The 83934-nt window shown below is 72.7% G+C and carries 71 protein-coding genes and 1 pseudogene (1 of these 72 running past the window's edge); 20 read left to right on the forward strand and 52 right to left on the reverse strand.

The window, feature by feature from the left end:
* From AC0666_RS23370 to AC0666_RS23415, 10 genes are all read right to left on the reverse strand, one after another.
* Positions 1–450, reverse strand: partial view of a sugar ABC transporter permease gene (locus AC0666_RS23370; protein WP_468585367.1) — the start only. The gene continues 843 nt to the left of window position 1, outside the view; the window shows 450 of its 1293 coding nt (coding positions 1–450); it begins with the start codon at positions 448–450; the stop codon falls past the left edge of the window.
* Positions 447–1235 carry an ATP-binding cassette domain-containing protein gene (locus AC0666_RS23375; protein WP_356847032.1) on the reverse strand — a complete coding sequence of 263 codons (789 nt, stop codon included), beginning with the start codon at positions 1233–1235 and terminating at the stop codon, positions 447–449. Before AC0666_RS23375 ends, AC0666_RS23370 begins: the two co-directional genes overlap by 4 nt.
* Positions 1236–1509: 274 nt before the next feature.
* Positions 1510–2625 carry an ABC transporter substrate-binding protein gene (locus tag AC0666_RS23380; RefSeq protein ID WP_478708227.1) on the reverse strand — a complete coding sequence of 372 codons (1116 nt, stop codon included), beginning with the start codon at positions 2623–2625 and terminating at the stop codon, positions 1510–1512.
* Positions 2626–2742: 117 nt separating this feature from the next.
* Positions 2743–3945: an ROK family transcriptional regulator gene (locus tag AC0666_RS23385; RefSeq protein WP_468971559.1), complete on the reverse strand. Its 1203-nt coding sequence runs from the start codon at positions 3943–3945 to the stop codon at positions 2743–2745.
* 411 nt (positions 3946–4356) lie between these two features.
* Entirely contained in the window at positions 4357–4755 is a 399-nt protein-coding gene (locus AC0666_RS23390; protein WP_468971557.1) for a nuclear transport factor 2 family protein, read from the reverse strand.
* A gap of 77 nt (positions 4756–4832) precedes the next feature.
* The gene (locus AC0666_RS23395) at positions 4833–5756 is read right to left on the reverse strand and encodes a carbohydrate ABC transporter permease (RefSeq protein WP_468971555.1); all 924 of its coding nucleotides are present in this window, start codon (positions 5754–5756) and stop codon (positions 4833–4835) included.
* A gap of 13 nt (positions 5757–5769) precedes the next feature.
* Entirely contained in the window at positions 5770–6714 is a 945-nt protein-coding gene (locus AC0666_RS23400; protein ID WP_468971553.1) for a carbohydrate ABC transporter permease, read from the reverse strand.
* A 31-nt stretch (positions 6715–6745) separates the two neighbouring features.
* Positions 6746–8170 (reverse strand): N-acetylglucosamine/diacetylchitobiose ABC transporter substrate-binding protein, encoded by a 1425-nt coding sequence (gene ngcE / locus AC0666_RS23405; protein WP_478708252.1) that lies wholly within the window; start codon positions 8168–8170, stop codon positions 6746–6748.
* 306 nt (positions 8171–8476) lie between these two features.
* Positions 8477–11194, reverse strand: coding sequence for an aconitate hydratase AcnA (gene acnA / locus AC0666_RS23410; RefSeq protein ID WP_468585361.1), 2718 nt, complete (start codon positions 11192–11194; stop codon positions 8477–8479).
* Between the two features lie 154 nt (positions 11195–11348).
* Entirely contained in the window at positions 11349–12356 is a 1008-nt protein-coding gene (locus AC0666_RS23415; protein WP_478708228.1) for a LacI family DNA-binding transcriptional regulator, read from the reverse strand.
* 104 nt (positions 12357–12460) lie between these two features.
* Here AC0666_RS23415 and AC0666_RS23420 point away from each other — a divergent pair, with 104 nt between their 5' ends.
* Together AC0666_RS23420 and AC0666_RS23425 are read left to right on the forward strand one after the other, a co-directional pair.
* Positions 12461–14395, forward strand: a complete 1935-nt coding sequence (locus AC0666_RS23420; protein ID WP_478708229.1) for an amidohydrolase — start codon at positions 12461–12463, stop codon at positions 14393–14395.
* A gap of 260 nt (positions 14396–14655) precedes the next feature.
* The gene (locus AC0666_RS23425) at positions 14656–16185 is read left to right on the forward strand and encodes a helix-turn-helix domain-containing protein (protein WP_468971547.1); all 1530 of its coding nucleotides are present in this window, start codon (positions 14656–14658) and stop codon (positions 16183–16185) included.
* Between the two features lie 547 nt (positions 16186–16732).
* Here the strand turns inward: AC0666_RS23425 and AC0666_RS23430 are convergent.
* Positions 16733–17002 (reverse strand): annotated as a pseudogene (locus AC0666_RS23430) (hypothetical protein); the annotation flags it as partial.
* 149 nt (positions 17003–17151) lie between these two features.
* On the opposite strand from AC0666_RS23430, the gene AC0666_RS23435 reads away from it, so the two are divergent.
* From AC0666_RS23435 to AC0666_RS23445, 3 genes are all read left to right on the forward strand, one after another.
* A complete protein-coding gene (locus AC0666_RS23435; protein ID WP_361712650.1) occupies positions 17152–17640 on the forward strand; it encodes an NUDIX domain-containing protein in 489 nt (162 codons plus the stop codon).
* Between the two features lie 189 nt (positions 17641–17829).
* Positions 17830–19236, forward strand: coding sequence for a cytochrome P450 (locus AC0666_RS23440; protein ID WP_478708230.1), 1407 nt, complete (start codon positions 17830–17832; stop codon positions 19234–19236).
* Positions 19237–19289: 53 nt separating this feature from the next.
* On the forward strand, positions 19290–19829 hold the full coding sequence (locus AC0666_RS23445) for a hypothetical protein (protein ID WP_478708231.1): 540 nt from the start codon (positions 19290–19292) through the stop codon (positions 19827–19829).
* 42 nt (positions 19830–19871) lie between these two features.
* Here AC0666_RS23445 and AC0666_RS23450 read toward each other — a convergent pair whose 3' ends face one another.
* Entirely contained in the window at positions 19872–20465 is a 594-nt protein-coding gene (locus AC0666_RS23450; protein ID WP_478708232.1) for a helix-turn-helix domain-containing protein, read from the reverse strand.
* Positions 20466–20647: 182 nt separating this feature from the next.
* Between AC0666_RS23450 and AC0666_RS23455 the strand changes: the two genes are divergently transcribed.
* Positions 20648–22012 carry an MFS transporter gene (locus AC0666_RS23455; protein WP_478708253.1) on the forward strand — a complete coding sequence of 455 codons (1365 nt, stop codon included), beginning with the start codon at positions 20648–20650 and terminating at the stop codon, positions 22010–22012.
* On the opposite strand, the gene AC0666_RS23460 is transcribed toward AC0666_RS23455, so the two are convergent.
* On the reverse strand, positions 21952–23499 hold the full coding sequence (locus AC0666_RS23460) for an MFS transporter (protein ID WP_468971541.1): 1548 nt from the start codon (positions 23497–23499) through the stop codon (positions 21952–21954). The two genes, AC0666_RS23455 and AC0666_RS23460, sit on opposite strands and share 61 nt — an antisense overlap.
* A gap of 97 nt (positions 23500–23596) precedes the next feature.
* On the opposite strand from AC0666_RS23460, the gene AC0666_RS23465 reads away from it, so the two are divergent.
* Positions 23597–25657 (forward strand): S9 family peptidase, encoded by a 2061-nt coding sequence (locus tag AC0666_RS23465; protein WP_468971539.1) that lies wholly within the window; start codon positions 23597–23599, stop codon positions 25655–25657.
* An 83-nt stretch (positions 25658–25740) separates the two neighbouring features.
* On the opposite strand, the gene AC0666_RS23470 is transcribed toward AC0666_RS23465, so the two are convergent.
* The 15 genes from AC0666_RS23470 to AC0666_RS23540 form a co-directional block, all read right to left on the reverse strand.
* Complete coding sequence (locus AC0666_RS23470) at positions 25741–26754, reverse strand: ABC transporter ATP-binding protein (RefSeq protein ID WP_468971537.1); 1014 nt, start codon at positions 26752–26754, stop codon at positions 25741–25743.
* Positions 26751–27758: an ABC transporter ATP-binding protein gene (locus AC0666_RS23475; protein ID WP_468971535.1), complete on the reverse strand. Its 1008-nt coding sequence runs from the start codon at positions 27756–27758 to the stop codon at positions 26751–26753. The genes AC0666_RS23470 and AC0666_RS23475 overlap by 4 nt, the downstream gene beginning before the upstream one ends.
* The gene (locus tag AC0666_RS23480) at positions 27758–28744 is read right to left on the reverse strand and encodes an ABC transporter permease (RefSeq protein WP_468585346.1); all 987 of its coding nucleotides are present in this window, start codon (positions 28742–28744) and stop codon (positions 27758–27760) included. The genes AC0666_RS23475 and AC0666_RS23480 overlap by 1 nt, the downstream gene beginning before the upstream one ends.
* Positions 28741–29754 carry an ABC transporter permease gene (locus tag AC0666_RS23485; protein WP_478708233.1) on the reverse strand — a complete coding sequence of 338 codons (1014 nt, stop codon included), beginning with the start codon at positions 29752–29754 and terminating at the stop codon, positions 28741–28743. Before AC0666_RS23485 ends, AC0666_RS23480 begins: the two co-directional genes overlap by 4 nt.
* Before the next feature lie 22 nt (positions 29755–29776).
* The gene (locus tag AC0666_RS23490; RefSeq protein WP_468971531.1) at positions 29777–31519 is read right to left on the reverse strand and encodes an ABC transporter substrate-binding protein; all 1743 of its coding nucleotides are present in this window, start codon (positions 31517–31519) and stop codon (positions 29777–29779) included.
* A 217-nt stretch (positions 31520–31736) separates the two neighbouring features.
* Positions 31737–32519, reverse strand: a complete 783-nt coding sequence (locus tag AC0666_RS23495; RefSeq protein ID WP_468971529.1) for a histidine phosphatase family protein — start codon at positions 32517–32519, stop codon at positions 31737–31739.
* Between the two features lie 167 nt (positions 32520–32686).
* Positions 32687–33400: a GntR family transcriptional regulator gene (locus AC0666_RS23500; protein ID WP_468585342.1), complete on the reverse strand. Its 714-nt coding sequence runs from the start codon at positions 33398–33400 to the stop codon at positions 32687–32689.
* A gap of 56 nt (positions 33401–33456) precedes the next feature.
* A complete protein-coding gene (locus tag AC0666_RS23505) occupies positions 33457–34374 on the reverse strand; it encodes an ornithine cyclodeaminase family protein (RefSeq protein WP_478708254.1) in 918 nt (305 codons plus the stop codon).
* 23 nt (positions 34375–34397) lie between these two features.
* Positions 34398–35441, reverse strand: a complete 1044-nt coding sequence (locus AC0666_RS23510; protein ID WP_468971527.1) for a proline racemase family protein — start codon at positions 35439–35441, stop codon at positions 34398–34400.
* The gene (locus AC0666_RS23515; RefSeq protein WP_468971525.1) at positions 35441–36445 is read right to left on the reverse strand and encodes a proline racemase family protein; all 1005 of its coding nucleotides are present in this window, start codon (positions 36443–36445) and stop codon (positions 35441–35443) included. Before AC0666_RS23515 ends, AC0666_RS23510 begins: the two co-directional genes overlap by 1 nt.
* A gap of 16 nt (positions 36446–36461) precedes the next feature.
* Positions 36462–37385, reverse strand: a complete 924-nt coding sequence (locus tag AC0666_RS23520; RefSeq protein WP_468971523.1) for a dihydrodipicolinate synthase family protein — start codon at positions 37383–37385, stop codon at positions 36462–36464.
* Between the two features lie 82 nt (positions 37386–37467).
* Positions 37468–38928, reverse strand: coding sequence for an FAD-dependent oxidoreductase (locus AC0666_RS23525; protein ID WP_478708234.1), 1461 nt, complete (start codon positions 38926–38928; stop codon positions 37468–37470).
* Positions 38909–39223 carry a (2Fe-2S)-binding protein gene (locus tag AC0666_RS23530; protein ID WP_468971519.1) on the reverse strand — a complete coding sequence of 105 codons (315 nt, stop codon included), beginning with the start codon at positions 39221–39223 and terminating at the stop codon, positions 38909–38911. The genes AC0666_RS23525 and AC0666_RS23530 overlap by 20 nt, the downstream gene beginning before the upstream one ends.
* Before the next feature lie 28 nt (positions 39224–39251).
* Positions 39252–40433 (reverse strand): NAD(P)/FAD-dependent oxidoreductase, encoded by a 1182-nt coding sequence (locus AC0666_RS23535; RefSeq protein ID WP_478708235.1) that lies wholly within the window; start codon positions 40431–40433, stop codon positions 39252–39254.
* A 142-nt stretch (positions 40434–40575) separates the two neighbouring features.
* Entirely contained in the window at positions 40576–42957 is a 2382-nt protein-coding gene (locus tag AC0666_RS23540) for a collagenase (protein WP_478708236.1), read from the reverse strand.
* A 184-nt stretch (positions 42958–43141) separates the two neighbouring features.
* Between AC0666_RS23540 and AC0666_RS23545 the strand changes: the two genes are divergently transcribed.
* The gene (locus AC0666_RS23545; protein ID WP_468971513.1) at positions 43142–44512 is read left to right on the forward strand and encodes an aminopeptidase P family protein; all 1371 of its coding nucleotides are present in this window, start codon (positions 43142–43144) and stop codon (positions 44510–44512) included.
* A gap of 69 nt (positions 44513–44581) precedes the next feature.
* Here the strand turns inward: AC0666_RS23545 and AC0666_RS23550 are convergent, their stop codons facing one another.
* The 3 genes from AC0666_RS23550 to AC0666_RS23560 all read right to left on the reverse strand — a co-directional run bounded on the left by AC0666_RS23550 (position 44582) and on the right by AC0666_RS23560 (position 46633).
* Positions 44582–44953: a hypothetical protein gene (locus AC0666_RS23550; protein WP_468971511.1), complete on the reverse strand. Its 372-nt coding sequence runs from the start codon at positions 44951–44953 to the stop codon at positions 44582–44584.
* A gap of 166 nt (positions 44954–45119) precedes the next feature.
* On the reverse strand, positions 45120–45518 hold the full coding sequence (locus tag AC0666_RS23555; protein WP_468971509.1) for a RidA family protein: 399 nt from the start codon (positions 45516–45518) through the stop codon (positions 45120–45122).
* Positions 45515–46633, reverse strand: coding sequence for an acyl-CoA dehydrogenase family protein (locus tag AC0666_RS23560; protein ID WP_478708237.1), 1119 nt, complete (start codon positions 46631–46633; stop codon positions 45515–45517). The genes AC0666_RS23555 and AC0666_RS23560 overlap by 4 nt, the downstream gene beginning before the upstream one ends.
* A gap of 140 nt (positions 46634–46773) precedes the next feature.
* Between AC0666_RS23560 and AC0666_RS23565 the strand changes: the two genes are divergently transcribed.
* From AC0666_RS23565 to AC0666_RS23575, 3 genes are all read left to right on the forward strand, one after another.
* Entirely contained in the window at positions 46774–48393 is a 1620-nt protein-coding gene (locus tag AC0666_RS23565) for an AMP-binding protein (RefSeq protein WP_478708238.1), read from the forward strand.
* A gap of 4 nt (positions 48394–48397) precedes the next feature.
* The gene (locus AC0666_RS23570; RefSeq protein ID WP_478708239.1) at positions 48398–49198 is read left to right on the forward strand and encodes a PaaX family transcriptional regulator; all 801 of its coding nucleotides are present in this window, start codon (positions 48398–48400) and stop codon (positions 49196–49198) included.
* A 130-nt stretch (positions 49199–49328) separates the two neighbouring features.
* A complete protein-coding gene (locus AC0666_RS23575) occupies positions 49329–50168 on the forward strand; it encodes a GNAT family N-acetyltransferase (RefSeq protein ID WP_468971502.1) in 840 nt (279 codons plus the stop codon).
* Positions 50169–50178: 10 nt separating this feature from the next.
* On the opposite strand, the gene AC0666_RS23580 is transcribed toward AC0666_RS23575, so the two are convergent.
* The 9 genes from AC0666_RS23580 to AC0666_RS23620 all read right to left on the reverse strand — a co-directional run bounded on the left by AC0666_RS23580 (position 50179) and on the right by AC0666_RS23620 (position 62626).
* Positions 50179–52452: a bifunctional salicylyl-CoA 5-hydroxylase/oxidoreductase gene (locus AC0666_RS23580; RefSeq protein WP_478708240.1), complete on the reverse strand. Its 2274-nt coding sequence runs from the start codon at positions 52450–52452 to the stop codon at positions 50179–50181.
* Between the two features lie 3 nt (positions 52453–52455).
* Positions 52456–53283, reverse strand: a complete 828-nt coding sequence (locus AC0666_RS23585) for an enoyl-CoA hydratase family protein (RefSeq protein ID WP_361713922.1) — start codon at positions 53281–53283, stop codon at positions 52456–52458.
* 90 nt (positions 53284–53373) lie between these two features.
* On the reverse strand, positions 53374–54393 hold the full coding sequence (gene argF / locus AC0666_RS23590) for an ornithine carbamoyltransferase (RefSeq protein ID WP_468971498.1): 1020 nt from the start codon (positions 54391–54393) through the stop codon (positions 53374–53376).
* A gap of 88 nt (positions 54394–54481) precedes the next feature.
* Complete coding sequence (locus AC0666_RS23595) at positions 54482–55708, reverse strand: arginine deiminase (protein WP_361713926.1); 1227 nt, start codon at positions 55706–55708, stop codon at positions 54482–54484.
* 91 nt (positions 55709–55799) lie between these two features.
* On the reverse strand, positions 55800–56297 hold the full coding sequence (locus tag AC0666_RS23600; RefSeq protein ID WP_478708241.1) for a hypothetical protein: 498 nt from the start codon (positions 56295–56297) through the stop codon (positions 55800–55802).
* 163 nt (positions 56298–56460) lie between these two features.
* Entirely contained in the window at positions 56461–59016 is a 2556-nt protein-coding gene (locus AC0666_RS23605) for a polynucleotide kinase-phosphatase (RefSeq protein ID WP_478708242.1), read from the reverse strand.
* Entirely contained in the window at positions 59013–60551 is a 1539-nt protein-coding gene (locus AC0666_RS23610) for a 3' terminal RNA ribose 2'-O-methyltransferase Hen1 (protein WP_468971492.1), read from the reverse strand. The genes AC0666_RS23605 and AC0666_RS23610 overlap by 4 nt, the downstream gene beginning before the upstream one ends.
* Before the next feature lie 209 nt (positions 60552–60760).
* The gene (gene mmuM / locus AC0666_RS23615) at positions 60761–61687 is read right to left on the reverse strand and encodes a homocysteine S-methyltransferase (protein WP_468971490.1); all 927 of its coding nucleotides are present in this window, start codon (positions 61685–61687) and stop codon (positions 60761–60763) included.
* 15 nt (positions 61688–61702) lie between these two features.
* Complete coding sequence (locus tag AC0666_RS23620) at positions 61703–62626, reverse strand: LLM class F420-dependent oxidoreductase (protein ID WP_468971488.1); 924 nt, start codon at positions 62624–62626, stop codon at positions 61703–61705.
* A 201-nt stretch (positions 62627–62827) separates the two neighbouring features.
* On the opposite strand from AC0666_RS23620, the gene AC0666_RS23625 reads away from it, so the two are divergent.
* Positions 62828–63133 (forward strand): hypothetical protein, encoded by a 306-nt coding sequence (locus AC0666_RS23625; protein ID WP_468971486.1) that lies wholly within the window; start codon positions 62828–62830, stop codon positions 63131–63133.
* Positions 63134–63241: 108 nt separating this feature from the next.
* Here AC0666_RS23625 and AC0666_RS23630 read toward each other — a convergent pair whose 3' ends face one another.
* The 4 genes from AC0666_RS23630 to AC0666_RS23645 form a co-directional block, all read right to left on the reverse strand.
* Entirely contained in the window at positions 63242–63727 is a 486-nt protein-coding gene (locus AC0666_RS23630; protein WP_468971484.1) for a DUF6099 family protein, read from the reverse strand.
* Between the two features lie 123 nt (positions 63728–63850).
* Positions 63851–64270, reverse strand: coding sequence for a nucleotide pyrophosphohydrolase (locus AC0666_RS23635; RefSeq protein ID WP_468971482.1), 420 nt, complete (start codon positions 64268–64270; stop codon positions 63851–63853).
* The gene (locus tag AC0666_RS23640) at positions 64254–65525 is read right to left on the reverse strand and encodes an AAA family ATPase (protein ID WP_468971480.1); all 1272 of its coding nucleotides are present in this window, start codon (positions 65523–65525) and stop codon (positions 64254–64256) included. The genes AC0666_RS23635 and AC0666_RS23640 overlap by 17 nt, the downstream gene beginning before the upstream one ends.
* Positions 65526–65922: 397 nt before the next feature.
* Entirely contained in the window at positions 65923–66318 is a 396-nt protein-coding gene (locus AC0666_RS23645; RefSeq protein WP_356847217.1) for a cell division protein SepF, read from the reverse strand.
* Between the two features lie 166 nt (positions 66319–66484).
* On the opposite strand from AC0666_RS23645, the gene AC0666_RS23650 reads away from it, so the two are divergent.
* Both AC0666_RS23650 and AC0666_RS23655 read left to right on the forward strand, forming a co-directional pair.
* On the forward strand, positions 66485–67234 hold the full coding sequence (locus AC0666_RS23650) for a DUF2470 domain-containing protein (protein ID WP_468971478.1): 750 nt from the start codon (positions 66485–66487) through the stop codon (positions 67232–67234).
* 58 nt (positions 67235–67292) lie between these two features.
* Positions 67293–68213, forward strand: a complete 921-nt coding sequence (locus AC0666_RS23655) for an NADP-dependent oxidoreductase (protein ID WP_478708243.1) — start codon at positions 67293–67295, stop codon at positions 68211–68213.
* A gap of 152 nt (positions 68214–68365) precedes the next feature.
* Here AC0666_RS23655 and AC0666_RS23660 read toward each other — a convergent pair whose 3' ends face one another.
* The 6 genes from AC0666_RS23660 to AC0666_RS23685 form a co-directional block, all read right to left on the reverse strand.
* Positions 68366–69694 carry an LLM class flavin-dependent oxidoreductase gene (locus AC0666_RS23660; protein WP_468971474.1) on the reverse strand — a complete coding sequence of 443 codons (1329 nt, stop codon included), beginning with the start codon at positions 69692–69694 and terminating at the stop codon, positions 68366–68368.
* Between the two features lie 170 nt (positions 69695–69864).
* A complete protein-coding gene (locus tag AC0666_RS23665; protein ID WP_468971472.1) occupies positions 69865–70872 on the reverse strand; it encodes an ABC transporter permease in 1008 nt (335 codons plus the stop codon).
* Positions 70869–71684, reverse strand: a complete 816-nt coding sequence (locus tag AC0666_RS23670) for an ABC transporter ATP-binding protein (RefSeq protein WP_468971470.1) — start codon at positions 71682–71684, stop codon at positions 70869–70871. The genes AC0666_RS23665 and AC0666_RS23670 overlap by 4 nt, the downstream gene beginning before the upstream one ends.
* Before the next feature lie 6 nt (positions 71685–71690).
* The gene (locus tag AC0666_RS23675; protein WP_478708244.1) at positions 71691–72722 is read right to left on the reverse strand and encodes an ABC transporter substrate-binding protein; all 1032 of its coding nucleotides are present in this window, start codon (positions 72720–72722) and stop codon (positions 71691–71693) included.
* Between the two features lie 21 nt (positions 72723–72743).
* Positions 72744–73367, reverse strand: coding sequence for an NADPH-dependent FMN reductase (gene ssuE / locus AC0666_RS23680; protein WP_468585310.1), 624 nt, complete (start codon positions 73365–73367; stop codon positions 72744–72746).
* A gap of 39 nt (positions 73368–73406) precedes the next feature.
* A complete protein-coding gene (locus tag AC0666_RS23685; protein ID WP_478708245.1) occupies positions 73407–74375 on the reverse strand; it encodes a TauD/TfdA dioxygenase family protein in 969 nt (322 codons plus the stop codon).
* A gap of 776 nt (positions 74376–75151) precedes the next feature.
* Between AC0666_RS23685 and AC0666_RS23690 the strand changes: the two genes are divergently transcribed.
* The 4 genes from AC0666_RS23690 to meaB all read left to right on the forward strand — a co-directional run bounded on the left by AC0666_RS23690 (position 75152) and on the right by meaB (position 81418).
* Entirely contained in the window at positions 75152–76318 is a 1167-nt protein-coding gene (locus AC0666_RS23690; protein WP_478708246.1) for an ROK family protein, read from the forward strand.
* Between the two features lie 63 nt (positions 76319–76381).
* On the forward strand, positions 76382–78241 hold the full coding sequence (locus AC0666_RS23695; protein ID WP_478708247.1) for a methylmalonyl-CoA mutase family protein: 1860 nt from the start codon (positions 76382–76384) through the stop codon (positions 78239–78241).
* Positions 78238–80424: a methylmalonyl-CoA mutase gene (scpA, locus tag AC0666_RS23700; protein WP_478708248.1), complete on the forward strand. Its 2187-nt coding sequence runs from the start codon at positions 78238–78240 to the stop codon at positions 80422–80424. Before AC0666_RS23695 ends, scpA begins: the two co-directional genes overlap by 4 nt.
* Before the next feature lie 10 nt (positions 80425–80434).
* The gene (meaB, locus tag AC0666_RS23705) at positions 80435–81418 is read left to right on the forward strand and encodes a methylmalonyl Co-A mutase-associated GTPase MeaB (RefSeq protein ID WP_361713961.1); all 984 of its coding nucleotides are present in this window, start codon (positions 80435–80437) and stop codon (positions 81416–81418) included.
* A gap of 68 nt (positions 81419–81486) precedes the next feature.
* On the opposite strand, the gene AC0666_RS23710 is transcribed toward meaB, so the two are convergent.
* On the reverse strand, positions 81487–82488 hold the full coding sequence (locus tag AC0666_RS23710) for an asparaginase (protein ID WP_468971456.1): 1002 nt from the start codon (positions 82486–82488) through the stop codon (positions 81487–81489).
* 130 nt (positions 82489–82618) lie between these two features.
* Between AC0666_RS23710 and AC0666_RS23715 the strand changes: the two genes are divergently transcribed.
* Both AC0666_RS23715 and AC0666_RS23720 read left to right on the forward strand, forming a co-directional pair.
* Complete coding sequence (locus AC0666_RS23715; RefSeq protein WP_468971454.1) at positions 82619–83068, forward strand: Lrp/AsnC family transcriptional regulator; 450 nt, start codon at positions 82619–82621, stop codon at positions 83066–83068.
* A gap of 216 nt (positions 83069–83284) precedes the next feature.
* Entirely contained in the window at positions 83285–83803 is a 519-nt protein-coding gene (locus AC0666_RS23720) for a hypothetical protein (RefSeq protein WP_478708249.1), read from the forward strand.
* Positions 83804–83839: 36 nt separating this feature from the next.
* Here the strand turns inward: AC0666_RS23720 and AC0666_RS23725 are convergent.
* Positions 83840–83934 (reverse strand): adenosylhomocysteinase (locus AC0666_RS23725; RefSeq protein ID WP_351650166.1); only part of this gene is annotated, 95 nt, incomplete at its 5' end.

Here is an 83934-nt window from a genome sequence, read left to right on the forward strand (position 1 = left end):
GATCAGGGCGCCGCCGCCGATGGCGAGCAGGATCGCCACCCACTCGTTGACCCCGTGGGTGACGGCGAGGACGGCGACGATCGCGCCCGAGACACCGCTGACCGAGCCGACCGAGAGGTCGATCTCGCCGAGCAGCAGCACGAAGATGATGCCCACGGCCATCATGCCGGTGGCCACCATCGTGATCGCGATGTTGGTGAGGTTCTCCGGGGACAGGAAGTTCGAGTTCAGCCCCTGGAAGATGCCCCAGATGATGATCAGGCCGATCACGACCGGGAGGGATCCGAGGTCGCCGGCCTTCATCTTGCGGCCGAACTCGCTCAGGTAGCCGGCCAGGCCCTGCTCGCGGACGAGGAGGCGCGGGTCCACCACGGGAATGGCGTCCGCCGGGGCGGCGGGGTTGGCCAGCTTGGCCACCTCTTCCGCCGCGGTGTGGTGTTCGGTGCTCACTTGCGAGCCTCCCCGGTACGGGCCGCCCGGCGGGTCACGGCGTTGTCCGTGGCTCCCGTGATGGCGGAGATGATCTCTTCCTGCGACGTGTCCTTGACGGCGAAGACACCGTTGTTGCGGCCCAGCCGCAGAACCGCCACCTTGTCGGCGACGGCCTTCACATCGGCCATGTTGTGGCTGATGAGGATGACGGCGTGGCCGCGCTCGCGCAGCCGCTCCACGAGGTCGAGGACCTGGGCGGTCTGCTCGACGCCGAGGGCGGCGGTGGGCTCGTCGAGGATGACGAGCTGGGGCTCGCCCAGCATCGAGCGGGCGATCGCCACGGTCTGGCGCTGACCGCCGGAGAGGGACGCGATGGGGATGCGGACACTGGGGATCCGGATGGACAGGGTGGTCAGGAGCTCGCGGGCGCGGCGCTCCATCTCCACCTCGTCCAGGACACCGCGGCGCTTGAGCTCGCGGCCCAGGAACAGGTTGCCGACGACGTCGATGTTGTCGCACAGCGCGAGGTCCTGGTAGACCGTCGCGATGCCCAGGTTCTGGGCGTCGTGGGGCTTGTTGATCGAGACCGGCTTGCCCTCCCATTCGATGACTCCGTCATCGATGGGGTGGACGCCGGCGATCGTCTTGACGAGCGTGGACTTGCCGGCGCCGTTGTCGCCGACCAGGGCGACCACCTCGCCGGAGTGGATTTCGAGCTCTACGTCGGTGAGCGCCTGGACGGCACCGAATCGCTTCGAGACCCCTCGCAACGCCAGCACGGGCGCAGCGGACACATGAACCATCTCCTTCGCCGCCTGACCGGCGGGGATGTCGTGCAGTAAGTGCAGGAGCGGGGTGGGTGGGGGAACGTTTCTGCCCAGCGCCCCGCCGCCGGCGGGGGAAGAGGGGCGGGGCGCCGGGCAGGCGCGTGGGGTCCTGGGGACCGGAGGCCGCGGGGGCGGGCCTCCGGCCGGCAGGACTGGGGCCTCGCGGGCCCCGAGGGGGCCGCGTGGGGCCGGACACCGGCCCGGACCGGGCCGGGAGGGCTACGTATTTCTACGTATGCCCCCGACCGGCCTACTTCAGGCCGAGGGTGGCGCAGGCGGCCGCGTACTTGTCGGTGCAGATCTCGTCGGCCGTGTAGACACCGTCCTTGATGACAGTGTCCTTGATGTTGTTCTTGGTCAGCGAGACGACCGGGACCAGGACCGAGGGGATGCCCTTGGTGGTGGGGCTGTCGACCGTGGAGGTGGTGACGCCCTCAAGCTTCTCGCCCTTGGCGAGCGCCACGGCCATCTTCGCGGCGGCCTCGGCCTCGGGGGCGTAGGGCTTGTAGACGCTCATGAACTGCTCGCCCGCGACGATGCGCTGCACGCCGGCGAGTTCCGCGTCCTGGCCGGTGACCGGGGGCAGGGGGGACATGTTGGCCGCCTTGAGGGCGGTGATGATGCCGCCGGCCATGCCGTCATTGGCGGAGTAGACGCCGATGATCTTGTCCTTGCCGAGCGCCGAGATCGCACCCGCCATGTTGGTGTTGGCGTTCTCGGGCTTCCACTCCTTGGTGTCGTACTCCTTGCCGATGTTCACCTTGCCGTCGAGGACGGAGTGGGCGCCCTTCTTGAACAGGGCGGCGTTCGGGTCGGTGACCGACCCGTTCATCATCACGATGTCGCCGTCCTTGGCCTTGTCGCCCAGGGCCTCCAGCAGGGCCTTGCCCTGGACCTTGCCGACCTCTTCGTTGTCGAAGGAGGTGTAGGCCTCGATCGGGCCCTCGGCGAGGCGGTCGTAGGCGATGACCGGGATGCCGGCCTCCTTGGCCTTCTTGACCGAGCCGGCGATGGCCTTGGAGTCCACGGCGTCGATGACCAGGACGTTCACCTTGTTGGTGATCATCGTGTCGACCTGGGAGTTCTGCGTGGTCGCGTCCTGCTTGGCGTTGGCGTAGACCACCGTGGCCTTGCCGTCCGTGAGTGCGGAGACCTTCTTCTCGAAGAGCGGCTTGTCGAACTTCTCGTAGCGCGCGGTCTGGTTCTCCGGCAGGAGCAGACCGATCTTGATCGCACCACCCGCGGTGCCGGAGCCGGACTCCTTCGGCTTCTCGCCGGCCTCCTTGGCGCTGCCACAGGCGGCAAGGGAAGCGGCCATTGCGGTGGCGGCTACGGCTACGGCGGCTCTGCGCATACGCGTGTTCATTTCTTGAACCTCCCTGACGAGGCCGCAACATTGCGGCCGAGGTGAGCGTGAGTCAACCTCGGCCGCAGTTTGTCGTCAAGGAGTGAATCCTTAACGAGATGACAACGGTGCCATCCGTTATCTAACTGAAGACAAGAGAGGGCGCCCCGGCGTATCGGCCAGAAGGGTCGAATCGCCCATCTCGCTCAGCACCAGGGCGAGCGCTCCGAGCACCTCGGCCCTGCCCCCCAACGAGCCGGTGAGGACGGAGAGTTGGCGTGCCGCGCTGGGGATCGCGTACCTCCCCACGGACTCGCGTATGGGGCCCAGGACCAGTTCACCAGCCTCGGCCAGGGAGCCGCCGAGCACCACGCGGCTCGGGTTCAGAACATTGCACAGATTGGCGACACCACTACCCACATGGCGGCCCACGTCGGCGATCACCCGGCGGCATCCCGGGTCACCCTCCCGGGCGAGTTCGACCACCCGCTCCATGGTGAGGTCGGGCCCGTGGGTGCTCTGGAGCAGCGGCAGCACGTAGCGGGCCGCCGCGAAGGTCTCCAGGCAGCCGCGGTTGCCACAGCGGCAGACCGGGCCGGACTCGTCCAGGGTGATGTGCCCGATCTCGCCGGCGGTGCCGCCGGGCCCCCGGTAGATCTGTCCGTTGATCACCAGGCCGGCGCCGACACCGCTGGCGACCTTGATGTACGCGAGGTCCTTGACCCCCCGGCCACTGCCCCACACCAGCTCCCCGAGCGCCCCGAGGTTGGCGTCGTTGTCCACGTAGACGGGCACGCCGAGGCGCTGGGAGAGCTCCTGGCGGGGGTTGATCCCGGCCCAGCCCGGCAGGATCGCGGTGGAGCCCAGGGTCCCGGACTCCACGTCGATCGGACCGGGGACGCCGAGGCCCACGCCGATGACCTTCTCCCGGCTCACGCCTATGGCGGCGATCAGCTCCCCGACCAGCGCTTCCGCCCGGTTGAAGCCGTCGGCCCAGGAGGCGTCCACGTCGAGCGGGGCGGCCTCCTCGGCCAGGACCTGGTGGGCGAGGTTCCCGACCGCCACCCGCAGGTGGGTGTGGCCGAAGTCCACGCCGATCACGATGCCCGCGTCACCGCTGAGCGAGACGCTGCGGGCCCGGCGGCCGCCCGCCGAGGTGTCTGTGACCTCGACGGTCCCACCGTCCTTGAGCTCGCGGACGATGTTGGAGACCGTGGCCGCCGAGAGTCCGGTGGACCGGGCGATCTCCGCCTGGGTCAGCGAACCCGCGAGCCGCACGGCCCGCACGACTCGTTCGAGATTCGCGCGGTGCAGTGACGACTGCGATCCGGGAGTCTGCACGACTCATCCACTCCTGCCCATGAACGACGGCCGGCCGTCGCCCCCCGGGCCGGCATCGCGGCTTGCCGCTCCGAGACGCCGGCGTCTCTCCAACTTGTGAACCTTAAGTCGAGCCTTTGCCCCTCCAGACGTCAAGAGGCTGAGACAGCACGAAACGGGCACTACCGGTCATAAGTATGAGAGACATCCTCAAAGATCGTGCTACGGGGCCACTGAGGCGCCGTTCCGGCCCGCGGCGGGCCGGCTGCTCGGGCACCGCGCCGTGAGCGGGCCGTGCCCTGAACGGCGCCGCGAGAGGCCGGGCACGCGCCCGGAAGGCCCGTCGGCCCGTGCGCCGACGCCGCCATGCCCCTGACACGCGACCCACTCGGCGCCGCGGCGCGTCCGCGCCCGGCCACGAGCTCGGTCGCCTCAGGGCTGGTCGTACCAGGAGAATGCGGCGATCCGCCAGCCCTCCGGGGTCCGGACGAACTGGAAGGTCTTGGTCCCGCCGCCCTCGAACGGCTCACCGTCCAGGAGCCCCGCCTTGCGGTACGTGCCGAACCGCGACGCGATGTCGCCTGCGATGTCGGTCCGCTCGGAGGTCTCCCATTCGGAGAACTCGGTCAGCCGGCCCTCGGCCAGCAGTCGCCGGCGCGGCTCGATGAACGCGTCCACGGTGTAGACCGCCAGGTCCGGGCCGGTCTTGACGATCACGCCGCCGGGGAGGACCAGCCGACGGATGCGGGCCACGTCGGCAGGTCGGCCTCCCCGGTTGTCGAAGGCCCCGAAGAACTCGGCGGTCAGCGCGTCTATCTCGTTCTTGGACATGGCGAGACCGTAACACCCCGCGCCCGCGGGGCCGTTGGGCCGGCGGGGCGGCTCCTGCGCCGCTTGAGGGCGGCCCGCTACTTGAGGGTGGCCGAGGTCAGTCCCGCCTGGATCTGGCGCTGGAAGGACAGGTAGACCACCAGCATCGGGATCATCGCGATGGTCACACCGGCGAACAGCACGGGCAGGTCCGTCTCGTAGCCCATCTGGTACTGGAGCTGGATCAGCCCCTGGGTGAGCATGTAGCGCTCGGGGTCCGATCCGGTCTGCGGCTGCATCAGCACCGAGGGCAGGATGTACTGGTTCCACTGGCCCAGGACATTGAATATCCCGACGCTGATCAGGCCGGGCTTGGCCATCGGCAGCATCACCTCGAAGAAGATCCGGGTGTCGGAGGCCCCGTCGATCACCGCCGCCTCGTGCACGGCCGTCGGGAGCGTACGGAAGAAGGAGTGCATGAAGAAGACGGTGAAGGGCATCGAGTAGGCCACGTACACCAGGATCAGACCGTGGTACGTGTTGAGCATGTCCAGGCGCTTGACCATGAAGAACAGCGGGACGAGGGCCAGGAAGACGGGGAACATCGCCCCGCTGACGAAGAAGTAGTAGACGAGCCGGTTGCCCGGAAAGGGGTAGCGGGCCAGCACGTACGCCGCCATCGAGCCGAGCAGCATGGTCAGCGGGACCGAGAACGCCATCACGATCAGCGTGTGGGCGAAGTAGTCGCCGATGCCCTTGTCCCAGGCCCGGGAGAAGGCGTCGAAATGCCAGTTCGAGGGCCAGCTGAGGGCCGATCCGCCGATCTGCGCGTCGGTCTTGAACGAACCGAGCGCCAGCCAGAGCAGCGGCAGCACGATCAGTATCGCCCAGACGGCGAGGAAGCCGTGCGAGAAGACGTTCAGCACCATGCCCTCGGAGCCGCGGGTCCCGCGCTCCTTGGGGCGGCCGCCGCCGGCCCGTTCGGCCGAGGCCTCGCCCGGTGCTTTGATCACTGTGGTCATCGGGGTCTCCCGCTCAGAACTCGATGCGCTCGCGGCGGGTGGCGCGCAGCGTGACGACGGAGAGGATCATGGTCAGGAGGAGCATGACCACGCCCATGGCGCAGGCGTAGCCGCTCTTGCCGAAGTACAGGAAGTTGCGCATCAGCACGGTGGCCATGACCTCGCTGTGGTGGTCGGGTCCGCCGCCGAACTGGCCGGAGGTCATCGTCGACACCAGGACGAACATGTCCATCGCGGCGATGCCGAGGTAGACCGCGGACGTCTGCACAGAATCCCACAGCAGGGGCAGCGTGACCTTGAGGAAGGTCTGGGCGCGCCCCGCGCCGTCGAGCAGGGCGGCCTCGTAGATGTCCTTGGGTACGGACTGCATGGCGGCCGAGAAGAGGACCAGGTAGAAGCCGACCCCGTGCCAGACCACCACCAGGAGCAGGCACCACAGCACGAGGTTCGGCCGGTTGAGCCATTCGACGGGGTGGGCCGGGTCGACGAGGCCCAGTCGGGCGAGGAAGCCGTTGAGGAGGCCGCCCTCGTCGCTGCGGTACACGGCGCCGAAGAGGACCGCGAGGATGGCGAGCGAGAGGACCTGGGGGAAGAAGTAGACGATCTTGTACACGCGGGAGCCGCGGACTCCGCGCACCCCGCCGGCCCCGCTGCGCCCTCCCGCGTTCACCATGAACGCGAAGAAGAGGGCGAGCAGGATCGTGACGGTGGGGACGAACACCAGGAGCAGCAGGTTGTGCCACAGGGCGCCGCGGAAGACCTCGTCCTTCAGCAGGGCCGCGTAGTTGTCGAGGCCGACTAAATCGAACGTCGGCGACTGGCCCGACCAGTTGGTGAAGGAATAGCCGAACGTCTGGATGTACGGCCAGATGACGAACGTCAGGTACAGGGCGAGCGGAAGGATGAGGAAGCCGGTGATGAAGCCGGCCCGTCCTCTGCTCTGGGCTACTTGGCTCATGGTGTCCGTCCCACGGTGTCCGTCCCCGGCGTCAGCTGCGGCGGTTGTTCTTCGCGTTCGGGTCCTTCGCAGCCTTGTCTACCGCAGCCTGGGCCCGCTTGATCCATTCCTTTGGCTGGATCCGCTTCGCCATCAGCTCATTGGACGCGTTCTGGATCTCGGTGTCCATCTCGCTGTACCAGTCGGGGTAGAGGTAGTTGAAGGTGTTCTCACCGGCGGCCTTGACGGCCGCCACCGCCGAGGCGGTACCCGGGCGCAGCTTGACGCCGGGGTCGACGCCGTCCTTGACCACGGTGAGGGAGTTGGCCTGCTGGGCGAAGACGGTCGACCATTCGCGCGACAGCATCGAGCGCAGGAACTCCAGGCCCGCGGCCTTGTTGGCGGCCTTCTCCGGGACGATGAAGGGTTCGCCCGCGCCGGCCCGGATGGCCTCGAAGGGGAGCTTGCTGTCGGCGAGCAGCGGGATCGGCAGGAACTTCATGTCGAAGTCCTCCGGGGTCTGCTTGAGCTGCTCGTTCTCCAGCCAGGAGCCGGAGGGGATGAAGGCCGCCTTGTACTGGTTCCAGGCGGTCTGGGACTCCGTGTGGGTGAGGCCGTTGGTGCCCGCCATCAGCAGGCCCTTCTCGACGAGCTCGTACACCGCCTCGATCGCCGCGAGGGCCGCGGGGTTGCCCTCGAAGGCGTTCGGTTCGAGGTTGTCGATCGCCTTCATGGCCTCCAGGCCGCCCTTCTTGGCGATCAGGTCCATGATGACGACATTGATGTAGTACGGGTACTTCCCCTGGTGGGCGAGGCCGCCGATGCCGGCGTCCTTGGCCTTGGTGCAGATGTCGAGGAACTGGTCCCAGGTCTTCGGTTCGGTCCAGCCCTTCTCCTTGAAGAGCTTGCCCGAGTACCAGAAGCCGTAGACCGTGTAGACGTAGTAGAGGGCGACGAACTTGCCGCCCTGGGTTCCCTGTTCCACGGTGCCGGGGATCAGCATGTCCCGGACCTTCTTGGCTGGGTCGTCGAGCGAGGGCGCGTCGAGCACCGGGGTGAGCTCGGCGAGCTGACCGCCCTTGGCGAGGACGTCGATCTTGATCTGCTGGGCGCCGGAGTCGTCGACGACGTCCGGCGGGTTGCCGCCGTTGAAGCGCGGCTGGAGCTTGGCGGCGATCTCCTGGGTGCCCAGGTGGGAGCTGGTCGTGCCCCACTTCTTGTCGAAGGCGGCCTCCCAGGACTTCGCGTAGTCGTCGCCGAACCCGCCCTTGAAGACGACGACGTCCAGCTTGCCGCCCTTGTTGACGCCGAACGGGTTCTCCTTGGTCACGGGCGCCTTGCCCGGTCCCTTCGTGGTCTCCTCGCCGCCGGAGGCGCAGGCGGACAGGAAGCCCATCGTCGGCACGGCGATCAGGCCGAGTGCTGCGGAGCGCTTGATCAGGTCGCGGCGGCCGAGACCGTCACCGGTGGATCCCATGCTCATGTCCTCGCCTTCGTCAGAAGTGTGAAGGAGGCCGGAAAAGCACGGCGGTTGCCGTGCACGCGGACATCACCGCAGCTCCCCGCCCATCCCCCGGTCCGGTGCCGTTCACAGCGCGGCGGGCCGGACGCGCACAGGTATAGTCCACTTCCGCTCGCGTGAGCAAGATCATGCGCACGGATGTCCGTCAGCTTTTCCGAGTTGAGACCTCCCCGAAACCTGCCTTCCGGCCAAATAAGCGGAAGGGCCGTACCCCCTTGACGGGGATACGGCCCTTTGGTGCCGCTGGTACCGCTGGTGCGACTAGCCGCGGATGAGGTTGCGCAGCACGTACTGCATGATGCCGCCGTTGCGGTAGTAGTCCGCCTCACCGGGGGTGTCGATGCGGACGACCGCGTCGAACTCCACACCGGTGTCGGTGGTGACCTTGACGGTGCGCGGGGTGGTGCCGTTGTTCAGCTCCTCCACACCGGTGAAGGAGAAGGTCTCCTCGCCGGTGAGGCCCAGGGCGGCCGCCGAGGCGCCCTCCGGGAACTGCAGGGGCAGGACGCCCATGCCGATCAGGTTCGAGCGGTGGATGCGCTCGTAGGACTCGGCGATGACGGCCTTGACGCCGAGCAGCGCGGTGCCCTTGGCCGCCCAGTCGCGGGACGAGCCGGAGCCGTACTCCTTGCCCGCCAGGATGACCAGCGGGATGCCGGCGGCCTGGTAGTTCTGCGAGGCGTCGTAGATGAACGCGACCGGCGCGCCCTCGACGGTGAAGTCGCGGGTGAAACCGCCCTCGGTGCCCGGGGCGATCTGGTTGCGCAGGCGGATGTTGGCGAAGGTACCGCGGATCATGACCTCGTGGTTGCCGCGGCGGGAACCGTACGAGTTGAAGTCGCGGCGCTCGACGCCGTGCTCCGTGAGGTACTTGCCGGCCGGGGTGTCGGCCTTGATCGCACCAGCCGGGGAGATGTGGTCGGTGGTGACCGAGTCGCCCAGCTTCGCCAGCACGCGCGCGCCGGTGATGTCGGAGACCGGGGTGGTCTCCATCGTCATGCCCTCGAAGTAGGGGGGCTTGCGCACGTAGGTGGACTGCGGGTCCCACTCGAAGGTGTTGCCGGTCGGGATCGGCAGCGCCTGCCACTGGGCGTCGCCCGCGAAGACGTCCTGGTAGGACTTGCTGAACATGTCCTCGCCGATGGCGTTCGCCACGACGTCGTTGACCTCTGCCTCGGAGGGCCAGATGTCCTGGAGGTAGACCGGCTTGCCCTCGGTGTCGATGCCGATGGCGTCCTTGGTGATGTCCACCTTCATGGAGCCCGCGATGGCGTACGCGACGACCAGCGGCGGGGAGGCCAGGTAGTTCATCTTGACGTCGGGGTTGATCCGGCCCTCGAAGTTGCGGTTGCCGGAGAGCACCGAGGTGACCGCGAGGTCGTGCTCGTTGATCGCCTTCGAGATCTCCTCGTCCAGCGGACCGGAGTTGCCGATGCAGGTGGTGCAGCCGTACCCGACGAGGTTGAAGCCCATCTTGTCGAGGTACGGGGTCAGGCCGGCCTTGTCGAAGTAGTCGGTGACGACCTTCGAGCCCGGGGCCAGGGTGGTCTTGACCCACGGCTTGCGGGTCAGGCCCTTCTCGACCGCCTTCTTGGCCACGAGCGCCGCGGCGACCATGACGTAGGGGTTCGAGGTGTTGGTGCAGGAGGTGATCGCGGCGACGGTGACGGCGCCGTGGTCGATCTCGAAGGAGGAGCCGTCGGCCAGGGTGACCAGGGTCGGCTTCGACGGGGCGCCGTTCGGGTGGTTCGCCGGGGCGTCGGAGGCCGGGAAGGATTCCTTGCCCGCCTCGTCCACGTCGTCCACGTAGTTGCGGACGTCCTGGGCGAACTGCTCGGCGGCGTTGGCCAGGACGATGCGGTCCTGCGGGCGCTTCGGGCCGGCGATGGAGGGGACGACCGTGGAGAGGTCGAGCTCCAGCTTCTCGGAGAAGTCCGGCTCGGCGGCCGGGTCCAGCCACAGGCCCTGCTCCTTGGCGTACGCCTCGACGAGCGCGACCTGCTGGGCGTCGCGGCCGGTCAGGCGCAGGTACTTCAGGGTCTCGTCGTCGATCGGGAAGATCGCGGCGGTGGAGCCGAACTCCGGCGACATGTTGCCGATGGTGGCGCGGTTCGCGAGGGAGGTGGCGGCGACGCCCTCACCGTAGAACTCGACGAACTTGCCGACGACACCGTGCTTGCGCAGCATCTCGGTGATGGTCAGCACCAGGTCGGTGGCGGTGGTGCCGGTCGGCAGCTCGCCGGTCAGCTTGAAGCCGACCACGCGCGGGATCAGCATGGAGACCGGCTGGCCGAGCATCGCGGCCTCGGCCTCGATGCCGCCGACGCCCCAGCCCAGCACACCGAGGCCGTTGACCATGGTGGTGTGCGAGTCGGTGCCGACGAGGGTGTCCGGGTAGGCCTGGCCGCCCCGGACCATGACCGTGCGGGCCAGGTGCTCGATGTTGACCTGGTGCACGATGCCGGTGCCCGGGGGGACGACCTTGAACTCGTCGAAGGCGGTCTGGCCCCAGCGCAGGAACTGGTAGCGCTCCTTGTTGCGGCCGTACTCCAGCTCCACGTTCTGGGCGAACGCGTCGTGGGTGCCGAACTTGTCGGCGATGACCGAGTGGTCGATGACCAGCTCGGCCGGGGCCAGCGGGTTGATCTTCGACGGGTCGCCGCCGAGGGCCTTCACGGCCTCACGCATGGTCGCGAGGTCCACGACGCAGGGGACGCCGGTGAAGTCCTGCATGATCACGCGGGCCGGCGTGAACTGGATCTCCTCGCTGGGCTGGGCCTGCGAGTCCCAGTTGCCGAGCGACCGGATGTGGTCGGCGGTGATGTTCGCGCCGTCCTCGGTGCGGAGCAGGTTCTCCAGCAGCACCTTCAGGCTGTAGGGAAGGCGGGCCGAGCCCTCCACCTTGTCCAGCCGGAAGATCTCGTACGACTCGTCGCCCACCTGCAGCGTGCTGCGGGCGTCGAAGCTGTTCGCCGACACGACAGTCTCCTTCATGCATGAAATTCGCGCGTTTACCGCATCCTGCCGCCACGCCCCATGGCCAATCCGCTAAGGTAAGGCTAAGTTAGGTAACCCTTACCAGCGGGGGCGGCTGCGGTACGCCTTCGGCAGATATCTCGATGTCGAGATAACTCTAGTACATGTCCGGGCGGAGCGACGAGGCACGCACCCTCAGGCCCGCCGGGACGGTGCACTGCCCCGCCGGTTCCGCATGCCCGGATTCGATCAGCATGACCAGCGCGGACACCGCGGACACCGCGATCCGTTCCGGATTCAGCGTGACGGTGGTCACGGCCGGCTCCTGCTCGGCGTACGCGGGATCCTCGCTGGCGCAGACCAGCAGCAGCTCTGCGGGCGTACGGATTCCATGGCGCGCGGCGGCGGCCAGCACCTGCCGCCCGCCCGGGTCGTACACGCAGTACACGGCGTCGGGCCGGCCCGGCGCGCCGAACACCCCGTCGAAGGCGTGCCCCGGCGCGTCGTCGGGGTCGAAGGGGACCACCAGCGGGGCGTGGCCGCGTTCGGCGCACCACCGCGCGTAGGCCGAGGTGACGGCGGCGGTGTAGAACTCCCGGCCGTAACCGGAGTGCAGGGCTATGCGCCGGGCCCCGGAGTCGGTGAGGTGGTCGAGCACCTCGCGGGTGGCGGCCTCGTGGTCGTTGTCCACCCAGACGTCCCCGGGCCGGGGGTCGGCCGGGCGGCCGTCGAACACCACCGGCAGGCCGCGGGCCCGCAGCGCGCGCAGCACCGGGTCGCCCGCCGGGCTGTCGAGCAGCAGCATCCCGTCCACCGCGAGGGTGTGCCACAGCGGCTCGCCGCCGCGCTCCGCGGGCAGGGTGGTCAGGGCGTAGCCGTGGGCGTGGGCGGCGGAGGTGGCGGCGGTGAGCAGCCGGGAGAAGTAGGCGATCCGCGCGAAGTCCCAGGCCGAACCGGCGTAGGTGGTGACCGCGAGGCCGAGGGTGCGGGTACGGGGTCCGCGGTGGGCGCCGTACCCGAGGGCGGCCGCCATCTCGCGGACCCGGCGCCGGGTGGAGTCGCCGAGGCGGCCGGTGCCGTTGAGGGCGTGCGAGACGGTCGCGGTGGAGACCTCCGCGGCGCGCGCGATGTCGGCGATGGTCGGGGTCGGTCCGGGCCCGGGCACGCCGACATCGTACGGATTCCGTCGGCCGCGGCGGGTTCTGGTTAAGGGATTAATCAAACAGTGTCCTGGCCACCCCTCACGCCCGTCCCACGTCTGGAGTGGCCATGACCCCTTCGTCTCCGATCCCCGCCCTGTCCCGGCGGGCACTTCTCGCGGCCGCCGGGGCCGCCGGCGCGACCGGCCTGTTCGGGGCGGGGACGGCCGCGGCCGCCGCTGCGCCGGGGCGCGGACCGGCCGCCCTGGTGATCCGCAACGCCCGCGTGTTCACCGGGGCGAGCGGGGGCGGCGCGCCCGCGGAGGCGGTCGCCGTCGGGCGGGACGGCCGGATCCTGGCCACGGGGAGCGACGCGTCGCTGCGCCGGTACGCGGGCCGGGACACCGAGGTCGTCGACGCGCGCGGGAACACCGTGATGAGCGGGATCCACGACGGGCACGTCCACCCGCTGGGCGCCGGCGACCGGTCGCTGCGGCCCTCGCTGGAGGGGGCCGAGACCACCGTTCCGGAGCTCCGGGGGCTGCTCTCCGGTTTTCTCGCCGACACCGGGGGCGCGGAGGCGGAGCCGGACCGCTGGCTGGTCGTGGAGGACTGGAACCCGGTCGGCCTGCTGCCGACCGGGACCACCCCGCACCACACGGTGCTGGACGCCCTCGCCACCCGGCGGCCGATCGCGCTGGTCGGCGGTGACGGGCACAACCTGTGGGTGAACCGGCGGGCTCTGGAGATCGCCGGGATCACCGCGGCCACCCCCGACCCGGTCGGCGGCCGGATCGTGAAGGGGCCGGACGGGCAGCCGACGGGTGTCCTCAAGGACGACGCACAGGGCCTGGCGAAACGGCATGTCCCGCAGCCGTCCCGGGCGGAGCTGGTCGCCGCCTGCGCGGCGGTGCTGCGGCTCGCCGCCGCATCCGGCGTGACCACGATGATGGACGCCCTGGTGGGGCGGCAGGAGCTGGAGCTCTACCGGGACCTGGCCGGGGCCGGGAAGCTGCCCCAGCGGATCGTGCCGGCGATCCGGCTGGACGCCGCACAGGCCGAGGACCCGTCGGGCGCCCTGGCCTACGCCCGGGGGCTGCGAGGGGAGTTCGAGGGGGTGCACGGGCTCCGGTTCGGGATGGTCAAGGTGTTCCTCGACGGGGTCATCGAGTACCCGGCGCAGACGGCCGCGCTGCTGGCCCCGTACCTGGACGGCGACGGCAGACCGACCGCCAGCCGGGGCGAGCTCTACACCTCGGCGGCGGACTACGGCCGGCTGACCGCGGCCTTCAACCGGGCCGGCTGGCAGATGCACGCCCACGGGCTGGGCGACCGGGCGGTCCGTACGGCCCTGGACGGGTACGCGTACGCCCGCCGCACCACCGGACAGCGCGACGCACGCAACGCGATCGCCCACCTCCAGCTGGTGGACCCGGCCGACCTGCGGCGCTTCGCACAGCTCGGCGTGGCGGCCTGCATGCAGCTCCAGTGGGCGGCGCGGGACACCTGGACGGTGGAGGCGCTGCTCCCGTACATCGGGCCGGAGCGGCACCGCCGGCTGTACCCGGCGCGCAGCCTGGAGAAGGCGGGCGCCCGGCTGACGGGCGGTTCCGACTGGCCGGTGGACGCGCTCCAGGTGTGGAACCAGCTGCGGACCGCGATCGACCGGCAGGGGGCGTACGGGGCGGGGGCGCTGTATCCGGAGCGCGAGGGGCTCGGCCGTGCCTCGGTGCTGCGGATGCACACGGCGGGGACGGCGTGGCAGCTGCGCCAGGATGCCCTGACGGGGACGGTGGAGCCCGGCAAGGCCGCCGACCTGGTGCTGCTGGACCGGGATGTGACCCGCTGTCCGGTGGCCGACATCAGTGGCACCGGGGTCCGCCTGACGCTGGTCGGCGGGCGGGTGGTGCACGACGCGGAGTCGGCGGCGGGGCGTACGGCGGCTGCCCGCGTGGCCCGCGCCGCATCCGGACCGCGCCCGGCCTCGTACGCGACGGTGCACGGCGTCGGCCGGCACGCGGCGTGCGGCTGCAACGGCGGTGCGGGGGCGGGAGCCGGGCGGTAGCGAGCCGTACACGCGTTCGGGACGACCGAGCGGGCGGACACACCCAAGGATCATAGACGGACAAAAGGGACGCGACTCCTCACGAGCGAGCACGCCGCGGCACCGGTCACCGTTTGGGCGATTTGGTGCCGCTGTGCGCTTTGTCCGCGCTCGGCGCGCAGTTCGCGCCCGGCGGCCCCACCATGGGATCTGACGGCGGGTAACACCCGTCCGCCACACCCGACGCAGGGCTCATCTCATATCTGAGATACGGTGCATCCATGGCAGACGACTACCTCGTACGCATCGGCAAGCTCATCCGTGACGCCCGGCAACACCGGGGCTGGACGCAGAGTCAGCTGGCGGACGCCCTGGGCACCAGCCAGAGCGCCGTGAACCGGATCGAGCGCGGCAACCAGAACATCAGCCTTGAGATGATCGCCCGCATCGGTGAAGCACTCGACAGCGAAATCGTCTCTCTCGGCTATGCCGGCCCGATGCACCTGCGCGTCGTCGGCGGGCGCCGCCTGTCCGGCGCCATCGACGTCAAGACGAGCAAGAACGCCTGCGTGGCCCTGCTGTGCGCCTCGCTGCTCAACAAGGGCCGTACGGTACTCCGGCGCGTCGCCCGCATCGAGGAGGTCTACCGGCTCCTCGAAGTCCTGAACTCCATCGGTGTCCGCACCCGCTGGATCAACGGCGGCGTCGACCTGGAGCTGGTCCCGCCGGCCCGGCTCGACATGGACTCCATCGACGCGGAGGCGGCGGTCCGGACCCGGAGCATCATCATGTTCCTGGGCCCCCTGCTGCACCGGATGGACCAGTTCCGCCTCCCGTACGCCGGAGGCTGCGACCTGGGCACCCGCACCATCGAGCCCCACATGATCGCGCTGCGCCGCTTCGGCCTGGACATCACCGCGACCGAGGGCATCTACCACGCGAAGGTCGCGTCGGGAGTCTCCCCCGACCGCCCGATCGTGCTGACCGAGCGCGGGGACACGGTCACCGAGAACGCCCTACTGGCCGCCGCCCGGCACGACGGCGTCACCGTCATCCGCAACGCGTCCTCGAACTACATGGTCCAGGACCTCTGCTTCTTCCTGGAGGCGCTCGGCGTACGCGTCGACGGCATCGGCACCACCACCCTGACGGTGCACGGCGTCCCGAACATCGACGTGGACGTCGACTACTCCCCCTCCGAGGACCCGGTCGAGGCGATGAGCCTGCTCGCCGCCGCGGTGGTCACGGAATCGGAGCTGACCATCCGCCGGGTCCCGATCGAGTTCATGGAGATCGAGCTCGCGGTCCTGGAGGAGATGGGCCTGGACCACGACCGCTCGGCGGAGTACACGGCCGACAACGGCCGCACCCGCCTGGTCGACCTCACGGTCCGCCCGTCGAAGCTGGAAGCCCCGATCGACAAGATCCACCCGATGCCGTTCCCCGGGCTGAACATCGACAACGTTCCGTTCTTCGCGGCCATCGCCGCCACCGCCCAGGGCCAGACCCTGATCCACGACTGGGTGTACGACAACCGGGCGATCTACCTGACGGACCTGAACCGCCTCGGCGGCCGCCTCCAACTCCTCGACCCCCACCGCGTCCTGGTCGAGGGCCCGACCCGCTGGCGCGCGGCCGAAATGATGTGCCCCCCGGCCCTGCGCCCGGCGGTGGTCGTCCTCCTCGCGATGATGGCGGCGGAGGGCACCTCGGTCCTGCGCAACGTCTACGTCATCAACCGCGGCTACGAAGAACTGGCGGAACGCCTCAACTCGGTGGGCGCCCAGATCGAAATCTTCCGCGACATTTAAACAAGACGCGGTTCTCCCCTTCCCCCGAGCCGCCCGAAGGCGGCCCGGGGGGCCGCAACCGGGGGCTCTGGATCTGCACGCGTGAGGCCTCGTCGCTCTTCCCGGAGAGTGACGGGGCCTCATCTCTTTGCTGTGGCGCCGCCGGCCGGGGAGGGGGGCTTCTTACGTCTGCCGTCATGCGCGTACCGCCCGGTAGGACGCTTGAACGCTTGTATGTTGATCGCCTTTCCGTGCGTTCTCGCCCGTCAGGAGCCCCACGCCCACGCAACTGCCCGGCAGCAGACAGAAGTCCGTCAAGCGGCGCTACGGGGGTGCCCTCGCCGTCGTCGCGGCGGCTCTCATGCTCGCCGCCTTCGATTACTGACGCTGCCCGCAGGCTCCCGGCGCGGACAGCCGTGGCGCGGCGGGCGGGACGGGGCCGGCCTGTTGTGCGTCCTGCCCCTCCTGCGGCTGCCGGGCCGGCGCCCTGTGGTGCGGGCGCAGGGACATGAGGCGTAGGAGCATGACCGCGCCCGCGAAGGTGGCGGCCGTGTTCAAGGCGGCGGAAGCCCGCCCAGCCGCAGAAGACCACGAGCCATCCCGGTATCCGCATCCCCCACGGCCGCACCAGCGCGAGCGCGAGCAGGATCCCGATCCCGGCCATGCCGACGGTCACCAGGTTCAGCACCACCCAGCCGGCCAGGCTGAAGCCGTCGTCCTTCGGGAGCAGCCCCAGCAGCGAGCCCACCACCCAGGACACCTTGATCAGCAGGTATGGCGTCAGCGCGAGGGCCGCCCCGTAGGCCGCCCCTCGTCCGATCCGGTCCCAGCGCTCCATCGGCCGACTCCCTCCACGTCCGGAATCCCAGCATCGGCTCCGGCACCGCCCCGGCGGCTCCCCCGCCGGGGGGATCCGCCTCCCCCACCCGGGGGAGACGGAACCGGTTCAGGAGGCTCGGGGGGCGGCGGGCCGTGAGGCTCGGGCGCATGACGGACACCTGGCTCCCGCCCGCGGAGTACATCAAGACCATCGCCCAGGCGACCAGCTACGCCTGCCTGTACTTCACCGACCCCGACGGCCGTCCCGTCCAGCTGCGCGCCACCTACGCCACCGAGGAGTGGCAGTGGCCCGGCGGCAACATGGACCCCGGGGAGACGCCGTGGGAGTGCGCGGTACGGGAGTGCGCGGAGGAGACCGGCATCGTCTTCCGCGGGGAGCCGAAGCTGCTGGGCGCGCATTTCATCGGGCACCAGGGCGAGGCGTGGCCCGCCAACCACATCGGCTTCGTCTTCGACGGCGGCACCCTCACCCCCGAGCAGATCGCGGGCATCGTCCTCGATCCCCGCGAGCACGACGAGGTGCGGGTCCACACGGTGGCGGAGTGGGAGGCCGTCATGACGCCCGGCAACTTCGCCCGCCTGCGCGAGATCGACGCCGCGCGCCGGGCCGGCCGCGTCGCCTACATGGAGGGCTAGCGACGGTCATCTCCCGCCGGCTGCCGGCTCCAACCGGTGGCCGGTTTCCGCCGGTCGGCGGGCCGGCCCCGGCCGGTGGCGGTGGCCGGTTTCCGCCGGTCGGCGGGCCGGCCCCGGCCGGTGGCGGTGGCCGGCGGGCAGAATCGGGGCCGTGCGTGCGCCCGTACGCACGGCGTCGAGGGGGCGGCCATGGCAGTCGAAGCACAGAGCACCGGTCCACAGGGCACCGGTCCACAGGCCACCGGCACGAGGATTCCCGAACTCGCGGGGGTTCCCCTGCTCGGGTCGCTCTTCGACCTGAAATCGGACTCGCTCGGCACCTACCTGCGCGCCCAGCAGCAGCACGGGGACGTCGTACGGATCACCGCGGGTCCGCCCGGCCTGCGGGCCGAGCTGTACTGCGTGTTCTCCGCCGAGGGCGCGCAGCAGGTGCTGGCCTCGGAATCGGCCAACTTCCGCAAGGACAACGCCTTCTACCAGGAGATCCGCGACTCCTTCGGCAACGGCCTGCTGACCAGCCAGGACGAGGACTACCTGCGCCAACGCCGCCTGGTGCAGCCGCTGTTCACCAAGCGCCGGGTGGACGGGTACGCCGCTGCCGTCGCCGCCGAGACCCGCACGGTCCTCGCGCGCTGGGAGGAGGCCTCCTGCGACGTCGTCGACGTCTCCGACGAGATGATGCGGCTCGCCCTGCGCGCGGTGTCCCGGATCCTCTTCGGGACGGACGTCGACGCCACCGTCGAGGTCGTGGACCGGTGCTTCCCGGTCATCACCGACTACGTACTGCGCCGCGGCTACTCCCCCGCCAACCTCCCCCGCACCTGGCCGACCCCCGCCAACCGGCGGGCCGCCGCGGCGACGGACGAGCTGTACGGGCTGTGCGACCGGATCATCGCCGAGCGGCGCAGCGGCGCCTCCGCGCAGGGCGAGGACCTGTTGAGCCTGCTGGCCGCCGCCACCAGCTCGGACGACGGGGAGTTCGACGCCGCCGAACTCCGGGACCAGGTGCTGATCTTCCTGCTGGCCGGGCACGAGACGACCGCGACCTCGCTCGCCTTCGCCCTGCACCTGCTGGGCCGCCACCCCGCGGAGCAGCAGCGGGCCCGCGAGGAGATCTCCCGGGTCCTGGGCGACCGTACGCCCGACGCCGCCGACCTCGACCGGCTCCCGTACCTCACCCAGGTCCTCAAGGAGGCCATGCGGCTCTACCCGGCCGCCCCGGTCATCGGGCGCAGCTCGGTCGCCGCCACCGAGATCGGCGGCCACCTCGTCCCGGCGGGCGCGGACGTCATGGTGGCGCCGTGGGTGACGCACCGCCACCCGCGGTACTGGCCGGATCCCGACCGCTTCGACCCGGAGCGTTTCACCCCCGAGGCGGAGGCGGCCCGTCCGCGCTATGCCTGGTTCCCGTTCGGCGGCGGCCCGCGTGCGTGCATCGGGCAGCACTTCTCGATGCTGGAGTCGGTTATCGCCCTGGCGATGATCCTGCGGGCGTACGAGTTCGAGGCCGTGGACACCGAGGTGCCGGTCAGCGCCGGGATCACCCTCCAGACGCAGGGCCCGACGCGCTGCCGGATCCGGAGCTTGGCCGGGTAGCGGCCTGCGGCCATCATGGACCGGTGGATTCGGATGAGGAGATTCCGGGGAGGTTGTCCCCTTTCGTACGTCGGCCCGCGCGGGCGCTGCTGCCGGGCTCACCGGCCCGGCCGCCCCTGCTGCGCCGCGTCGGGGATTTCTTCCTCATCCGCTTCCTGACCGCTCTGCCGGACGATCTCGCCGACGCGGCGGCCGCGCTGCTCGACCCCCTGGAGCGGGCCGCCCGGCTGTACGGGCGGCTCTGCCACGGGCCGGCCCTGTGCGGCGGCTGGCACAGCGAGGCGGGCCGGCTCGCCCTGGCCCTGCACGGCTTCCACTGGACGCGCTGGCACGCGGAGACCGAGGGCCCGTACGGCACCTTCAGGGCGGGCCCGGGCCAGATCACCGTCCGGCCGCCCTGGGGCCGGGGGGACCCGAACCGGGCCTCGTACACCGCCTCCTGCACCTTGCGCCCGGTCCCCCGGCTGCGCCGCCGCACGGCCCGGGTGGACCTGGCCTTCGCGGACGGCTCCTGGCTGGCCCTGCGCATGAACACCCGCGCCGACGCCGCCCGCCTGCGCGCGGCCCTCCTGCGGCAGCCGCCTGCGGCCTGATCGGGAACAGGTCCGGGAGGCGGGCTCCGAGCCGGACTCCGGTCAGGCCCCGGGTGCGGGTTCCGCCGCCGACGGCCCCTCGCGGACCACGGCCTGTTCGCCCCGCGGGCCGAACAGGTGCAGGATCTCCACCGCGCTGCCGTTCGCCGGGCCGAACCAGTGCGGTTCCCGGGTGTCGAACTCGGCCACCTCGCCGGGGCGGAGCGTGCGTTCACGCTCCCCGAGGATCAGGCGCAGCTCGCCCGCCAGGACGTAGAGCCACTCGTAGCCGTGGTGGGTCACCAGCTTCGGCTCGCGCGGCGCCAGGACCTGCTTGAACACCTGCACCCGGCCCGGGTACCGGGTCAGGGGGACGAGGACGCTGCCGTGCCCCTTGTGCAGGGGCGTCAGGTGCACCCGCGGGTCCCCGCTGGCCGGCGCGGCCACCAGCTGGTCGAGGGCCACGCGGTGGGCCCGTGCGAGCGGGATGAGCAGGTCCAGGGTGGGGCGGCGCTTGCCCGATTCGAGGCGGGACAGCGTGCTCACCGAGATGCCGGTCGCGTCCGCGAGCGCCTCCAGGGTGAGTCCGCGGCCCCGGCGCAGGGTGCGCAGGCGGGGTCCGATGCCGTCGAGTATCTGCGCGAGTTCCGTGTCCACGGGGTCCAGTTTTGCAGTCTCCGCAAAACTCCTGGGAAGCGGTCGCCGGCCGGCCCGAGCATGGCGGAAACGTACGTCCTTCCGAGAGGCAGACCGTGACCGCGACCCGCCACCCCGATCAGCTCCGGTCCCCGCTGAGCGCGCGCAGACGCCGAACCGTGCTGGCCGTGTGCTGTCTGAGCATGTTCCTCGTGGGCCTGGACACCACCATCGTCAATGTGGGTCTGCCCGCCATCGGGCGGGGCCTGGGCGTCGGGACGCGCAGTCTCGAATGGACCGTGGACGCCTACACCTTCGTCCTGGCAAGCCTTCTGATCACCTCCGGCGCACTCGCGGACCGGTTCGGCCGCCGCAAGGTGTTCCAGTGCGGACTGCTCGTCTTCGGTGCGGCCTCGCTGGCCTGCGCGGCCGCCCCGTCGGTGGGCGCGCTCATCGCCGCCCGCGCCGTGCAGGGGATCGGCGCCTCGATGCTCAGTCCCGTGGCGCTCGCGATCGTGGTGAACGCGATGCCCGACCCGAAGGAGCGGGCGCAGGCGATCGGCGTCTGGGCGTCGGTCTTCGGCCTCAGCATGGCCGCCGGCCCGGTGACGGGCGGCGCCCTCATCGACGGGTTCGGCTGGCGGTCGGTGTTCTGGATCAATGCGCCGGTCATCGTGGCCGCCCTGGTGCTGAGCAGGCTGTTCGTGCCGGAGTCCCGTGCTCCGCAGGCGCGGCGGCTCGACCTCCCGGGCCAGGCCCTGCTGGCCGTGGTCATCGGGGGCTCGGTCGGCGTCCTCATCGAAGGGCCGCGGATCGGCTGGACCTCGCTCACGGCGTTGGCCGCGTACGGGGTCGTCGCGGCGGCGACGGTCGCATTCGTACGGGTCGAATCCCGCCGGGCCGAGCCGCTGGTGGATCCGCGGCTCTTTCGGCGTCCGCTCTTCACCGGCGCGGTCCTGGGGGCCGTCGCGGTCTTCGTCGCCCTGAACACGACCCTGCTGCTCACCACCCTCTACCTGCAGCACACCCGGCAGTGGACGCCCCTGGCCGCTGGGGTGGCGGCCCTGCCCATGGCCCTCGGAGCGACGGTCTGCGCACCCTGGTCGGGGCGCCTGGTCGGCAGGACCGGGCCGCGGCTGCCGCTGGTCCTGGCGGGCGGCTTCATCGCCGCGGGCGGGCTCTGCCTGGTCGGGCTGGACCGGCACACGCCCGTCCCGCTGCTCCTGCTCGCCTACCTGCTGATCGGCATCGGAGTCGGCTTCGCCAACGCCCCGATCACCAACACCGCGGTGAGCGGGCTGCCGCCCGCCCGCGCCGGGGTGGCCGGGGCGATCACCTCGACGGCACGCCAGTTCGGCGCGGCGCTGGGCATCGCCGTCGCCGGCGGCCTGGTCGCCGGTGCCGACCCGGCCCGGCTCGCCCAGGCGTCCCGGCCGGGCTGGGTCCTGGTCGCGGCCTGCGGGATGCTCCTGCTGCCGGTCGCCCGCGCCGCGCGGCCGGACGGCGCTCAGACCGCCGTCGGGGCGTGGCTGCCCTGGAGGCGTTCGAGGTCCGAGGGGCGGACCTGAATGGCGAAGAGGGCGATGGCGGCTCCGACCAGGGTGAAGGCCGCCGCCACGATGAAGGCCGCACTGACGCCCGAGGTGAGGACCTGGTCGCCCCAGGGGTCCGGGAGCATGCCGGTGCGCCGGAAGGAGGCCCGCTGTTCGGGGGTGGCGGTGGCCAGGAAGGCCGGGACCTGGGTGTGCGCCTCGTTCCGGCTGGCCGTGCCGAAGACGGTGACCAGGATGGACAGCCCGAGTGAGCCGCCCACCTGCTGCATCGTGTTGAGCAGCCCGGAGGCCGCGCCGGACTCCCGGTCGGGGACGTTGGACAGTGCCATCAGGGTCAGCGAGACGAACTGCAGGCCCATGCCGAGGCCGAAGATGAGCATGGGGCCCAGGATGCTTCCCAGGTAGGTGGAGTGGACGTCGGTCCGGGTCAGCCAGGCCAGGCCGGCCGCCGTACACAGTGCGCCGGCCACCATGAACGGCTTCGGGCCGTACCTCGGGAGCAGTTGCGAGGCGCAGCCCGCGCCGACCGCGATGATCGCGCTGATCGGCAGGAAGGCGAGCCCCGCCCGCAGCGGGCTGAAGCCCAGCACGTTCTGCACGAACAGGGTCAGGAAGAAGAACATGCCGAAGATGGCGCAGGCCAGCATCAGCATGATCCCGTACGTGCCGGCCCGGTTCCGGTCGGCGAACATGTGCAGGGGGGTGATCGGCTGCGGCGAGCGCCGCTCGTCCACGACGAACAGGGTCAGCAGGACGACGGCGGCGCCGAAGGAGCCGAGCGTCAGCGGGTCGCGCCAGCCGTCCTGGGCCGCGCGGATGAACCCGTAGACGAGGGCGACCATGCCGGCGGTGCCGAGCAGCGCCCCCGCGGCGTCGAAGTGCCCGGCGTGCCGCTCGGATTCGCGGAGCACCTTGACGGCCGCCAGGGCGATCAGCGCGGCGATCGGGACGTTGACGAAGAGCACCCAGCGCCAGTCGAGCCACTCGACGAGAATGCCGCCGGCCAGCAACCCGACCGCGCCGCCGCCTGCGGAGACGGCGGCGAAGACGCCGAAGGCGCGGTTGCGCGCCGGGCCTTCGCGGAAGGTCGTGGTGATCAGTGCGAGCGCGGTCGGCGAGGCGATGGCACCGCCCACGCCCTGCAGCGCGCGGGCCGCCATCAACTGGCCGGCGTTCTGGGCGAGTCCGCCCAGCAGGGAGGCCAGGCCGAAGAGCAGGACACCGCAGATGAAGACGCGCTTGCGGCCGAGGATGTCGCCGGTGCGCCCGCCGAGGAGCAGCAGGCCGCCGAAGGTGAGGGTGTAGGCGTTGACCACCCAGGAGAGGCTCTCGGTGGAGAAGCCGAGCCCGGTCTGGATGTGCGGCAGCGCGATGTTCACGATGGTGATGTCGAGGACGACCATGAGCTGGCATGAGGCGATGACGCACAGGGCGAGTCCGTTCCCGCTGCCCCGGACCTTGCCGTCGGTCCCGTTCCTGGTCGGCGATGCGTTCCGGTCCACCTTTTCGACGCTAAACCTGCCCCGACGGGCACACCACTCGAATGGACTAATAACCAGCGGTGTACCGTGTGGTATTTCACATGTCACACTGCTACCCATGGACGATTTCCTCAGGCTCTCCGCCGACACGGCCCGCTTCACGTACGGCGCCCCGCGGGCGTTCACCTTCGGCGACGAGGGCCGGCTCCTCTGGTTCCTGCGCTCCACCGGCCCCACCGACGCCTTCGACAGCCTCTGGGTCCTCGACACCGCCACCGGCGCCGAAACCCGCCTCGCCGACCCCCGCACCCTCGCCCCCGCACCCGGCCCCCTTCCCGCCGCCGAGCGCCGACTGCGCGAGCGGACCCGGCTCGTGGCCGCCGGGATCGGCTCGTACGCCCTCTCCGGCGACGGCCGCCGCGCCGTCTTCGCGCTGTACGGCCGGCTGTACGCGGTCGACTGCGACGGCGCCGGCCGGCCCGAGGAGATCCCGGCCCCCGGACCCGCCCTGGACCCGCGCCTGAACGCCGACGGCACCCGCACCGCCTACGTCGCCGACGACGCCCTCCATATGTGGCCCGGCGGCCGGATCAGCCCCGCCGACGGCGCCCGCTGGGGCCTCGCCGAGTTCGCCGCGGCCGAGGAACTGGGCCGCGCCCGCGGCCACTGGTGGTCCCCCGACGGGCTCACCCTGCTCGCCGCCCGCGTCGACGAATCAGCCCTTCAGCGGCGCTGGTTCGCCGACCCCGCCCACCCCGAGCTGCCGGCCGAGGACTTCGCGTACCCCGAGGCGGGCGGGCCCAACGCCGACGTGCAGCTGTGGGTGCTGGGCCCCGACGGCGGGCGGGTCCGGCTCGACTGGGACGCGGAACGGTACCCGTACGTCTCCGACGCCGACTGGGAGTCGGCCACCGAGATCCTGCTCACCGTCCAGGACCGCCTCCAGCAGAACGTGCTGCTGCTGAGCGCCGACCCGGCCACCGGCCGCACCCGGGAACTGTCGCGCACCACGCACCCCCAGTGGGTCGACCCGCTGGTGCCCGGCACACCGGCCCGGCTCGCCGACGGCCGGATGCTCACGGCCGCCGACACCCCCGGCGGAGCCGCCCGCGCCCTCGCCGTGGACGGCAAGCTGCTCACCGGGGACGACCTCCAGGTCCGCCGCGTGGCCGGCGTCCACCAGGACCGGCTGCTGATCGAGGCCGGGCAGCGTGACCCCGCCGAGCAGCAGGTGCTGCTGCTGGATCCGGGAACCGGCGAGCTGACCCCGCTCGCCGACGGACCCGGGGTGCACAGCGTCCTCGCGCAGGCCGGGACGCTGCTGCTGACCTGCGCCGACGCCGACGGCATTCGCCGCACCGTGCGCACCGCCGACGGGCGGGTGTCCGCCCCCGCCGACCTGTCCGAGCCGCTGCCGTACCGGGTGGTCCCGGTGCTGGAGCGGGTCACCGAGCACGGCGTCCCCACGGCGCTCGTCCTGCCCCGCGGCCATGTCCCCGGCACCCGGCTGCCCGTCCTGGTCGACGGCTACGGCGGCCCCGGCTTCCAGGACGTCAGCGCCGAACCGCGCCGCTGGCAGCACCGCCAGTGGTGGGCCGACCAGGGCTTCGCGGTGGTGACCATCGACAACCGCGGCACCCCGTACGTCTCGCCCGCCTTCACCCACGCCATGCACCGGGGGTTCTCCGAGGTCACCCTCCAGGACCAGGTCGCGGCCCTGCACGCGCTGGCCGAACGCCACGGCGACCTCGACCTCGGCCGGGTCGGGGTGCGCGGCTGGTCCTACGGCGGCTACCTGTCCGCGCTGGCGGTGCTGCGCCGCCCCGACGTCTTCCACGCGGCGGCGGCCGGGGCCGCGCCCACCGACTTCCGCCACTACGACACGGCGTACACCGAGCGCTACCTGGGCCTGCCCCGGGAGCACCCCGAGGTGTACGAGCGGGACTCCCTGATCGCGGACGCCCCGAAACTGTCCCGGCCCCTGCTGCTCGTGACCGGGCTGGCCGACGACAACGTCCACCCCTCCCACACGCTGCGGCTGTCCCAGGCGCTGACGGACGCGGGCCGCCCGCACCGGCTCCTGGTCCTGCCCGGGGTCACGCACATGACCCCGCACGGCGCGCGAGAGAAGATCATGACCCAGGAACTGGACTTCTTCCGCCGGGAACTGGGGCTGTAACGGCGAAGAACCCCGGAGCCGATCGTGTCGGCTCCGGGGTTCCTCCTTTCCCGGGGTCCCGTCAGGCGCCCGGGGCCCTTGCGCTACACCAGATGGCAGGCCACCTCGCGTGAGGCGGCGAGCCTCAGCAGCGGCCGCTCGGTGCGGCAGATCTCCTGCGCCATGGGACAGCGCGGGTGGAAGGTGCACCCCGGGGGCGGGGCGGCCGGGCTCGGCGGATCACCGAGCAGCACGATCCGCTCACGCCGCCGCTCGGCCGCCGGATCGGGCAGCGGCACGGCGGACAGCAGCGCCCGGGTGTACGGGTGCTGGGGGTTCTCGTACAGGGCGCGCTTCTCGCCCATCTCCACGATCCGGCCGAGGTACATGACGGCCACCCGGTCGCTGACCCGCTTGACCACGGAGAGGTCGTGTGCGATGAACACGTAGGCGAGGCCGAGTTCGCGGCGCAGCCGCTCCATCAGGTTGACGATCTGGGCCTGTACGGAGACGTCGAGCGCGGAGACGGGTTCGTCGGCGATGATCAGCCGCGGGCTGGTGGCCAGCGAGCGGGCGATGCCGATGCGCTGGGCCTGCCCGCCCGAGAACTCGTGCGGGTAGCGGTCGATGTGCTCCGGAATCAGCCCGACCAGCTCCATCAGCTCGGCCGCGCGGCGGCGGGCGTCCGAGGCCGACGAGCCCTGCACGAGCAGCGGATCGGAGATGATCCGGGCCACCGTCTGGCGGGGGTTGAGGGAGGAGTGCGGGTCCTGGAACACCATCTGGATGTCGCGGCGCAGCGGGCGCAGGGCCCGCTGGGAAAGCCGGCTGATGTCCTTGCCCTCGAAGGCGATGCTGCCCGAGGTGGGTTCCAGCAGCCGTACCAGCATCCGGCCGGTCGTGGACTTCCCGCACCCCGACTCGCCGACCAGGCCGAGGGTCTGGCCGGCCGCCAGGTCGAAGGAGACCCCGTCGACGGCGCGCACGGGCGCCCCCCGGCGCCCGGTCGCCGACCGCCGGCCGGGGAAGGCCATGGTGAGGTCCCGTACGGAGAGCAGGGTGTCGGAGGACGAAGTGCCGGAGGGTGAGGTTCCGGCGGGCAGGGTGTCGGTGGTCATCGGGCCGCCTCCGCGGTGCTGCGGTCTCCGGCGAAGTGGCAGGCCACGCTCCGCCCGGGCTGTTTCCCGTACGCCTCCCACTGCGGCCGTACGTCGGTGCAGCGCGCCGCCGCCTTCGGACAGCGCGGGGCGAACGCGCAGCCCGGGGCCGGTGCGAGCAGGGAGGGCGGCGCGCCGGGGATGGCCCGCAGCGGCTCGTCGTCGGGGTCGTCCAGCCGGGGCAGCGAGTCCAGCAGGCCCCGGGTGTACGGGTGGGCGGGTTCGGTGAAGAGGGCGTCGGCGCCCGCCTGCTCGGCGGCCCGGCCGCCGTACATGACCAGCACCTCGTGGGCGACGCGGGCGACCACCCCCAGGTCGTGGGTGATCATCACCACGCCGAGGCCGCGCTCCTCCTGGAGCCGGGCGATCAGCTCCAGGATCTGCGCCTGTACGGTCACGTCGAGCGCGGTGGTGGGCTCGTCGGCGATCAGCAGGTCGGGCTCGCAGGCCAGGGCCATCGCGATCATCGCGCGCTGGCGCATCCCGCCGGAGAACTGGTGGGGGTACTCCCCCGCCCGGCGGGCCGGTTCCGGGATGCCGACCTCGCCGAGCATGTCGACGGCGCGGCGGCGGGCGGCGGCCCGACCGGCCTTGAAGTGGACCCGGACGTGCTCGGCGATCTGCTCGCCGACCGTGTAGTACGGGTGCAGGCTGGACAGCGGGTCCTGGAAGATCATGGCCATCTTGCGGCCGCGGAGCCGGGAGAGCGCCTTCTCGGACATCCCGGTCAGCTCCTGCCCGGCGAGCCTGATGGAGCCGGTGACCTCGGCGCCCCGGTGCAGGCCCATGACGGCGAGCGAGGTGACCGACTTGCCGGACCCGGACTCCCCGACGATGCCGAGCGTGCGCCCGGCCTCCACCGTGAAGCCGAGCGAGTCGACGGCCCGTACGGGGCCGTGCGGGGTGGTGAACGTGACGCGCAGATCACGTACTTCAAGGAGAGCGGCGTCGTGTGGAGCGGCCATCAGTACCTCACCCTCGGGTCGATGACGGCGTACAGGAGGTCGACCGCGAGGTTGGCGACGACGATGAAGAAGGCGGCGAGCAGCGTCACCCCGAGGACGACCGGCTGGTCGGAGCTGACGAGGGCGCCGTAGAACAGCCGCCCGATGCCGGGGAGCCCGAAGATGGACTCGGTGATGACGGCTCCGGCGAGCAGCCCGCCCAGGTCCATGCCGAAGATGGTGAGGATCGGTGTCATGCCGGAGCGCAGGCCGTGCTTGACGACGACGGTGCGTTCGGGCATGCCCTTGGCGCGGGCGGTGCGGATGTACGGCTCGGCCATCGCCTCGATCATCGACCCGCGGCTCTGGCGGGCGTACATGGCGGCGTACAGCAGCGCGAGCGCGGTCCAGGGCAGCAGCAGGTTCGAGGCCCAGGCGAGCGGGTTGTCGGCGAAGGCCTGGTAGGTGGGGTAGGGCAGGAGCCCGGCGACGCGGATGACTCCGTAGATGAGCATCACGGAGGTGAAGTACACCGGCAGGGAGGCCGCGGCGACCGCGCCGACCATCAGGGCCTTGTCGGTGGCGGTGTCCTTGCGCAGGGCGGCGGTCACGCCGGCGCCGAGGCCGAGGACCAGCCACAGCACGGCGGCGCCGAGGGCGAGCGAGGCCGAGACGGGCAGGCGGTCCATCAGCAGGTCCCACACGGGCAGGGAGTTCTCGTACGAGTAGCCCAGGCAGGGGAAGTCGCACTGGACGGCGTACTGGCCGGTGCCGAGGGTGCGGCCGGTGAAGATGCCGGTGAGGAAGTCGAGGAACTGCCGCCACAGCGGCTGGTCCAGGCCCAGGTACTCCCTTACGTCGGCGAGCCGTTCGGCGCTGCAGGTCTTGCCGCAGGCGGCCGCGGCCGGGTCGGAGGGCAGGACGTAGAAGATGGTGAAGGTGACGGCGGCGATGGCGAGCAGGACACCCGCCAGGGCGAGCAGCCGGCGCAGGAGGTAGAGGATCAACTGCGGCCGCCCCTCGGGTCCAGGATGTCGCGCAGGGCGTCTCCGAGCAGGGTGAAGGCGAGCACCGCGAGGAAGAGGAAGGTGCTCGGGATGACGAAGTAAATGGGATCGGTCTCGTAGAAGGCCACGGACTCGGCGATCATCTGGCCCCAGGACGGGGTCGGCGGGCGGACGCCCACGCCGAGGTAGCTCAGCGCCGCCTCGGTGCTGATCATGCCGGGGATCAGCAGGGTGGTGTAGGCGATCACCGGTCCGGAGACGCCCGGGAGGATGTCTCGGGTCAGGATCCGCCAGGAGCCGGCGCCGCCGGCGCGTGCGGCGTCGACGTATTCGCGGTGTTTCAGGGAGAGGGTCTGGCCGCGGACGACGCGCGCGACGCCGGGCCAGCCGAAGATGCCGATGACGGCGGTCATGAGGACGATCCGGTTGACGTCCTTCGCCACCGACAGCATCGCGATCATGAAGATGAGGGAGGGGAAGGACATGGTCAGGTCCATCAGGCGGGACAGGACCGTGTCGGTGCGCCCGCCGAAGTAGCCGGCGGCGATCCCGGCGGCGGTGCCCGCCACCACGACGATGGCGGTGGCGGCGAAGGCGATGAGCAGCGAGACCTGGGCGCCGGTCACGACGCGGGCGAACAGGTCGCGGCCGGAGACGGGTTCGACGCCGAGCCAGTGCTCGGGGCTGATCCCCCCGAGGTCTCCGAGCGGGAGGCCCCCGAGGTAGGGGTCGACGGCGTTCTTGTCGAACTCGTCGGGGGACCAGCCACCGAGCGCGCCCAGCCAGGGCGCGGTCAGGGCCATCAGGACGAAGAGGAGGACGACGCCGAGGCCGACGCGGACGGCGGGGCGGCGGCGCAGTTCCCGCCGGGCGAGCTGCCAGGGGCTGCTGCCCGCGGGGACGCCCTCGGCCGGGGCGTGCGCGGCGGGTGCGGGGCCGGGTGCGGAGCCGGGTGCCGGTGCGGAGCCGGGTCCGGGTACGGAGCCGGGGCCGGATGCGGTGGTGGTCATGACGCTGGCTGCCTGCCCCGCCTCAGCCCTGGCTCTTCGACGGGTCCTTGAGACCGACGGTGGCGTAGTCGATGGTGCCGGTCCACACGGGGTGGCCGTACGCCCCCGCGATGTTGGGGCCGACCAGCAGCGGCTTGCGCTCCAGCAGGACCGGCACGGACGGGGACTTCTTCATGATCTCCGCGTCGAGGTCGATCCAGGCCTGGTTGGCCTGCTTGGCGTCGGTCATGGCGTTGATCTCGTCGATCCGCTTCATGGTGGCCTCGTCGCGGAACTGGCTGTAGTTGCCCTGGTTGCCCTTGTCCTTGATGGTGCGCCCGTCGAAGACGAAGGGGATCCAGGTCGAACCGGAGGGGTAGTCGGGGCACCAGCCGGTGAGGGTCATGTCGGGGGTGGTGGACAGGTCGCCGATGACGTCGTAGTAGGCGCCCGGGTCGACGGTGTCGATGACCACCTCGATGCCCGCCCGGGCCAGGCCCTGCTGGATCGCCTCGGCCTTGCCCTTGTCGCCGGTGGAGACGGCGAGGGAGACCTTCAGGGTCTCCTTGCCCGCGGCCTTGAGGAGCTCCTTGGCCTTGGCGGGGTCGCCGGCCGGCGCGATCTTCAGGGTGTCGGCCTGCTTGCCGCCGGTGAGGGCCGGGGGCAGGTAGGCGGTGGCGACCTCGTTGAGGGCCGGGCCGCCGCCGGCGGTGACCACGGCCTCCTTGTCGACGGCGTACTGCATGGCCTCGCGGACCTTGGGGTCGTTGAAGGGGGCGCGGGAGTTGTTCAGGTGGAGCATCTCCGTACAGCCCTGGGACTCGGCGAGGAGGCGGGCCTTGACGTCGGCCTTGGGCAGCACCTTGGGGGCGCTCTCGGGGCGCATGTCGAAGTACTGGACGGCAGAGGCGTCGGCGCCCTCGCCGGCGATGATGCGGTCGTCGATCTGGCCGCCCTTGAGGCCCATGACCATGACGAACTTGTCGGGGTAGGCCTTTCTGACGGTGTCGGTCTTCGGGTCCCAGTGCTCGTTGCGGACGAGTACCAGCTTCTTGTCGCGGTCGTACGTCTCGATCTTGTACGGGCCGGAGGAGAAGGGACGGGCGTCGTACTGGGTGCCCTTCTCCTGGGCCTGCGGTACGGGCGCGAAGGTGGGGAGGGTGGCGGTGGCCGAGAACTCGGCGACGGGCCGCTTGAGTTCGAAGACGATCGTGCGGTCGTCGGGGGTCTTGACGGAGTCGAGGTGCTGCCCCTGGAGCGGGCCCTTGTAGCCCTCGGTGCCCGCGAGGTACTGGGCGGCGTAGTCGGGGCCGCCGGTGAGGTCGGGGGCGAAGGAGCGCTCGACGTTGTACTTGATGTCCTGGGCCTTGATCGGCGAGCCGTCCTCGTACTTCAGGCCCTCCTTGAGGGTGAAGGTCCAGGTCTTGCCACCGTTGGAGGAGGTGCCGAGGTCGGTGGCGAGGTCGGGGACGAGCTCGCTGCCGGCCTTGCCGGGCTCGGCCTTGAAGGTGACGAGCGTGCGGTAGAGGAGGCGGGTGCCGAAGTCCATCGCCGGCATGACCCAGTTGCGGGCGGGGTCGAGGTGGGCGAAGTCCTGGTTCGACAGCACCGTGAGGGTGCCGCCCTTGGCGGGGGTGCCGCCGAGGACCTTGCCGTCGTTGGCGGCGGCGGGGTTCGGGGCACCGCCGTCCGCAGAGCCCTTCTTGGGGTCGGAGCAGCCCGAGGCGCCGAGTGCGAGAGCCGCCACCAGAGCGGTGGCGAGGGCGAGTTGGGTGCGCTTGGTCATGGTCACTCCAGTGAAGGGCCGCGCTCTAGGGTGTGACCGGTAACATAGTAATGTGAAATTGCACTGACAAGACTTCGGTGCCCCCGTTATCCAGCCGTGTCCAAATCGGCCCCCGTGAAGGGCAGTTGTGAGCCGCACCGGCGCCCACCGGGTCCGTCGCCGTGATGCGGGCGGTCGTCGACCATGCGGCCGCGGCGGGCGACCCCGTGAGGGTGCGTCAGCTGACGGGCCGCGGCACCGTCTCCCGGGGGATGCGCGGGACGCGGCGGGCCTCCGCCAGGAGTTCGGCGCTGGTCGCGCGGGGGTTCGCCGGGCAGGGCCGGAAGGGGCCCGGCGGAGTGCGGAACCAGGCGAAGTGCGGGCTCAGGGCCCCGGTGTCGGGGTGGCGGCGGGTGAAGTGGAGCACTCCCGCGTTGGCGACGGGTCCGGTGTGGCGGTAGTACTCCGTCCACGTGGCGGGCGTATGGCCGGCCAGCAGGAACGCGAGGGCCTGGAGGGTGTCGGCATGGCTGACGGCGACGGCGGCCCGGGCGGGCTCGGCCAGCAGGGCGGCGAGCGGCACGCGCACCCGGTGGATCACGTCGGAGAGCGACTCGCCGCCGGGCGGCCCCCAGTGGACGGGGTGTTCCTCGCCCCGGGCGAGTTCGGCCCGCTGCCGCTCGGGGGTGAGGTGGTCCCACTCCCCCCATTCCCGCTCCCGCAGGCCGAGATCGAGCTGCCAGGCGCTGCCCGGGAGGTCGAGGAGGGCGGCCGTTTCCACCGCGCGCGTCAGCGGGGACACGGCGCAGGCGAGCGGGCCGGCCGGGATCCGGTCGCGCAGCCAGGCGCCCGTCGCGGCCGCCTGCTCCTCGCCCTTGGGGGTGAGCCGCCACTCCCACTGCGGCCGGGTGAAGACCCGGCGCGCGTACGCGCTGTCCCGCTCCCGGTAGGCGGCGTTGCCCTCGCTCTCCCCGTGCCGCACCAGGAACACGTCTTCCACCGCGATCCCGAGTTCCCCCACACCGGCCTCCGAACTGGTCGTCGTGGAAGGAGTGTCCCAGCAGGGCGCCGGTCCCGACAGGGGAATCCCCCGATCGGGGGGCCCGGTTCGGGGCCGGGTTCGGGCGCCCGAACCGGGGGCCCGGTTCGGGTCGGCGGGCAGGGCTTCGTACCCGGCGCCCGGTCGCGCTAACCGAGGCCGGAGCCGAGGCCCCCGGGCGTGCGGCCCACCGGTTCGTCGCGGCTCTGGGCCCACAGGGAGCGGACGTGGCCGAGGTGGCGGACCATGCAGGCCTCGGCCGCCTCCGCGTCGCCGCTGATCATCAGGTCCAGCAGCTCGATGTGCTCCTCGGCCGAGGAGACCAGTTTCCCGGCCTCGTCCAGGCCCGTCAGCCCGTACAGCCGGGACCGCTTGCGCAGGTCGCCCACCGTCTCGACCAGCCGGTCGTTGCCCGCGAGGCCGAGCAGGGAGAGGTGGAAGCGGCGGTCCGCCTCCAGGTAGCCGATGAGGTTGTGCTCGCGGGCGCTGGTGACGATCTCCTCCGCGATGGGGCGCAGCGCCTCCAGCTCTTCGGTGGTGGCGATCTTCGTGATCCGGCCGATGGTCGGCACCTCGATCATGGTGCGCAGTTCGGTGTACTGGTCCAGGTCGCGCTCGCTGACCTCGGTGATCCGGAAGCCCTTGTTGCGGACCGGTTCCACCAGGCCCTCGCGGGCCAGGTCGAGCATCGCCTCGCGGACCGGTGTGGCGGAGACGCCGAGCTCGGCGGCCAGGCCGGGCGCGGAGTAGACGCTGCCGGGGCGCAGCTCGCCCGCTATCAGAGCTGCTCGGAGGGCGTGGCCGACCTGGTCGCGGAGCCGTTCCTGGGCCTTGATGAGACTGTGCTGCTTCAGGTCACCCATTGCTCTTCCTCCGACACCCTTCACGCCACCGACGTGCAGAGGAACAGCGTACAATGTCACGTTTCGCTGCTCTCTCCGGCGGCGAGGTACATCGCCACCGCCACAGCGAGATCTTCCCAGGCCATGCCCACGCTCTTGAAGAGCTGTGGACAACTCTGTGTCCCGCTCACCGGCATGCGGCCGGTCACCAGGTCGGCCAGGGTGCCGTTGATATGACCGGGCCCGATGGCCCCCTCGGCCTCCGGAACCAGCAGGTCCCCCGCCTCCCGCAGGGCCGCCGCCCGCGACTCCACGTACAAGGCCGCCCGTCGCACGAGGGCCGTGTCGGTCTCCCGCGCGTCCGGCTCGTGGGAGCCGACCGCGGCGACCACCGCACCCGGGTCCACCAGGCGCCCGTCGAACAGCGGTTCACGAGCCGTCGTACAGCAGATCACCAGATCGGCGCCCGCCACGTCCTGCGGGCTTCCGCTGCGGGCGGGGACCCCGAGGGTGCGGGCGTACGCCGCGAGCTCCTCCGCACCGGCCGGATTCCGGGCGACCACCACCGCCTCCGACAACTCCCGCACGGCCAGAGCCGCGTCGAGGTGGCCGTAGGCCTGCGGACCGGAGCCGAAGAGCACCAGCCGCAGGGGCCGCCCCGCGGGGGCCAGGTGGCGCAGGGCCAGCGCCGAGACCGCCGGGGTGCGCAGTGCCGTGAGGGCCGCGCCGTCGAACAGCGCCAGCGGCTGCAGGGTCGGGCCGTCCAGCAGCAGGTAGGAGCCGGTGATCCGGGGCAGGCCGAGCGCCCGGTTGCCCGGCGCCACCCCCGCGACCTTCACCCCGGCGTACGCCCCCGACGCGGCGGGCATCAGCAGCAGCTCCCCGCCCGGCACGGCCAGGGCGCTGCGCGGGGGCCCCGCCTCCGGGTCCAGCCCGGCGAGCAGGGCGTCCGCCAGCGCGTCCGCCGCCGCGGCCGGGGTGAGCAGCGCGGCCATCCGCTCGGCCCCGAACTGGGGGATCACAGCAGGAACCCGGCGCCGAGGGCGTCCTGCGGGTCGAGCGTGAAGAGGTGCTCACCGGTGCGGTACGCCGCCCCGGTGACCTCCGTGACCAGGCCGGCGCCCATCCCCGCGGGGTCCTGCGGGACCAGCCGGCCGGTGAACACCGTGCCCGCCACCGACTCGTGCAGCAGGTCCTCGCCCGGGCCGAGCCGCCCGTCCTCCGCCAGCAGCGCGAGGCGCGCCGAGGTCCCCGAGCCGCAGGGCGAGCGGTCGATCTGCCCGTCGGCGAACACGGTGACATTGCGCTGGTGCGGGCCGAAAGGGGTGTCGGGCAGCTCCTCGTACAGGATCACCCCGTACACCCCCGACAGCAGCGGCCCGCCCGGGTGCCAGGTCCCCGGGTGCGTGGCGAGGGCGGCGCGGATCTCCCGGCCGGCCCGGACCAGGTCGGGCAGCGCGGCCCGGGAGACCTCCAGGCCCAGGTCGCGGGCGGTGACGGAGGCGTAACAGGCCCCGGCGTGGGCGATGTCCACCTCCGCCAGCCCGAGGGTGGTGGCGACCGGCACCTTCCGGGCGCCCACCCGGGCCGGGACGTTGCGGAAGGTGACCCCGGTGGTGCGGCCCCCGGCCCGGTGCACGGTCGCGCCGACCCGCCCCGAGGGCACGTCGATCCGTACCCGGACGTCCCCGTCGGCGGGGGCGGCGACCCGGCCGGTGTCCACGGCCCAGGCGCCGAGCGCCATCGTGCCGTGGCCGCAGGCGGTGGAGTAGCCGTCCTTGTGCCAGAACAGCACCCCGAAGTGGGCCCCGTCGTCGTCCGGGGGCACGACGAACCCGCCGTACATCCCGGCGTGGCCGCGCGGCTCCTGCACGAGCAGGCGCCGTACGTCGTCCAGCGGGCCCCGGCGCGGGGCCGTCCCGGAGCCCCCGGGGCCGATCGCGGTGGCGCAGCGCTCGGCGACGGTGTCGCCGGGCACGGGCGGGAGCCCTGCTGCGGCGGCGTCGACGATCCGGAAGGGCTCGCCGGCGGTGTGGTAGTCCTCGGTCCGCACGGTGGGCATCACAAGAGGAACCCTCCGGGGAAGGGGTCGGACGGGTCGAGGAAGTACTGGGCGGTCCCGGTGATCCAGGCCCGTCCGGTGACGGTGGGCACGACGGCGGGCCGGCCGCCCACCGTGGTGTCACCGATCAGCCGGCCGGTGAACTCGGTCCCGATGAAGGACTCGTTGACGAAGTCGGCGCCGAGGTCCAGCAGTCCGCGGGCGTGGAGCTGGGCCATGCGCGCGCTCGTACCCGTACCGCAGGGCGAGCGGTCGAACCAGCCCGGGTGGATGGCCATGGCGTGCCGGGACCGGCGCGCGTCGGAGCCGGGGGCCGCGAGGTAGACGTGCTTGACGCCGGCGATGCCCGGGTTCTCGGGGTGGACGGGCCGGTCGCCCGAGGCGTTGATCGCGTCCATGACGGCGAGGCCTGCCGCGAGCAGGTCGCCCTTGCGGGCGTGGTCGAAGGGCAGGCCGAGGGCGTCGAGTTCGACGAAGGCGTAGAAGTTCCCGCCGTAGGCAAGGTCGTAGGTGACCGTGCCGTACCCGGGGACCTCGGCCTTCAGGTCGAGTCCGACGCAGAAGGAGGGGACGTTGGTGAAGGTGACGGCGGTGGCCGCGCCGTCCTCGACGCGGACGTCGACGCTCACCAGCCCCGCCGGGGTGTCGAGACGGACGGTGGTGACCGGCTCGACGGCCTCCACCATGCCCGTCTCGACCAGGACGGTGGCGACCCCGATGGTTCCGTGCCCGCACATGGGCAGCAGGCCAGACACCTCGATGTAGAGCACCCCGAAGTCGGCGTCGGGCCGGGTGGGGGGCTGGAGGATGGCGCCGCTCATCGCGGAGTGGCCCCGCGGCTCGTACATCAGCAGGGTCCGGACGTGGTCCATGTGCTCGATGAAGTGGAGCCGCTTGTCGGCCATGGTGGCGCCCGGGATCACTCCGACTCCCCCGGTGATCACCCGGGTCGGCATGCCCTCGGTGTGCGAGTCCACCGCGTGGTAGACGTGGCGTGTACGCATGGGGGTCCCCCGTCGGCTAGTTGAGGCCCTCGGCAAGGGCCTTCTCGGTCGCGGCGCGGACGGCCGCCTCGGTCTCCCCGGTGAGCGGGAAGCGCGGCGGGCGGGTCGCTCCGCCGGGGCGTCCGGCCAGGTCCATGGAGAGCTTGATGGCCTGGACGAACTCGGTCTTGGAGTCCCAGCGCAGCAGGGAGTGCAAGGACTTGTAGAGGGGCAGCGCGGTGGCGAGGTCGCCGGCGACCGCGGCCCGGTAGAGGGTGGCGCAGGAGCTCGGCAGGGCGTTGGGGTAGCCGGCGATCCAGCCGACCGCGCCGGCCAGGGCCAGTTCGAGCAGCACGTCGTCGGCGCCGATCAGCAGGTCGAGGCCGGGGGCGAGCTCGGCGATCTCGTAGGCCCGGCGGACGTCCCCGCTGAACTCCTTGACGGCGACGATGGATCCGTCCCCGTGCAGCCGGGCGAGCAGGCCGGGGGTCAGGTCCACCTTGGTGTCGATGGGGTTGTTGTACGCGACGACGGGCAGGCCGGTACGGGCGACCTCGGCGTAGTGGGCGCGCACGGTCGCCTCGTCGGCGCGGAAGGCGTTGGGCGGCAGCAGCAGGACGGACCCGGCGCCGGCCTCGGCGGCCTGGTCGGCCCAGCGGCGGGCCTCGGCGCTGCCGTAGGCCGCGACACCGGGCATCACGCGGGCGCCGTCCCCGGCCGCCTCGACGGCGGTGCGGACGACGCGGGCCCGCTCCTCGTCGGTGAGGGTCTGGTACTCCCCGAGGGAGCCGTTGGGGACCACGCCGTCACAGCCGTTCTCGATGAGCCAGGCGACGTGCTCGGCATACGCGTCGTAGTCGACGCTGAGGTCCTCGCGCAGCGGGAGCGCGGTGGCGACCATGATTCCGTGCCAGGGGCGGGTACGGGGCAGGGCGGGCGCGGGGGTGTGCGCGTGGGTCATGAGAGCTCCCTAGAGTGATGTGTGACATTTTACTAGTGGGTGTGAAGGGACCACAAGGGTCCGGATCCGCCGGATCGCCGGATCAGCCCCCGGCGGGCGGCAGTTCGGCCAGGTGGCGCAGCGGGACCGGGCAGGACAGGGGCCGCCGGTCGGCCGCGGGCTCCGCGCCGGCGAGGGCCGCCACCGCGGGACCGCACATGCGGCCCTGGCACCAGCCCATTCCGGCCCGGGTGAGCAGTTTGACGGTACGGGCGTCCCGGGCGCCCAGGTCGGCCACGGCCTCGCGGATCCGGCCGACCGGGACTTCCTCGCAGCGGCACACGTCGGTGTCGTCGCGCAGCCAGCCGGTCCATCCCGGGCCCGGGCGGTGGGCGGCGCCCATCGCCTCGGCGAAGCCGCGCAGCCGCGCGCGGCGCCGCCGCAGGGCGGCCGGCACGGGCGCGCCGGCCACCGCACGCGCGGCGATCTCCCCCTCGGCCAGGGCCAGTTGGGCGCCGCCGATGCCGCCGGTCTCACCGGCGGACCAGATGCCGGGTACGGAGGTCCGCTGCTGCTCGTCCACCTCCAGGGCGACGGTGCCGTCGGCGCAGGAGCGGGTGGCGCAGCCGAGGCCGGTCGCCAGCTCCAGCTGCGGGACGAGCCCGTGGCCGACGGCGAGGGCGTCGCAGGGGATCCGGCGGGCCGTGCCGGGGACCGGGCGCCAGTCCCGGTCGAGGCGGGCCACGGTGACGGCCTCGACCCGGTCGCGGCCGTGCGCCTCGGTGACGGCGTGCCGGGTCAGGAGGCGGATGCCGTGGCGGAGCAGGGCGCTGCCGTACGTGGCGCCTTCGCCGAGCTTGCCGGGGTTGCGCAGCAGGGCGCGGGTGTGGGCGGCGTATCCGGTGTAGGCGGCGCCCTCGACCACGGCGGGTACCCGGGCTCCGGCCGCGGCGAGCGACCCGGCCACGGCGAGCAGCAGCGGCCCGCTCCCGGCGACGACGACCCGCCGGCCCGGCAGGACGAGCCCGCCCTTGAGCATGGCCTGTGCCCCGCCGGCCCCGACGACCCCGGGCAGGGTCCACCCGGGGAAGGGGAGTTGCCGCTCGTAGGCCCCGGTGGCGAGGAGGACGGCGCGGGCGTGGACGGTGGCGGCGGTCTCCTCCGGACCCGCGACGGCGTACAGGGCCCAGCGGCCCCGGCGGGTAGGGCCGTCCCCGCGGCCGGCGCCGCCCCCGTCCCCACCTCCGTCCTCACCCTCGTCGCGGACCACGGTCCAGACGTGGTGGCCCGGGCGGTACGTGATCCGGCCGGCCGATTCGTGGGCCCGCAGGGCGGCTTCACGGTCGGCGTAGGCGGCCCAGCCGTGGTGCAGGGCCTCGGGCCGGGCGGCGCCCAGGCCGGGCGCGGGGTGGCGGTAGTACTGGCCGCCGGGCCGTTCTCCCGCGTCCAGGACGGTGACGCGCAGCCCGAGCCCGGCGGCGGTGACGGCGGCGGCGAGCCCGGCGGGCCCGGCTCCGACGACGGCGAGGTCGTACACCGCTCGGTCAGACGGCGAGGTCGGCACGGCCGGTCCCTTCCTGGGTGGTGACGGTGTCCCCGGGGTGGGCGGGGACGAGGCAGGCGCGCTGGTTCGGGCGCCCGTTGACGGTGACGAGGCAGTCGTGGCAGCTGCCGATGCCGCAGAACACCCCGCGGGGGGCGCCGCCTTCGCGGGTGGTCCGCCAGGCGAGGATCCCGGCGGCCCAGAGCACGGCCGCGATGCTCTGCCCCGCCTGGGCGGTGAGCTCCCGGCCGTCGAAGCGCAGGACGTACGTCGCGGTCGGGGCTCCACCGACGAGGGTGCGTGGTGTCCGGGTCATCGGCCGTTCTCCTTCGGCGTGGTGCGGGTCATCGGGCGGACTCCGGACCGGCGGACGGCCCGAAGCGGTCCGGGCGGAACGCCTCGGGCGGCAGCGGGGGTTCGGCTCCGGTGAGGGCGGCGGCGACGAGCAGGCCCGTCGCCGGGGCCAGTCCGATGCCCGCGCCCTCGTGGCCGCAGGCGTGCAGCAGTCCCTGGACCCGGGGGTCCGGGCCGATCGCCGGCAGGTGGTCGGGCAGGTACGGACGGAAGCCGTGGTAGGTGCGCAGGACCCGGACATCGCCCAGGACCGGGAACAGGGCGGCCGCCTGGACGGCGAGGCGCCGCAGCGCCTCCACCGACAGGGAGCGGTCGAAGCCGACGCGCTCCCGGGTCGCCCCGATGAGCACCGGGCCCGCCGGGGTGCCCTCGACCACGGCCGAGGACTGCAGGGCCGCGGATCCGCTCGCGACGTCCGCGATGTAGTCGGCGGCGTAGACCTTGTGCCGGACCACCCGCGGCAGCGGCTCCGTCACCAGCACGAACCCGCGCCGCGGCAGCACCGGGAGGCTCACCCCGGCCAGTTCCGCGATGCGGCCGCCCCAGGTGCCCGCCGCGTTGACCACCGCGGGGGCGAGGAGTTCACGGCTGCGGGTGCGGACCCCGCGGACCCCCCGTACCCCGCCGGACCCTCGGGTCTCCGTGAGGATGCCGGTCACCTCCTCGCCGAGGTGCAGTTGCGCCCCCGATGCGGCCAGCAGCCACGCCGCCGCCTGGGCCGGCTGGACCTGGGCGTCCTGCGGGTAGTGGAAGCCGCCCGCATGGCCCGGGGCCAGGTGGGGTTCCAGCTCGCGCAGGTCGTGGGGGCCCGCCTCGACGGCGTCGACCCCGGCCGCGCGCTGCCCCTCCGCGAAGGCCCGCAGCGCCTTGAGCGTGGCCTCGTCCGGGGCGACGACGAGGCCGCCCTTGGCCTCGTACTCGACCTCTGCCGGCAGCAGCGCGGCGAGTTCGCGCCACAGGCCGGCCGACAGCAGGGCGAGGTCGAGCTCCGGTCCGGCCTCCTTGTCGGAGACGAGGAGGTTGCCCTCCCCGGCGCCCGTCGTGCCGCCCGCGACGGGGCCTCGGTCGACGACGGCCACGGAGAGTCCGGAGCGGGCGGCGTAGTACGCGCATGCGGCTCCGACGACGCCGGCACCGATGATCACGACGTCCAGGGGATGTCTCTTGGGCACGGCAGTAATATGTCACATTCTTTTAGAGGTGCCTAGGGTGTGCGGGCGGGTGCCCAGGCGGGGTGTCCAGGCGCCGGGGGGATCCTGGTGCCGCCGGCCCGGTCCTGGTCGGGAGACCGGACCGGGCCGGGGCGGCCGGGGCTCAACTGCGCAGCGGGCCCTCGCAGCTGTAGGCGGAGGTCCCCGACTTGTGGGTGCTCCAGATCTCCACCGGGCCGAAGGAGCAGTTCATGTCGGCCAGGTTGTTGGAGGCGGCGCCCGCCCGGTCGAGGATGAAGTAGTCCACCGTCTCGGACATGTCCTTGAAGTTCTGGTCGTCGCTGCGCCAGTTCTTCAGGTTCGCGGTGATCCGGCCGGTACAGGTGAACCGGCGCTTGCCCGGGTCCCCGTTCTCGACGCAGTCGGGGGTGTTGTAGGTGGCCGCCGCGAAGGAGGACTTGACGTTCGCGAGCGCGGAGTCGCGCAGCCGGTCGTTGGCCGTGAAGGTGGTGTTCGGCACGTAGAGCTGGTCGACCTTGGCGATCTGCTTGTCCAGGAAGCGGTCGTAGTCGCGCTGGAGGTAGGTGTCGGCGCCCATCCGGTAGCGCCAGGCGTCGTACGCCTGCACGTCGTTGGCGCGCAGGTGGGTGTACATCTCGCGCAGGAGCGAGGGCTTCTCGGTCCACAGGAACTCGAAGAAGGTGCCGGCGTAGTTGTAGAAGCGGAAGCCGTCGCCGTCGTAGGTGGCGTTGAGCAGCTGCTCCACCGTCATCCGGGGCCCGCCGCCCGCCGTGTCGCTGATGATGCCCCTGACCAGGGACTTGCGCACGGCGATGCCGTTGTCACGGGTGGCGCCGTCGAAGAACTCGGCGGTGCCCTCGTCCATGGCGGTGGTCCGGTCGCCCTCGTACCAGGGGCCTTCGCCGAAGAAGCCGGGGACGGCGAACCGCCCGTTGAGGTAGTGCGTGTACTCGTGGCGGAAGAGCTCTTCGAGGGTGAGGGAGGAGTCCTGCGGGACGCGCCGCTGGTAGGTGTAGAAGGTGGCGCCGTTCTCGATGTACATGCCGCCGTTGTTGGTGCCGTAGCCGTACAGCATCGTCTGGTAGGTCACGTAGTCGGCGCGGGAGGCGTACAGCACGATGTTCAGCGAGGTGTTGGGATCGCCGGCCAGGGGCTGGTCCGTGCCCAGCACGCGGTGGAACTGCGTCTTGACCTGCTTGCTCGCGTAGTAGAGCTGGTCGACGGTGGCCCGGTCGAGGGCCGTGCGGACCTTGATGGCGCCGTTGTCGTAGGTGTAGGTGTTCGGGAAGAGCACCTTCTCGATGTCCTCCTTGCACACCCCGTACGGCTTGCACGCCTCGAAGGTGTTCAGCCAGGAGACGATCTTGGCCCACTGCTCGCTGCCGTTGCCCCAGCCGGCCTTGACCGGTTCGAGCAGGGCTCCGAGGTCGGCGACGACCTGGCTCTGCAGGCCGTCGATCTGGCCGAAGCGGCCGTATTCGCCCAGTGCGTCGCGGGCCACCCAGTCGTTGGCGGTGCCCTTGAGGTGGGTGTAGCCCGCGAAGGCCTTGAAGGCGGCCCGGTACGAGGCGTCGGCCTTGGCCGCGGCCTGGAAGGCGGAGTCGTCGTTGCCGGGGTACACGCCGAGGTAGTTGACCACGAGGGCGGCGAGGGCGGCGCCGCCCCAGTTCGCGTCGCGGTGGGTCGCGGTGTGCGACGGGTCCATGGTGGCCAGGACCTTCTGCACCAGGCCCAGCTGGCTCTGGCGCATGCCGGGGCCGGTCGCGTAGAGCGCTTCGCGCAGGGTCCGGGCGTTGGAGGCGGTGGCGTCGAAGGTGCGGGCCGCATTGCCGAAGTCGGTGACGGCCTTGCTCATGGCGCCGACGGTCGGCGCGTCGGTGAGGTCGATCTCGGGGCGCGAGAAGTCGTGGTACACCGCGGCGTGCAGGTAGGTGAACATCTCCTCCAGGTGGGAGGAGTTCTTCCCGTCGTGGGAGGCGGCCAGGGCGGATATCCGGCGGGACACGGCCTGGACGTGCGCGTCGGACATGACGGGGGTCAGGCGGGCGTCCCAGGTCCAGATCAGGCCGCGCAGGCAGACGTCGGCGGTGACCGCGGGGTCGGCCAGGAAGTCGGCGAACTGCTCCGGGGTGAGGGCGGTGATCCCGTCAAGGGTGCAGGGGACGCCGGCGGCGGTCCTCCCGGTGGGCGCGGCGGCGAGGGCCCGGTTCTTCTCGGTGCGCTCGCTGCTCGCGGCGGCGGGGGTGGCGGCTCCGGGGACGCGGCCGTCGACGGCCAGCCCGCCCGGGGTCCGGGCGCTCGCCGGGGCGGCCTCCTTGGGCGAGGCCAGGCGGTCGACCTCGTCGAAGGGGTTCGGTGCGGCGGCGGCGCCCCGGGCGAAGGCGGCAGGGGCGGCGGCGGGGGCCGGGGCCGAAGCGGGACCCCGCTCGGCGGCCTGGGTCACGGCCTGTCCCGCGGTGGCGAGGAGGGTGACCGCCACGGCGGCGGAGAGGAGGGACGTACGCACAGCTCTGTGCTGGGACACCAAGGACTCCTGAGAGGCAGGGGAGGTGGGGGAATGGTGCGCGAGGTGGTGCGTGAACTGCGGTGCTTTGCACGGCGTTTGACGGGGATTAACGTGCCGCGGTGTGAGCTGTAACATAGTAATGTGAAATTGCACTGACAAGACCTGTGCGCCCACCAGTTCGCACCTTCTTGAGGGAGCCCCTGTGTCCGACGCCTCTCCCCGCCTCAACATCGGCAGTCACGACCTGCCCGTATCACCCGAGTTGTCCCGCTTCATGGCAGACGGCTGGGCCCCTTCGCCGCTGCCCGACTCCACGCGGGTGGCGGCGTACGAGGTTGCCCCGGCCCGGCGCGCCCGGCTCTCGGCGCGCTTCCCCGGCGAGCGGCTGATCATCCCCGCCGGGGAGCTCAAGGTGCGCTCCAACGACTGCGACCACCGCTTCCGGCCGCACAGCGCGTACGCGTGGCTGACCGGGCTGACGGGCGAGGACCAAGTGGGCCACGTCCTGGTGCTGGAACCCTCGGGCCCGCACGGCCACGAGGCGGTGCTGTACCTGCGCCCCCGCTCCCCCCGCGTCGACGGGAACGAGGAGTTCTACCGGGACCGGCGCTACGGGGAGTTCTGGGTGGGCCGGCGCCCCGACCTGGCGGAGGCCGAGCGGCTGACGGGCCTGCGCTGCGCGCACCTGGACACCCTGGGCGACCCGGTCGGCCGCAACGCCTCAACGGACGCCGAACTGGCCACCGTGCTCTCCGAGTTGCGGTTGGTCAAGGACGCCTGGGAGGTCGGGCAGCTCCAGCTCGCCGTCGACCACACGGCCGCCGGTTTCGAGGACGTCGTACGGGCGCTACCGCGCGCCCTGGCGCACCCGCGCGGCGAGCGGTGGATCGAAGGGGTCTTCGGCCTGCGGGCCCGGGCAGAGGGGAACGGGACGGGGTACGACACCATCGCGGCGTCGGGCGCCCACGCGTGCGTCCTCCACTGGATCCGCAACGACGGCCGACTCGACCGCGGCGACCTGCTGCTGCTGGACGCGGGCGTGGAGACGGACAGCCTCTACACGGCGGACATCACCCGCACCCTCCCGCTGTCGGGGCGCTTCTCCCCCGTGCAGCGGCAGGTGTACGAACTCGTGCTGGCCGCCCAAGAGGCCGGCATGGCGGCGCTGCGGCCGGGCGCCAGCTTCCGGGACTTCCACCGGGCCGGGATGCAGGTGATCGCCGAGGGGCTGGCGGAGTGGGGCGTGCTGAAGGACGCGAAGGGTGATCTGCACCGGCGCTACACGCTGTGCAGCAGCGGGCACATGCTGGGGCTCGACGTCCACGACTGCGCGAAGGCGCGGGCCGAGACGTACCTCGACGGGGTGCTGGAGGAGGGCCAGGTCCTCACGGTCGAGCCCGGGCTCTACCTCCAGCCGGACGACGAGACCCTGCCGGCGGAGCTGCGCGGCATCGGCGTCCGCATCGAGGACGACCTCGTCATCACGGCGACGGGCGCCCGACTGATGTCGGGCGCCCTTCCGCGCACGGTGGACGGCATCGAGGAGTGGATGGGGTCCCTGCTGGCCGGCTGAGGGTACACGCCCGCCGCGCCGCCGGCTCACGGTGGCCGCGGGCCGGGGCCCGCTCGGCCCGGGCCACTGCTAGCGGCGGCCTGCCCAGTCGTCGTTCCAGTGGTTCCAGCCGTCGCCACCGCGACCGTCGTTCCAGTGGTTCCAGCCGTCGCCACCGCGACCGTCGTTCCAGTGGTTCCAGCCGTCGCCGCCGCGGCCGTCGTTCCAGAAATCGTTGCCGTGGCGCCAGTCGGCGTTGTTCCAGTGACCGTCGCCGCCGCGGTCGCCGCGCCACGCGTCCACGTCGTCCCAGCACCAGCTGGGACGGTGGTCGTTCCACCAGCGCGAGTGCTCGCAGCAGTCGCGCCACCAGTTGCTCCCCCGCCAGTCGTCGGAGCACCGGTTGTTGTTCTGCGGGGCGCTCTGCGGGACGGAAGAGGCGAAGGCCGAGCCGACAGGCATCAGGGCAAGCGTTGCACCTGCGGCGCCTGCAACAGCTGCCGCAATGATCCTACGGCGCATGATCATGCACCTCCGAGGATGATGGCAAGGTAACAAAAGGGGCATTTCCACATTCCACCTCCCCCCGCCGCCTGTCAAAGGCGGTCCCGGAGACGGCCGGACACCCTTAGTCCAGGACGGCAATACCGTCCAGTTCGACCAGCGCCGGCTCGTCCCAGAGGCGGACCACGCCCACCACCGCCATGGCGGGGTAGTCGCGGCCCGCCAATCGATGCCAGATCCGGCCCAGTTCCCGGGCATGGGTGCGGTACGCGTCCACGTCGACCGCGTAGACCGTCACCCTCGCCAGATCCGCCGGGGTGCCGCCGGACGCGGCCAGGGCCGTCAGCAGGTTGGACAGGGCGCGCTCGAACTGCTCGGGCAGGGTGTCCCCGACCACCTTGCCCGAGGCGTCGAGCGCGGTCTGGCCCGCCAGCAGGACCAGGCGCGAGCCCCTCGCGGCGACCGCGTGGGAGAACCCGGTCGGCGGGGAGAGCTCCGCCGGGTTGACGCGTTCCAGACTCACCGGTACAGCTCCTTCGCGATGATCGTGCGCTGGACCTCGCTCGCCCCCTCGTAGATCCGCGGGGCCCGCACTTCGCGGTAGAGGTGCTCCAGCAGGTGGCCTCGCTGGAGGGCCACCGCGCCGTGCAGCTGGACCGCGTGGTCCACCACGTACTGGGCCGTCTCCGTCGCGAGCAGTTTCGCCATCGCCGAGCGGCGCGGGACGTCCGGGGCTCCGGCGTCGTAGGCGCCGGCCGCCGCGTAGACCAGGAGCCGGGCCGCCTCGGTCCGGGTGGCCATCTCGGCCACCCGGTGTCCCACCGCCTGGAGGTCGCCCAGCACCCCGCCGAAGGCGGGTCGCACCGCCGTGTACGCCAGCGTGGCGTCGAGCGCGGCCCGGGCCATGCCCACGGCGAAGGCGCCCACGCTCGGGCGGAACAGGTTCAGGGTGTCCGTGGCGACGCGGAAGCCGCCGCCGGCCTCGCCGAGCAGGTCCTCCGGGCGGACCGGGACCCCGTCGAAGGACAGCCGGCCGATCGGATGCGGGGAGAGCATGTCCAGGGGCTCACCCGACAGGCCGGGGCGGTCGGCGGGGACCAGGAACGCGCTGACCCCCTTGGCGCCCGAGCCCTCTCCGGTACGGGCGAAGACGGTGTAGAAGTCGGCCTCGGGGGCGTTGGAGATCCAGCACTTCTCGCCGCTGAGCCGCCAGCCCCCGCCGCGGCCGGCTTCCGGCACCGCCGACAGCGTCAGCGCCGCCGCGTCCGAGCCGGCCCCCGGCTCGCTCAGCGCGAAGGCCGCCACCGCGCGACCCGTCCGCACCCGCGCCAGCCAGCGCTCGCGTTGCTGCTCCGTGCCCGCGCGCAGCACCGGGTAGGCGCCCAGCCCCTGGAGGGCGAGGGCCGTCTCCGCCTCCGTACAGCCGTAGGCGAGGGATTCGCGCAGCAGACACAGCTCCAGGGCCCCGGCGGTGAAGACCCGCTCCAGCAGGCCGAGCTCGCCCAGCGCGGCGAGCAGCGGCCGGTTGACCCGCCCCGGCCGGCCCCGGTCGGCGAGGGGCCGCAGCCGCTCGGCCGACAGGGCGCGCAGGTGTGCGCACCACTTCTCTTGTTCCGCTCCGAGCGCGAATCCGGTCATCCGAATGTCCCCGCTTCTATCGCGTCCTGTTGACTGCCGTCACCATCACGATACGCTCGTGGGTGCTGCCGTACGGCCGGCTCCACCCACTTCGGTCCCCCGCAGCCGGGGCCGCTGCCGTTGCGAGGGGGCGACCCGCCTTGGAGCTCAAGCCTTCCGCCCACGCCGACACCTTTGCCCGCGACCACCTGCCGCCGCCGCACGCCTGGCCGCAGCTCCTCTTCGAGCTCCCCGAGCTGGCCTATCCGGACCGGCTCAACTGCGGGGCGGAGCTGCTCGACGCCACCATCGAACGCTTCGGAGCGGACCGCCCGGCCTTCCGCAGCGGTGCGGGCGAGGTGTGGTCGTACGGGGAGCTGCGCGAGCGGGTCGACCGGCTCGCGCACGCGCTCACCGCCGACCTCGGCGTGGTCCCCGGCAACCGGGTGCTGCTGCGCGGCCCCACCGGCCCCTGGCTCGCGGCCTGCTGGCTGGCGGTGATGAAGGCGGGCGCGGTGGCCGTCACCGTGCTGGCCCAGCAGCGGGCGCACGAACTGGCCACGGTGTGCCGGATGGCCCGGGTCGGGCACGCGCTGTGCCATACGGGCGCCCTCGACGACCTGGTCAAGGCCGAGGTGCCGGGTCTGCGGATCACCCCCTACGGCGGGCCGGGGCCGGACGACCTCTTGCGGCTGGCCGAACGGCACCCCCGGCCGTTCCCGGCCGTGCAGACCTCCGCCGACGACGTGGCGCTGATCGCCTTCACCTCGGGCACCACCGGCCGCCCCAAGGGCTGCATGCACTTCCACCGCGACCTGCTGTCGGTCGCCGACACCTTCAGCCGCAACGTGCTGCGCCCCCGCCCCGACGACGTCTTCGCGGGCAGCCCGCCGCTCGGTTTCACCTTCGGCCTGGGCGGGCTGGTCGTCTTCCCGCTGCGCGCGGGCGCGTGCACGGTGCTGCTGGAGCAGGCGGGCCCGCGGCAGCTGCTGCCCGCACTGGGTGAGCACCGGGTCACGGTGCTGTTCACCGCGCCGACCGCGTACCGGGCGATGCTGGACGACCTCGGGCCGTACGACGTGGGCGCGTACGACCTGTCGGCCCTGCGCCGCTGCGTCTCGGCGGGGGAGAACCTCCCGGAGGCCACCTGGCAGGCCTGGCACGCGCGCACCGGACTGCGGATCATCAACGGCATCGGGGCGACCGAGCTGCTGCACATCTTCATCTCCGCCGCCGACGAGGACATCCGCCCCGGCACCACCGGCCGGGTGGTCCCCGGCTGGCAGGCCCGGGTGGTGGACGAGCGGGGCCGCCCCGTCCCCGACAACCAGCCGGGCCTGCTCGCCGTGCGCGGGCCGGTGGGCTGCCGGTACCTGGCCGATCCGCGGCAGGCGGAGTACGTACGGGACGGCTGGAACCTGACCGGGGACACCTACGTGCGGGACCCGGAGGGCTACTTCCGGTACGTTTCCCGGGCGGACGACATGATCGTCTCGGCGGGGTACAACATCGCGGGCCCCGAGGTCGAGGAAGCCCTGCTGCGCCACCCCGACGTGGCGGAGGCCGCGGTGGTGGGCCGCCCGGACGAGCGGCGCGGGCAGATCGTCGTGGCCTACGCGGTCCCGCGGGCCGGCACCACCCTGACGGAGGAGACCCTGCGCGCCTTCATGCGGGCGGAACTCGCCCCGCACAAATGCCCGCGGTCCTTCGTCTTCCTGCCCTCGCTCCCCCGGACGGCCACGGGGAAGCTACAGCGCTTCCGGCTGCGCGATCTACAGTGAACCCGTGGCAGAGCTGCACACCCCGCGATCACTGATCGTCACGTTCTACGGAGCCTACGGGCGCGCCTTCGACGGGCCGGTACCGGTGGCCGCCCTGGTGCGCCTGCTGGGCGCGGCCGGCGTGGACGCCCCGTCGGTCCGGTCCTCGGTGTCCCGGCTGAAGCGGCGCGGCTTCCTGCTGCCCGCTCACGCCCGGGACGGCTCGGCGGCGTACGAGCTCTCCGCGGAGGCCCGGCAGCTGCTGGACGACGGCGACCGGCGGATCTACGGGCCGGCGCAGCCCTCCGGGGAGTGGCTGCTCGCGGTGTTCTCCGTCCCGGAGCAGGAACGGCACAAGCGGCACCTGCTGCGCTCCCGCCTCGCCAAGCTCGGCTTCGGCGCGGTGGCGCCGGGCGTATGGGTCGCCCCGGCCCACCTGGACGAGGAGACCGGCCACACGCTGGCCCGGCTGCACCTGACGCCGTACGTGGAGCTGTTCCGGGGCGCCCACCTGGGCTTCGCGGCGACCGCCGAGGCGGTGGCCCGCTGGTGGGACCTGGCCTCCCTGGCCAAGCAGCACGAGGAGTTCCTCGACCAGCACGAGCCGGTGCTGCGCGGCCTCCAGACCGGGCCCGCCCCCAGCCCGGAGGAGGCCTACCGCTCCTACCTCCTCGCCCTGGACAGCTGGCGCCGCCTCCCCTACGCCGACCCGGGGCTGCCGCGCGCCCTGCTGCCCGCGGACTGGCCGGGCGACCGCGCGGCGGCGGTCTTCACCGAACTGCACACCCGCCTGCACGACCTCGGCGCGGGCTTCGTGGAGCCGTAGCGGGCCGGCCGCCCTCGCCCCCGGCGGTCCTTCCGGCGGGGGCCGCCGGGGGGGCGTGCCGGGGCCGCCGACGGCGGCTCCCCGGGAAAAACCGGGTGCACGAGGGAACGGCCCGGCGCCACCATGAGCCATGACGTGGACCTTCACTCCCGATATGGCGGCCTACCTGGATGCAGCGGGCCCGGCCGTGGCCGCGGAACCGGTCGTCAACACGGTGCTCCTGACCGTGACGGACGCGCTCACCCGGCGCGGCCCGCACGCCTTCGGCCCGGACGAGCCCTTCTTCGGCTGGTGGACCGGCGCCGACGGCGCCGTCGCCGGAGGGCTCCTGTGCACCCCGCCGCACCCGATGTTCGTCGGCACGCTGCCCGCGCAGGCGGTACGGGAGCTGGGGGCCGCCCTCGCCGACGAGCCGCTGCTGGCCTCCGTCGGCGGCTTCAACGCCCGCCGCCCCGACGCCGAGGCCCTGGCGCGGGCCTGGGGGAAGCCGACCGAGATCGCCGAAGAGACCCGGTTGTACCGGCTCGCGGGCCTGATGGCACCGGACCCGGCCCCGGCCGGCCGGCCCCGGCCCGCCGCCGAGCGCGACCTCCCGCTGCTCCTGGAGTGGGTCGATGCCTTCAAGCGGGAGGCCGGGGTGCCCGGCGCCGCCTCCGAGGCCGGCCTGCGCGACCGCCTCTCGTACGGCGGCATGCTGCTCTGGGAGGACGCCGGGAAGCCGGTCTCGCTGGCCGGGTTCACCCGCCCGATCGGCTCGGCCGCGCGCATCGGCCCCGTCTACACCCCGCCCGCGGCCCGCGGCCGCGGGTACGCCGCCGGGGTCACGCACGCGGTGAGCAGAGCGGCCCACGCGGCCGGCGCCTCGGAGGTGCTCCTCTTCACCGACCTGGCCAACCCGACCAGCAACGGCATCTACCTGCGCCTCGGCTACACCCCCGTCGAGGACCGCGCCGAGGTGGTCGCCGTCTGAGCGCCCGGCTTCAGCCGCGGCCCGTAGGCGGTTTGCGGCTGCCCGCCCGGTAGGGGGCGGGCCAGGGGGCGGCCGGGCCCTCGTAGGACTGGTCGGCGGCCGCGTGCAGGGTCCAGTGCGGGTCGTACAGGTGGGGGCGGCCGACCGCGCACAGGTCGGCGCGGCCCGCCAGCAGCAGCGAGTTGACGTCGTCCCAGGAGGAGATGGCGCCGACCGCGATGACGGGGACGCCGAGCGCGTTGCGGATCCGGTCCGCGTACGGGGTCTGGTACGAGCGGCCGTACTCCGGCTTCTCGTCGACGACGACCTGGCCGGTGGAGACGTCGATGGCGTCGGCGCCGTGAGCCGCGAAGGCGGCGGCGATGTCCATCGCGTCCTGCGGGGTGGTGCCGCCCGGCGCCCAGTCGGCCGCCGACAGGCGGACCGTCATCGGCCGGTCCTGCGGCCAGACGGCGCGTACGGCGTCGAAGACCTCCAGCGGGAAGCGGAGCCGGTTCTCCACGGGCCCGCCGTACGCGTCGGTGCGGTGGTTGGTCAGCGGGGACAGGAACCCGGACAGCAGGTAGCCGTGCGCGCAGTGCAGTTCCAGCAGGTCGAAGCCGCAGTCCGCGGCCCGGGCGGCGGCCGCCGCGAAATCGGAGCGGACCTGCGCCAGGTCGGCCTCCGTCAGCGCGCGCGGGACGGCCGAGACGCCGGGGCGATACGGCAGCGCGGAGGCCGCCACCACCGGCCAATTTCCCTCGGGGAGGGGGTCGTCCATCCCCTCCCACATCAGGCGGGTCGAGCCCTTGCGGCCCGCATGGCCGAGCTGGACGCCGAGCGCCGTGCCGGGGGCGCTGTTGTGCACGAAGTCCGCGATGCGCGTCCAGGCGGCGGCCTGCTCCGCCGTGTACAGGCCGGTGCAGCCGGGGGTGATGCGGCCCTGCGCGGACACGCAGACCATTTCGGTCATCACCAGCCCGGCCCCGCCGAGGGCCCGCGCCCCCAGGTGCACCAGGTGGAAGTCGCCCGGGGTGCCGTTCCCGTCGTGCGCCGAGTACATGTCCATCGGGGAGACCACCACCCGGTTGCGCAGGGTCAGCCCCCGCAGCCGGAACGGGGTGAACATCGGCGGGGTGTGCCGGTCCGGGCAGCCGAAGTCCCGTTCGACGGCCCGGGTGAACCGCTCGTCGCGCAGCCGCAGGTTGTCGTGGGTGACCCGGCGGCTGCGGGTGAGCAGGTTGAAGGCGAACTGCCGGGCCGGCTGGCCGAGGTAGCCCGCGATCTCCTCGAACCAGCGCATGCTGGCGGCGGCCGCCCGCTGGGTGGAGGCCACCGCCGGCCGCCGGGCGGCCTCGTAGGCGGCCAGGGCCGCGGGGATGTCCGGCGCGCCGCGGGCCGCTGCGGCGGCGGCCGTCTCGGCGCCGACCGCCTCGGCGAGCGCGAGGGAGTCCTCCACCGCCAGTTTGGTGCCGGAGCCGATGGAGAAGTGCGCGGTGTGCGCCGCGTCGCCGAGCAGGGCGGTGTTGCCGTGGGACCACCGCTCGTTGACGACCGTGCGGAACTGCGTCCACGCGGAGCGGTTCCCGTGCAGCGGGCGCCCCCGCAGGGCCTCGCTGAAGATCTTGGCGCAGCGGGCGGCGGATTCGGCCTCGTCGCACAGGTCGAGGCCGGCGGCCCGCCACACCTCCTCGCGCATCTCCACGATCACGGTCGAGGCGTCCGCCGAGTAGGGGTAGGCGTGCAGCTGCATGACGCCGTGCTCGGTCTCCGCGATCTCGAAGCGGAACGCCTCGAAGGCGAAGTCGGCGGCCAGCCAGATGTACCGGCAGCGGCCGCCGGTCACGGTGGGCCGGAAGTGGGCGGCCCCGTCTTCCCGGGTGGCGCTGTGCACCCCGTCCGCGGCCACCACCAGGTCGTACGTGGCCGCCAGGGCCTGCGGGGGCGGCGCCGGGGTGCGGAAGTGGAGGACGACCCCGAGGCCGGCGCAGCGCTCGTGCAGGATCTCCAGCAGCCGACGGCGCCCGAGCGCGGCGAAGCCGTGGCCGCCGGAGGTCAGCATCCGGCCGCGGTGCACGATGTCGATGTCCTCCCAGCGCACGAACTCGGCGCTGAGCGCGGCGTACACCTCGGTGTCCGCGCGTTCGATGCCGCCCAGGGTCTCGTCGGAGAGCACCACGCCGAAGCCGAAGGTGTCCTCGGGCGCGCCCCGCTCCCAGACCTCCACCGTGTGGCCCTGCCGGGCCAGCAGCGCGGCGGCGTACAGTCCCCCGGGCCCCCCGCCGATCACCGCGACCCTCACCATGGGCTACCTGCCCTTCCACTCCGGGGGCCGCTTCGCGGTGAACGCCGCGTGGAACTCCGCGTAGTCCTGGCCGTTCATCAGCAGAGCCTGGGTGTTGGCGTCCAGCTCGACCGAGGCGGCGAGCGGCATGTCGAGTTCGGCGGTCAGCAGCGCCTTGGTCTGCGCGTACGCGAGGGCGGGCCCGGCGGCCAGGTGCGCGGCCAGTTCGGCTGCCCGTACGTCGGCCTTGCCCTCCTCGGTGAGCTCGCTGAGCAGGCCGATCCGCTCGGCCTCGGGGGCGCGTACGGGTTCGCCGAGCATCAGGAGCCGGGTGGCGTGGCCGAGCCCGACGACCCGGGGCAGCAGGTAGGCGGCGCCCATGTCCCCGCCGGAGAGCCCGACGCGGGTGAAGAGGAAGGCGAAGCGGGCGCTGGGGTCGGCGATGCGGAAGTCGGCGGCCAGGGCGAGGACGGCACCGGCCCCGGCCGCGACCCCGTGGACGGCGGCGATCACCGGGAAGGGGCACTCGCGCACGGCGCGCACGACCTGTCCGGTCATCCGGTTGAAGTCGAGGAGCTGGGCGGTGTCCATGGCGAGGGTGGCGCCGATGATCTCGTCGACGTCCCCGCCGGAGCAGAAGCCGCGCCCCTCGCCGCCGAGCACGAGGGCGCGCACGGAGCGTTCCCGGGAGAGTTCGGCGAGCAGATCGCGCAGGTCGGCGTAGGCGCCGAAGGTGAGCGCGTTCAGCTTCTCGGGGCGGTCGAGGGTGACGGTGGCCACGCCGTCCTGCCGGGTCACCCGCAGGTGGCGCCACCGTTCGGTCGCTGGTGTGGAACCGATGAAGGGGCTCACACGCTCGACGGTATCACTGCATCGTGACTACCGTCACAGAAACGCGACACGGAGGCGCGCGACGCCACCCGTCCGGCCCCGCCCGCATGACTATGCGGCCGAGGGTGCGGGCTCGGCGAGCATGGCGACGAGGACGGCCTTGATGGTGTGCAGCCGGTTCTCTGCCTCGTCGAAGACCACGGAGTGCGCGGACTCGAACACCTCGTCCGTCACCTCCAGCGAGTCCAGGCCGTGCCGCTCGTGGATCTCGCGGCCGACGGCGGTGCCCAGGTCGTGGAAGGCGGGCAGGCAGTGCAGGAACTTCACGTCCGGGTTGCCGGTGGCGCGCAGGACGTCCATCGTGACCGCGTACGGGGCCAGGGCCGCGATCCGCTCGTCCCAGACCTCCTTGGGCTCGCCCATGGAGACCCACACGTCGGTGGCCACGAAGTCGGCCTGCGCCACCCCTTCGGCGACCTCGTCGGTGAGCGTGATGCGGGCCCCGCTCGCGGCGGCCAGTCGGCGGGCCTCGGCCACCACGGACTCGGCCGGCCAGTAGGCCCGGGGCGCCACGATCCGTACGTCCATGCCGAGCAGGGCGCCGGTCACCAGGTAGGAGTTGCCCATGTTGAAGCGGGCGTCGCCCAGGTAGGCGAAGGCGATCCGGTCCAGCGGCTTGGCGCAGTGCTCGGTCATGGTGAGCACGTCCGCCAGCATCTGGGTGGGGTGCCAGTCGTCGGTGAGGCCGTTGAAGACGGGCACGCCGGAGTGCTCGGCGAGCGCCTCGACGGCCTCCTGGCTGTCCCCGCGGTACTCGATCCCGTCGAACATCCGGCCCAGCACGCGGGCGGTGTCCTTGACCGACTCCTTGTGGCCCATCTGGGAGCCGGACGGGTCGAGATAGGTGGTGTGCGCCCCCTGGTCCGCGGCGGCGACCTCGAAGGCGCAGCGCGTGCGGGTGGAGGTCTTCTCGAAGATCAGCGCGATGTTCTTGCCCCGGAGGCGCCGCTGCTCGGTCCCGGCCTTCTTGGCCGCCTTGAGCTCGGCGGCGAGCTCGACCAGGCCGCGGAACTCGGCGGCGGTGAAGTCGAGCTCCTTGAGGAAACTGCGGCCGGCGAGGGCGGGGGCCATGGGGACACTCCAGGGTCGTACTGACAGGCGATAATGGAACTCTATACGATCCCCTGTATTGATATACAGCCGCCCCCGGCCGACCGCCTCAGACCGCGTCCCGCTCCACCGGGCAGCTCATGCACCGCGGCCCTCCCCGGCCCCGGCCGAGCTCGCTGCCCGGGATCTCGATCACCTCGATGCCCTGCTTGCGCAGGTGGGTGTTGGTGGTGACGTTCCGCTCGTACGCCACCACCACCCCCGGCTCCACGGCCAGCACGTTGCAGCCGTCGTCCCACTGCTCCCGCTCCGCCGCGTGCACGTCCTGGGTGGCGGTCAGCACGCGGATGGCGTCCAGCCCGAGGGCGGCGGCGATGGCCCGGTGCATGTGCTCGGGCGCATGGTCGGTCACCTTGAGCTCCTGCGTCCCGGAGCCCGGCTCGATCGTGTAGGAGCGCAGCATGCCCAGTCCCGCGTACTGAGTGAACGTATCTGCGTCGACCATGGTCATCACGGTGTCCAGGTGCATGAACGCACGGCGCTTGGGCATGTCGAGCGCCACGATGCTGGTGGCCGACCCGGCCGCGAACAGGCCGCGCGCCAGCATCTCCACCGCCTGCGGCGTGGTCCGCTCGCTCATGCCGATGAGCACCGCGCCGTTCCCGAGGACGAGCACGTCGCCGCCCTCGATGGTCGAGGGGTAGTCCGCCTGGCCCTGGGACCAGTAGTGGAAGGCCCCCGAGGTGGTGAAGAGGGGGTGGTGCTTGTAGATCGCCTCGAAGTGCACCGTCTCGCGCTGCCGGGCCGGCCAGCGCATGGCGTTGATGGACACCCCGTCGTAGATCCACGCGGAGGTGTCGCGGGTGAAGAGGTGGTTGGGCAGCGGCCCGAGCAGGAAGTCGTCCAGTTCCATCGCGTGGAAGCGGACCGACACCGGCTCGGCGTGCCGCTCCAGGTACTCGCGCTTGGTCATCCCGCCGACCAGCGCCTCGGCCAGGTCGGCCGAGGGCAGTCCGTCGAAGACGGCGCGCAGGTGATCGGTGGCGAGCGGCCCGTACTCCTTCTCGTGGAACACCCGGCCCAGGACGAGGTGCCTCGCCTCCGGGATGTCCAGGGCCTCGCACAGCAGGTCACCGAAGAGGTGGACCTCCACCCCCCGGTCGCGGAGCACGTCCGCGAAGCCGTCGTGCTCCTGGCGGGCCCGGCGCACCCACAGCACGTCGTCGAAGAGCAGTGCGTCCTTGTTGCTCGGTGTGAGCCGCTTCAGCTCCAGGTCGGGCCGGTGGAGGATGACGCGGCGAAGCCGCCCGGTCTCGGAATCGACATGGAATCCCATGGCGTACACGTTCGCAGACCGGACGGCTTTTTGATGTGGCGTTGGCTCAGGAGCCCCTGCGGACCCCCGCGCCGCCGCCGTCCCGGGCGCCTCAGCGCAGGCCGAGGAGCGCCGCGGGGGTGCCGATGAGCTCCGGGGTGGTCAGGCCGAGCTTCGGGGTGGTGAGGTCCGGGATCCCGAAGTTGGAGCCGTTCGGCATCGTCAGCGGGGCTCCCAGGACGGCGCCCGGGGTCCGGGTGACCAGGTGGGTCGCCGGGGCCTCCAGCGAGCCCTCACCGTCCGTGCTCGGTTCGCCGAGCAGGTTCGGCACCGGCGAGGTGACCAGGGTCCGGCCGAGCTCGGTCTTGATCGGCACCACCGGGAGGAGAGGGCTGGGGAGCAGGTCCCCGGTGTGCAGGCGGGGAGCCTCGGGGGCGCCGACGGCCGGTACCGGGACCGCGGTGGCCACGCGCGGAGTGTCCACGCCCAGCGTGGTCTTCACGGCGTCCAGGGGGACACCCACCGGCACCGAGTCGGCCATGGCCGGGGTGGCAGCGCCGGCCGCGGCCATACAGGTCATGAGCGCCGCAATGCTTCCGCGCGCGGTCATCTTCATAGGTGACGTTCCGTCCTTCCAGGGTCGCGGACATTCCGCTCCCTGGATGAACGATCCCGCCGGTGGTTTTCCGGGCGTTCTCCGGGAAAGTTCCCCCATACGACCTAATTCGGGGCCGTACGGGGTCACGGGATTTACGGCACGCCGGTCCCGGCCGTCACAGCCGGGGGTCGACCGGCTCCGATTCCAGGGCGAGCACCGCGAAGACCGCCTCGTGCACCCGCCACAGCGGCTCCCCCGCCGCCAGCCGGTCCAGCGCCTCCAGCCCCAGGGCGTACTCGCGCAGGGCGAGCGAGCGCTTGTGGCCGAGGTGGCGGTGGCGCAGCTGCTCCAGCTGCTCCGGCCGCGTGTACTCCGGGCCGTAGATGATCCGCAGGTACTCGCGCCCGCGCACCTTGACCCCCGGCTGCACCAGGCGGCCCCTGCCGTCCCGGGCGTAGGCCTGGAGCGGCTTGACGACCATGCCCTCGCCACCGGCCGCCGTGAGCTCCAGCCACCAGTCGGTGGCGGCGCGCACGGAGGCCTCGTCGGCGGTGTCCACCAGGATCCGGCGGGTGCGGCGCAACAGGCCGGTGCCGGCCGGCCGGCCGGGGTCGTCGGCCTCGACGAGCCGGTCCAGCCAGAACAGCTGCTCGTCGTGCGGCACGGCGGCCAGCGACCGGCCGGCGGCCGCGAGCAGCTGGAAGGGCGCGAAGCGCACGCCGTCCAGCCCGTCGGTGCTCCAGCAGTAGCGCCGGTAGGCGTCGGTGAAGCGCGCGGCGTCGGCGGCCCGCTCGCGCTGGCGGGCGAGCAGCCCGGCCGTGTCGACGCCGCGGCCGGCCGCCGACTCCAGGGCGGCGACGGCGTCCGGGAAGACGGCGCGGGAGGCCGCGCCCACGGCGGCGTACTGGTTGCGCAGCAGACCGGTGGACTTCAGCGACCACGGCAGCAGTTCTCCGTCGAGCAGCAGCCAGTCGGTGGCCAGTTCCTCCCACAGGCCGGCCTCGGTGACCGCCGAGCGGATCCGGGTGAGGACCTCCTCGGTGACCTCCGGATCGGTGAAGAAGGGACGGCCCGTGCGGGTGTAGACCGATCCGGTCGGGCCCTCGACGCCGAACCGCTCGCGGGCCGCGGCCGGATCCTTGCAGACCAGGACCGTCGCCCGGGAGCCCATGTGCTTCTCCTCGCAGACCACCTGGGCGATGCCGTCCTTGCGGTACTGGGCGAAGGCCTCGGCCGGGTGCTCCAGCCAGCCCTCCAGCGCCGAGGTCGCCACGGGCGCCATGGTCGGCGGCAGGTACGGCACCAGCCGCGGGTCGGCGGCGAAGCGGCTCATGACCTCCAGGGCGGCCGCCGCGTTCTCCTCGCGCACGGTGACGTTGCCCAGGTGCCGGGTCTCCACGATCCGGCGCCCGTGCACGTCGGCCAGGTCCAGCGGGCGCGGCTCGCCGGGCTGCGGCGCCGGGGCGAGCGGCCGTACGGGCTCGTACCAGACCTTCTCGGCCGGTACGTCGACCAGTTCGCGCTCGGGCCAGCGCAGGGCGGTCATCCGGCCGCCGAAGACGGCGCCGGTGTCCAGGCAGATGGTGTTGTTGACCCAGGACGTGTCCGGGACCGGGGTGTGGCCGTAGACCACGGCCGCCTTGCCGCGGTACTCCTCCGCCCACGGGTAGCGCACGGGCAGGCCGAACTCGTCCGTCTCGCCGGTGGTGTCCCCGTACAGGGCGTGCGAGCGGACCCGGCCGGAGGTGCGGCCGTGGTACTTCTCGGGCAGACCGGCGTGGCAGACCACCAGCCTGCCGCCGTCCAGCACGTAGTGGCTGACGAGGCCGCGGATGAACTCCCGCACCTCCTGGACGAACTCCTCCGGCTCCCGCTCCAGCTGCTCGATCGTCTCGGCGAGGCCGTGGGTGCGCTGGACCTTGGCACCCTTGAGGTAACGGCCGAGCTTGTTCTCGTGGTTCCCCGGCACGCACAGGGCGTCGCCGGCCTTGACCATGCCCATGACCCGGCGCAGGACGCCCGGGCTGTCGGGGCCCCGGTCGACGAGGTCGCCGACGAAGACCGCGGTGCGGCCGGCGGGGTGGACGCCGTCCTCGTAGCCGAGCTTGGCGAGCAGGGCCTCCAGCTCCGAGGAGCACCCGTGGATGTCGCCGATGATGTCGAAGGGGCCGGTGAGGTGGGTGAGGTCGTTGAAGCGCTTCTCCCGTATGACCTCGGCGGCTTCGACCTCCTCGACGGTGCGCAGGACGTGCACCTTGCGGAATCCCTCGCGCTCCAGGCCCCGCAGGGAGCGCCGCAGGTCGCGCCGGTGGCGCTGGATGACCGCGCGCGGCAGCCCGGACCGGTCGGGGCGGCCCGCGTTGCGCTCGGCGCAGACCTCTTCGGGCAGGTCGAGGACGATCGCGATGGGCAGGACGTCGTGCTCGCGGGCGAGCCGGACCAGTTGGCGGCGGGCCTCCTGTTGCACGCTGGTGGCGTCGATGACCGTGAGGCGGCCCGCGGCGAGACGCTTCCCCGCGATGTAGTGCAGGACGTCGAAGGCGTCCTTGCTGGCGCTCTGGTCGTTCTCGTCGTCGGAGACCAGGCCCCGGCAGTGGTCGGAGGAGAGGACCTCGGTGGGTCTGAAGTGCTTGCGGGCGAAGGTGGACTTGCCCGATCCGGTGGCCCCGATCAGGACGACGAGGGACAGGTCGGTGACGGGAAGTACGCGCTTGCTCTCGGGGGTGGTCATGCTGCCTCGCCCTCCTTCGGGGTGTCGGTGGTGTGAGTGGTGGCTGTGGTGTGGGTGGTGGCTGTGGTGTCTGTGATGTCGTCTGGGGTGTCGGTGGTGACACGGGTGAACACGGCCATCTGGGTAGGCGGTCCGACCTCGGGGTCGTCGTCGCCGACGGGCAGGAAGGCGACCTCGTACCCGTGGCGGGCGGCCACGGAACCGGCCCAGCCGCGGAACTCCTCGCGGGTCCACTCGAAGCGGTGGTCGCCGTGCCGGACGTGTCCGGCGGGCAGGGTCTCCCAGCGGACGTTGTACTCCACGTTCGGGGTGGTGACGAGGACCGTGCGGGGGCGGGCCGCGCCGAACACCGCGTACTCCAGCCCCGGCAGCCGCGCCGGATCCAGGTGCTCGATGACCTCGCTGAGCACGGCCGCGTCGTAGCCGGCCAGCCGCTTGTCGGTGTAGGCGAGGGAGCCTTGGAGCAGCGTCACGCGCGCGCTCTGCCGCTCCCCCATCCGCTCCAGCCGCAGCCGCCGGGCCGCGATGGACAGGGCCCGCATGGACACGTCCATGCCGACGATCTCGGTGTACGCGGGGTCCTTGAGCAGTGCCTGCACCAACTGGCCCTGGCCGCAGCCGAGGTCCAGCACGCGCTGGGCGCCGGCGGCCTGCAGCGCGGCGAGGACCGCCTCGCGGCGCTGCACGGCGAGCGGTACCGGCCGCTCCTCGGTGTCGCGGCCCTCGTCGACCGCGTTGTCGAGCTCCTCGACCTCGCTGCCGTCGGCTTCGGCGAGCCGGACCAGCTCCAGCCGCTCCAGGGCGTCGCGGGTGAGCCGCTTGTGGCGGGCCAGGTAGCGGGAGGTGATCAGCCCGTTCTCCGGGTGCGCGGCCAGCCAGCCGTCTCCGGCGCGCAGTAGCTTGTCCACCTCGTCGGGGGCCACCCAGTAGTGCTTGGCGTCGTCGAGGACGGGCAGCAGGACGTAGAGCTGGCGCAGCGCGTCGGCGAGCCGCAGCTCCCCCTCCAGGGTGAGCCGCACGTACCGGGAGTCGCCCCACTCGGGGAACTGCTCGTCCAGCGGCACGGGTTCGGCCTGGACGAGGTCCCAGCCGAGCGGACCGAACAGCCTTCGCACCAGCTCCGCGCCGCCGCGCGCGGGCAGCACCGGGATCTCGATCCGCAGGGGACGGGCCTGCCCGGGCAGTTCCGGCCGGGCGGTGCACTGCCCGCCCAGGGCGCTGCGGAAGACGGCGCTGAGGGCGACGGCGAGGAGCGAGGAGGCGGCGTACGGGCGGTCGTTGACGTACTGCGCGAGCGCGGCGTCGGGAGCCCCGCCCCGGCCCTTGCCCTGCCCCCGGCGCACGAGGGCGACCGGGTCCACCTCCAGCAGCAGCGCGGCCGTGCACCGCTCGGCGGTGGCCTCGGGATAGAACACGTGGGCCGTGCCGTGGGAGGTGGTGAACGCCTGCGCCTTCTCGGGATGCTTGTGCAGCAGGAAGCCCAGGTCGGTGGCCGGGCGCTCGGCGCTGCCGGTGGTGGAGATCGTCAGGAACATGCAGCTCAGCATGACCGCCGCCTCTTCCCGAGGCCACCGGATTTACCCCCGTCGCCGCCCGGCCCCGTCAGGCCGCCGTCCGGCGCCCGGGACCCCGATGTGGGCAAGTGCCCGCCGCCCGTGCGCACGGCGCTGTACCGTCCGCGGAACGACGTCGTTCGACCGCGTTCCCGTGCCCAGGAGGGCCTCCCCGGGTACCCGCCGCAGCCCTACCCTCCCCAGCCCGTGCCCGCGGGCGGCAGACGCCCGGCGAGTGCGGCGATGAGGGGTGGGCCGATGCGGCAGCAGCCGCCGATGAGACGGGCACCCGTGTGCTGCCAGGCCGTCGTGGGCCAGGGCGCCGGGTCGGGCGGGGGCTCCCAGGTCTGCGTGGTGGCGTCCCAGACGGAGCCGTCGTTGGGGTAGGCCAGCAGCGGTTTGGCCGTCACCGACGCGGCGGCCTCCAGGGCGGGCAGGACGTCCGCGGGGTCGCAGCAGTTGACGCCGAGCGCGATGATCTGCGGGGCGTCGGCGGCGAGGGCGAACGCCTCGGCCAGCGGCCGTCCGGAGCGGGTGCGGGAGCCGGCCACCGTATAGCTCAGCCAGGCGGGCGCGCCGGTTTCGGCGAGGACGGTGAGCAGCGCCTCGGCCTCATCGGGGTCGGGGAGGGTCTCCAGGGCCAGGACGTCCGGATCCGCGGCCATCAGGGCCTCGATGCGGGGGCGGTGGAAGTCCGCCAGTTCCCGCACGCTCAGGCCGTACCGGCCGCGGTACTCGGAGCCGTCCGCGAGCACCGCCCCGTACGGGCCGACGGAGGCGGCCACCCACACCTCGTGGTCCGCCGCCTGCGCCGCCCGGTCCGCGAGGGCGACGCTGCGGTGCAGCAGGGCCGTGGTCGCGGCCCGGTCGTGGCCGTGGGCGGCGAAGGCCTCGTACCCGACCTGGTAGCTCGCGGTGATCAGCACCTCGGCACCGGCCCGCGCGTACGCGGTGTGGGCGGCCTCCACCTGGTCGGGCCGCTCGGCGAGCACCCGGCCCGACCAGAGGCCGCCGGACAGGTCGCATCCCTGGTCGGTGAGCTGGTTGCTCAGGCCGCCGTCCAGGAGCACGGCCCGGTGGGCGAGGGCCTCGGCGAGCGGGGCGGATGCTCGGGGCATCGGTTTCCCCCCTCCTCAGCCGAGCTGGGGCAGCACCTGGGCCGAGATCAGCTCCAGGTGGTCCAGGTCGTCGAGATCGAGCAGTTGGAGGTAGACGCGGGAGCAACCGATGGCCTCGTAGGCGCCGATCTTCTCCACGACCTGCGCGGGGGAGCCGGCCAGGCCGTTGGCCTTGAGCTCGTCCACGTCCCGGCCGATGGCGGCGGCCCGGCGGGCCACCTCGGCGTCGTCCTTGCCGACGCACACGACGAGGGCGTTGGAGTAGACGAGCTCGTCGGGCTTGCGCCCGGCCTCCTCGGCCGCCCGGCGGACCCGGTCGAACTGCCGTGCACTGTCGGCGACCGACGCGAACGGCATGTTGAACTCGTCGGCGTAGCGGGCGGCGAGGCGCGGGGTGCGCTTGGCGCCGTGGCCGCCGATGAGCACGGGCACCTTGGCCTGGGCGGGCTTGGGCAGGGCCGGGGAGTTCTCCACGCGGTAGTGGGTGCCGGCGTAGTCGAAGACGGCCCCGGGAGCGGTCGCCCACAGCCCGGTGACGATGGCCAGCTGCTCCTCCAGCCTGGCCATCCGATCGGCCGGGAAGGGGATGCCGTACGCCTTGTGCTCGTCCTCGAACCAGCCTGCGCCCAGCCCCAGTTCGACCCGGCCCCCCGACATCTGGTCGACCTGTGCCACCTGGATGGCGAGCACGCCGGGCAGCCGGAAGGTACCGGCCGTCATGAGCGTGCCGAGCCGGATCCGGCGCGTCTCGCGGGCGAGGCCGGCGAGGGTGATCCAGGCGTCGGTGGGGCCGGGCAGGCCGTCCGCGGAACCCATCCGGAGGTAGTGGTCGGAGCGGAAGAAGGCGTCGAATCCGAGGTCCTCGGTGGCCTTGGCCACGGCCAGGAGCGTGTCGTAGGTCGCGCCCTGCTGGGGCTCGGTGAAGATGCGGAGATCCATGCCCCCATCCTGCCTCTGCGACCCCTGCCGGGTGAATCTGCGTCAACGCGGCAGCTCGCCCCCGGCCCCGCCAGTGACCGGCCCGGATGGAGATCGTTGGCTCGGACGGAGCCGGACCGCCCGGCCCGCGCGCCGGCGGCCCCTCGCCGGTGCTCCACCGCCCCCTTCCGCTCCGGAAGGGCCAGGGCCGAGGAGGCCGCCATGTCCCACGAGTCCGTGCCCGAGCACGCTGGACAGACCGGACAGGCAGCACACGACCACCTACGCCAGGAGCCGGCCCCCGCGGTGGCCGCGGGTGCCCCGGGCGGCGCGCCGAAGGGCCTGCTGCAGCAGATGGAAGAGCTGATGGCCGCGCTGAACGCCGACCTGTCGCAACTCGACGCCGACCTCCAGTCCTCCCAGACCTCCCAGTCCACCCGGTCCTCCGCGGACCGCGCCCCGGATACGCCCACGATCCCGGGCGGCCCGGCGCCCGAGAGCGAGCGCCCCACGTACCGGTCGCTGTGACCGCGCGGGTCCCGTCGCGCGCGACGGGACCCCGTCGCCTCCGCGGCGTGCGCGGGACATGATCCCGTAGCTCCGCGTCTCACGCGGTACGTGATCCCGTGGTCCCCGTCAGGCCACTCCGGATGCGGACCCCCGTTCCCGGACGGCCATCCGGCGCAGGATCGCCCGGACGCGGTCGCTCGACTCGTCGGCCGCGTCGATGGACTCCATGCACTGCCAGTACAGGCCCTCGTCGTCCGTCCCGCAGGCCACGCCGACCAGGGCTATCCCCACTTCGCCCAGCAGCACCTGGAGCCCGAGCAGCGCCTGCCGGACATCCGCCACCTCCGTGAGCTGCGCGGCTCTCGGCGGATAGTCGGGCGCACTGCCCTCTCCGCGCACGGCGGCTCTGTCGAGCACGCCGCAGCCTCTGCCTCCCGCTTCACCCAGTCCCCGTGCCTCCGCTCTCAACTCCGGCGGCCCGGTGACCGCCAGCCAGCCGCCTATCCCCTGCGCGAGTGCCTGGGTCTGCCACGCCTCGCCCACGATGTCCATCGCCGCCCCGCTCTGTGCCAGCGCGTGCCGGCCGACCGCGATGAGCCGTACCGCATCCATATGCCGTCCCCCGTCCGCACGACATCCGCCGTTCCCTCCACTACCCAGAGTGAGGGCAATGCGCCAGTAAAGCCAGGGGTATTCGGAAATCTCTGGACACAAACATGGTTGGGGATGACGCCATCACTCCGAAGAGTGACGATTCGAGGTCGGATTCTCCGCGACCGGGAAGCGGAGCTCGTTCCTTTCGATCTTCGCGGCGAGCGCATCCAGCACATCCACCCCGAGAACCTCACAGAATTGCAGCAGGTAAGCGAGCACATCGGCCACCTCATCGGCCACGCGATGGGCGGATTCCGGCTTCTCCATGACCTTCGCCGACTGCTCCGGGGTCAGCCACTGGAAGATTTCGACCAGTTCGGCCGCCTCGACGCTCAGTGCCACCGCCAGGTTCTTGGGCGTGTGGTACGGCTGCCAGCCGCGGGCCGCCGCGAAGTCGGCCAGGCGCCGCTGGAGTTGGTGCAACCGCTCGGCCGGCTCCGGCGCACCTGAGTGCGGCTCCCCGGCGGCCGGTGCGGTGTCTTCATCATGCGTGTCGCTCATGTCCCAGGTCTACCACCGTCACCCCCGGGATCCCGCGCGCGGTGTCGGCACACGCCTCACCCACCGCCGCGACCAGTCGGATGTGGCCGCGCCCGCAGGCCAGCTGGGCGAGGCGCAGCAGTTCGGCGCTCTGGCGCCGGTCCAGTGCGCGGTCGAAGCCGTCGGCGAGGACCGTCAGAGCCTGGCGGGCCGCGAGCAGTTCGGCGGCCGGGTCCACGGCCAGCACCCCGGGGCCGGTCAGCAGGACGAGCGCCAGCGCGAGGAAGCGCAGCTCGCCCGCGCCGAGCCGGCCCAGTTCGGTGCCGGGCCAGGCGGGACCGCGGTCGAGCAGGGCCGTGACCGGGCCGTTCACTGGAGTCCGTACGTCCAGGCCCCGCACCGGGCCCGCACAGCCGGTCTGCGCCGCCCCGGCCAGCATGGCGTGGCGGGTGCCGCATTCGTGGCGGGTCCGGCGCAGTACGTCGGCCAGGTTGGCGCAGTCGCGCAGCAGCCGGCCCTCTCCCTGCGGGACGGGGGCGCGCATCCGCTCGGGGCTCGGGTCACAGGGGAACACCGACCGCAGCGCGACCACCACCTGCTCGGCGGCGGCCAGGACCTGGCGCTGCCCGGCCGTGGCCCCGGCCACGCGCAGCGGCAGCAGGGCGGTCCCGAGCCGGTCGTCGGGCAGCGGGGCGCGGGTGACGCCGGTGCTACCGCCGGTCAGCCAGGCGGCTTGGACGGAGCTTCGGCCGGGGTCGCGCAGGGCGGTGCTGAGGAGGACCTGCCCGCCGCCCGAGAGCCGTTCACCGACGATCCGCAGGACAGGTTCGGCCTGTACGGCGAGGTCCAGGCGCACCGGCCCGGCGGGCCCCTCGACCGTGCAGCCGATCCGGAACCCGCGCCGGCCCTCCTCGTCGGGGAGGGCCCGCTCGGGGATGCGGGCCGAGGCGTCGGGGAACGCCTCCTCCAGGACGGCGCCGGAGGCGAGGGCGGAGAGGGCCTCGTACGCGGCCAGCGCCTGGGACTTTCCGCTGCCGCTCGGCCCGGTGAAGAAGGTGACGGGCCCGAGCGCGAAGCGGGCGGCCCGGTGCGAGGCGAAGGCCGAGAGGCGCAACTCGGTGACGGCAGGCCGCTGATGACCCCCCTGCACGGGCACCACGAGCCCCACCCCGGACGCGGCCACCGCGGAGTCGGGCCCGGCGGCGCGGGCCGACACACCTGCGGGCGCCGCGGCGGCACCGGTCCCGGCGGCAGGCTCCGCATCTGCGGCAGGCACGCCGCCGAAAGCCGCTCCAACGCCGGGCACGGCCGCGGAGGCAACGACCGCGGCAGGCCCGGCGGCGGGAGCCGCAACTGCGGCAGGAGCGAGCACTGCGGGCACGGCGGCGCCGGACGCGCCCGCGGGGGCTGCGACTTCGGGAGGCTCGGCTGCGCGCGCCGCGCTGTCGCCGGGCTCCGCCGCGGGTGCCGCGTCGGCGGCGGGCACGGTTGCGGGGTGCGCAGCAACGCCGGGTGGGGCTGCGGGGGAAACGACGGCACCGGCCGTGACGCCGTCGGGCGTGGCTGTTCGGGGTTCGGGTAAGTCCGTGTGCGTGGGGGGATTCATGCGGCGGACGGTACGGGCCGCCGGACCCTGCGCGAGTCCGGCGAACCGTTCCGGCGCCGTGAGCTTCCTACGATCGGGGGACGGCCGCGGCCGCGATTCCCTCGACCTCGGTCCCGACCGGCGCAAGCAGGAAGACATTCCGATCGACGCGGTGCATTCCGCTGCCCAGCCCGAAGACCACACCGCTGCTGAAGTCCAGAATCCGCTTGGCCACTTCGCTGTCCGCGCCGGTGAGGTCGAGCAGCACCGGGATCTGCGCGATCAGGTACTCGGCCACCTCCCGCGCGTCGGCGAAGACCTGGACCCGGATCACGACGAAGCGCCGCTGTTCCGCCGCGGACGCCCCCGGGGCGGCGGGGATGGTCCGGTGGTCCACCCGGGAGGGCCACTCGTTGCGACTGCGCAGGGGGACCACCTGCGCGAGCCCCTCCCACTGTTCGTCCGTGACGTCGTACCTGCTCACCGGGCCGCCTCGGCCGTGCGCTTCATGTGCATCCCGCCATCTTCTCGCGTTTCACCCGTTCAGCCCAACAACGACACGAGGACGCGAGGTTTCCCCCGGAGACGGGATGGATTAGGTTAGGCAACCCTAACCGCCCAAGACCGTCCCCGGACGAGGAGAGATCCGCATGCGCATGCCCGGTGCCCCCGACGCCTCCGTGACACCCGCCGCCGACCTCCGCCCCACCCCCGCCGAGCGGATCCGGTCGGTCCTGGCCGCCGCCCACTCCATGACCGTCGTCACCGACTGCCTGCGCACCGAGGTGCGCCACCTCGACGGCACCGACCCGCTGAGCCGCCTCCACCTCCACCCGGCGGTGCCCGGCGCCGCCGGCGAGCACCGCCCCGCCGTCCGCCTGGAGTTCACCGACCTCGTCCCCACCCCCGCGCGGGACCGGGTGCGCGCCCGCGTGACGATCCTCGGCCGCCTGCTCACCCCCCACGCCGAAGCCGACGCCACCGGCACCTCCGACGAGGGCTCTCCCGCCACCTGCATGGAGTTCGCCCAAGCCGTCCTGGAGACCCCCGACGGCCGCTCGTACACCGGCCTCGACGAGCTCGACGCGGCCCGGCCCGACCCGCTGGCCCCGCACGAGGCCGGGATGCTCACCCACCTCCTCGCCGACCACGCCGAACTGGTCACCCTCCTGCTGCGCCTGGTCCCCCCGCGTCCCGACGCCCCCGCCCTGGTGCGCGCGCTGCCCGTCGCCCTCGACCGGTACGGGATCACCCTGCGCCTGGAGCACCGCAGCGGCCACCGCGACGTACGCCTGCCGTTCCCCTCCCCGCTGGACGACGTCGAGCAGTCCGGCGCCCAGATGCACGCCCTGTTCAGCGCGGCCCGGCGCCGCTCGCACCGCAACAGCCTGCCCGCCTGAGGAATGCCGGCGGAGTGCCTGAGGAATAGGCGCGCCTCGCACCCCGTTGGGGGTGATCATGAAGGCCATCGCATACACCGCATACGGAACTCCCCCGGCTCTGAACCTCGTTGACGTACCCCGACCCAAGGTGGGCCCCGGCGAGGTGCTCGTCCGCGTCAAGGCGGCCGGTGTCAACCCGGTGGACTGGAAGATCGCCGCCGGATTCGTCGACCCGCTCTTCGAAGTGCGCTACCCCGTCATACCCGGCTGGGACGTCGCCGGTGTCGTCGAGGCGGTCGGCCCCGACACCTTCGACCACGCCGTGGGCGACGAGGTGTTCGGCTACGTCCGCAAGGAGTGGGTGGAACTCGGTACTTACGCGGAGCTGGTTTCCGCCCCCGTGCGCACGCTCGCCCGCAAGCCGCGCGCCCTCGGCTTCGAGGAGGCGGCGGGGATCCCGCTGGCGGGGCTGACCGCCTACCAGTCCCTGACCCGCGTCGGCGCCGGTGCCGGCGAGACCGTCGTCATCCACTCGGCGGCGGGCGGCACCGGATCCCTCGGCGTGCAGATCGCCGTCGCCCTCGGGGCGCGCGTCATCGGAACTGCCGGCGCCCACAACCACGACTTCCTGCGCGGCCTCGGCGCCGAACCGGTCCTCTACGGCGAGGGCATGGCGGACCGGATCCGCGCCCTGGCCCCCGGCGGCATCGACGCCGGTCTGGACTTCTACGGCGACGGCGGCGTCGAGGTCCTCCAGTCGCTGGTCAAGGAACGCAGCCGGGTCGTGTCGATCGCCGACCAGGAGGCCGCCGCCAAGGGGGCGCACCAGCTGTGGGTCCGCCCGGACAGCGCCGACCTGGCCTTCCTGGCCGACCTCGCCGACCGGGGCGCGCTCACCGTCCACGTGGAGCACGCGCTGCCGCTCGCCGAGGCCGCCAAGGCCTGGGAGCTGAGCGCCGCGGGCCGCACCCGCGGGAAGATCGTGCTCACCGTGTGAACGCCGGCCTGCCAGGGTGCTGCCGCAATCCGCGGTCCCGGGGCACCCGGGCCGGTGGGCCGGTGGGCCGGTACGCCCGTACGAGAGGAGCGGCGGCGCCTGCACCCGCCCCGGCGCCTTGGGGGCCCGGTCCGCCACCTACGACGAGTACGTCACACAGCCTCCGTGGCGTACCGGTTCGCCGGGCGGGGCAGGCCGTAGTTCTCGCGCAGGGTGGCCCCGGTGTAGTCGGTGCGGAACAGGCCCCGGCGCTGGAGGATCGGGACGACGTGGTCGACGAAGTCGGTGAGGCCGGCGGGCAGGACGGGCGCCATGATGTTGAAGCCGTCGGCGGCGCCCCGGGTGAACCACTCCTCCAGCTGGTCGGCGATCTGCTCGGGGGTCCCGGCGAAGACCCGGTGGCCGCGGCCGGCGCCGAGGCGGGCGATCAGCTCGCGCAGCGTGAGCCCGTCGCGGCGGGCGAGCTCGGCGACGAGGGTGAAGCGGCTCTTGTTGCCGTTGATGTCCCGCTCCTCCGGGAGTTCGGGCAGCGGACCGTCGAGGGGGAGGCCGGTGAGGTCGGTGCCGAGCATGCCGGAGAGCTGGGCGAGACCGTACTCCGGCACCTGGAGGTCGGTGAGCTGCTGCTCCAGGGCCTTCGCCTCGGCCTCGGTGGAGCCGATGACCGGCGCGATCCCGGGCAGCACGAGCAGGTCGTCCTCGCTGCGGCCGTACTTGGCCAGGCGGGACTTGAGGTCCTTGTAGAAGGTCTGCCCGTCGGCGAGGGTCTGCTGTGCGGTGAAGACGGCCTCGGCGTACTGGGCCGCGAACTCCTTGCCGTCCTCGGAGGAGCCGGCCTGTACGAGGAGGGGGTGGCCCTGCGGGGAGCGGGGCACGTTCAGCGGGCCGGCGACGCCGAAGTACTCCCCGCGGTGGGCGGCGGGGTGCAGCTTGTCGGTGTCGGCGTAGATGCCGCGCTCCTTGTCGAGGACGATCGCGTCGTCCTCCCAGCTGTCCCAGAGCTTGGTCGCGACGTCGAGGAACTCGCGGGCGCGGTCATAGCGCAGGCCGTGCTCCAGGTGCTCCTCCTGGCCGAAGTTGCGGGCTTCGTCGACGGTGCCGGAGGTGACGATGTTCCAGCCGGCACGGCCGCCGCTGATGTGGTCGAGGGAGGCGAACTTGCGGGCGAGGTGGAACGGCTCGTTGAAGGTGGTGGAGACGGTGGCGATGAGCCCGATGTGCCCGGTGACGGCGGCGATGGCGGACAGCAGGGTGAGCGGTTCGAAGCCGCCGAGGGCGTTGTAGCGGGCCTTGCCCCAGAGGGCGAGCCCGTCGGCGAAGAAGACCGAGTCGAGCCGTCCGCGCTCGGCGGTCTGCGCCAGCTCCTGGAAGTACTTCAGGTCGGTGACCCGCTCGGGGCTGCTCGCGGGGTGGCGCCAGGCGGCGTCGTGGTGGCCGGCGTTCATGAGGAAGGCGTTGAGGTGGAGGGTCCGGGTGGTCATGTCTCGTCCTCGGGTCGGGGTCGGGGTCTGGCGCGGGGGCGCTGCGCGGGTGGGTGGGTGTGGGGCGGCTGCGGGCCGCCGAGCCCCTCGTACGGGCCGTACGGCCCGTACGGCGGTGGGGGCGGCGACGGCCGCCGGCGCGCCCTGGCGGCAGGGCGCGCCGGGTCGGCTCAGGCGGGGACGCGCCAGAGGCTCAGGCGGCGTTCCACCGTGACCAGGAGCTGGTTGAAGGCCACACCGATCGCGGAGATCGTGATGATGCCGGCGTACATCTGGGGGATGGCGAAGTTGAACTGCGAGGCGTTGATCAGGTAACCGAGGCCCGCCTTGGCGCCGATCATCTCGGCGGCCACGAGGACCAGGATCGAGACGGCACCGGCCAGTCGGATGCCGGTGAAGATCGCCGGGACGGACGCCGGGAGGATCACCTTCTGGAAGAGCCGCGGGGTGGAGAGGTCCATGGAGCGGGCCAGTCTCACCAGCGTGGGGTCGGCGTTGCCGACGGCGCTGATGGTGTTCAGCAGGATCGGCCAGACGCAGGCGTAGACGACGATGGAGACCTTCGAGGTCTCGCCGATGCCGAGCAGCAGCACGAACACCGGCAGCAGTGCGAGGGCCGCCGTGTTGCGGAACACCTCCAGCAGCGGGCCGAGGAACGCCGCCACCGGGCGGTACCAGCCGATGAGCAGGCCGAGCGGGACGGCGAGGACGACGGCGATGCCGAAGCCGCCGAAGGAGCGCGCGAGGCTGGCCCGGGCGTGCTCGCCGAGCTGCCCGTCGATCAGCAGTTCCCACCAGGCCTTGGCGACCTCGCTGACGGGCGGGAGGAAGGTGGCGTCGACGAGCCCGAGCCGGGGCGCCGCCTCCCAGAGCAGGAGCAGGGCGAGGAGGGCGGCGGAGCGCAGGGCGGCGGAGCGCAGCCACCGCCCGGCCGCCCCCGCGGCCCGCGCAGCCGGCCCGCGCACCGGCTCGGGCGCGGTCGCCGCGGTCTCCCGTACGGCCGACTCGTCGCGCCGGAGCGGGGTACGGCGTACGACACCGGCCTGCGCGGCCGGAGCACCTGCGGCCGAGACCGGGGCCGGGGCCGAAGCCGGGGACGGGGCCGAAGCCAGGGACGGAGCGCCCACGGACGTGGCGGACGCCGGCGGCGGAGGCGGGGTGTGGGTTTCGGTGCTCATGCGGTGACCTGCTCCTTCTCCAGTTGCCGGGCACGCGCCACCTCGTCGTGGAGCAGGGTCCAGATCTCGTGCCGGTAGCGGGCGAACTCCGGGGTGGAGCGCACGTCCTCGCCCCGGGCTCCGAGCGCGACGGGGACCACCTCCTTGACCCGGCCGGGGCGGGAGGTGATGACGGCCACCCGCTGCCCCAGGTACACGGCCTCCTCGATGCCGTGCGTGATGAAGACGATCGTCTTGCCGGTGCGCTGCCAGATGCGCAGCAGCTCGTCCTGCAGGGACTCCCGGGTCTGGGCGTCCAGCGCCGCGAACGGTTCGTCCATGAGCAGCACGTCCGGGTCGTAGGCCAGCGAGCGGGCGATCGCGACCCGCTGGCGCATGCCGCCGGAGAGTTCGTGCGGGTGGCGGTCCTCGAAGCCGGTGAGACCGACCAGGTCCAGGAACTCCCGGGCCCGCGCACTGCGTTCACGGCGTGGTACGCCCGTGGCCTCCAGGCCGAATTCGACATTGCCGAGCGCGGTCCGCCAGGGCAGCAGCGCGTACTGCTGGAAGACGACGCCCCGGTCGAGCCCGGGCCCGGTCACCGGTCTGCCGTCGAGCAGGATCCGGCCGGAGGTCGGTCCGGTCAGGCCGCCGAGCAGGTCGAGCAGGGTGGATTTCCCGCAGCCGCTGGGCCCCACGACCACCACGAACTCGCCCGCCTCGATCTCCAGGTCGATGCCGTCGAGGGCGGTGAACTCCGCCCCACCCCTGCCCCTGCCCTTGTCCTTGGTCGGGAAGGTCTTCGTCACCGACTCGAACACGATCTTCGCCACCGCCGGTCAGCCCTTTCCGTAGCCGTTGAACTGGTTGGTGTAGAGGTCCGCCGGCTTCAGCCGGCCGGCCTTGAGCTCGCCGCGCTCGGTGAGCCAGTCGATCCAGAGCTGGAACTCCTTGTCCTCGATCCGGCCGCCCGTCACGGCGACCCCGTACGAGCGCCAGTACTGGAGGGTGGACGTGTCCTCGTTGCGTCCGCGCTTCTTGACGATCTCGGTCATACGGGCGATGACCTGCTCGCGCGGGGTGGTGCGGGACCACTCGATGGCCTTGGCGACGCCGGTGGTGAAGGTCCGTACGGTGTCCGGGTTCTCCTTGATGAAGCGCTCGGTCATCACGTACGTGCCGGCGCTGAACCTGCCGAGGAGGTCGAAGTCGCTGAACAGCGGGCGGATCCCGCCGGTGGCCAGGGCCTTGTCGCGCAGGACGCCACCCAGCACGCCCACCTCGATCTGCTTCTGACGCAGCGCCTGCTCGGTGTTGACGGGCGGTACGACCAGGGCCTCGACCTTGGCCGCGTCGGCCTTCGACAGGCCGTTGCGCTTGAGGTAGATGTCGAGCAGGGCCTGGGAGTGGGCGCCCAGGGTGTTCATGCCGACCTTCTTGCCGATCAGGTCGCGGGCCGAGCGGATCGGGCTGTCCTCCAGGACGTAGTAGCCGCTGTACGCCGATTCGTCGACGCCGTAGTAGGAGAGGACGGCCTTGATCGGGGCCTTGCTCGCGGCGAGTTTGACGACCGCGCCGTTGAAGGCCCCGCCGAAGTGGATCTGGCCGGTGGCGGCGGACTGGATGTCCTGGGGGCCGCTGATGGTGTTGCCCACCCAGTCCAGGGTGAGGTTCCCGAGGAGGCCGAGGTCGGCGGCGAGCTCGGGCAAGGTCACCTGACCCACCCAGCCCTGGTACTTGAGGGTGGTGACCTGGCGGCCCGAGCCGCCGGTGGCGGTGGCCGTGCCGCAGCTCACCGCGGCCGCCGAGATGCCGAGCAGGGCGAGGAACTGGCGTCGGGAGGTGGAGGTCGGGACAAGTGCTGCGGACATGGCGGTTCCTTGGAGGTGTCGTCAGGGGGCGGTCGTGAGGGCGCCGCGGTGGCCGGCGGGGACGGGAGCGGGGGCGGGGACCGGAGCCGGAGCGGGAGCGGGGACGGCAGCGGGGGCGTGGGACCGGACGGCTTCGGCGAACTCGTCGACGGCCTGGAAGAGGTCGAGTTCGGCCTCGGGCCGCAGCCGGTCCGGGCCGTTACCGCGCTCGACGGCGGAGTCCAGGACGAACCGGCCGGCGGTGACGTGCCGGGCGCCGAGGGCGGCGAGCACGGGGCGCAGGGCGTAGTCGAGGGTCAGGACATGGGCGAGGCTGCCGCCCGTGGCGATCGGCAGCACCGTCTTGCCGGCCAGCCCGTCCTGCGGGAGCAGGTCGAGGAAGGCCTTGAGCAGGCCGGTGTACGAGGCCTTGTAGACCGGGGTCGCAACGACGATCCCGTCGGCTTCGGCGACGGCTTCCAGGGCCCGGCGGATCTCGGGCGCGCCCCGGCGGCCGGCGAGCAGATCGGCGGCGGGCAGCTCCCGTAGGGCCAGGTGGGCGGTGTCGAACCCGGCGTGGGAGAGGCGGTGCAGCACGTGGTCGGCGACGACCGCGGTGCGGGAGTGGAGGGAGGGGCTGCCGGAGAGGGCGAGCAGGGTGCGCACGGGGGCTCCTTCGTACGGAGGGGACGGGACGCTTTCGGATCAGGCGCCGGTGGAAGCGCCGGTGGAGGCACCGGTGGAAGCGCTGGTGGAAGCGCCGGAGGGGATCCCGAAGGACGGGTCCGGGACGGCCTCGGGGCTGATCAGCCGGGACGGCACCCCGTCGGGGCCGACCGGGACGTCGCCGTCGACGGTGACGCGGCGCAGGGTGCGCTCGTGGTCGTCGGAGTCGTCGACCCCGTAGTGCTGGGTGGCGCGGTTGTCCCAGATCGCGACGTCACCGGCCCGCCACTGCCAGCGCACGGTGTTCTCGGGGCTTTCGATGTGCGCCTGGAAGAGGTCCTGGAGGATGCGGGAGTCGCGGCCGGTGAGTCCGGTGATGCGCTGCACGAAGTTGCCGAGGAGCAGGCTGCGTTCACCGGTCTCGGGGTGGACGCGGACGACCGGGTGCTCGGTGAGGAACTTCGTGGAGGTGAACACCTCCCGGTACTGGGCGAGGGCCTCGGGGAGCGCGTCGGGCCGGAGGGCGGCGTAGTCGTACTCGTTGGAGTGGACGGCGCGCAGGCTGTCGGCGAGGGCGCGCAGCGGTTCGGGCAGGTTGGCGTAGGCGGTGGCGGTGTTGGCCCAGAGGGTGTTCCCGCCGTACGGCGGGATGGTGACGGCCCGCAGCACGGAGAAGGCGGGATAGGCCGGGACGAAAGTGACGTCGGTGTGCCACTGGTTGGCGCGGGCGCCGTGGTGGGAGTCGATGCCGAGGGCGTAGCGGCCGTCGGCGGAGGGCACGGTGGGGTGGGCGACGGGCGTGCCGAGGAGTTGGGCGAAGGCCTCGTGCGAGGCCTCGTCGAGGTGCTCCTGGCCGCGGAAGAAGACGACCTTGTGGGCGAGGAGGGCGGCGCGGATCTCGGCGACGGTCTCGGGGGCGAGCTCGCCGCCGAGCCGGACTCCCTCGATCTCGGCGCCGATACGGCCGCCGATACGGGTGACGGTGAGCTGCCGGGTGGCGGTGGTCATGATGGCTCCCTGGTTTATTTCCGCAGCGGAAGAAATGCGGATGCGCAGCGGTGCGGCGCGGACGGGTGGCGGCGGAACGGGTGACGGACGGGTGCCGGCGGAAGGGCCCTACGGCCGGCTACGGGTGCCGGAAGGCTGCGGACGGCCGGCGGCGGACGGGACGGCGCAGGACCGCGACGGCAGGCAGATGGTGACGGGCCGGCGGCGGCGGACGGCCCGGGACCGGGCCGGCGCGTGCAGGAAGGGGCAGGCGCTCAGGCGCGGCGCGGGGCCGGACAGCGGCCCGGACACGAACCCGGCGCCGTACAGGCGCGGGGGGTGCGGAGCCGCGGGAGGAAGAGCTCGGTCGCGGACATGGCTCGGAGCCTGTCAGCGCCCCGCACCCCGGTCAACCCCCGCCGGATGCCCGGCCGGGAGGTCTCCGACCGGACCCCCGCAACCTGCGTGAGCTGGGCTTTCCTTGTCGCCACGGCGTTGCCGACAGCCGCGTGACGGCCGAAAACCGTGGCCGGATTTCACGTTCCCGCAACGCCCTTGGCATGCGCCGTTGCCGGGACCCGTGGTGCGGGGGCCGCGCGGGGGCGGCAGCGGAGCGCGGGGGCCGGGGGCGGTGTAATACGTAGGGCGCCGGCACCGGGCCGGGGGCCCAACGCCTCACCCCTGCGGCCCACTTTCCGCCGGACCACGGGCCCGGCCCGAACGCCACGCCCCCCCAGCCCCCAAGTCCCAGAGCCCCAAGCCCCAGAACCCCCGAACCCCCGAGCAGGAGCCGCCCCGTGACCCGCATCGCCGGTGACAGCCGCGCCGACGCCAATGCCGCCGCCGTGCTGCGGACCGTGCTCACCCACGGCCCCGTCGCCCGCAGCGGCATCGCGCGGATCTGCGGCCTGAGCCCCGCCGCGGTGTCACGGCAGGCGACCGGTCTGCTCGCCGGCGGCCTGCTGCGCGAACTGCCCGACCCGCCGGGCGCCGGCACCGGCACGGCCGGCCGGCCCCTCGTCCCCCTGGACCTGAACACGGGCGCCGTCTCCGGTCCCGTCGCAGCAGGGCTGCACATCGGCGTGCCCGCCTCCACCTTCAGCCTCGTCGACCTCCGCGGCGCGATCCTCGCCCGCCGCAGGCTGCCCCATGCGGACCTCCACCCCGACACCCTCCTTCCTGCTCTCGCCTCCCGACTCGGGTCCTTCCTTGCGGAGTTCGCGAACGGCCGCCCCCTGATCGGGCTCGGGGCGGCCCTCGGCGGCTGGGTCCGCCCCCACGACGGGGTGGTGGTCCGGCACGCCGCGCTGGGCTGGCACGACGTGCCCCTCGCCGCCGAGCTCGCCGACCGGCTCCGGCTGGCCGTCCGGGTCGACAACCACGCCCGCGCCGTCGCCCACGCCGAGATGCTCTTCGGCCGCCCCGAGGCCCGCAGCAGCCTGGTGCACCTCTTCATCGGCAATGTCGTCGACGCCGCTTTCGGCATCGAGGGCACGGTGCACCAGGGCCCGGGCGCGGCCGCCGGCGATGTGGCCCATCTGCCCGTCCCGGGATCGCGGACCCCCTGCCCGTGCGGGCGCACCGGCTGCCTCCAGGCGGCTGCCTCCGACACCGCGCTCGGCGCCGAGGCCGTGCGCCGCGGCATCGTGCCCGAACCTTCCGTCCCCCTGCTCGTCGACGCCGCGGCCACCGGCGACCCGCGCGCCGACCGCCTGCTGCGCGAGCGCGCCCGCGCCGTGGGCCGGGCCGCGGCCCTGCTCCTGGACGTGTTCAACCCGGCGGTCATGGTCGTCTCGGAACTGTCGAGCGTGCTCCACGAGGGCTACCTGGAGGAGATCCGCCAGGCGGCCGCCACCCAGGAGGGCCGGATCGTCTCCCCGCACGCGGGGCCCGCCGTGCTCCCGGTGGCCGCCGCGGCGGTGCTGCTCGATCCGCTCTTCCGTGCCCCCACCCATCTCAATTGAGAGGGCGAGATCACATCCGGTCACGCTAGTAGATCTAAAGACCGGCCCCCTAGCATTCGAGCCATGACGGTCCTGCCTGACGACGGGCTCTCCCTGGCCGCCGAATTCCCTGACGCGACGCATGAGCAGTGGCAGCGCCTGGTAGAGGGCGTGCTGCGCAAGTCGGGCAAGGATGTATCCGGCGAGGCAGCGGAAGACGCGTTGTCCACGAAGCTTCAGGACGGGCTCACCACCCGCCCGCTGTACACCGCGCCGGAGACGGCTCCCGACACCGGCTTCCCCGGGTTCACCCCCTTTGTCCGGGGAGGCAGCCCCGCGGGCAACTCCCCCGCCGGCTGGGACGTACGCCAGCGGCACCTCGGCACCGACCCCGTACGGGTGAACGAGGCGATCCTCGCCGACCTGGAGAACGGGGTGACCTCGCTCTGGCTGAGCGTGGGCGGCTCCGGACTGCCCGTCGAGGCCCTCCCCCGCGCCCTCGACGGGGTCTACCTCGACCTGGCTCCGGTGTCCCTGGACGCGGGCGCCGAATACGCCGAGGCCGCCCGGGCCCTGCTGCGCCTGTACGCCGAGCGCGAGGTGCCCGCCGGAGCGGCCCGCGCGAGCCTGGGCGCCGACCCGCTGGGCCACGAGGCGCGTACCGGCACCGCCCTGGACCTGGCCGAGGCGGTCGAGCTCGCCAAGACCGTCGCCGCCGGCCACCCCGGCATCCGCACCCTCACCGTCGACGCCCTGCCCTACCACGAGGCCGGTGGCTCCGCCGCCGAGGAGCTGGGCCTCTCGCTGGCCACGGGCGTCGCCTACCTGCGCGCCCTCACCGACGGCGGGCTCGGTCTCGAAGCCGCCCTCGGCCAGTTGGAGTTCCGCTACGCGGCGACCGCCGACCAGTTCCTGACCATCGCGAAGTTCCGCGCCGCCCGCCGCCTGTGGGCCCGGATCGCGCAGGCCTGCGGGGCCCCGGAGGCGGGCGCCCAGCGGCAGCACGCGGTGACCTCCCCGGTGATGATGACCCGCCGCGACCCGTGGGTGAACATGCTGCGCACCACCGTCGCCTGCATGGCGGCGGGCGTGGGCGGCGCGGACGCGGTCACCGTGCTCCCCTTCGACCACGAGCTGGGCCTGCCGGACGCCTTCGCGCGCCGCATCGCCCGCAACACCTCCACCATCCTCGTCGAGGAGTCGCACCTGGCCCGGGTCGTCGACCCGGCGGGCGGCTCGTACTACGTGGAGCAGCTCACCGACGAACTCGCCCACGCCGCTTGGGAGTTCTTCCAGACGGTGGAGCGGGCGGGCGGCCAGGCCGCCGCCCTGCGCTCCGGGATGGTCGCCGAGCGGCTCGCCGCCACCTGGGCCGAGCGCGCACAGAAGCTCGCCAAGCGCCGCGAACCCGTCACCGGTGTCAGCGAGTTCCCGCTGCTCGCGGAGAAGCCCCTGGAGCGCGAGCCCGCTCCCGCACCGCCGACGGGCGGACTGCCGCGCGTCCGGCGGGACGAGGCGTACGAGGCGCTGCGCGCCCGCAGTGATGCGCATCTGGCGGCGACCGGCGCCCGGCCGCGGATCTTCCTCGCCGCGCTGGGTCCGGCGTCCGCGCACACCGCGCGCGCCACCTTCGCCGCGAACCTGTTCCAGGCGGGCGGTGTGGAGCCGGTGCACGACCCGGTCTCCGTGACCGACCGGACGGCGGCCGAGGCCTACACGGCGAGCGGCGCGGACGGCATGGCCGTGCTGTGCTCCAGCGACGCGCTGTACGAGGAGCAGGCCGAGGCGGTGGCCGCGGCCCTGCGTGCGGCGGGCGCGACGACCGTCTTCCTCGCGGGCAAGCCCGGCACCGCGGCCGGCGCCGTGGACGAGTACGTCTTCGCCGGCTGCGACGCGGTCGCCGTGCTGTCCTCCGTACTCGACCGGATGGGAGTCGCTCTGTGAGCAGCATCCCCGATTTCTCCGCCCTCCCGCTGGACGGCCCGGCCTCGACCGGGTCGGAGGACCTGTGGCGCGCCGCGGTGAAGGAGTCCACCGGGAGCGCCACCGGCGACCTGTTGTGGGAGACCCCCGAGGGCATCGGCGTGCAGCCGCTGTACACGGGCCGGGACCTGGAGGGTCTGGACTTCCTGCGGACCTACCCGGGCATGGCCCCGTACCTGCGCGGCCCGTACCCGACGATGTACGTCAACCAGCCCTGGACCATCCGCCAGTACGCGGGGTTCTCCACGGCCGAGGAGTCGAACGCCTTCTACCGGCGCAACCTCGCGGCCGGCCAGAAGGGGCTGTCGATCGCCTTCGACCTGCCCACGCACCGCGGCTACGACAGCGACCACCCGCGGGTGACGGGCGACGTCGGCATGGCGGGCGTGGCGATCGACTCGATCTACGACATGCGCCAGCTGTTCGACGGCATTCCGCTCGACAAGATGACCGTGTCGATGACGATGAACGGCGCGGTGCTGCCGGTCCTCGCCCTCTACATCGTGGCGGCGGAGGAGCAGGGCGTCTCCCCCGACAAGCTCGCCGGGACCATCCAGAACGACATCCTCAAAGAGTTCATGGTCCGCAACACCTACATCTACCCGCCCAAGCCGTCGATGCGGATCATCTCCGACATCTTCTCGTTCACTTCGCAGAACATGCCCCGGTACAACTCCATCTCGATCTCGGGATACCACATCCAGGAGGCCGGGGCGACGGCCGACCTGGAGCTCGCGTACACCCTCGCGGACGGCGTGGAGTACCTGCGGGCCGGGCAGGCGGTCGGGCTGCACGTGGACGCCTTCGCTCCGCGGCTGTCCTTCTTCTGGGCGATCGGCATGAACTTCTTCATGGAGGTCGCGAAGCTGCGCGCCGCCCGCCTGCTGTGGGCGCGCCTGGTCAAGCAGTTCGACCCGCAGAACCCCAAGTCCCTTTCGTTGCGCACCCATTCGCAGACCTCGGGTTGGTCGCTGACCGCGCAGGACGTCTTCAACAACGTGACGCGTACGTGTATCGAGGCGATGGCGGCGACCCAGGGCCACACCCAGTCGCTGCACACCAACGCCCTCGACGAGGCGCTGGCCCTGCCGACGGACTTCTCGGCGCGCATCGCCCGCAACACCCAGCTGCTGCTCCAGCAGGAGTCGGGGACCTGCCGGTCGATCGACCCGTGGGGCGGGAGCGCGTACGTCGAGAAGCTGACGTACGACCTGGCGCGCCGGGCGTGGCAGCACATCGAGGAGGTCGAGGCGGCCGGCGGTATGGCGCAGGCCATCGACGCGGGCATCCCGAAGCTGCGCGTGGAGGAGGCCGCGGCCCGCACCCAGGCGCGCATCGACTCCGGGCGGCAGCCGGTGATCGGCGTCAACAAGTACCGGGTGGAGAACGACGAGGCGATCGACGTCCTCAAGGTCGACAACTCCTCGGTGCGCAGCCAGCAGATCGAAAAGCTGCGGCGGCTGCGCGAGGAGCGGGACGAGGCGGTCACGCAGGACACGCTGCGGGCGCTGACGAACGCCGCCGACCGCGGGGACGGCAACCTGCTCGCGCTGGCGGTGGACGCGGCCCGCGCCAAGGCCACGGTGGGTGAGATCTCGGACGCCCTGGAGAAGGTGTACGGGCGCCACGCGAGCCAGATCCGTACGATCTCGGGTGTGTACCGCACCGAAGCAGGGGAGTCCCCGTCCGTGGAACGCACCCGCGGCCTCGTCGACCGGTTCGAGGAGGCGGAGGGCCGCCGTCCGCGCATCCTGGTCGCCAAGATGGGCCAGGACGGACACGACCGCGGCCAGAAGGTCATCGCGACGGCCTTCGCCGACCTGGGCTTCGACGTGGATGTCGGCCCGCTGTTCCAGACCCCGGCGGAGGTGGCCCGCCAGGCCGTCGAGGCGGACGTCCACGTGGTGGGCGTGTCGTCGCTGGCGGCCGGCCACCTGACCCTCGTACCCGCGCTGCGCGAGCAGTTGGCGGAGGAGGGGCGCGAGGACATCATGATCGTGGTGGGCGGGGTGATCCCGCCGGCGGACGTGCCGACGCTGCTGGAGATGGGCGCGACGGCGGTGTTCCCGCCCGGAACGGTCATCCCGGACGCGGCCCACGACCTGGTGACGCGGCTGGCCGCGGATCTGGGTCACGAGCTGTAGGCGGCCGCCGGTGCCGAAGATCGACATCGAGGCGTACGCGAAGGGGGTGCTCGACGGGAAGCGCGCGTTCATCGCGCGCGCGATCACGCTCGTCGAGTCCACCCTGCCCGCCCACCGGGCGCTGGCGCAGACCCTGTTGACGCAGCTGCTCCCGCACGCGGGGCGGGCCCGGCGGATCGGGATCAGCGGGGTGCCGGGCGTGGGCAAGTCCACGTTCATCGACGCGTTCGGCACGATGCTGACGGGCCTGGGCCACCGGGTGGCGGTCCTCGCCGTCGACCCGTCCTCGACCCGTACGGGCGGCTCCATCCTGGGCGACAAGACCCGGATGGAGCGCCTGTCGGTGGACCCGGCCGCCTTCGTGCGCCCTTCGCCCTCCGCCGGGACCTTGGGCGGGGTCGCCAAGGCGACCCGCGAGTCGATGATCGTGATGGAGGCCGCGGGCTACGACGTCGTGCTGGTGGAGACGGTCGGCGTCGGCCAGTCGGAGACGACCGTGGCCGGGATGGTCGACTCCTTCCTGCTCCTGTCCCTGGCCCGTACGGGCGACCAGCTCCAGGGCATCAAGAAGGGCGTCCTGGAACTGGCCGACGTCCTCGCGGTGAACAAGGCGGACGGCCCGCACGAACGCGACGCCAAGGCCGCGGCGCGTGAACTGTCGGGCGCGCTGCGGCTGATGCATCCGGCCGACGCCGCGTGGACCCCGCCGGTGCTGACGTGCAGCGCACGGGAGTCGACGGGCCTGGACGAGGTCTGGAACCGGCTGGAGCAGCACCGTCGGCTGCTGGACGCAGGCGGCAGGCTGGCCGCGAAGCGGGCGGGGCAGCAGGTGGAGTGGACGTGGTCGATGGTCCGGGACGAGCTGCTGGAACGCCTGCGCGCCTCCCCGGCGGTACGCGACCTGGCCCCGGCCCTGGAGGCCCGGGTCCGCGAGGGCTCCCTCACGCCCACCCTGGCGGCGGACCGCATCCTGGGCGCTTTCGGCCAGGCCTGACGGCCGGTCAGGCCTGGTGATCGGCCGGGCCTGACCCCTCGGCCAGGCCCGGCGGTCAGGCCGAGGGGTCAGGCGTCGACCAGCACCGGGCCGGCCGCGGCCAGCGTCTGCCGGAGTACACGGGCCTGCTCCGCCGGGTCGGTGGCGGCCAGCAGGGCCGCGAGGACGGCGATCCGGGCCTGGCCCGCGCGCAGCGTGCCCGTCGGGATCGCTCCGGCCGCGACCAGGTCCACCGCTCCGCCGTGCGTGTAGATCTCCGTGACCGGGCCCGCCGCGACGCGTGTGGTCAGGGCCACCAGCACACCGCGGGCCACGGCGGCCTTCACCGCGTCCACGATCTCCGGGGTGGCATTGCCCGCGCCGGTGCCGATGAGGACGATGCCCCGGGCCCCGGCCTCGACGGCGGCGTTCAGGAGCACCGGGTCGCCGTCCGCGTGGTGCATCACCATGTCCACGCGCGGCGGCAGCTCCGGCATCGCCGGCAGGCGCAGCGGCTCGGAACGCTGCGGCGTGCGCAGCACGGTGACCTTGCCGAAGCCGATCTTCCCGAGCAGCTCCTTGGAGGGGTCGGCGAACGCGTCCAGCGCCACGGCCTGGGTCTTCACCGTGCCGCGGGCCGCGTGGACGCGGCCGGCGAAGGCGATCAGCACGCCGAGCCCGCGGGTGGTCGCCGCGGTGAGCAGGGCGTCGTAGAGGTTGCCGGGGCCGTCGCCGTCCGCGGTGCCCATGGGCCGCTGCGAGCCGGTGAACACGACACTGCGCGGGTCGTGGTGGTGGAGGTCGACCAGGAAGGCGGACTCCTCCAGGGTGTCGGTGCCGTGCGTGACGACGATGCCGTCGACTCCGGGGTCGGCCAGCACCTCGTGCACGGTGCGCAGCAGGGTCAGCTGGTGGGCGGTGGTGAGCCGGGGGCTGTTCACGCTGAACAGGTCCACCACCTCGACGGTGATGTCCTCGGGCAGCGGCGCGGTCGCCACGACCTCGCTGCCGTCGGCGTCGGCCGCGAAACCGGAACCCTGCCAGCGGCTGGCTATCGTGCCGCCGGTGCTGATGAGGACGATCCGTCCCATGGCCACCCTTTCCCTGCGTACGGGTGATACCTCGTACAAACGTGCTGACCCGCAATGATAGAGAGATCAAGGCGCAACGCGATTGCGAGTTCCCCCTCTCCTGTCACAAACAGTGGGGGATGATTGCGTGATGGACGCCATTGACCGAGATATCTTGCGTGAGCTCCAGGCCGACGGCCGGCTCAGCAACCAGGAACTGGCCCAGCGCGTGGGCCTGACCCCCTCCCCCTGCATGCGCCGCGTACGCCAGCTGGAGCAGGACGGGGTGATCCAGGGCTACCGGGCGGTGATCGACCCGGAGGCCGTCGGCCGGGGCTTCGAGGTGCTGGTCTCGGTCGAGGTGCGCCGCGACCGCGAGGCGGTCGAGTCCTTCGAGGCGGCCCTGCAGGACATCCCCGACGTCATCGAGGCCTACCGGCTCTTCGGCAGCCCGGGCTGCCTGCTGCGGATCGCCGTCGCGGACCTGCGCGCGTACGAGCGCCTGTGGATCGAGAAGCTGACGGCGCTCTCCGGCGTCACCGAGGTCAACTCCCAGATCATCATGAAGCGGATCAAAGAGCCCACGGGTCTGCCCGTGTGAGACCGGCGCCCGTGTGAGACCGGTAACGACGGCGTCTCGGGCAGTGGGCCGATATTGACCGGCGACGCGTTTTAGGTAAGCCTTACCTCGCTTGATGGTGGGGTCCGATGGATCCCATTCCGCTTATCTCCCGGAGTCCCTCCCATGCTGTCGTCGGTCGCCTCTGCCCCTGCTTCCGTTTCCGCTCCCCGCGAGCCGGCGGGACGGCCGGTCCGCGTGTACGACTCGTGGTGGACGGTTTCGGCGGCGGCGCTCGGCGCGGTGCTCGCACTGGTGGGCGTCCTGTGGTTCTCCCTCCACATACGCACGGACCCGGCGCTGCACACGGCCGCTCTCTTCGCCCATCTCGCCTCCCTCGTCCTGGGCTTCGGCGCCGTGCTCTCCGCGGACTACCACGGCATGCTCTGGGCGCTCGGGCGGTGCTCCTTCGAGGAGGTGCTGTCGGCCACGTCCCGGCTCCACGTCCCGATCTGGGCCGGGCTCGGCGGCCTGGTGGCGAGCGGGGCGATGCTCCACCCCGACCTCGGCTCCCCGCTGACCGCCGTCAAACTGGCCCTCGTCCTCGCCCTCACCCTGAACGGCCTCCAGGCCGGCCTGCTGGGCCGCCGCCTCGCCGCCTCGGCGGGCAGGCCGATCCGGCGCCGGATGCTGGCGTGGGGCGGGGCGACCGCGCTGGTCTCCCAGGTGTGCTGGTGGGGCGCGGTCGCCATCGGCTTCCTGAACAGCAACGGCTGACCGCCGGCAGCGGCCCGCCGCCGCGGCGGCCGACCGTCAGTAGCGGTAGTGGTCCGGCTTGTACGGGCCTTCGACCTTGACGCCGATGTACTCGGCCTGCTCCGGGCGCAGGGTGGTCAGCTTGACGCCGA

The organism is Streptomyces sp. NPDC043680 (assembly GCF_056436685.1).

Bases quoted from the DNA above. Each gene is read 5' to 3' on its own strand.
- AC0666_RS23375 (WP_356847032.1), bottom strand. From the start codon at position 1,235: ATGGTTCATGTGTCCGCTGCGCCCGTGCTGGCGTTGCGAGGGGTCTCG.
- AC0666_RS23380 (WP_478708227.1), bottom strand. From the start codon at position 2,625: ATGAACACGCGTATGCGCAGAGCCGCCGTAGCCGTAGCCGCCACCGCA.
- AC0666_RS23390 (WP_468971557.1), bottom strand. From the start codon at position 4,755: ATGTCCAAGAACGAGATAGACGCGCTGACCGCCGAGTTCTTCGGGGCC.
- AC0666_RS23395 (WP_468971555.1), bottom strand. From the start codon at position 5,756: ATGACCACAGTGATCAAAGCACCGGGCGAGGCCTCGGCCGAACGGGCC.
- AC0666_RS23400 (WP_468971553.1), bottom strand. From the start codon at position 6,714: ATGAGCCAAGTAGCCCAGAGCAGAGGACGGGCCGGCTTCATCACCGGC.
- ngcE (WP_478708252.1), bottom strand. From the start codon at position 8,170: ATGGGATCCACCGGTGACGGTCTCGGCCGCCGCGACCTGATCAAGCGC.
- AC0666_RS23420 (WP_478708229.1), top strand. From the start codon at position 12,461: ATGACCCCTTCGTCTCCGATCCCCGCCCTGTCCCGGCGGGCACTTCTC.
- AC0666_RS23425 (WP_468971547.1), top strand. From the start codon at position 14,656: ATGGCAGACGACTACCTCGTACGCATCGGCAAGCTCATCCGTGACGCC.
- AC0666_RS23435 (WP_361712650.1), top strand. From the start codon at position 17,152: ATGACGGACACCTGGCTCCCGCCCGCGGAGTACATCAAGACCATCGCC.
- AC0666_RS23440 (WP_478708230.1), top strand. From the start codon at position 17,830: ATGGCAGTCGAAGCACAGAGCACCGGTCCACAGGGCACCGGTCCACAG.
- AC0666_RS23455 (WP_478708253.1), top strand. From the start codon at position 20,648: ATGTTCCTCGTGGGCCTGGACACCACCATCGTCAATGTGGGTCTGCCC.
- AC0666_RS23465 (WP_468971539.1), top strand. From the start codon at position 23,597: ATGGACGATTTCCTCAGGCTCTCCGCCGACACGGCCCGCTTCACGTAC.
- AC0666_RS23470 (WP_468971537.1), bottom strand. From the start codon at position 26,754: ATGACCACCGACACCCTGCCCGCCGGAACCTCACCCTCCGGCACTTCG.
- AC0666_RS23475 (WP_468971535.1), bottom strand. From the start codon at position 27,758: ATGGCCGCTCCACACGACGCCGCTCTCCTTGAAGTACGTGATCTGCGC.
- AC0666_RS23485 (WP_478708233.1), bottom strand. From the start codon at position 29,754: ATGACCACCACCGCATCCGGCCCCGGCTCCGTACCCGGACCCGGCTCC.
- AC0666_RS23490 (WP_468971531.1), bottom strand. From the start codon at position 31,519: ATGACCAAGCGCACCCAACTCGCCCTCGCCACCGCTCTGGTGGCGGCT.
- AC0666_RS23500 (WP_468585342.1), bottom strand. From the start codon at position 33,400: ATGGGTGACCTGAAGCAGCACAGTCTCATCAAGGCCCAGGAACGGCTC.
- AC0666_RS23505 (WP_478708254.1), bottom strand. From the start codon at position 34,374: ATGGCCGCGCTGCTCACCCCGGCCGCGGCGGCGGACGCGCTGGCGGAC.
- AC0666_RS23510 (WP_468971527.1), bottom strand. From the start codon at position 35,441: ATGCCCACCGTGCGGACCGAGGACTACCACACCGCCGGCGAGCCCTTC.
- AC0666_RS23515 (WP_468971525.1), bottom strand. From the start codon at position 36,445: ATGCGTACACGCCACGTCTACCACGCGGTGGACTCGCACACCGAGGGC.
- AC0666_RS23520 (WP_468971523.1), bottom strand. From the start codon at position 37,385: ATGACCCACGCGCACACCCCCGCGCCCGCCCTGCCCCGTACCCGCCCC.
- AC0666_RS23530 (WP_468971519.1), bottom strand. From the start codon at position 39,223: ATGACCCGGACACCACGCACCCTCGTCGGTGGAGCCCCGACCGCGACG.
- AC0666_RS23550 (WP_468971511.1), bottom strand. From the start codon at position 44,953: ATGCCTGTCGGCTCGGCCTTCGCCTCTTCCGTCCCGCAGAGCGCCCCG.
- AC0666_RS23560 (WP_478708237.1), bottom strand. From the start codon at position 46,633: ATGACCGGATTCGCGCTCGGAGCGGAACAAGAGAAGTGGTGCGCACAC.
- AC0666_RS23575 (WP_468971502.1), top strand. From the start codon at position 49,329: ATGACGTGGACCTTCACTCCCGATATGGCGGCCTACCTGGATGCAGCG.
- AC0666_RS23580 (WP_478708240.1), bottom strand. From the start codon at position 52,452: ATGGTGAGGGTCGCGGTGATCGGCGGGGGGCCCGGGGGACTGTACGCC.
- argF (WP_468971498.1), bottom strand. From the start codon at position 54,393: ATGGCCCCCGCCCTCGCCGGCCGCAGTTTCCTCAAGGAGCTCGACTTC.
- AC0666_RS23595 (WP_361713926.1), bottom strand. From the start codon at position 55,708: ATGGGATTCCATGTCGATTCCGAGACCGGGCGGCTTCGCCGCGTCATC.
- AC0666_RS23600 (WP_478708241.1), bottom strand. From the start codon at position 56,297: ATGACCGCGCGCGGAAGCATTGCGGCGCTCATGACCTGTATGGCCGCG.
- AC0666_RS23605 (WP_478708242.1), bottom strand. From the start codon at position 59,016: ATGACCACCCCCGAGAGCAAGCGCGTACTTCCCGTCACCGACCTGTCC.
- AC0666_RS23610 (WP_468971492.1), bottom strand. From the start codon at position 60,551: ATGTTCCTGACGATCTCCACCACCGGCAGCGCCGAGCGCCCGGCCACC.
- mmuM (WP_468971490.1), bottom strand. From the start codon at position 61,687: ATGCCCCGAGCATCCGCCCCGCTCGCCGAGGCCCTCGCCCACCGGGCC.
- AC0666_RS23620 (WP_468971488.1), bottom strand. From the start codon at position 62,626: ATGGATCTCCGCATCTTCACCGAGCCCCAGCAGGGCGCGACCTACGAC.
- AC0666_RS23625 (WP_468971486.1), top strand. From the start codon at position 62,828: ATGTCCCACGAGTCCGTGCCCGAGCACGCTGGACAGACCGGACAGGCA.
- AC0666_RS23630 (WP_468971484.1), bottom strand. From the start codon at position 63,727: ATGGATGCGGTACGGCTCATCGCGGTCGGCCGGCACGCGCTGGCACAG.
- AC0666_RS23635 (WP_468971482.1), bottom strand. From the start codon at position 64,270: ATGAGCGACACGCATGATGAAGACACCGCACCGGCCGCCGGGGAGCCG.
- AC0666_RS23650 (WP_468971478.1), top strand. From the start codon at position 66,485: ATGCGCATGCCCGGTGCCCCCGACGCCTCCGTGACACCCGCCGCCGAC.
- AC0666_RS23655 (WP_478708243.1), top strand. From the start codon at position 67,293: ATGAAGGCCATCGCATACACCGCATACGGAACTCCCCCGGCTCTGAAC.
- AC0666_RS23660 (WP_468971474.1), bottom strand. From the start codon at position 69,694: ATGACCACCCGGACCCTCCACCTCAACGCCTTCCTCATGAACGCCGGC.
- AC0666_RS23665 (WP_468971472.1), bottom strand. From the start codon at position 70,872: ATGAGCACCGAAACCCACACCCCGCCTCCGCCGCCGGCGTCCGCCACG.
- AC0666_RS23675 (WP_478708244.1), bottom strand. From the start codon at position 72,722: ATGTCCGCAGCACTTGTCCCGACCTCCACCTCCCGACGCCAGTTCCTC.
- AC0666_RS23685 (WP_478708245.1), bottom strand. From the start codon at position 74,375: ATGACCACCGCCACCCGGCAGCTCACCGTCACCCGTATCGGCGGCCGT.
- AC0666_RS23695 (WP_478708247.1), top strand. From the start codon at position 76,382: ATGACGGTCCTGCCTGACGACGGGCTCTCCCTGGCCGCCGAATTCCCT.
- AC0666_RS23710 (WP_468971456.1), bottom strand. From the start codon at position 82,488: ATGGGACGGATCGTCCTCATCAGCACCGGCGGCACGATAGCCAGCCGC.
- AC0666_RS23715 (WP_468971454.1), top strand. From the start codon at position 82,619: ATGGACGCCATTGACCGAGATATCTTGCGTGAGCTCCAGGCCGACGGC.